Source organism: Blastococcus sp. SYSU D00922, from assembly GCF_054050495.1.
The window spans coordinates 55539-166992 of the sequence record NZ_JBJGZL010000001.1 but is presented as its reverse complement, the minus strand read 5'-3'; the positions used below and the strand labels follow the sequence as shown (position 1 = coordinate 166992).

Here is a 111454-nt window from a genome sequence, read left to right as displayed (position 1 = left end):
AGCCAGTGCGCCTGGAGCTCCGCGCCGGTCGTCGGTCGCGGCAGCGTCGCGGCGTCGTCGGCCTGGAGCGCGTCGAGGTCGGCCGGGCGGGCCATCGGCCGCTCGTAGACCGGGCCCTCGTGGGCCACGGTCCGCGGCGGGACGTCGACGATCCGCTCGCCGTGCCAGTCGACGGTGAGCCGGTCGCCGTCGGTGACCTCACCGATGACGGTGGCCAGCACGTCCCACTTGCGGCAGACGGCGAGGAACTGCTCCACCTTGGCCGGCTCGACGATGGCGCACATGCGCTCCTGCGACTCGCTCATCAGGATCTCGGCGGGCGTCAGGGTGCTGTCCCGCAGCGGGACGGTGTCGAGGTCGACGTGCATGCCGCCGGTGCCGGCGCTGGCCAGCTCGCTCGTGGCGCAGGAGAGCCCGGCGCCGCCGAGGTCCTGGATTCCGGTGACGAGGTCCTGCTGGAAGATCTCCAGGCACGCCTCGATGAGCAGCTTCTCGGTGAACGGGTCGCCGACCTGCACGCTGGGCCGCTTGGCCGGGCCCTCGGCGTCGAAGGTCTCGGACGCGAGCACGCTCACGCCGCCGATGCCGTCGCCACCGGTGCGGGCGCCGAAGAGGATCACCTTGTTGCCGACGCCCTCGGCCTTGGCCAGCCGGACGTCCTCGTGCTTCATGACGCCGACGCACAGCGCGTTGACCAGCGGGTTGCCGGCGTAGCAGTCGTCGAAGAGCAGCTCGCCGCCGATGTTGGGCAAGCCCAGGCAGTTGCCGTAGCCGCCGACGCCGGCGACGACGCCCGGCAGCACGCGCGCCGTGTCGGCGGCGTCCGCGCGGCCGAAGCGGAGGCTGTCCATGACGGCGACCGGGCGGGCGCCCATCGTGAGGATGTCGCGGACGATGCCGCCGACCCCGGTGGCCGCACCCTGGTAGGGCTCGACGTAGCTGGGGTGGTTGTGGGACTCGACCTTGAAGGTGACCGCGTAGCCGTCACCGACGTCGACGACGCCGGCGTTCTCCCCGATGCCGACGAGGAGCGCGTCCGACTTCGGCAGGTCGCCGAACCTCCGCAGGTGCACCTTGGAGCTCTTGTAGGAGCAGTGCTCGCTCCACATGACGCTGTACATCGCCAGCTCTGCGGTGGTGGGGCGGCGGCCGACGATGTCCCTGATCCGCGCGTACTCGTCGGCCTTGAGGCCGAGCTCGGCCCAGGGCTGCTCGTCGTCCGGGCTCTTCGCCGCGAGCTCGACGGTGTCGATCTGGCTCATGCGTTGACGACTGCCTTCAGGACGCTGGTGAAGAAGCCGAGGCCGTCGGTGCTCGGCCCGGTGAGGTCCTCGATCGCGTGCTCGGGGTGCGGCATGAGGCCCACGACCCGGCCGTTCTCGCTGGCGACACCGGCGATGTCCCGGCTGGACCCGTTGGGGTTGCCGCCGGCGTAGCGGAACACGACCCGGCCCTCGCCCTCGAGGCGGTCGAGGTCGGCGTCGGAGCCCACGTAGCGGCCCTCGCCGTTCTTGACCGGGATGACGATGCGCTGGCCGGTCGCGTAGTCCGACGTCCAGGCCGTGTCGGCCCGCTCGACGACGAGCACCTGGTCGCGGTTGCGGAAGTGCAGGTGGCTGTTGCGGGTCAGCGCGCCCGGCAGCAGGCCGGCCTCGCAGAGCACCTGGAAGCCGTTGCAGATGCCCAGCACCGGCAGCCCGTCGCCCGCGGCGGCGACGACGTCCTGCATCAGCGGCGAGCGGGCGGCGATGGCACCGGCGCGCAGGTAGTCCCCGTAGGAGAAGCCGCCGGGGAGGACGACGGCGTCGACGTCCTTGAGGTCGTGGTCGCCGTGCCAGAGGGAGACCGGCTCACCGCCGGCGAGACGCACGGCGCGAGCGGCGTCGACGTCGTCCAGGGAGCCCGGGAAGGTGATGACACCGATGCGCAAGGAAGTGCGTCCGTTCAGTCGGTGGAGAGGTGCAGTTCCACGTCCTCGATGACGGGATTGGCGAGAAGGGTCTCGGCGATCTGCTCGAGCTCTTCGCGGTCGGGCGTGCCGTCGACCTCGAGCACGAAGTGCTTGCCCTGGCGGACGCTCCTGATGCTGTCGTGGCCGAGCCGGCCGAGCGCTCCGAGCACCGCCTGACCCTGGGGGTCGGAGATCTCCGGCTTCAGGACGACGTCGACGACCACCCGGGACACGCCGACGAGAGTACCGGCCCCGCGGGAAGCGCCCGGGTGACCCTGCTCTCTCGCCCCCACTCTGCCGCTGCTCTGACGAGATCGCGCGATCTCGGCACATCGCGAGCCCTGATGCGCCGAGATCCCGTGATCTCGTCATGAGCGGAGGGCGGAACGGACCTCGCTGACCAGGTCGTCCGGCCGCCCCAGCGCGTCGGCCGACGTGTACCGGAGGATCGTCCACCCCGACGCGACCACCAAATTCTGCCGCCGCAGATCCTTCACGAACACCTCGCGCTCCCGGTGGACCTCGCCGTCGAACTCGACCAGCACCCGGTGGGCCGGCCAGGCGAAGTCCGCGCGGGCGACGAACGCGCCACGCGCATCACGGACGACGTACTGGAGCTCCGGTGCCGGCAGGCCGCCGGCGTGGAAGAGCCAACGGACCACGGACTCCATCGGCGACTCGGCGCGCGGATCGGCGAGGGGTAGCACCTTCCCCGCCCTGGCGCAGCCGCGCCCGCGCGGATGCCGGCGGAGCTGCGCGGCGAGGTCGGCGGCTCCAGCGAGGCCGCGGATGACCTGGTCCGTGACCGCGAGCAGGGACGGTGGCTCGAGAACCGCAGCGAGGTCCCGCCAGGTCCGCGCCGGAGTGGTCACCGGTTGACCACGTCGATGCGTGCACTCGTCATCCGCCAGCGAGAGCCGGTGCAGGCGGCGGTCGGCCCTGCTCTCGGCTCGCCCCGGGCCCGGGGCGATCAGGTCCACCCGCCGGTCGGTCCGGTCCACCAGCGGGATCTCGATCCCCCACATCGCTGCCGCGGCGCGGTGGCTCGCGACGGAACCAGCTGGCGCCGTCATGAGAACTGCGGCCAGCCGCGCATCGACGTCCTCGGCCAGCGAGCGCGGCACGTAGGTGTCACGCGAGAGCCGCACGAACCCGCCCTCGCGCAGTTGACGGTCGTCCATGCCGGCCGCCCGGGCGGCGCTCCTGGTGACCGGACCGGTCAGGCGGACGACGGGTCGACGCGGCTGTGGCACCACGGCACCCTCGCGCAGGCGGCCCGGTGCCCGCCCCCGCCGTCCACAACCCCGCCGACATCACGTGATCTCGGCGGTTCAGGGGGCCCTGATGTGCCGAGATCACGTGATCTCGGCAAGGGGCAGGGGTCAGGTGAAGCGCAGGCCGGTGAGCTGCTCGTAGGCGGTGACGTAGCGCTCGCGGGTGGCGGCGACGACGTCGTCCGGGAGCTCCGGCGGGGGCGAGACGCGGTCCCAGCCGGACGACGTCAGCCAGTCGCGGACGTACTGCTTGTCGTACGACGGCTGCACCGACCCGGGTGACCAGGTCGCGGCCGGCCAGAAGCGCGACGAGTCGGGTGTGAGCACCTCGTCGCCGAGCACCAGGCCGCCGCCCGGCGCGACGCCGAACTCGAACTTGGTGTCGGCCAGGACGATCCCCGCGGCCTCGGCCAGCTCCGCCCCGCGCCGGTACAGCGCCAACGTCAGCACGCGCAGCTCCTCGGCCCGGTCGGCGCCGACCGCGGAGACCACCGCGGAGAAGTCGATCGCCTCGTCGTGCTCGCCGATCTCCGCCTTGGTCGACGGCGTGAACACCGGCTCCGGCAGCCGCGACCCCTCGAGGAGCCCGGCCGGCAGCGCGACGTCCCGGATCGACCCGGTCCGCTGGTACTCGACGGTCCCCGACCCCGAGAGGTAGCCTCGGGCCACGCACTCCACCGGCAGCATCTCCAGCCGCCGCACGAGCATCGCCCGCCCCGCGACGTCGGCCGGCACGTCCGTGGCCGACACCAGGTGGTGCGACGCCCCGAAGTCGGCCAGCACCGGTGCGAGCTGCTCGAACCACCACACCGACAGCTGCGTGAGCACCCGGCCCTTGTCCGGGATCGGCGTGGGCAGCACGTGGTCGTAGGCCGAGATGCGGTCCGAGGCCACGAGCAGCAGCCGGTCGTCTCCGGCGTCGTAGATCTCGCGGACCTTGCCGCGCGCGACGAGCGGCAGATCGATCACTTCAGCGCTGCCAGCCGGTCGAAGAGCGGCCCGAGGTTGGCCACGTAGCGCTCCGGCCGGCAGATCTCGTCCAGCCGCGCCTCGTCGAGCGTCACCGAGGACGCCGCGGCCCGGGCGCGCAGCGTCTCGCGGAACGGCGTCCCGATGTTCCACGTCTCCATCGCCGCCGACTGGACGAGCGCGTAGGCGTCCTCGCGGGACAGCCCGCCCTCCACCAGCTCCAGCAGCACCGACGACGTGTAGATCAGCCCGCCGGTGGACTCCAGGTTGTCGCGCATGCGCTGCACGTCGACGACCAGGTTCTCGACCAGGCCCGCCGTCAGGTTCAGCAGGTAGTCGGTGGTGATCGCGGCGTCGGGGAGGAAGACCCGCTCGGTGGACGAGTGCGAGATGTCGCGCTCGTGCCACAGCGGGATGCCCTCCATCACCGGCACGATCGCCGCCCGCACGACGCGCGCGAGGCCGGCGATGCGCTCGGAGCGGATCGGGTTCTTCTTGTGCGGCATCGCGCTGGAGCCCTTCTGGCCCGCGCCGAACGCCTCCGACAGCTCGCGCACCTCGGTGCGCTGCCCGTGCCGCACCTCGAGGGCGACCGCCTCGCAGACCGTCGCGATGATCGCCAGGGCCGATACCCACTCGCTGATCGAGTCGCGGATGACCACCTGGGTCGAGGCGTCGGCCGCCCGCAGCCCCAGGGCCTCGGCGACGTGCACCTCGACCGACGGGTCGATCAGCGAGTACGTGCCGACGGCGCCGGAGATGGCGACGACGCCGACGCGCTCCCGCGCCGCGCGCAGCCGGTCCCGGGAGCGGGCGGCGGCGAAGGCGAGGTCGGCGACGCGGTGGCCCCAGACGTCGGGCTCGGCGTGCACGCCGTGCGTGCGGCCCACCTTGATCGTGTCCCGGTGCGCCAGGCCGTGGTCCCGCAGGGCGGCGACCAGTCGGTCGGCCTTCGCCAGCAGCACGTCGGTGGCGTCGGTCAGCTGCACCGCCAGGGCGGTGTCGAGCAGGTCGGACGACGTCATGCCGTGGTGCACGTACGCGGCGGCGGACCTGGGCTCGGTGTTGTCCGCCCACGCGGTGAGGAAGGCGATGACGTCGTGCTGCGTCGTCTCCTCGATCTCCGCCACCCGCTCGGGGGTCGGCGGCGGGGCGTTGCGCACCGGCTCGACGACGTCCGCGGGCACCCGCCCGGCGGCGGCGTGCGCCTCCAGCACGAGGGTCTCGACCCGGCACCACAGCTCGTACTTGTGCTGGTCGCTCCAGACCCGGCCCATCTCGGGGAGCGTGTAGCGCTCGATCATGCGGGTACCGCCTGCCACTGCTCTGCTCGTCGCGCCACGGGTACATCCTCCCGCAGGGCTAGCGTGATCATGACCGGCCCCCACCTGGAGGTGAGCGATGCGGCGTCGCGCCCGCGACCTCACCACCCGTGCCCGCGAGCGGATCCGGGCCGCCCGGGAGCACGACCCGCACGGCTGGCACCACCACCACGACGACGGCGAACCCGAGCCGATCGACTTCGTGCGGGGCCCCGACGACGACGACGGCGAGCCGCCGCTCGGCAGCCCCGAGCCCGGCGCCCCGGACCTGGACGGCGCCGTGGGCCCGGGCGGGGTCAGCGGACCGCCCCAGCCGGCGACACCCGAGGGCGGGCGCCGCCGGCGTCCGGAGCCCCGCCCCCCGCGACCTCCCCACGGAGCCGAGGACGGTGTCCCGTTCGCCCTGCGGGCGGCGGCGGCGTGGTCGTGGCGCCTGATCGTCGTGATCGCCGGCTTCTACGTGCTGCTCTACGCCGCCGCCTACGTCGCGGTCGTCATCGTGCCGGTGATCGTGGCGCTGCTGCTGGCGGCGCTGCTGCAGCCCGGCGCCGCCGCCCTGCACCGGCGGGGCTGGCCGAAGGGGTTGGCGGCCTCGGCGATGCTGCTCGTCGGCCTAGCGGTCGTCGCCGGGATCATCACCCTGGTCGTCGAGCGCTTCACCGCGGGCTTCTCCGACCTCGCCGCCCAGGTGAGCCAGGGCCTGGAGGAGGTCGAGGGCTTTGTCGTCCGGACCTTCCCCATCACCCGCAACCAGCTCGAGGACGCGGTCGGGCAGCTGCAGGACTTCCTGGTCAGCAACGAGGAGACCCTCGCGACCGGCGCCGTGACCACCGCGGTGACGGTCGGCGAGGTCTTCACCGGGATCGTCCTCGCGCTCTTCACGCTCTTCTTCTTCCTCAAGGACGGCCGGTCCATCTGGCTCTGGCTGGTCGGCCTGTTCCCGCGCGACGCCCGGGCGTACCTCGACGAGGCGGCGCGGCGATCGTGGCGGACGCTGATCTCCTACGTCCGGGCCACCGTCGTCGTCGCGCTCGTGGACGCGGTCGGCATCGGGATCGGCCTGGCGATCCTGGGCGTGCCGCTGGTGATCCCGCTGGCCGCGCTCGTGTTCCTGGGCGCCTTCATCCCCATCATCGGCTCGTTCCTCGCCGGATCGGTCGCGGTGCTCGTCGCCCTGGTCTCGGTCGGCCCGGTCAAGGCCCTGATCGCCCTCGCGATCGTCGTCCTGGTCATGCAGCTCGAGGGGCACGTCCTGCAGCCGCTGCTGCTGGGCCGGGCGGTGCACGTCCACCCGCTCGCGGTCGTGCTCGCCATCGCGGCCGGCCTGCTGATCGGCGGGATCTTCGGCGCGCTCATCGCCGTCCCGACGGTGGCCTGCGTGAACGTCGCCGGCACCTACCTCAGCCGCCGCCACGAGGGGCCCCGGCCGCCGGAGCCGCGGCCCGACCGGGCCCGCCCGGCGGTGACGGCTAGGGGGTGATCCGCCCCTCGACGGCGGCCAGCGCGATGTCGGTGCGCCAGTGGGCGTCGGCCAGCCGGACCGCCGCCACCCGCTCGTAGGCGGCCTGCCGGGCTGCCGCCAGGTCGGGGCCGAGCCCGACGACGGAGAGCACCCGCCCGCCGGCGGAGACGACAGTCCCGTCGGCCGCGACCGCGGTACCGGCGTGCAGGACGCCCTCGCCCTCGGCCCCGGTGACCGGCGAGCCGGTCCGCGGCGCCTCCGGGTAGCCCGGGGCGGCGACGACGACGGTCACCGCGGCGCCCTCCCGCCAGCGCAGCGGCGGGTGCTCGGCGAGGGTGCCGGTGGCGGCGGCGTGCAGCAGCCCGGCCAGCGGCGTCTCCAGCAGCGGCAGCACGACCTGGGTCTCCGGGTCGCCGAAGCGGGCGTTGAACTCGACCACGCGCACGCCGCGTGAGGTGAGCGCGAGGCCGGCGTACAGCAGGCCGCTGAAGGTCTCGCCGCGGCGGGCCATCTCGTCGACGGTCGGCTGCAGCACCGTCGCGAGCACCTCCTCGACCAGGCCGGGCGGTGCCCACGGCAGCGGGGCGTACGCGCCCATCCCGCCGGTGTTCGGGCCGCCGTCGCCGTCGTCGCGGCGCTTGTGGTCCTGGGCGGGGACCAGCGGGAGCACCGTCGTCCCGTCGGTGATCGCGAACAGGGAGACCTCGGGGCCGTCGAGGTACTCCTCCACGAGCACCGCTCCCCCGGCGTCGAGGATGCGGCGCCCGTGCGCGGACGCCGCATCGCGGTCGTCGGTGACGAGGACGCCCTTGCCCGCCGCGAGGCCGTCGTCCTTGACGACGTACGGCGCGCCCACCTCGTCGAGCACGGTCTCCAGCTCGGCCGGCCCGCCGACCGGCCAGGCGCGCGCGGTCGGGACGCCGGCGGCGTCCATCACGTGCTTGGCGAAGGACTTGCTGCCCTCCAGCTGCGCGGCCTGCTGGGAGGGGCCGAAGCACGCGATGCCGGCGTCGCGGACGGCGTCGGCCGCCCCGTGGACCAGCGGTACCTCGGGCCCGATGACGACGAGGTCGGCCCGCCACGCGATCGCGAGGGCCGCGACGGCGTCAGGGTCGGCGACGTCGACGGGGAGCGGCTCCGCGACGGCACGGGTCCCCGCGTTCCCGGGGGCGCAGGCGAGGGCGCTCACCGCGGGGTCGGAGGACAGAGCGACGCACAGGGCGTGCTCCCGGGCACCGGAGCCGATCACCAGTACGCGCACGGCTGGCGACGCTACCGAGCGCGCTACACGCGCGGCCGGTTGGGCTGGTCCTTGAGCGCGCGGTGGAAGGACCGGAGCCGCGCGCGCTCCTCCGCCCGGGCGCGGGCGTCGACCCGCAGCCGCTGGCGGTGCGCCTCCGCCTGGAGCTTGCGCCAGGCGGTGAAGCGCGCGGGGTCGAGCCGGCCGTCGTCGATCGCCGCGGCGACGGCGCACCCGGGCTCGCCCCGGTGGCCGCAGTCGCGGAACCGGCAGTCCTCGGCCAGCTCGGTCACGTCCGCGTAGGCGGTCCCGATGCCGTCCTCGTCGTCGTAGAGGGCGAGCTCGCGCATGCCGGGGGTGTCGACGAGCAGCCCGCCGCCGGGCAGCACGTGCAGCTCGCGCGCCGTGGTGGTGTGCCTCCCCCGGCCGTCCTCGCGGATCTCGTGGGTGCCGGCGACCGACCGGCCGGCCAGCGCGTTGGCGAGGCTGGACTTGCCCACGCCGGAGGGGCCCACCATGGCCGCCGTCCGGCCCGGGCCGAGCAGCGCGCGGACGGCGTCGAGCCCCTCACCGGTGACCGAGCTGACGGGCAGCACGTCGACGCCGATGGCGTCCTCCCGGACTGCGGCGACCGCCGCGGGCACGTCGTCGCACATGTCGGCCTTGGTCAGGACCACGACGGGCGTGGCGCCGCTGCTCCAGGCGACGGCGAGGTACCGCTCGACGCGGCGCAGCCGCGCGTCACCGGTGAGCGCGTCGACGACCAGCACGACGTCGACGTTGGCGGCCACGACCTGGGCCGCCGACGTCCGGCCGGCCATGGTGCGGACGAAGGCGCTGCGCCTGGGGAGGATCTCCGTGGCCAGCTCACCGCGCAGCACCACCCAGTCGCCGACGGCGGGCCCGCCCAGCTCGCTCTCGTGCAGCGCTCTGGCGGGTACGGCACGCCGTTCGCCGTCGGCGGTCAGGACGGTGAGCCGGCCGCGGTCGACGCGGGCGACGCGGGCGAGGACGGAGCCGGATGGCGGTTCGTCACTCCTGTCCCACCCGAGGGTTGAGAGATCGGTCACGGTGCGCATGGTGCAGCGCTGGTCAGCGTTGTGTCTTTCGAATTGTGCGCGACGCGTTCGCTTCAGTTCACCCGGTATCAATCCGATTAAGGTTCCGTGAAGGACATGCGCGCGACCGAGTCGCTGGCAGAGCGCCACGCGACCCGCCTTCCCCGTCCTGTCGTCATCGGGCACCGCGGTGCCCCCGCCTACCGCCCCGAGCACACGACCGCCAGCTACGAGCTCGCGATCGACCTCGGCGCCGAGGTCATCGAGCCCGACGTCGTCGTCAGCCGGGACGGCGTCCTCGTCGTCCGCCACGAGAGCGAGCTCTCGTGGTCCACCGACGTGAGCAGCCGGCCCGAGTTCGCCGCCCGCCGGACCACCAAGGTCGTCGGCGACGAGCAGTGCACCGGCTGGTTCGCCGAGGACTTCGCCCTCGCCGAGCTGCGCACCCTGCGCGCCGTCGAGCGCATGCCCGAGTACCGCCCGCTCAACGCCGCCTACGACGGCCAGTTCGGGATCCTCACGCTGGCCGAGGTGGTCGACCTGGCCGCCACCCGGTCGACCCCGGACCGGCAGATCCGCGTGCTCGCCGAGCTGAAGCACCCCGGCTGGTCCGCCGAGCAGGGGCTGCCGATGGCCGAGCTCGTGACCGAGGAGCTGCGCCGCCTGGGGGCGGCCGACGAGCACGGCCCGGTCATGGTGCAGTCCTTCGACGCCGGCGTCCTGCGCGACCTGCGCGCCAGCCTCGGCGAGCACGGCCCCCAGCTCATCCAGCTCGTCGACGACCACGCCGAGGGCGACCGCATGGTCACCCCGTCCGGCCTGCGCGAGATCTCCACCTACGCGCAGGGCATCGCCCCGAGCGTGGAGCGGGTCTTCCGGGGGCTCGTGGCCGGCAGCTCGCCGCTCGTCGCCGAGGCGCACCGTGCGGCGCTGGCCGTCTTCACCTGGACCCTGCGGGCGGAGAACGCCTTCCTGCCCGAGCACCTGCGGATCGGCACGGTGCCCGACGCGCAGGGGGACGCGATCGGCGTGGCCCGCGAGCTGCTCGCCCTCGGCGTCGACGGCCTGATCACCGACTCCCCCGAGCACGCCGCCCAGGCCATCGACGAGTTGCTCGGGGCAGCCCCCCCGGCGGGGACCGTCCCGCAGCCTCGCCGAGCCCGGCGGCTCAGCCGATCAGGTCGTTGATCACCACGTTCTCGTCGCGGCCGGGGCCGACGCCGATCACGCTGATCCGCGAACCGGAGAGCTCCTCCAGGCGCTTGACGTAGGCCTGGGCATTCGCCGGCAGCTCGTCGAACGTGCGGCAGTTCCGGATGTCCTCGAACCAGCCCGGCATCTCCTCGTAGACCGGCGTGGCGTGGTGGAACTCGGTCTGCGTCATCGGCATCTCGTCGTGCCGGACGCCGTCGACGTCGTAGGCCACGCAGATCGGCACCGTCTCCAAGCCGGACAGGACGTCGAGCTTGGTGAGGAAGTAGTCGGTGATCCCGTTGACGCGGGTGGCGTACCGGGCGATGACGGCGTCGAACCAGCCGCAGCGCCGGTCGCGCCCTGTGGTCACGCCTACCTCGCCGCCCTGCTTGCGCAGGTACTCGCCCCACTGGTCGTGCAGCTCGGTCGGGAACGGCCCGGAGCCGACGCGCGTGGTGTAGGCCTTGAGGATGCCGACGACCCGCTCGATGCGGGTCGGGCCGATGCCCGAGCCGACCGCCGCCCCGCCCGACGTCGGGTTGGACGAGGTGACGAACGGATACGTGCCGTGGTCGACGTCCAGGAGCGTCCCCTGGGAGCCCTCCAGGAGCACCCACTCGCCCTTGTCGAGGGCGTTGCCGAGGAGCAGGCGGGTGTCGGCGATCCGGTGCTTGAGGATCTCCGCGTATCCCGCGTACTCCTCGACGACCTCGTCGACGTCGATCGCCTTGCGGTTGTAGACCTTGACCAGGATCTGGTTCTTTTCCTGGAGCGTGCCCTCGAGCTTCTGCCGGAGGATCGAGAGGTCCAGGAGGTCCTGCACGCGGATGCCGGTGCGGGCGACCTTGTCGCCGTAGGCGGGGCCGATGCCACGGCCGGTGGTGCCGATCTTGCGCTTGCCCAGGAAGCGCTCGGTGACCTTATCCAGGGCCCGGTGGTGCGGCATGATCAGGTGCGCGTCCGCCGAGATGACCAGGCGGGAGGTGTCGACGCCGCGCTCGTCCAGGCCGGCGAGCTCGCCGATCAGCACCTCGGGGTCGATCACCACGCCGTTGCCGATGACCGGCGTGCAGCCGGGGGTGAGGATGCCCGACGGGATCAGGTGCAGCGCGTACTTCTCGCCGTCCGGCGTGATCACCGTGTGGCCGGCGTTGTTGCCGCCCTGGTAGCGGACGACGTAGGGGACGCGGCCGCCGAGGAGGTCGGTGGCCTTGCCCTTGCCCTCGTCGCCCCACTGGGCACCGATCAGCACGACAGCCGGCATCGGGTCCTGGTTCTCCTCTGCACTCCGGCACCCGGACGTCCCGGAGAGCCAGGTGGCAGGGTATCGGCATGCCCGACGTGCAGCTGGATCTCCGCCGTCTGGACCCCGGCCAGGCCCCCCGTCCGGAGGACGTCGCGGCCGCCGCGGAAGCGGAGTCGCTGCGGGTGCGCGGTCCGGTGGCGGGCCTCGCCGCCGTCCTCACCGTGCTGCTCAAGGCGCAGCGCACGGCCCAGGTCCCGGTGGCCTGGGAGCCCGCCGGCGACAAGGCCTCGCTGGCGCTGGCCCGCGACATCGGCGTCGGCACCGGTGGGCCCCGCGACCTCTGCCTCGTGCGCGACGACCACGGCGGCGTCCTCCTGCACCACGGCCGGGTCGAGGCGGCGGGCGACGGCCGCCGGTCGCTGAGCCGGCGGATCGGGCTGCAGGCCCACCACGACGACATCAAGGTCGCCGACGGGGAGATCACCCGGATCGACGTCCGGCCCGACTGGCGGGCGGTCGACACCATCGGGGTCACGGTGATGCTCCAGCCGCTGCGCCCGACCCGGCAGACCAGCGGCCGGGCGCTGCAGATCGCCTCCGACCCGGCCCGGATCACCCGGGACGGCGTCCCGTTCCCCCGGCCGGTGCACCGCTGGACCTGGTACGCCGACGACCGGGTCCGCTGGCGGCTCCGGCCCTGACACCTGGGCGGGTCGCTGCGGAGCACCGGGCGGGTCGTGGACACTGGTCCGATCACCGCGCCGAGGAGGTCCCCGCTGCCGTCGTCCCGCACCCCGACCGGGATCCGCCGCGAGGCGTGCCGGTGATCTCCGATCGCCTGCCCACGCTGAGCGCACCGGTCCCGCTCTCCCGCGGCCGCCGGGTCCTCGGGGGCGCGCTCGCCCGGCCCAGCCTGCCCGCGCTCGTGGGCCTGCTCCTCGTGCTCCTGGTCTTCGGCATCGAGTCCCCCGACCTGCTCACCGCCGCCGGTGCCGCCGGGGTGCTGGACGTCGCCGCCCCGCTGGGCATCGGCGCCGTCGCGGTCGCCCTGCTGCTCGTGGCCGGACAGTTCGACCTCTCGATCGGCGTCGTCGCGGTCGCCAGCGCCCTGCTCACCGCCCTGCTGATCGGCCCGGCCGGCTGGCCGACCTGGCCGGCGCTGCTCGTCTCGCTGGCCGCCTCGCTCGCCCTGGGAGTGGTCAACGGCGTCCTCGTGGTCAACACCGGGCTGCCGAGCTTCCTGGTCACCGTCGCCACGTTCCTCGTGCTCCAGGGCACCTCCCTGGCCGGCTTCGAGGCGATCGTGGGCTCCACCCAGGTGAGCGGGCTCGACCAGGCGCCGGGCTGGGAGTCCGCGGCGGCGCTGTTCGGGTCGTCGGCGGAGATCGGCGGGGCGCGCTTCCAGGTGTCGGTGCTGTGGTGGCTGGGTGTGACGGCGCTGGCCAGCTGGGGGCTCTGGCGGACGAAGTTCGGCAACGCGGTCTTCGCCAGCGGCGGGGCGCGCACGGCGGCGCGGGAGCTCGGCGTCCCGGTCCGCCGGACGACGATCACGCTCTTCTGCCTCAGCGCGGGCGCCGGGTGGCTGATCGGGACGCTCGGCCTGCTGCGGCTGGAGAGCGTGACGGTGACCAACGCGCGGCTGGGGACGAGCATCGACTTCGTCGTCGTGGCGGTGATCGGCGGCTGCCTGCTCACCGGCGGCTACGGGTCGGCGGTCGGGGCGGCCATCGGCGCCCTCCTCTACGGGGTCGCCCGGCAGGGCATCTCGCTGGCCGGCTGGGACCCCCGCTGGTTCCAGGCGCTGCTCGGCGTGCTCCTCCTGGTCGCCCTGGTCGCCAACGGCGTGGTGCGGCGGCGGCTGAAGGCGGTGCCCCGGTCGTGAGCGGCGCGACGGCCGAGACGGGGGGTCCGCCCGTGCCGGTGGTGGAGCTGCGCGGCGTCACGGTGCGGCACGGCAACGTGCCCGCGCTGTCCCGCGTGAGCACGGTCCTGCCGGCCGGGCAGATCACCTGCGTCCTGGGCGAGAACGGCTCCGGCAAGTCGACGCTGGTCGCCGTCCTCTCCGGGCTGCGGCGGCACGACGAGGGCGAGCTGCGGCTCGACGGCCGGCCGGTCCGCTTCCGCTCCCCCGCCCAGGCCCGCGCCGCGGGGATCGCCACCGTGTGGGAGGACCTGGCCGTCGCCCCGCTGCTGTCGGTCTGGCGGAACTTCTTCCTCGGCGCCGAGCCGACCCGCGGCGTGTGGCCGCTGCGCCGGCTCGACCTCGAGCGCGCCCGGGAGGTGACCCGGCGGGAGATGACGCGGGTCGGCGTCCCCGGTCTCGATCCCGACCAGCCGGCCAGCGCGCTGCAGGCCGGGGAACGGCAGAGCCTGGCCGTCGCGCGGGCCCTCTACTTCGGCGCGCGCGTGCTGGTCATCGACGAGCCCACGGCGCCCATGACGATCGCCCGCCAGACGCTGTTCGGGCAGGCCATCCTGGCTGCGCGGGCGCAGGGCCTCGCGGTCGTCGTCGTCACCAACAACCCGCGGTACGCGCACCTCATCGGCGACCGCTTCCTGCTGCTGGCCGGCGGCCAGGTGGCCGGGAACCTCACCCGGGACGACGTGGACGCCGACGTGCTGACCGCGCTGATGGCCGGGGGTGAGGAGCTGAGCACCCTCACCGAGGCGCTCACCGCGCTGCACCCGGAGCTCGGCGAGCGGTAGCCCCGGGCCCCGGAGGGCCCGGGGCGCGCTCAGGCGAAGACGCTCACCCCACCCGGGCCGACGAGCAGGCCCACGATGATCAGGACGATGCCCCACAGCAGCTGACCGCGGATGATCGCGAAGATCCCGGCGATCACCAGGATCACGGCAAGGATCCACAACAGGGTCACCATTGCTCATCCCCATTCCGGTGGGCGCCTGGTCGGCGCCGTGCACGGATAGTGATGACCGTCACGGTCCTCCGGGAAACCTTTGGCGACGAACCCGCTGGTCAGACGTACGCGGCCAGCGGAACCGGGTGTTACCGACCGTGAGCGGTCAGGGGGCGAGGGTGGGGTCGCAGTCGCGCAGCAGCGTGATGCAGCGCTGGTGCTCGTCGTGCTCGCCGATCGCCTCGGCGGCCTTCGCCAGCACCGTGACGCAGCGCAGGAACCCGCGGTTGGGCTCGTGCGACCACGGGACCGGGCCGAAGCCCTTCCACCCGTTGCGCCGCAGGGCGTCGAGGCCGCGGTGGTACCCGGTGCGCGCGTAGGCGTAGGCCTCGATCGTGTCCGTGAGCTGCCGCTCGGGACGGTCGATCGCCGCCTCGGCCAGCGCGGCCCACGCGGCGCTCACCGTCGGGTGGTGGGCGGCGACCTCCGCGGCCGGGGTCCCCTCGGCGAGCTCGCGCTCGGCCTCGGGGTTGCCCGGCAGCAGCGTGGGGTCCGGCTCGCCCAGGAGGTTGCCGTGGGAGTGCGACATCAGCCCGCCTGCGACTGGCCGGCGGACAGCAGGTCCTCGCACGCCTCGACGATGCGCGCGGCCATGCCGGTCTCGGCGGCCTTGAGGTAGCTGCGCGGGTCGTAGGTCTTCTTGTTGCCGACCTCGCCGTCGACCTTCAGCACGCCGTCGTAGTTGGAGAACATGTGCCCGGCGATCGGACGGGTGAAGGCGTACTGGGTGTCGGTGTCGACGTTCATCTTCACCACGCCGTAGGACAGCGCCTCGCGGATCTCCGACTGCGCCGAGCCCGAGCCGCCGTGGAAGACGAGGTTGAACGGCTTGTCGTCGGAGGTGCCGAACTCCTTGGCGACGACGTCCTGCCCCTGCTTGAGGATCTCGGGGCGGAGCTTGACGTTGCCGGGCTTGTAGACGCCGTGCACGTTGCCGAAGGTGGCCGCCAGCAGGTAGACACCCCGCTCGCCGAGGCCCAGCTTGCGGGCGGTGGCCACGAAGTCGCCCTCGGCGGTGTAGAGCTTCTCGTTGATGTCGTGGGCTACGCCGTCCTCCTCGCCGCCGACGACGCCGATCTCGACCTCGAGCACGATCTTCGCGGCGGCGGCCTTCTCGAGGAGCTCCTCGGCGATGTCAAGGTTCTCGTCGAGGTCGATCGCCGAGCCGTCCCACATGTGCGACTGGAACAGCGGCTCCTGGCCGGCGTCGACGCGGTCCTTCGACAGCGCGAGCAGCGGGCGGACGTAGCCGTCGAGCTTGTCCTTGGGGCAGTGGTCGGTGTGCAGCGCCACGTTCACCGGGTACTTCTCGGCGACGACGTGGGCGAACTCGGCCAGGGCCACCGCGCCGGTGACCATGTCCTTGACCCGGGTGCCGGAGCCGAACTCGGCGCCCCCGGTGGAGAACTGGATGATGCCGTCGCTGCCCGCGTCGGCGAACCCGCGCAGCGCCGCGTTGATCGTCTCGGACGAGGTGCAGTTGATCGCCGGGTAGGCGAACCCGCCTTCCTTGGCCCGGCGGATCATGTCGGCGTAGACCTCGGGGGTCGCGATGGGCATGCGGGGCACTCCTCGGTTGGGATTCGGCGCTGCTCGATGATCAGTATTCCGCCGGACCGCCCGGTCCGGGACGCCGGGGCGCTCTCACCCCTGCTCGATGCGGCTGGCGACGCGCGCGGCCACCACCACCGGGTCGTAGGTCGGTGAGAACGGCGGGGCGTAGGAGAGGTCGGACCCGGCCAGCGTCTCGGCGGTCATCCCGGCCCAGATCGCGGTCGCGAAGACGTCGATCCGCTTGCCGCTGCCCGGCCCGCCGACGATCTGGGCGCCCAGCAGCAGCCCCGACCCGCGCTCGGTGATGATCTTGACGGCGATGGGCGCGGCTCCCGGGTAGTAGCCGGCCCGCGTCGAGGACTCGATCAGCTCCGTCCGGTAGTCGTAGCCGCCCTCCTCGGCCTGCGTCGTGCACAGCCCCGTGCGGGCGACCTCCAGGTCGCCCACCTTCGTCATCGCCGTCCCCAGGACGCCGGCGAAACGCGCCGGCCGGCCGCCGATCACCGACCCGGCGACCCGGCCCTGCTTGTTGGCGTGCGTCCCCAGCGCGACGTGGATCGCCTCACCGGTGATGCGGTGGAACGTCTGGGAGCAGTCACCGGCGGCGAACACCTCGGGGTGCGAGCGGCTGCGCTGGGTGTGCGCGACGTCGATCGCGCCGGTCGAGCCGAGGGCCAGGCCCGCCTCGCGCGCCAGCGTCGTCTCCGGGCCCATGCCGAGCCCGAGGACGACGAGGTCGGCGTCGTACGCCGCGTCGTCGGTGCGCACAGCGCGCACCGCGCCGTCCGGCCCCACCTCGATCTCCCGGACCGGCTGGTTCGGCTGGACGTCGATCCCGGCCGAGCACATGGCGGCGCAGACGCGCTCCCCCATGTCGTCGTCGAGCTGCGCCATCGGCAGCGGGTCGGCGAGGACGACGGTGACCTCGAGCCCGCGGGTCTGCAGCACCTCGGCCATCTCCAGCCCGATGTAGCCGCCGCCGAGCACCACCGCCCGCTTCGCCCCGGCGGCGATGGCCGCCCGGATGTCGGCGCCGTCGGCCAGCCGGTGGACGCCGTGCACGCCGTCGGCGTCCAGACCGGCCACCGGTGGCCGGAAGGGCTTGCCGCCGGTGGCGACCACCAGGTGGTCGTAGCCGAGCCGCTCGCCGCCCGCGGCGACGACCTCCCCGGCCGCGAGGTCGATGCCCTCGGCCCGCGTACCCATCCGCACGTCGATGTCCTGGGCGGCGAACTCGTGCGGGGCGCGGGCGAGCAGCTGGTCGCGGTCCTCGACGAGCCCGCCGATCCAGTACGGGATGCCGCACGCCGAGTAGGAGATCTCCGGCCCCTGCTCGAGGACGACGACGTCGAGGTCGTCCGCCTTCCGCAGGCGCCGTGCCTGGGCGGCCGCGGACAGGCCTGCGGCGTCGCCCCCGATGACCACCAGCCGTTCCACGCCCACAGCGTGTCACCCGAGGGCGTCGACCGGCAGGTCAGCGACCGCCGAGTTCACCCACGGCGGCGAGGTCACACACCGCCGCGCGCCGGAACACCTTGCCCGGGTTGAGCAGGCCGGCCGGGTCGAGGGCGTCCTTGATCGCCCGGTGCACGTCGAGCGCCACAGGCCCGATCTCCCGCTCCAGCCAGTCGACCTTGATCGCGCCGACCCCGTGCTCGCCGGTGACCGTGCCGCCCAGGGACAGCCCCAGCTCGAGGATGTCGTCGAAGGCGCCGAACGCGCGCTCGCGCTGGTCGGCGTCGGACGGGTCGAAGCAGATCGTCGGGTGCATGTTGCCGTCGCCGGCGTGCCCGACCACCCCGATGGTCAGCGCGCGGGCGGCGGCGATCGCGTCGCAGCCGTCGAGGAACGCGGCGATCCGCGAGCGGGGGACGGCGACGTCGTCGATCAGCGTGCTGCCCAGCTGCTCGAGCGCCGGCAGCGCCACCCTGCGGGCCTGGAGCAGCAGGTCGCCCTCCGCCGGGTCGTCCGTGGTGTGCACGAACTCGGCCCCGGCCTCGCGGCACAGCGCGGCGAGCGCCTCGATCTCGCGCGCGGCCGCCTCGCCCCCGGCGTCGGACTGCGCGACCAGCAGCGCGCGGGCGGAGCGGTCGAGGTCGGCCTTCAGCAGGTCGTCGACCGCGCAGATGCAGGTGTTGTCCATGACCTCCAGCAGGCTGGGCACCAGGCCGGTGGTGACGACGCGCTCGACCACCTCGCCGGTCTGCGCCGTCGTCGCGAAGGTGGCGGCCAGCGTGACCGGCCGCTGCGGGGCGGGGCGCAGGGCGAGCGTCGCCTCGGTGATGACGCCGAGCGTCCCCTCCGAGCCCACGAACAGCCGGGCCAGGTCGTAGCCCGCGACGCCCTTCACCGTCCGCCGGCCGGTGCGCAGCACGCGGCCGTCGGCGAGCACCACCTCGAGGCCGAGCACGTAGTCCGTGGTGACGCCGTACTTGACGCAGCACAGCCCGCCGGAGTTGGTCGAGAGGTTGCCGCCGATCGTGCACCAGTCGTAGCTCGACGGGTCCGGTGGGTAGAAGAGCCCGGCCCCCGCGACGGCGTCGCGCAGCGCCTTGTTGACCACGCCCGGCTGGACCACGGCGAGCCGGTCCGCGGGCGAGACCTCCAGGACGGCGTCCATCCGGGTCATCACCAGGGTGATCGCACCGTCGACGGCGTTGCTGGAACCCGCCAGCCCGGAGCCCGCGCCGCGCGGGACCACCGGGATGCCGTGCCGCGAGGCGGTGCGCATGACGGCCACGACGTCGTCCGTGGTCCGCGGCAGGACGACGGCGGCGGGCGTGCCCGCCGGAGCGAGCATCGCCTGGTCACGGGCGTAGGCGGCCGTGACCTCCGGATCGGTGAGGACGCTGTCGGCGCCGAGCGCGTCCTGCAGCTCGGCGACCCACGAAGTGGTCACCGTCACACCGTACGAGACTGGAGCTCGCGGCCCCATCACCGCCGAGATCCCGCGGTCTCGGCGGCTCAGCCCGGTCGATGTGCCGAGATCGCGTGATCTCGGCACAGGTGGCTACTCGAGGCCGAGGTCGGCGAGGGTGAAGGCGGAGCGGTACTCGAAGCCGGCCTTCTCCACGGCCTCGCGGCCGCCGCGGTCGACGATGACGGCGACCCCGATGACCTCGGCGCCGGCCTCCTGGAGCGCCTCGGCGGCGGTGAGCGGGCTGCCGCCCGTCGTGGAGACGTCCTCGACGACGAGCACGGCCCGGCCTTCGACGTCCGGGCCCTCGATCCGCCGCTGGAGGCCGTGCGCCTTGCCCGCCTTCCGGACGACGCAGGCGTCCAGGAAGCCCTCGCCGTCGGCCGCCGCGTGCAGCATCGCCGTCGCCACCGGGTCCGCGCCCAGGGTCAGCCCGCCGACGACGTCGTAGCGCAGGTCCCGGGTCAGCTGCCGCATCACGCGGCCCACGAGCGGGGCGCCCTCGTGGTGCAGCGTCAGCCGGCGCATGTCGATGTACCAGTCGGCCTCCCGCCCCGACGAGAGCGTGACCTTCCCGTGCACGACGGCGAGCTCCACGATCAGCTCGAGCAGGCGGTCACGGTCGGGCAGCGTGGCGGGAGCCGTCATGGGGCCGACCCTAGACAGGGACGGCGAAGGGCCGCCGCCCGACCGGAGTCGGGCGACGGCCCTCAGGCGCTGCGGCTCACATGCCCGCGGGCTTCAGCACCTGGTCGATGATGTAGACGGTGGCGTTGGCGGTCTGCACGTTGCCGCAGATCACCGAGGCCTCCGTGCCCACGACGGTGCCCTCGCCGGCGATGGTGAAGTTCTCACCCGAGCCCTCGATGGTGACCTCGTCGTTGTTCAGCGTGGTGTGCGTGCCGGCCAGCTCCTCCGGGGTCAGGCGCCCCGGGATGACGTGGTGCGTGAGCACCGTCGTCAGCATGGCGGTGTCGGCCAGCAGGGCGTTGAGCGCGTCGGCCGGGACCGCCTCGAAGGCCGGGTTGGCCGGGGCCAGCACGGTGATGTCGTCGGTGGTGTTCAGCGTGTCGCCGAGGTTGGCGGCGGTGACGGCCTGCACGAGGGTCGACAGCGCCGGGTTGTTGCTGGCGGCCGTCGCGACCGGGTCGTCGGTCATCCCGGTGAAGCTGCCCTCGCCCTCGGTGGGGACCGCCGAGCAGCCCGCGCCGAACGGCTCGTCGGACATGGGCTCCGCGCTGCTCTCGGGCGCCGACGACTCCATGCTGCTGCTCGTGTCCGCCGAGGCGCTGCTGTCGGACGAGTCGTCCGAGCCACAGGCGGTGAGCGTGATGGCGAGGGTGGAGACGGCGGTCATGAGGACGCCGCGGGTGAGGAGGTTGCTCTTCACGGTGATGGTGCTCCTTGTCCTGTCCGTGCGACCGCATTGTCGCGGGCGGGTGGTGCGCCGGTCCGCGGGAGCGGTCCGGAGTATCTCGTCCCGGCGGGTGCCGGGGCGGGTCTGGGGTCAGCCGGCGACCACCTGGACGGTGTGCCAGCCGCTGGATCCGGCGGGGAAGGGCGCCGCGCGCTCCTCGGTCTGCACCTCGCCGTCGGCGCCGGTGGCGCGCACGGTGATCGAGTGCCGGCCGGCGGCGAAGTCGTAGGGCAGCACCCACTGCCGCCACAGGTCGGCGTCGACCTCCGGCGAGAGCTCGGCCTCCGCCCAGTCCTCCTCGTCGACGCGCACCTCGACCTTGGCGATGCCGCGGGTCTGGGCCCAGGCGACGCCGGCGATCGCGCGCCGGCCGGCCGGGAAGGTGCGCAGCGGGGCCGGGGTGTCGATCCGGGAGGCGATCTTGATCGGGCCCTCGGCCGCCCAGTCGCGCTCGGTCCAGTACGCGTCGACGGCGTCGTACGTGGTGGCCTCGATGCGGACCAGCCACTTGCACGCCGACACGTAGCCGTAGAGGCCGGGGATGAGCATGCGCACCGGGAAGCCGTGCTCGACGGGCAGCGGCTCGCCGTTCATGCCGAAGGCGAGCATGGCGTCCTCGACCTCGAGCGCGTTCCGGGTCGGGGCGCCGATCGTCATGCCGTCCTCGGACCGGCAGAGCAGCTGGTCGCTGCCCGGGCGGATGCCGTTCTCCTCCAGGAGGGCGGCGAGCGGGACGCCGATCCACCGGGCGGTCCCGGCGAGCGTGCCGCCCACCTCGTTGGAGACGCAGGTCAGCGTGATGTCGCGCTCGATGACGTCGTCGCGCTCGAAGAGGTCCGCCAGCGTGTAGCTGCGGGGCGAGTCGAACATGCCGGCCATCTGCAGGCGGTAGTCGGCGGGCCGGATGCGCGGGACCGTGATCGCCGTGTCCACGCGGTAGAACTCGCCGTTGCCGGTGAACAGCGGGGTCAGGCCGTCGACGTCCTCGGCGAGGTCGGCACCGGCGGGCAGGGCCGCCGCGCGGGACGTCGGCGACGGCAGCTCGAGCGCCGCGCGGTCGGCGGCGACGTCGAAGCGCCGCTGGAGGAGCCGGCCTCCCCCGCCGGTCAGGGCGGCCGCGCCGAGGGCGACGCCGCCGGTGAGGAAGAACCGCCGCCGGTCCAGCCCGGCACCCTTGCGGTCGGTCGAGCCGAGGACCTCGCGCAGCCGGTCGACCACCCGCTCGTCCGCGTGCCGGGCGTCGTCGGGTGCCGCTGCGGCGGCGGACGGCGCAGGGGTCTGGAGGGGAGCCAGGAGGGCGAGCAGCGCGACGACGCCGGCGACGGCGCCGAAGAGCGAGGGCAGCGCGTCGAGGGGGCCGCCCGCCGGGCGGGTGAGCGCGGCCAGGACGCCGATGCCGCCGAAGAGCGCGATGCCGAGGGCGCCGAGCCGGCGGTCGCGCAGCCCGACCAGGCCGACGACCACTGCGTAGACCGCGATGACGACGAGGGTGCCGACGACCAGCGCGATCTTGTCGTTCTCACCGAACGTGCGGATCGCGAAGGCCTTGACCGGCTCCGGGGTGAGCGTGATCGCCGCGTCCCCCACCGCGATGACCGGCGAGGAGGCGGGGCCGACGAGCCCGGCGACGAGCTCGGCGACGCCCAGGGCGACGGCGGCGGCGAGGAGCCCGGCCAGGGCCGCGAGGGCGCGGCGGCCGCGAGGCTGCTCGGCGTGGTCCTCCGGGGCGCTGCCCGGGGCCGTCAAGGACGTCGTCACGAACGGTCTTCGGGGGCCACCGCCGATCCGGATTCGTCGGCCGCGAAATTATCTGGTGCACAACCGGATGGGTGACCCGGCGCCCCCGGGGGTGCGGGTCTGCCACGCTGTGACCGTGCCGAACGCCCCGTCGCCCGAGCCCGCTCCCTCGTCGCGCCCGCCGATGCCCCCGTCGGTGCGGGTCGCGGTCATCGTCATGGGCATCCTCGCCGCGCTGCTGCTGACCAACGCGGCGCTGCTCTGGTACTCCTACGACGAGGCGGTCGACCGGCTGGTCCGGGACGGCGAGGACGTCTCCCGGTCCGAGGCCAGCCAGTTCGTGATCATGTCGCTGGTGCCCTACCTGGCGATCGGCCTGCTGCTCGCCCTCGCCGCGATCTTCCTGCCGCGGCGCCAGCCGTGGGCGCGGTGGCTCGGGCTGGCCGCCAGCGGTCTGCTCGCCCTGCTCTCGCTCATGTCGGCGCTGACCCTGGGCGGGGTCACCATCTCGCTGCTGCTGTTGCTCGTGCTGTCGGTCTCGGCGGTCGCGAGCCTGCTCGCCCGCACCACCGGCGCCTGGGTGCCGAAGCTGCGCGCCTCGGCCTGAGGAACGGACGCCGGCGACCCTGGGGCCGCCGGCGTCCGCGGGCTCAGCCCTGGCCGTTCGCCCGCTGCCACCCGCGGTAGCGGTACCAGTCGTTGGACGGCTTCAGCGCCAGGGCGACGATGCCGACCGCGACCAGGATCGTCTGGAACCACGACAGCGAGGTCAGGAAGCCGTTGCCGGTCGCGCCGACGCCGGACGCCGCGCCGATCAGGGCGAACAGCACGCTGATCCCGCCGAGCACGAAGATGACGATCCGCGCCCAGTTGCGGCCCTTGTGCGCGAACCAGATGAACAGCGCCATCAGCCCCAGGATGATCAGGGTGATGACGACCCCGATCAGCACGCCGGTGCGGGCGAGGTCCTCGGTGATCGCCGGGTCCGTCGACTGCCGCAACGCCTCGTCGACGAGCGAGTCGAAGTCGGCGAACGTGACGATCGCCGAGATCAGGCTCAGCACCAGGCTGGCCACGAGCGCCCCGATGCCGACGCGCACCGTGGTCGGCCGCTCCACGGGAGCGGGCGCCCCGTAGCCGGTCGGGGCGGACGGCGCGGGCGCGTACCCGGGGTACTGCTGCCCGTACGGCGGCTGCTGCCCGTACGGAGGCTGCTCCCCGTACTGCGGCGGCTGGCCGTACGGGGGCTGGCCGTACGGCGGCTGCTGCCCCTGCGGTGGCTGGCCGTACGGCGGCTGCCCCTGGGGCGGCTGCTGCCCGTACGGCGGCTGGCCCTGGGGCGGCTGCTGCCCGTACGGCGGCTGGTCCTGCTGGCCGCCCTGGCCCTGCTGCGAGGGGTCCCCGTACGGACCGCCCTGTCCTGACGTCATCTCGCTCTCCCGTCGTTCCGGTTCCCCGCGATCATGGTGGACCGCGACGCGGAGCGACCGGCGCCGCACCGCGCATCGCCCACTCGTGTCACCGCCGCGGCGGGACGTCGCTCCCGACGGGTGGCGGGGTCGCGATCCGCGCACGGCTGTCCGGGTGGCACAGCAACGCCAGCAGCAGCAGGCTCGCGACGAGGGGGACGAGCGCGACGGTGCGGCCGGCGACCAGCGCGTTCAGGGCGGTCGCCGTCGTGATCGCCGTCCCGACGGCCCACACCCACCACGCCCACGGGCGCTCCCGCCGCCAGGCAGAGGTGAGCCAGCCCATCAGGGCCGCGATCGCGGCGGGCACCACCGCGACCACGAGCAGGCCGGCGAGCCAGCCGGCGAGCACCGCCCACGCCGCCCAGAGGGTCAGCAGCGTCGTGGCGACCATGCCCCACACGTGCACCCAGTGCTCGGCGTCCAGCCGCCGCCACCTCGTCGACAAGCCCGTCCGTACGTCCATCCCGCGCCTCCCTCGGCTCCGCGGTCGGGGCGACCGCCTGGGCACGCTAGGCCGGGGAGCACGCCACCCGGGGGCGTCGTCCACAGGCTGGGGAAAGCGGACGGGCCCGCCGGATCGCTGGGATCCGGCGGGCCCGTCGGGTGCCGAGGGCTACGCCCGCGTGACGCTCAGCCCGCTGGCGCCGTCGGTGACCTCGGCCGGCCAGTCCACGACGACCTCGTCGCCGTCGCGGATGTCGCCGGACAGCAGCGCCTTCGCCAGCTGGTCGCCGATCGCCGACTGCACGAGCCGGCGCAGCGGACGGGCGCCGTAGACCGGGTCGAACCCGTTGAGCGCCAGCCACTCCTTCGCCGCGTCGGTGACCCGCAGCGTGAGCCGCCGCGCCGCCAGCCGCCGGGCCAGGACGCCGACCTGGATGTCGACGATCCCGGTCAGCTCCTCGCTGCCCAGCGCCCGGAAGACCACGACGTCGTCCAGCCGGTTGAGGAACTCCGGCTTGAAGTGCGTCCGGACGACGTCCATGACCGCCTCGCGCCGCCGGTCCTCGGGCACCGACTGGTCGGCGATGATCGTCGAGCCGAGGTTGGACGTGAGGATCAGGATCGTGTTCCGGAAGTCCACCGTGCGGCCCTGACCGTCGGTGAGCCGGCCGTCGTCGAGCACCTGCAGCAGCACGTCGAAGACGTCCGGGTGGGCCTTCTCCACCTCGTCGAGGAGCACCACGGTGTACGGACGGCGCCGCACCGCCTCGGTGAGCTGGCCGCCGGCCTCGTAACCGACGTAGCCGGGAGGCGCACCGACCAGGCGGGCGACCGAGTGCTTCTCCGAGTACTCGCTCATGTCGATGCGGACCATGGCCCGCTCGTCGTCGAACAGGAACTCGGCCAGCGCCTTGGCCAGCTCGGTCTTGCCGACACCGGTCGGGCCGAGGAACAGGAACGAACCGGTCGGGCGGTCCGGGTCGGCCACGCCGGACCGCGCCCGGCGCACGGCGTCGGAGACGGCGCGGACGGCGTCGGGCTGGCCGACGACGCGGTTGGCCAGGCCCTCCTCCATCCGCAGCAGCTTCTGCGTCTCGCCCTCGAGCAGCCGGCCGGCGGGGATGCCGGTCCACGCCTGGACGACCTCGGCGATGTCGTCGGGGCCGACCTCCTCCTTGAGCATCGACTCGCCCGAGGCGACCGACTCCTCGGCGGAGGTCAGCGACCGCTCGAGCTCGGGCAGCCGGCCGTAGCGCAGCTCCGCGGCCCGGGCCAGGTCGCCGTCGCGCTCGGCGCGCTCGGCCTCCATCCGGACGGTCTCCAGCTCCTCCTTGATCCGCTGGATCCGCTCGATGGCGGTCTTGTCCTGCTGCCACTTGAAGGTGAGCTCGGCCAGCTCCTGCCGGCGGTTGGCCAGCTCCTCGCGCAGGGCCGCCAGACGCTCCAGGGACGACGGGTCGTCCTCCTTGGAGAGCGCCATCTCCTCGATCTCCATGCGGCGGACCGCGCGCTCGACCTCGTCGACCTCGACGGGGCGGCTGTCGATCTCCATGCGGAGCCGGCTGGCGGCCTCGTCGACGAGGTCGATGGCCTTGTCGGGGAGGAAGCGGGCCGTGACGTACCGGTCCGACAGCGTGGCGGCGGCGACGATCGCGGCGTCGGTGATCCGGACGCCGTGGTGCACCTCGTAGCGCTCCTTGAGCCCGCGGAGGATGCCGATCGTGTCCTCGACCGAGGGCTCGCCGACGAACACCTGCTGGAAGCGGCGCTCCAGCGCCGGGTCCTTCTCGATGTGCTCGCGGTACTCGTCCAGCGTCGTGGCGCCGACCATCCGCAGCTCACCGCGGGCGAGCATCGGCTTGATCATGTTGCCGGCGTCCATGGCGGAGTCGCCGCTGGCCCCGGCACCGACGATCGTGTGCAGCTCGTCGATGAAGGTGACGATCTCGCCCTCGGAGTCGGTGATCTCCTGGAGCACGGCCTTGAGCCGCTCCTCGAACTCACCCCGGTACTTGGCCCCCGCGACCATCGCCGAGAGGTCGAGCGCCATGAGGCGCTTGCCCTTCAGGCTCTCCGGGACGTCGCCGGCGACGATCCGCTGGGCGAGGCCCTCGACGATCGCGGTCTTGCCGACACCGGGCTCGCCGATGAGCACCGGGTTGTTCTTGGTCCGGCGGGACAGCACCTGGACGACGCGGCGGATCTCGGTGTCCCGGCCGACGACCGGGTCGATCTTCCCGTCGCGGGCGCGCTGGGTGAGGTCGACGGCGTACTTCTCGAGGGCCTGGTACGTGGCCTCCGGGTCCGGCGTGGTGACCTTGCGGTTGCCGCGGACGGTCCGGAAGGCACCCAGCAGGGTGTCGCGGGTCGCGCCGGCGCCGGTCAGGACGTCGCCGGCCTCGCCACCGGAGCCGGCCAGGCCCACCAGCAGGTGCTCGGTGGAGATGTACTCGTCGCCGAGGGCGCTCGCCTGCTCGCCGGCGTCGTTGATGACGCGCAGCAGTTCCCGGGACGGCGACGGCGCGGGCACGGTCGCCCCGCTGACGCTGGGCATGCGGCGCAGGGCCGCCTCCGTCTTCGCGCGGACGTCGGCGGGGTCGGCGCCGACCGCCGTGAGCAGCGGGCCCGCGATGCCGTCGGCCTGCTCGAGCAGGGCGGCGAGGAGGTGCAGCGGCTCGAGGGCCGCCTGACCCCGGGCGACCGCCAGGCGCTGGGCGGCGGCGATGGCTTCCTGCGACCGGGTCGTGAGCTTGCTCTCCATGGTCGGGGACGCGCTTCCTTCCGTCGTGGTGCGTTCGGCCGCCGGGTCCTCCGGCGGCAGGTGGTCGACCAGTGCAACGACGACCAAGTTGAGTCTGTTCCGCTCAACCTTGCCACGTCCATCCGCCGCCCGGCCCCACCCGGCGGGACGAACGCCCTGGGCGGGACCATGGCTTTCGCCGACCGGCGCCCTAGACTCGGGGCATGACCGCTCTGCCGGCACCGAGCGTGGCGCTCGACGACCAGCTGTGCTTCGCGCTGTACGCCGCCTCGCGGGCGGTGACTGCGCGCTACCGCCCGATGCTCGACGCCCTCGGCCTGACCTATCCGCAGTACCTCGTCATGATGCTGCTCTGGGAGACCGACCACCAGACCGTCGGCCAGCTCGGTTCGCGCCTGGCGCTCGACAGCGGCACCCTCTCCCCCCTGCTCAAGCGGCTCACCGCCGCTGGCCTGGTGACCCGGCACCGCCGGGTCGAGGACGAGCGCTCGGTCTCCATCGCGCTGACCGACGAGGGCCGCGCCCTCCGGGACAAGGCGTTCGCGATCTCCGAGGAGATGATCGGCGCGATCGGCTTCAGCACGGGCGAGTTCGACGAGCTGATGCAGCGGCTGCGGCTGCTCACCGAGCGCGTCAACCGCGGCGAAGCCGTCTGCTGAGCCACCTCCGGGCGCGGTAGCACCGGCGATCGGCGGGTAAGGGCTCCGCCGACGCGCCGTCCAGGAGCGGGCGGCGCCCGGTACGGAAGAGGCGACATGCCCACTCGCAGCGCACGCACGGCCTGGAACGGCACCCTGCAGGAGGGCTCCGGTCAGGTCGAGCTCTCGAGTTCGAAGGTCGGCACGTTCGACGTGTCCTTCCCGAAGCGCACCGCCGAGGAGGCGGGGGGCACGACGAGCCCCGAGGAGCTCATCGCGGCGGCCCACTCGGCGTGCTTCTCGATGGCGCTCTCCAGCGAGGTGGCCAAGGCCGGCGGCACGCCCCAGGCCTTCGAGGTCACCGCAGACGTGACCCTGGGCGCCGGCTCCATCACCAAGATCCACCTGACGGTGCGCGGCGAGGTCGAGGGCCTCGACGCGGCCGGCTTCGAGAAGGCCGCCCAGGCGGCCAAGGCCGGCTGCCCCGTGAGCAAGGCGCTGGCCGGGGTCGAGGAGATCACCCTCGACGCCGCACTCGAGTCCTAGACGACCCGGACGACGGAGGCCCGGCCCCCGAGGGGACCGGGCCTCCGTCGCGCGGGGCTCAGGCGGCGGAGACCTCCACCGCCTCGTCACGCAGCCGCTCCTCGCCGCTGCGCGTGCTCAGCGCGATCTCGCGGATCAGCACGATCGCACCCATGGCCACCACCGCGATCACGGCGGAGATCAGGAAGATCCGGCCGGTGGCGTCGCCGTAGGAGACCCGGATCAGCGTCTGGATCGCCGGCGGGGCGTCGGCCAGGTTCGCCAGCCCGACGTCGCCGGAACCGGCGGCCTGCGCGGCGCCGGGGACGCCGGCCAGCCCCTCCCGGATCAGGTCGCCCACGCGCGTGGAGAGGACGGCGCCCAGCACCGAGACGCCGATCGTGCCGCCGAGGCTGCGGAAGAAGGCGACCGCGGAGCTCGCCGCGCCCAGGTCACTGGCCGCGACGGTGTTCTGGACGGCGAGCACCAGGTTCTGCATCGTCATGCCGATGCCGACGCCCAGGACGAACAGGAAGCCGCTGAGCAGCACCATGTCGGTCTCGTGGTCGACGAGCGAGAGCAGGGCGAAGCCGACGACCACCAGGACCGAACCGGCGACCAGGAACCGCTTCCACCGGCCGGTCTTCGTGATGAGGATGCCGGACACCGTGGACGACAGCAGCAGCCCGGCGACCATCGGGATGGTCAGCAGACCGGCCGCCGTCGGGGAGTAGCCGCGGGAGATCTGCAGGTACTGGCCGAGGAAGACCGACGAGCCGAACATCGCGACACCGATCGCGATGCTGGCGACGATCGCCAGCGTCGTCGTCCGGTCGCGGAAGAGCCGCAGCGGGACGATCGGCTCGCGGGCCTTCAGCTCGGTCACGACGAACGCCGCGATCGCGCCGCCGCCGCCGACGAGGAAGAGCGCGGTCTCGGTGGAGGCCCAGGCGAAGCTGCCACCGGCCAGGGTCACCCAGATCAGCAGGGCCGAGACGCCGGCGGTGAGGAAGGCGGCACCCAGGTAGTCGATGTGGACGTCGCGCTTGGTCACCGGCAGGTGCAGGGTGCGCTGCAGCAGGACGAGGGCGACCGCGGCGAACGGGACGCCGACGTAGAAGCACCACCGCCAGCCGAGCCAGCTGGTGTCGACCAGCAGGCCGCCCAGCAGGGGGCCGCCGACGGTCGCCACGGCCATGACGCCGCCCAGCAGGCCGGAGTACCGGCCGCGCTCGCGGGGGCTGATCATCGCCGCCATGGCGATCTGGACCAGCGCCTGCAGGCCGCCGAGGCCCAGGCCCTGGAGCACGCGCCAGGCGATGAGCGTCTCGACCGACTGCGAGAGCCCCGCGAGCATCGAGCCGGCGATGAAGATCGTGATCGACAGCTGGATGAGCAGCTTCTTGCTGAACAGGTCGGCGAGCTTGCCCCAGATGGGCGTCGAGGCCGTCGAGGCCAGGAGCGTCGCGGTGACCACCCAGGTGTACTGGCTCTGCGTGCCGCGGAGGTCGGTGATGATCGTCGGCAGGGCGTTCGAGACGACGGTCGAGGACAGGAACGCCACGAACATCGCCAGGAGCATCCCGGACAGCGCCGAGAGGATCTCCCGGTGCGTCATCTGGCCTTGCTGCTCGGCGCGAGGCGTGTCGGCGCCCGGATCGGGGACGGCGACCCCTTCGGGGCGCTGGACGGTGCTGGTCACGGGAGGTCCTTGCTCTCTGGCGGGTGGGGGAAGGGTCAGCGGGGCGCGGGGACCGCGGGGCGGGCGGATCCGGCGAGGTCGAGGTCGGCCACGAGCCGGTCGAGCAGATCGCTGAGGGTCCGGGCCTCGTCCTCGCCCCAGGTCGCGAGGGCGCCCAGCGCCCACTCCTGGCGCAGGGCGCGGGTCGCGGCGATCGCCTCGACGCCGGCCGGCGTCAGGCTCAGCAGGCTGGCCCGGCCGTCGACCGGGTCAGGACGCCGCTCGACGTACCCGGACCGCTCGAGGACGGCGATCTGGCGGCTGGCGACGGACACGTCGATGCCCGCCGTGCCGGCCAGGGCGCTGCAGCGCTGGGCGCCGTCCCGCTCCAGCGGGAGCAGGAGCGCCCAGCCGAAGGACGGCAGCTCGCCGTAGAGCTGCGCGGCGGCCCGGGAGCTGACGTGCCGCCCGGTCCGGACGAGCTGGGCGACGCTCGACGTCAGCCGATCCCGGGTCTCGGGACTGATGGCCATGGGAAACCTCGGAGGAGATCGAATAGGTGCAGACCGCAACCATACACCTGTTTGGTTGCGGTCTGCAACGATCTGCGCGGAGGTGTGCCCGGATCGCCCTCCGGGGTGAGGTCAGCCCGCGGCGTCGGGCTCGGCGGCCTCGCGTGCCTCGCCCAGCCGGTTCAGCCGCGCGAGGAGCTCGCCGAGCGTCGCGACGTCGGTCGCCGGCCAGTCACCCAGGTCGCTCTCCCAGCGCGCCCGGCGGGCGTCGCGGATGCGGGCGAGCCGGGCCGAGCCCTCGGCCGACGGCGTGAGCACCTGGGCGCGGCCGTCCACCGGGTCCGCGGCGCGGTCCACCAGACCCAGGTCCACCAGCTGCGCCACCTGGCGGCTGACGGTGCTCTTGTCCAGGCCCAGCCGGGTCACCACGTCGCTGGCCCGCAGCGGGCCGGCGTCCTGGAGCAGCGCCAGCAACCCGTAGGCGGCGCCGTCCAGGTCGGGGTGCAGCTCGGCGGCCAGGCGCGCCGAGATGGCCCGCGCCCGGCGCAGCAGCAGACCGATCTCCCGTTCGAGCCGGACGAAGGCCTCGTGCTTGTCCATGCCGGTCACCGCTGGCCCCGCGGCCGCCAGACCACGAGCGCGGCGCTCTGCCGGCTCTGCGGTACCAGGTCGCGGCGGTAGCCGGCGGGCACGGCCGCCTCTGCGGCCATGCGGCGGGCCTCGGAGACGTCCAGCGCCTCCAGCAGCTCGTGCACCCGCGCCTGCAGCGCCTCGACCTGCGACTCGAGGTCGATGATCCGCTTGATGCCCGCCAGGTTGACGCCGTCCTCCTGCGACAACCGCTGGACCTCGCGCAGGAGCGCGACGTCGCGCGGGCTGTAGCGGCGCCCGCCGCCGGGGGTGCGCCCAGGGCTGACCAGGCCCAGCCGGTCGTACTGGCGCAGCGTCTGCGCGTGCATGCCGGCCAGCTCGGCCGCCACGGAGATCACGAAGACGGGCGCGTCGTCCGCGACGGCGCGTCCGGCGTCCTGCGGGCTGCTCACCGGTCACCTCCTGCCTGGACCGCGGCGGTGATCTGCGGGCGCGGGTCCTCGTCCATCTCCTCGGCCAGGTTCTCGATCGCCTTGCGCTGGGCGGGGGTCAGCTTGACCGGCACGGCCACCTCGACGGTGACCAGCAGGTCGCCCGACCGGCCCTTGCCGTGCACGCCGCGCCCGCGCACCCGCAGGGTCCGGCCGCTGGCGGTGCCGGCCGGCACCTTGAGCGAGACCGTGCCGTCCAGGGTCGGCACCGTCACCGTCGTGCCGAGGGCCGCCTCGGCGAAGGTGACCGGCACCGTCAGCGTCAGGTCGTCGCCCTTGCGGCCGAACAGCGGGTGCTCGGCGACGTGGACGACGACGAACAGGTCGCCGGCCGGACCGCCGCGCCGTCCCGGCGCGCCCTTGCCGGCCAGCCGGATGCGCTGCCCGTCCTTGACACCGGCCGGGATGCGCACGGTGATGGTGCGGGTCTGCGTCGTGACGCCGTTGCCGGCGCAGGTGGGGCACGGGTCGTCGACCACCGAGCCGGTACCGCGGCAGTTGCGGCACGGCTCGGAGAAGGCGAACGCGCCCTGGCTGCGGCTGGTCACGCCGGCGCCCTGGCACACCGGGCAGGTGTGCGGCGAGGTCCCCGGCTTGGCGCCGCTGCCGTTGCAGGTCGGGCAGGTGCCGGGGCTCTGCATCCGCAGGGGCACCGTCACGCCGAGCGCCGCCTCCTCGAAGGAGAGCGTCGCCTCGGTCTCGACGTCCTGGCCCCGCGCGGGACCGGACGCCGCCTGGCTCCGGGCGCGGGCGCCACCAGCGGCCCCGCCGAACAGGCCGCCGAGCAGGTCACCCAGCCCGCCGGCACCGCGGCTGGCAGCGCCGCCGGCGGCGCCGAACAGGTCACCGACGTCGAACGGCTGGCCGCCGCCACCGGGGAACCCGCCGGGGAAGCCACCCGGGCGGCCGCCGCTGCCGAACAGCCGCCGGGCCTCGTCGTACTCGGCCCGCCGCTTGGTGTCCGACAGGACGTCGTAGGCCTCGGAGACGTCCTTGAAGCGGGCCTCGGCCTCCGTGTTCCCCGGGTTCTTGTCCGGGTGCAGCTCCTGCGCGAGCTTGCGGTAGGCCTTCTTGATCGCCGTGGCGTCGGCGTCCTTCGGGACGCCCAGCGCGGCGTAGTAGTCCTTCTCGATGAAGTCCCGGGTGCTCATCGGGCGCCCCCTCTCGCGGTGGGTCGGGTCAGTTCGCGGCCGGCTCGTCCGGAGCCGCCTCCGCCGCCGGCTCGGCGGCCGGGGCGGGGGACTCCGGGTCGGTGACGGCGACCATGGCCGTGCGCAGAACGCGGTCGCCGCGGCGGAAACCCTGCCGCAGCACGGTCGTCGCCGTCGGGACGTCGACCTCCGACGACGTGTCGTGGATGACCGCCTCGTGCAGCGACGGGTCGAACGGATCGCCCGCCACACCGAACGAGGTCACCCCGAGCCCGTCGAGCAGACCCAGGACCCGGTCGGCCACGACCTTGAAGGCGCCGGTCAGGTCGCCGTGGTCGCGGGCCCGCTCGATGTCGTCGACGATCGGGAACAGCTGCAGCGCGAAGCGCTCGGCCGCCTGGTCGACGACCAGGGACCGGTCGCGGTCGACCCGCCGCCGGTAGTTGGCGTACTCGGCCGTGACCCGCTGGAGGTCCTCGGTCCGCTCGGCCAGCTGCTTGTCCAGATCACCGGTACCGGCCGCGGGGGACGGTGTGGCCGGGGCCTGGGTCGGCTGCTCGTCGACCGGTGTCTCGTGCTCGCTCATCTGCTCCCCTGGGGCGGCTGGATCGGGTGCGGGGCCGGAGGTGCCGGCCGGCTGTGCGCCGGCCGGCACCCGCACCGCCCCGGTGACCGGGTCGATGCGCCGCTTGTCGTTGATGACGACGCGCGGCTCCTGCGGCTCGCTCATGCCCGCTTGTCGGTGTCCTCGTCGACGATCTCGGCGTCGACGACGTCGTCGTCAGCGGACGGGGCCTGGCCGGCGTCGCCGGTCGGGGCCTCGCCACCGGCAGCACCGGCGGCCTCGGCGTTCTGGGCGTACAGCGCGCCGCCGACCTCCTGGGACACCCGGGCGACCTTCTCCTGGGCGGTCTTGATGGCCTCGATGTCGGAGCCGCCGAGCGCCGAGCGGAGGTCGGTCAGCGCCTCGCCGAGCTCGTCCTTCTTCTCGGCCGGGATCTTGTCGCCGTTCTCGGCCAGGAACTTCTCGGTCTGGTACTGCAGCGACTCCGCCAGGTTGCGGGTCTCCGCCTCCTCGCGGCGCTTCTTGTCCTCCTCGGCGTGCGCCTCGGCGTCCTTCATCATCCGCTCGATGTCGTCCTTCGGGAGCGCCGAGCCGCCGGTGATGGTCATCGACTGCTCCTTGCCCGTGCCGAGGTCCTTGGCGTGGACGTGGACGATGCCGTTGGCGTCGATGTCGAAGGCGACCTCGATCTGCGGGACGCCGCGCGGCGCCGGGGGCAGGCCGGTCAGCTCGAACATGCCGAGCTTCTTGTTGTAGGCCGCCATCTCACGCTCGCCCTGGAAGACCTGGATCTGCACGGACGGCTGGTTGTCGTCGGCCGTCGTGAAGATCTCCGAGCGCTTCGTGGGGATCGTGGTGTTGCGCTCGATGAGCTTGGTCATGATGCCGCCCTTGGTCTCGATGCCCAGGGACAGCGGGGTGACGTCGAGGAGCAGGACGTCCTTGACCTCGCCGCGGAGGACACCGGCCTGCAGCGCGGCACCGATGGCCACGACCTCGTCCGGGTTGACGCCCTTGTTGGGCTCCTTGCCCCCGGTCAGCTCGCGCACCAGGTCGGACACGGCCGGCATGCGGGTCGAGCCACCGACGAGCACGACGTGGTCGATCTGCCCCACGGAGATGCCGGCGTCGCGGATCGCCTGGTTGAACGGCGCGCGGGCGCGGTCGAGCAGGTCCTGCGTCATGCGCTGGAACTCGGCGCGGGTGATCGTGACGTCGAGGTGCAGCGGGCCCTCGGCGCCGGCCGTGATGTACGGCAGGTTGATGTTGGTCGACTGCGCGCCGGACAGCTCGATCTTGGCCTTCTCGGCGGCCTCGCGGAGGCGCTGCATCGCGAGCTTGTCCTTGGACAGGTCGATGCCGTTGGACGCGTTGAACGTCTTCACCAGGTGGTCGACGACCTTCTGGTCCCAGTCGTCACCACCGAGGTGGTTGTCACCGGCGGTCGCCTTGACCTCGATGACGCCGTCCCCGATCTCGAGCAGGGAGACGTCGAATGTGCCACCACCGAGGTCGAAGACGAGGATCGTCTGCTCGGTCTCGCCCTTGTCCAGGCCGTAGGCCAGCGCGGCCGCGGTGGGCTCGTTGACGATGCGCAGGACGTTGAGGCCCGCGATCTCACCGGCCTCCTTGGTGGCCTGGCGCTGCGCGTCCTCGAAGTAGGCCGGGACGGTGATGACGGCGTCGGTGACCGGCTCGCCCAGGTAGGTCTCGGCGTCCCGCTTGAGCTTCTGGAGGATGCGGGCGGAGATCTCCTGCGGCGTGTACTGCTTGCCGTCGATCTCGCCGGTCTTCCAGTCGGTGCCCATGTGGCGCTTGACGGAGCGGATGGTGCGGTCGACGTTGGTGACCGCCTGGTTCTTCGCCGACTGCCCGACGAGGACCTCGCCGTTCTTGGCGAAGGCGACGACGGACGGGGTGGTGCGCGAGCCCTCGGAGTTCGCGATGACCGTCGGCTCGCCGCCCTCCAGGACGGTGACGACGGAGTTGGTGGTGCCGAGGTCGATGCCGACCGCTCGAGCCATGGGGATGGCCTCTCTTCCGTTCGTGTGCGGGGGGTGGTGCCTGATCCGGTAGCCGAGGGACTCCAGACGGCCTTGCGCCGGGTCCGCTCAACTTTCCTGCCCACGATAACGGCAGGGGTGGCGACGGTGTTCCCGGGGGCGGCGGGGATCCCCCGGGCGCCCGCGGTCGACCGCGCGCCGAAGTCCCCGACCTCGGCGTCGACCGCGCTGATGGCTGCCCTACGGCGTGGTCGAGTGCCCCTGTCCACAGGCGCCGGCCGTACGGGCGGACGTTCCCCGAGACTGCGCCGGTGCATCCCCTCCTGCGTGCAGCGGCCGAACGGCAGCTCGGTCTCGTCACGGCGTCGGACGCGGGCCGTGCCGGGATCGGGCGGCCGGAGATCCGCCGGCTCTGCGACAGCGGCGCCTGGCTGCGGCTGCGCCGGGGCGTCTACCGGCCCGGCGGGCGACCCGGCACCCTGGCTCCGGCGGAACGCCACCGGCTGGACTCCCTCGCGGTCCTCCTGGAGCTCGGACGGCCCGATGCGGTGGTGAGCCACGCGTCGGCGGCGAGGCTGCTCGGCCTCCCCGTCCGGCGCGACCTCGACAGGACAGTCCGGCTGACCGATCCGACGGCGTGGCGGCACGGACGCGGTTTCCGCATGAACCGGGCGCCTCTGGCGCCGGGCGACGTCCTGCCGGCACCTCCGCTGCGGCTCACGTCCGCCGCCCGGACGCTGGTCGACTGCGCCCGCGAGTGGGACCTCGACGACGCCGTGGTGGCCATGGACGCGGCTCTGCTCACCGGCCGCACGACGCCCGCCGGGCTGCAGGCGGCCGCGGCCTCGGTGCGCGCGTGGCCCGGCGGCCTCAGCGCCGGTCGCGCCGTGGCGCTCAGCGACGGCCGGGCCGAGTCGCCGCTCGAGACCCGCGGCCGGCTGCGCATGCTGGGTGCAGGGTTGCCCGCCCCCGAGCTCCAGGTGGAGATCCGCAGCGGAGGCCGGCTCGTCGCCGTCGTCGATGCCTGGTACGACGACGCGGCGGTCGCCGTCGAGTTCGACGGCCGCGTCAAGTACAGCGACCCGTGGCGCGGCCGGTCGCCGGAGCAGGTCCTGTGGGAGGAGAAGCGCCGCGAGGACGAACTCCGCGCCCTCGACATCCGCGTCGTCCGCATCGTCGACGGCGACCTGGGTCTGCGGTGGGCGCGACCGGAAGACCGCCTGCGGCACCTCGTCGCGTCGCCGGGCCCCGCGGGGCGCCGCTTCACGGCCGCACCCCGCCCGACGGGACGCCGCCGTGCGGGGTGATCAGCCGCTCCACCTCGTCCCGGGTACCCGGGTCACGCCGTCGACCGCGCGCTCGGGTGACCTACGGCGAGGTCGACCCGCGCCTCAGCCGGCGGCCTGGACCGCGGGGAACACGGGCAGCGGGACCTCCGGCCGCTCCCGCTCGGCCACGCACTGCCCGGGCACCACCGGGACGCCGTGGATGTCGACGTCGAGGCCGAGCAGCTCGTAGCCCTGCGGGAAGGAGTTGGGCACCGGCACGCCGTCGGCGGCCAGCGGCTGGTCGAGCTGGCGGACGCACTGGTCGGCCCACCACTCCTGGAAGCCCACGTGCAGCGGGCGGCCGTCCTGGTCGTAGAGCAGCACGCCGTCCAGCGGGGTCCCGTCGGCGGCGTAGGGCAGGACGTCGGTCACCGGCCCGTACCGCGAGAGCAGCGGGTAGGTCTCGTCGGGCACCGGCGGCCCCGGCGTCCACGCGGCGGCGGACAGGCCGTCCCTGACGTCGCCCCGGAGGTCGAGCGCGGCGCCGGCGGCGACGAGGACGAGCAGCACGCCCGCCGCCACGAGGCCCACCCGCGCCACCGTGGGCAGGGCGCGCCGGCCCAGGAGCACCGACCCCGCCACGGCGGCGACCACGAGCAGCACGCCGAGGAGGTGGCTGTGCAGCGGGGCCGGCACGGGGACGTCCTCCAGCCGGTCGGACCCGAGGAGGCAGGGCACCAGGACGACGAGGTACCCGCGCAGCACCCACCAGGCGGGGCGGAGCTCGACCAGCAGGCGACGCACCTCCCGGGCCGCCGGCGCGACGGCGGAGCGCACAGCGGCCAACCGGTCCCCCGGGCCGTCCCCGCGCGGAGCCGAACCGCCCCGGGGCGGCAGCCCGGCGGCGGCCCGCAGGTCCGCCGCGTACTGCGCGGGCGGGCCGAGGCGCACCTCGACGGGCCGGTCGTCGTCCTCGGCGGTCACCGCGTCGAGGTGCAGGGCCAGGTCCTCCAGCAGCGCGCTGCGGTCCTCGGCCGGCAGGTCGGCCAGCTCGTGCTCGACAGCCGCGAGGTAGTCCTCCGCCTGCCGGGTCACCGTGGTGCTCATGCCGCCACCGCCTGGCCGCCCAGGAGCCCGTCGACGGTGTCGGCGAACGTCCGCCACGTCGTGGTCGAGTCCTCCAGCACCGAGCGCCCCCTGTCGTTGATCGCGTAGTACTTCCGGTGCGGCCCCTCGTCGCTCGGGACGACGTACGAGGTCAGGGCACCGGCCGAGTAGAGGCGGCGGAGCGTGCCGTAGACCGACGCGTCGCCCACCTCTTCCAGCCCCGCTGCCCGCAGCCGGCGCACCACGTCGTAGCCGTAGCCGTCCGCGTCGCGGACGACGGCGAGCACCGCGACGTCGAGCACGCCCTTGAGCAGCTGGCTGGCGTCCACGCGCTGCACCTCCACCCGTCCTCGGCCACTGCGGCGCGACGGACGGTAGTGCACGATGCGCAGTAGCGCGGGTGGGCGGCGACCGGCGTGTCGGTGCCGAGCGCGGCGCTCCTGGTTACCGGCGAGTAGCCTCGGGCCGCGCCAGCTATCGTGCGGGGCAGTGCGGGCAGCAGTGGCCCGCATGCGATCCCCGCCCCGGCCCCGGCCGGTGCGGACGACGGCTCGCGCAGCACCACGTACCGACACAGGTGCCCCCGTCCCCGCCTGGCGGACGGGAGTCGGCCGACGCCCTCGTGGCGTGGCGGGAGGAAGAGAATGACGGGCCCGTTGCAGATCGTCCTGGGCACGATCAGCGTGCTGTTCCTGATCGTCGCCTCGGTGATGGCGTACCGGGCGGTGCGAGCGATGGTGCGCATCATCCGCACCGGCCAGCCCGACGGCACCCGCTTCGGGCCGGTGAAGAACCGCCTGAAGGTGCTGGCCGTCGAGTCGCTGGGCCACACCCGGATGCTCAAGTGGTCGGCCATCGGCGCCGCCCACTGGTTCGTCTTCGTGGGCTTCTACGGCCTGTTCCTCACGCTGGTCGAGGCCTTCGGCGAGGTGTGGAACCCGGCGTTCCACCTGCCGATCATCGGCGAGTTCTTCCTGTGGAACCTGTTCGCCGACATCATCGGCGCGGGCACGATCCTCGGGATCATCTACCTGATCTACCGGCGCCAGAAGGACCACCCGCGCCGGCAGGGCCGGAAGAGCCGCTTCGCGGGCTCCAACGAGGGCCGCGGCTACTTCGTCGAGTTCGTCGTCATCACCGTCGGCGTCTGCATCCTGCTGATCCGCGCGCTCAAGGTGTCCAGCGACCTGACCGAGGCGCCCGCGTGGTCGCACCCGCTCTCCGGCGCCCTGGCGACGGTGCTGCCGGACAGCCCCGACCTGCTGTCGGTCGTCGCGTTCGTGAAGATCGTCGTCTCGCTCGTCTGGCTGGTGGTCATCAGCCGGATCCTGAACATGGGCGTCGCGTGGCACCGGTTCAGCGCGTTCTTCAACATCTACTTCAAGCGCAACGACGACGGCAGCGTCGCGCTGGGCCCGCTGCAGCCGATGACCTCCGGCGGCAAGCCCATCGACTTCGAGGACCCGGGCGAGGACGACGTCTTCGGTCGCGGCAAGATCGAGGACTTCACCTGGAAGGGGATGCTGGACTTCACCACCTGCACGGAGTGCGGTCGGTGCCAGAGCCAGTGCCCCGCCTGGAACACGGGCAAGCCGCTCAGCCCGAAGATGGTGATCATGGATCTTCGCGATCACCTCTACGCGAAGGCTCCCTACCTCCTCGGTGAGAAGACGGCGTCGGAGACTGCGCCGGACTACGACGTCCTCAAGCCCAGCGACGAGCAGGTCTGGGCCAGCGGCTACGCCCGCATCGAGGGCACCAACGACGCCCAGGCGCACCGCCCGCTGGTCGGCACGCTCGAGGAGGGCGGGGTCATCGACCCCGACGTCCTGTGGAGCTGCACCAACTGCGGTGCCTGCGTCGAGCAGTGCCCGGTCGACATCGAGCACGTCGACCACATCGAGGACATGCGCCGCTACCAGGTGCTGATCGAGTCGAACTTCCCGTCGGAAGCCGGCGTGATGCTGCGCAACATCGAGAACCGCGGCAACCCGTGGGGCATGCAGCCCAGCGTCCGCAACGACTGGATCAAGGAGCTCGACTTCGAGGTCACCGTCGCCGACGGGCCCCTCGACTACGACATCGAGTACCTGTTCTGGGTCGGCTGCGCCGGCGCCATCGACGACCGCGCCAAGAAGGTCACCAAGGCCGTCGCCGAGCTGCTGAACATCGCCGGCGTCGAGTTCGCCGTCCTGGGTGACGGCGAGAGCTGCTCGGGCGACCCCGCCCGCCGCCTGGGCAACGAGTTCGTCTTCCAGATGCAGGCGATGCAGAACATCGAGGTCCTCGACGGCGTCTTCGAGGGCCGGGTGCCCGGCATGCGCAAGATCGTCACCACCTGCCCGCACTGCTTCAACTCGCTGGGCCGGGAGTACCCGCAGGCCGGTGGCCACTACGAGGTCGTACACCACACGCAGCTGCTCAGCCAGCTCGTGGAGGAGGGCCGGCTGACCCCGGTCACGCCGGTCGACCGCAAGGTCACCTACCACGACCCGTGCTTCCTGGGCCGGCACAACAAGGTCTACACGCCCCCGCGCGAGATCCTCGAGTCCGTCCAGGGCCTCTCCACCCAGGAGATGCACCGCTGCAAGGACCGCGGCTTCTGCTGCGGCGCCGGCGGCGCGCGCATGTGGATGGAGGAGAAGATCGGCAAGCGCATCAACGTGGAGCGCACCGAGGAGGCCCTCGAGCTCGACCCCGACGTGATCTCCACGGCGTGCCCGTTCTGCATCACGATGCTCAGCGACGCCCTCACGTCGAAGAAGCAGAACGGCGAGGCGGCCGAGCACGTCGAGGTCCTCGACGTCAGCCAGATCCTGCTGCGCTCGATGACGCCGGTCGGCGTGGGCGCCCAGGGCGCCGCGTCCGGTCCGGACGTCGGCACCTCGCCGGAGGCCGACCCGGTCGGCGAGGGCTCGGCGGCCACCGAGCACGGCCAAGCCTGAGGAACCACGACGGCGCCCGTCCCCACCAGGGGGCGGGCGCCGTCGTCGTCCCGGGGTAGAAACGCCCGTGCTCATGCAGCTGCGGGTCACCGTCCCGCCCGACCGCACCGCCGACGTCCAGGAGCTCTTCGAGCGGGACCCGGGCACCGCCCACCTCGCCGTGCTCCCCGGGGCGGCGGTCAGCCCCGCCGGCGACCTCGTCCTCGCCGACGTCGCGCGGGAGAGCGCGGACGCCCTCATCGGCGCGCTGCGAGAGCTGGGGGTCGACCGCGACGGCGGCATAGTCATGGTCGGCGTGGACGCCGTCTCCCGCTCGGCCCGGCTGGCCGAGGAGCGGGCTCCGGCGAGGGCTCGGACGCCGTCGTGTGGGAGCAGGTGGTGCGGACGACGGACGCCGACTCGTCGCTGTCGGTGTCCTACCTGGCCTTCCTCACCATCGCGACGCTGCTCGCCGCCGTGGCGATCATCAACGACTCGGCCGTCCTGGTGATCGGTGCGATGGTGCTGGGTCCGGAGTTCCCCCCGCTGGCCGCGCTGGCCGTGGCGGTGCTGCACCGCCGGCCGCGGATCGCCCGCAAGGCGGGGCTCGCCCTGGCGGTCGGCTTCGCCACCGCGATCGCCGTCACCGCGGTGGCCGTGCTGGCGGGCCGGGCACTGGGCTGGTTCGGCCCGGAGGTGCTCACCGCGGAGCGGCCCGGGACGGGCTTCATCACCGCCCCCGACCGGTGGTCGGTCGTCGTCGCGGTGCTGGCGGGGATCGCCGGCGTCCTCTCGCTCACGTCCGCGAAGAGCGGCGCCCTGGTGGGCGTGTTCATCTCGGTCACGACCGTCCCGGCCGCGGCGGACATGGCGGTGTCCCTGGCGCTCGGCGGGGGCGCGGAGTTCCTCCGGGCGACCACGCAGCTGGCGATCAACCTCGTCGGCATCCTCCTCGCCGCGCTCGCGACGCTCGCCGTCCAGAAGGCCGTGTGGCACCGCGTCCCGCAGGCCGTCCCGCGGCTCGGGAGGGTGGTGGGCACCGGCAGCTGACCGGGGAGGACCATGGGCGGACGTGACCCGCACCGCCGCCCCGCCCGTCGCCGCTCCGCCCAGCCGCTCCCGGGGTCCGGTGCTCATCGGGGTCGCGATCGTCCTCACCGGGCTGAACCTGCGGACCGCGGTCACCAGCATCGGCCCGGTGCTCCGGGAGATCGAGGACGGCCTGGGCATCTCCAGCGGCCTGGCCGGCCTGGTCACGACGATGCCCGTGCTCTGCTTCGCCGCCATCGGTTTCGCCGGTCCGGGGCTGTCGGCCCGCTTCCGCGACTCGCACGTGCTCAGCGCCGCGCTGGCCACGATGGCGGTGGGTCTCGTCGTCCGGGCGAGCGCCCCGGCCTTCTGGCTGTTCCTGCTCGGCACCGTGCTGGCGATGGTCGGCGGGGCCCTGGGCAACGTGCTCCTGCCGAGCCTGGTGAAGCGCTACTTCCCCGCCCGCACCGGGCTGATGGTCGGCGCGTACAGCACGGCCCTGTCGGTGGGCGCAACCGTGGCGGCCGTGTCCACCGCGCCGATCGCCGCGGCGATCGGGGACGACGGCTGGCGGTGGGCCCTGGGGGTGTGGGCGGTCTTCGCCCTGCTGGCCGCCGTGCCGTGGCTGTTCGTGCGGGCGGCCCCCGGCGCGTCCCGCGGCACGCACGTCGCCGTCCGGATGCGCGACCTCCGGCACAGCCGGATGGCCCTGGCGCTGATGGTGTTCTTCGGGGTCCAGGGCCTGCAGGCCTACGTCATCATCGGCTGGACGGCCTCCTACCTCCGCGACGCCGGTCTGACCGCCGCGGCCGCCGGGCTGCTGCTGGGCCTGAACCAGGTGATCGGCATCCCGCTCAGCGCCCTGGTCCCGGCGCTCACGGTCCGGCCGCGCCTCCAGCGGCCGCTGCTGCTGACGTTCATGGCCTGCTACACCGTCGGGTGGACCGGGCTGTGGGCCGCCCCGCGCACCGCACCGTGGCTCTGGATGGCCGTGCTCTCGGTCGCGATGGCGAGCTTCCCGATGATCCTGACCCTCATCGGCCTGCGGGCCCGCACGCCCGAGACGACCGCCGCCCTGTCCACGTACGTGCAGAGCTGGGGGTACGTCATCTCGGCCGTGGGCCCGCTGCTGGTCGGGGTGCTGCTCGGCGCCACCGGCAGCTACGTGCCGATGTTCGTGCTCGTCCTCGCCGGGGTGCTGGTGCTCGCCGTCACCGGGTGGTTCATGACGCGGGAGCGGTACGCCGACGACGAGGTGGAACGGAACGTCGCGGGCTGGTCGTCGAGCGCCTCCTGCGAGGACGTGCTGGAGGTGGCCGGCGTCGAGGCGCCGGCCAGCGCGCACGTCAGGGACGCCGCGTCTCCGCGCGCGTGAAGTTCCGGTAGGACCGGGACGGCGTCGGGCCGCGCTGGTCCTGGTAGCGGGAGCCGTACACCGCCGAGCCGTACGGGTGCTCCGACGGGCTGGAGAGCCGGAACAGGCACAGCTGGCCGATCTTCATGCCCGGCCAGAGCGTGATCGGCAGGTTCGCCACGTTGGAGAGCTCGAGCGTGATGTGCCCGGAGAAGCCGGGGTCGACGAAGCCCGCCGTCGAGTGCGTCAGCAGCCCGAGCCGGCCCAGCGAGGACTTGCCCTCCAGCCGGGCGGCGAGGTCGTCGGGGATGGTGACGACCTCCAGCGTGGACCCGAGCACGAACTCGCCCGGGTGGAGCACGAAGGGCTCGTCGCCGTCGGGCTCGACCAGCGTGGTCAGGTCGTCCTGCTGCTGCGCCGGGTCGATGTGGGTGTACCGGGCGTTGTTGAACACCCGGAAGAACCTGTCGAGCCGGACGTCGATGCTCGAGGGCTGGACCAGCCCCGCGTCGTAGGGCTCGATGCCGAGGCGTCCCTCGGCGATCGCGGCCGTGATGTCGCGGTCGCTCAGCAGCATGGCGCGGAGTCTAGGGACCGGCCCTTCACCCCTCCGGGCGAACCCCGCCCGCCGGCTCTCAACCCGGGCCCTGAGCAGGCCGTTGACGACCGGGACGACGCAGGTCCGCCCCCACGGACGGGGACGGGCGCCACCGGACGGTCCGGCGGAGGGCGTCCGGAGGTCAGGGATGACGAGCAAGCGGGTCCAGGCCCTCGCCCTGGTGACGGCCGCCGTGGCCGGCTACTGCGGCGCGGCCGCACTGACCGCGCAGGCCCTGCCGCCGGTCGCGGTCGCAACCGACTTCGGTCCCGGCGACGGCTTGACCCGGCTGGTCCTCACCGCCGAGGCAGGAGTCTCCGACACCGATCTGCTCGAGGCCGTGGCCGCCGTCGATGGAGTGGCGCACGTGCAGCCGCTGGGGCAGGGGGTCGCGCTGGCCGCGACCGAGAGCCTCCGGCCCCAGGACCTGGAGCCCGTGCCGGGTGTCGCGCACGTCGAGTTCTCGACGTCCGTGCCCGTGCTGGGCACCGTGAGCGACCCGTACTTCCCGCAGTACGGCTGGAACCTGGAGAACACGGGCACGAACTCCTACAACCAGCCCGTGGCTCCGGTCGCCGACGCCGACGTCGACGCCACCGCCGGCTGGGCGACCGGCAGAGGTGCGGGGCGCGTCGTCGCCGTCGTCGACACCGGGTTCGACTCCGACCACCCCGACCTCGCTGGTTCGCTCTGGACCAACCCGGACGAGACCTGCGGCACCACCGACACCGACGGCAACGGGCTGGCCGGCGACTGCCACGGCTGGAACTTCTACGCCAACAACGCCGACGTGGACAACGGCAGCTACGGCAGCCACGGAGCGAGCGTCTCCGGCGTCGTCGGTGCCCGGGCCGGCAACGGCGCGGGGTCGGCCGGGGTCGCGCCCGAGGTGTCGATCATGCCGCTGGTCATCGGCGGCGGTGAGCACGTCGACGTGAATCTGGGGGCGAGGGCGATCCGCTACGCCGTCGACAACGGCGCTGACGTCATCAACGCCTCGTGGGGCGGGGCGTTCACCGGCTCCGCCCTGCAGGCCCTGAAGGACGCCGTGGCGTATGCAGCCGCCCACGACGTGCTCGTCGTCGCCGCGGCGGGCAACGACAGCGGTAACCGCGACACGAACATCCTGTACCCGGCCAGCCTGACCGATCCGAACATCGTCACGGTGGGCAACTCGACGGCCGGGGACACGGTCACGGCCAGTTCCGCCTACGGCGCGACGAACGTCGACCTCTTCGCGCCGGGTTCTCTGGTGCTCACCACCTGGAACGACGGCGGCTACCGCCTCGTCGGGGGCACCTCCATCGCCGCACCGCACGTCGCCGCCGCCGTCGCGCTGTACCGCGCGCAGATGCCCGGCGCCGGGTACGCCGAGGTCAAGCAGGCGCTGCTCGACGACGTGGACACCGTGCCGGCTTTCGCCGGGCGGTCGGTGACCGGTGGGCGGCTGACGATGAGCCGGCTGACCGGTGCGCCGGTCGAGTCGGTCGGCTACGCCTTCACCGCCATGACCTCGCCGGCCGGCGTGGTCTCCCCCGCCATCGGGATCACCGGCCCGAGCACCCCGGGCGACTACGAGGTCGTCCTCGGTCTGGGCATGGAGGACGCCGGCGCGATCTGGGCGCTGTCGGGCAAGGACGTGACCGTCGACGGCGTCACCGTCACCACCGACGACGCCGGCGACGCGGCCTTCCCGCTGGGCACCCTGGCGGGCCTGGACGGCACCGGCCTGTCCCCCAGCATGGAGCTCGGCGACGGCCGCTACGTCCTCACCGTGCAGACCTACCGCGACGGCACCCCGGTCGGCCGCACGTACGCCGCCCCGCTGCTGGTGGGCACGGCCGTCCCCGCGCCGACCGACCCGGGCACGGATCCCGGCACCACCCCCGGTGGATCCACGCCGGGCGGCTCCACCCCCGGCGGCTCGACGCCTGGTGGCTCCACCCCCGGCGGCAGCACCCCCGGCGGCAGCGCCCCGGGCACCGTGCCGAGCGTCCCCGGCGGCGCCCTCCCGGGCACCCCCGGCGCCGGCAGCACCCCGGGCACCGACCCGGGGACGACCCCCGGCACCGACCCCGGCACCGGCCCGGGCACCGATCCGGGCAGCACCACCCCGGGCGGGACGACGCCGGGCGGCAGCACCCCTGGCGGCTCGACGCCGGGCGGCTCGGCCCCGGGGGGCACCAGCCCCGGTGGGTCCGCGCCGGGCACGACGCCGGGCACGACCCCGGGCACGACCGCGCCGGGCGGCACCGGCCCCGGCACGACCGACCCCGGCACGTCAGCGCCGGACGCGCCCGTCCCTGGCACGACCACGTACCCCGAGGTCGGCGTCTTCCGGATCACCTCGCTGAGCCCGAACGCCGTGGACTCCGCGGGTGGCACGGTCGTCACGATCACCGGTCTGGCCCTGCCGACGAACCCGACGGTCCGGATCGGTGCGACCACGACCGCGACGATCGTCACGTCGACGACGACCCGCGTCACCTTCCGGGTGCCCGCCCGGGTGGCCGGCGTCTACGACGTCTCGGTCTTCGCGCCGGACGGCCGCTCGACCGTGCTGAGCAACGCGCTCACCTACGCCGACGCGGTCGGCACCGCCCCGGGTGGCAGCACCCCCGGCGGGACCGCGCCCGGCGGCGGGACCACGCCCAGCACGCCCGGCGGCACGACCCCCGGTGGGAGCACCCCGCCGGGTGGGACGACGCCCGGTGGGACCACCCCGCCGGACACGGGCCCGGTCGTGCGCACCGGCCCGTCCGGGGAGCGCCTGGTGCGGTCGGCGAAGTTCGACTCGCTGCGTTCCATCTGGTCCCTGGACTGCTCGTCGTCCTGCACCGGGGTCGCGATCTGACCCTCCTCCGACCGCTGCGCCCCGTCCGACTTCCCCATGCGGACGGGGCGCAGCTGCATCCGCAGGTCCCACGGGCACCCCGGGCTGCCGATGACTCCCTGTGGAGAACCACCTGGGGGAGGACTCGTGCTGGACACCCGGCCGGCGCCGCAGCCGGCGCGCGGCGCACACCGGACGCTGCGGCCGACGGGCGTGGAGCGGACGTTCTCCGCCGACGAGCTGATCGTCTCGAAGACCGACCCGCGAGGCGTGATCACCTACGCCAACGACGTCTTCCTCCGGGTCAGCGGGTACGCGATGGCCGACGTCGTGGGCCACCCGCACAACCTGATCCGGCACCCCGACATGCCGCGCGCCGTCTTCGCCCTGCTCTGGGAGACCCTGGCCGCGCGGCGCGAGCTGTTCGCCTACATCAACAACCTGGCCGCCGACGGCGCGCACTACTGGGTGCTGGCGCACGTGACGCCGTCCCTGGGACCCGGCGGCGAGGTCGTCGGCTACCACTCGAACCGGCGCAAGCCCTCCCCGCGCGCGGTCGAGGCGATCCGGCCGCTCTACGACCGGCTGGTCGCAGAGGAGCGCCGGCACCCGACCGCGAAGGCGGCCGTGGCCGCCTCGAGCGCGCTGCTGGCCGACGTCCTGACCGAGCACGGCGGGTCCTACGACGAGTTCATCTGGTCGGTCATCAACCGCGAGGAGCGCTGACGTGGGCATCCGGGGAGCACGGGCCGCCGGGCGCGGCGACGCCGAGGAGCTGGAGATCTACCGCGCCTTCGTGCGGCAGCTGACCGAGACGTGCGAGGCCGCCGCCCGTGGGGACCTGGAAGCCCGCAGCCGTCCCGACCCGCGCGCCGGGACGGTGCCGGAGCTGCGCGCCCTGCACCACGCGCTCAACCGGGTGCTCGACGTCTCCGACGCCTTCGTCCGGGAGTCGTCCGCGGCGCTGACCTCGGCCGCCGAGGGGCGGTTCCACCGCCGGCTGCTCGAGGGCGGCCTGCTGGGCGCCTTCCGCACCAGCGCGAGCGACATCAACACCGCCCGCAGGGCCATGGAGGAGACCGCCGGTCGGGTCACGGAGGCGCAGACCTCGCGGCTGCGGCTGGCCGACGCGTTCGAGTCCGTCGTCCTCGCCATGTCGGAGCAGGTCGCCACCGCCTCGACCGAGATGAGCGCCTCGGCGTCCGGGCTCACCGCGGCGGCCGGCGCCGCGGCCGACGAGGTGGCGACGGCGCAGACGACCATCGCCTCGCTGACCCGGTCGTCGGAGGAGATCAGGGAGATCATCGCGATGATCGACGCGGTCGCCGCCCAGACCCGGCTGCTCGCCCTCAACGCGACCATCGAGGCCGCGCGGGCCGGCGAGGCGGGCAAGGGCTTCGCCGTGGTGGCCTCCGAGGTGAAGGACCTGGCCGACCAGACCGGCCGGGCCACCGAGCGGGTCACCGCGCAGGTGGAGCAGATCCGGCAGGCCTCGGAGGCGGTCGCCGTCGGCATGGGCACGGTCGGGACGACGGTCGGCGAGATGAACGGCCTGGTCGACGGGATCGCCGCGGCGGTGGACGGCTCGTCGTCCCTGGCCACGGGCGGGGACGACATCACGGGCCTGTCCCAGATGGCCGAGCGGCTGCGCTCCGAGGCCACCGGGTTCCTCGCCGAGATGCGGCGCTGAACCGGGGCTGATCAGGGGGTCTGCTCCCGCTCGCCGACTGTCACCAGGTAGTCTGGCGGGCGTTCGCGGGTGTAGTTCAATGGTAGAACATCAGCTTCCCAAGCTGACAGTGCGAGTTCGATTCTCGTCACCCGCTCCACGCCACCGCCTGCGCAGCAGGACCAGCACGTACGACGCGACGGCGACGCCCATCGCGGTCAGCCAGATCGCCGTCTCGTACTGCGCCGGGTAGAGGGTGTCGCGCAGGTAGTGCGCGGTGAAGCTGCCCTCGTACGGCGTCCTGCCGCCCTCCTCGAGCAGCCACTTCTCCAGCGTGGTCACCGGGCAGGTGAAGTCGGTGAGGGTGACGTAGATCGAGTAGAGGGTCACCCCGACCGACGGCCAGATCCAGGCGAACCGGTGCAGGGCCAGGAACCCGCCCACCACCATGTACACCAGGAACGCCATGTGCAGGAACGCGACGACCGCCGCCGCCACCAGGGCTGCCACGGGCGGACCCTACCGCCGGGGACGCCCGCCGCGGGGCTGCTGAGCTCCCCACCGGCGGCCCTGGACCGCTTCAATGGCCGCCGTGGCGCTGGTGCCGACGACGCACGCGCCCCCGGCGCCGGCGCGCACCGGGCGGCGCTTCCTCCTGCTCCTGTGCCTGGCCGTCGTCCTGGCCCGCGCGAGCTTCGTGGCCCGTCCGCTGCGCAACGACGAGGGCGGCTACCTGCTCGTCGCCCGGCACTGGCACTCGGGCGGCGAGTTCCTCTACGGCGACTGGTTCGTCGACCGGCCGCCGCTCCTCCTGCTGATCTTCCGTGCCGCCGCCCTCACCGACTGGGACCAGGCGATCCGGGTGCTGGCGATCCCGTTCGTCGTCGTGTCCGTGCTCGCGGCCTGGCGGGCGGGCACGCTGCTCTCCGGTCCGGCCGGCGGCCGGTGGGCCGCTCTGGTGGCCGCGGGGGTGCTCTGCTCGCCGCCGCTCGCCGCCGAGCAGGCCGACGGCGAGCTGTTCGGCGCGGCCGTCGTCCTGGTCTCGCTCGCCCTGGCCCTCACCGCCTGGCACGCCCCGACCCCGGCGGCCAGGTTCCGGACGGCGGCCGCCGCGGGCGCGACCGCCGTCGCGGCGCCGTTGGTCAAGCAGAACCTGCTGGAGGGCGTGCTCTTCCTCGTCTGCCTGGTGGTGGTCGCGTCCCGCGGACGTGATCTGCCGGCCCGCCGGCGCGCCGCCGAGGTGGCCGCGGGGGCCCTCGTCGGCGTCCTCGTCGTGTCGGTCCTGGTGGGCCTGTGGCTGGCGTCGGTCGACTCCGGACCGGCCGGCGCCTGGCGGGAGCTCGTCGGCTTCCGCAGCGCCGCCTTCGACGCCATCTGGTCGAGCAGCCCGGAGGCCACCGTCCGTCGCGGCGGGCAGCTCGTCGTCCTGGGCGTCGTCACCGGCCTCCTCCCCCTCGTGGCGGCGTGGTTCGGCGCGCGGCGGCCCGGGCCGGACACCGCCACCCGCACCGCGATCAGCACGACGCTGGTCCTCGGGCTGGTGGCGATCGCCGCCGGCGGCAGCTACTGGCCGCCCTACCTGCTGCAGCTGGCGCCGGTCGCGGTGCTCGCCGCGGGGGCGGTCGCGCCGTCGGTGACGCGAGCCGGAGCCTGGATGCGCGCGTCGGGCCGGCTACTGGTCTCCCTCGCCGTCGTCGGCACCGTCACCTCCGCCGTCCTGCACGCGACGGTGCCCTCGCTCTGGTACAGCCAGCGGATCGGCGAGTGGCTGGCCGCGTCGAAGGCGTCGGGTGACAGCGCCTTCGTCGCCTACGGCCTGCCGTCGGTCCTGGAGGCGGCCGACATGCCCTCCCCGTACCCGCACCTGTGGAGCGTGCCGATGCGCACGTCGGACCCGGACCAGGTGCGCCTCCGGGAGACGCTGGCCGGGCCGCGGGCACCCGAGTGGATCGTGCAGGTCACCGGCCTGGACGCCTGGCACATCGACGAGGGATCGCGGTTGCGGGAGCTGGTCGACCGCCGCTACCGCGTGGTGGCCACGATCTGCGGCCACCCGGTGTGGCTGCGTCAGGACGTGACGCGGGAACTCGCCGCCGCGCCGCCCTGCTGACCGGCCACGGCCAGCGCCGGATCCGCCGCGCGCACCATGCCCGCCGCCTTGACCGCGTAGTCGGCGCCGGTGACCACCGTCCACACGACGGTCAGCAGGACCACCACCTGCAGCCCCGCCGTCCACGCGGGCGCCACGAGCGCCAGCACGACGAGCGCGGTCTGCGTGCCGGTCTTCACCTTGCCGCCCCGGCTCGCCGGGATGACACCGAGGCGCAGGACCCCCAGCCGCAGCGCGGTCACCGCCGCCTCCCGGGCGAGGACCACCACGGTCGCCCACCACGGGACCAGCCCAAGCCCGGACAGGCAGATCAGCGCGGTGCCGACGAGCGCCTTGTCGGCCAGGGGGTCGACCAGGGCGCCGAAGGGCGTGCACTGGCCCCACCTCCGGGCGAGCCACCCGTCGGCGAGGTCGGTCACCGACGCGCCCACGAACAGGGCCAGCGCCGCCCACCGGCCCCCGGCGCGGTCACCCTCCAGGACGAGGACGGCACCCAGGAAGGGCACCGCCGCCAGCCGGAGACCGGTGAGGAGGTTCGGCAGGTTCCACGCCGTCGCGGTGATCGCCGCGGTCATCGCCGGAACACCATCAGGTGGTAGTGGCACCCGGGACCGCTGCCGCTGGCCACGTGCGCCAGGCGGTAGGCCGCCATGCCCGGGTGCTCGTGGATCGCGCGCTCCGTCGGGTAGTAGCCGGCGAACCGGGCGGCGTCCCGGCTGGCGAGCACCAGCACGTCGGGGGCTCGCCGGTGGACCAGGTCCGCCCGTTCCCCGGGCGACATCCGCCCGGTCTCCTGGATCAGCGGCTCGTTCAGGAAGAAGCTGTCGACGACGGTCCGCCCGCCGGCGCGGGCCGGGACGAGCCCGGCGTCGGAGATGGCGAACGAGGTGTCCGCCGGGGTGGTCCGCAGCCAGTCGATCGCGTCCTCGCGCGCACCCACCCGGCAGTCGGTGTACCGCTGCTGCGTCCCGTGCACGCTCTCGACGTCACCCGGCGGCAGGAGCAGGACGCCCACCCCCGTGGCGGCCACGACGGCGGCTGCCGGCACCCGGCCTCGTCGCAGCGCGAGGGGCACGACGACGGTGCTGACGACGACCGCCGCCAGCAGCGCGATGAGCGGCCAGACCGGCATGAAGAACCTGCTGTAGGCGTTCGCGCTGTCCAGCGTGTCCACCGATCCGAGCACGTAGACGACCGGCGGCACCGCGAGCAGCCGCGCCCGGCCGGACAGGAGCACCGCGCCGGCGACCGCCGCCGCGGTGGGCAGCAGCGCCTGGTCGAGGAACTTGTCGAGAACGGTGAGCCCGTCGCCGGCACCGGACTTGTAGAGCACCGAGTTGGGCAGCAGGTGGCCGTAGAGCCCCAGCCGCACCGCCTCCAGCACCGCCTGCGACAGGAGCGGGACACCGCCGAGGAGGGCGGCCCGCCGCAGCGCCGGCCGCCTGGTCGCCGCCCGGAGCAGCCCCGGCCCCTCGCCCAGCGCCACCACGGCAGCCACGACGGCGAGGCCCTCCGGGCGCAGCCACGGCAGGACCGCGAAGAGCGCGGCGGCCCGCGCGACCCGGCCCCCGTCCGGGCGCGCGACCTCCAGGGTGCCCGCTGTGAGGACGGCGGCCACCAGGAGCGTCTCGAGCCCGCCCACCGCCCACAGCGCGAAGGGGGCGCTGCACGCGGTCAGCAGCGACCCGATCCGCGCCGCCGTCTCACCGACGACCGGCCGCCCGCCCACGTAGACGAGCACCACGCAGACCAGCCCGGCGGCGACACCCAGGACGCGGGCGGCGGCGGGCGCGGACCAGCCCGCCGCGTGGGCGAGCGCCTCCAGTGCGACCAGCAGCGGGTTGCTGAAGCCCTCCGCGCGGGGACCGCCCGGGTTCCAGACGAAGCCCTCGCCGTCGCCCAGGTTCTCCGCGTACCGGACCGAGATCCACGCGTCGTCGGTCACGAAGCCCCGGAAGAGCCAGCACAGCGCGAGGTGGACGCCCGCGGCCAGCGCGACGACCGCCCAGCCGGAGGCCCACCAGCCGCTGCGGCGCCGCTCGGGTGCAGGCGCAGGGGGCGCCACGGGCAGGCTGGTCGTCCTCACGGCGCTCCGTTTCTCTGGATCTCCACGGCGAGTCGGGACGACGACGTGTGTTGGCCGACGATTCATGGAAAATTAGCCCCTGATGAACGAGTCCGCCTTTCGTGGCGTCCGCCTCGGCGCCTACGGGCTCGCGGTCGGGGTCGCCCTCGTCACCCTCGCCGTCGCGGTGGTCTGCGCCGTCCACCTGGGGCTCCCGCTGCGCGACCCCGACGGCTTCCTCGGTCCGACGTACGTCCGCCTGCCGCTGATCGTGGCCGGGATGCTGGCCGTCGACGTGGTGCCTCGCGCCCTGTGGCGGGGCCGCTCGCTCCGCGCGCTGCCGGCGGAGGTGGTCTCGGTCGCGCGGGAGCGCTGGCCGTGGCGGCGGCTGGTCCCCGTGCTGATCGGCCTGGCGGCCTTCTACGTCACCTACGTGTCGTACCGGAACCTCAAGCACTTCCTGCCGCTCCTGCGGCCGGACCTGGTCGACGACGAGCTGGGCGAGCTCGACCGGGCGCTGACCGGCGGCACGGCCCCGGCGGAGTACCTCCACGACCTGCTCGGGGTCGGTGCGTCGGCGCACGTGCTCTCGTGGGTGTACCTGGCGTTCCTCATGTTCGTGCCGGCGTCGCTGGCCCTGGCCCTGGTCACGACGGGGCGCTCCCGGGAGGCCAGCTGGTACGTCACGGCGCTGTGCCTGAACTGGTCGCTGGGCACGCTCAGCTACTACCTGCTGCCCTCCCGCGGGCCGGTGTACGCGGAGCCGGAGCTGTTCTACGACCTCCCCATGACCGGGACGTCCGCGCTGCAGCACAGCCTGCTGGTGTCGCGCTGGCTCGTCCTCCGCGACCCCGAGGGCACCGAGCGCATCCAGAGCATCGCCGCCTTCGCGTCGCTGCACGTCTCGATCATCTTCACCGCCGCGCTGATCGCCCAGCTCGTGCTGCGGTCGGTCGTGGTGCGGTCGGTCCTCTGGGCGTTCTTCGCGCTGACCGTGACCGCCACCATCTACTTCGGCTGGCACTACATCGTCGACGACATCGCCGGGCTGGCGATCGGCGGCGGATCGGTCCTGCTCGCCGCCTGGGGCACCGGTCAGCTCCGGCGGGCACCGGCCGCGGCGCCAGGGGAGACGGCCGGACCCGAGGAGGCCCCGGCTCCCGGGACCGACGAGCCGGGCAGCCTCGTCCCGGCACGGTTCCGGCGTCGGCCGCAGGCGTCCCCCACCACCCCGTGAGCGCGCCGGGTCAGGCGGGCGCCGGCGGGAAGACGAAACGCCGGTAGGACAGGAAGCGGAAGAGGCCACCGAGGGCCAGCCCGATCCCGTTCGCGGAGATGTTGTCGGCCAGCGGGGTGGTGAGCCCCAGCACGTAGCGGGAGAAGCCGAGGCAGGCCAGCGCGATCACCAGGGCCACGCCGCTGAGGGCCATGTAGAGGGTGTACTCGCGGGCGAACCCGGCGCGCGGCCGGTCCCCGTAGGTCCAGTACCGGTTGCCGAAGTAGGCGACGGTGGTCCCGGCGACCAGCGAGATCGTCTTCGCGACGAGCGGCTCGTCGCCCAGCCACCCGCCCAGGAAGACCAGGGCGTTGTAGCCCCCGATGTCGACGGCCAGGCCGAGGGCACCCACGGCCGCGAAGCCGGCCGCCTCCTTGCCGATCGTCCCGCTGCGCGAGCCGGACGCCGGGCTCGCGGTCGCGCGCCCCTGCTCCGGGGCGGGCGCGGCCACCGGCGCGTGGTGCTCGTGCCGGGCCGCCGATCCCGCGAGCCGGGGCCGGTGGGCCACCGCGCCCCGGTCCGTGCGGCCCTCGCGGGCGGCCGTCCGGCGGAAGAGGCCGCGCGGGCCACGCGCTTCCGAGCGCGGGCCGCCCCGGCCTGCCACGCGCCGGCGACCCGTCGACCGCTCACCGCGTGCTGCGCGGAGCCCCCCGAACGCCGGTCTCATGGGGCCGCCCTCTCCGCCGGCACCGGGACCGGTTCGGGGGGACGCCGGCCGTGCCGTTCGACAGTCATCACCCCCCAGCATGGCGGGGAAACGACCATCCTGCCGCTCGGGATACGACGGGCGAACGCTCCGTGACGGTTTCCGGAGTGCCGCGGCACCCGTGCCGCGCCAGGATCTCGCAGGTGGGAACGGGCACGCGTCACGCGCTGAGGGCCACGCGGCCGCGGGGTGGCGCCGTCGCGCGGCTCGGCGCGCGGCTGCCCCGCGTGGGGCTGGACGGCGTCCTCGACGACCTCGACCGCGCCCTGGAACCGTGCCCGGTCCCCGGCCGCGCCCCGGGGGAGGGCTGGACGTGGGCGCCGGCCGACCGCGACGACCCCGCGTGGTGGCCGCAGGGGGTGGCTCCGGTCGACGGGGGCGGCGTGCTCCTGGTGAGCTGGTACGCGAAGCGGCAGGGCCTGCGCCGCACCGCGGGCTCGCGGATCTCGGTGGTCGGCATGCGCTCCCCGGGCGGCCCGCGGTACCGGCACGTGCTGCTCGTGGCGCCGCGGCGTCTGCTCGGGGTCCTGACCACCCGGACCGTCCCCGTGCACGCCGGCGGGATCGCCGTCGTGGGCGACCTGCTGTACGTGGCCGACACCGTGTTCGGCGTCCGCCTTTTCCGGCTCCCGGACGCCATGCGCGCCGGCGGTGCGGGCGCCCACGGCCACGCGTACGTGCTCCCCCAGCTCATGTCCCTGCGGCTCCCGATGCGGTCCGTCCGGCAGCGGTTGCGCTTCTCGTTCCTGTCGGTGGGCGAGGTCGCCGGCCGGCCCGTGCTCGTGGTCGGCGAGTACCGGCGGAAGGGCGGCGTCCCCCGGCTCGCCCGGTACGCCCTGGACCCCGCGACGGGGCTGCCCGTCACCGACGGGAAGGGGTGGATGGCGCCGGTCGAGGTCCACGATCGGCAACCGGACCGCATGCAGGGCGCGGCGGTGCACGGCTCGACGTGGTTCGCCACCGCGAGCGCCGGCCGGGGCGTGCCCGGCGACCTCTACGCGGGGGCGCCGGGCCGCTGGGTCCGCCACCGGGGGGTGCTCCCGCCCGGACCGGAGGACGTCGGGTGGTCGGTGCCCGGCGAGCAGTTGTGGTGCGTCACCGAGTGGCCGGGCAGCCGCTGGCTCTTCCCCGTGGCCACCGGCCCGTGGCGGCCGCGCGAGAGCTGATCCACCGGTCCGCCCGGGTCAGACGAGCGGGAGCGACCCCTCGTGGAGGGTGCCGACGCGGCTCAGCAGCTCGCTCATCTGCTCGGCCCCCATGGGTCGGGCGAAGTGGTAGCCCTGCGCGATGTCGCAGCCGAGGTCGCGCAGCGCCGAGACGTGGTCGGCGCCCTCGACGCCCTCGGCGACGACGGTGAGCCCCAGGTTGTGGCCCAGGTCGATCGCGGTGCGCACCAGCACGGCGTCGTGCGCGGTGGTCGTCATGCCCAGGACGAACGAGCGGTCGATCTTGAGCTCGTCGACCGGCAGGCGGCGCAGGTAGGCCATGGAGCTGTAGCCGGTGCCGAAGTCGTCGATCGAGAGCTTCACGCCCAGGTCGTGCAGGCGCTGGAGCACGTCCATGCACCGTGCCGCGTCGCCCATGACGGCGCTCTCGGTCACCTCGAGCCGCAGCAGGGCCGCCGGGACGCCGTGCCGCGCGAGCAGCCCCCGGACCAGGTCGGGCAGGCCCGGGTCGAGGAGGCACCGGGTCGAGAGGTTGACCGCGACGGGCACCGCGGAGCCGGCGTCGATCCAGCGGCGCATCTGGGCCAGCGCCAGGTCGAGCACGTGCTCGGTCAGCCGCAGGATGATTCCGGTGCCCTCGGCGACCGGGATGAAGTCGCCCGGGGGGATCAGGCCCTGGGTGGGGTGCTGCCAGCGCAGCAGCGCCTCCAGCCCCTCGATCCGGTCGCCGTCGAGGGTGTACTTCGGCTGGTAGTGCAGGAACAGCTCGTCGGCGCCCTCGAGCGCGCGGCGCAGGTCGCCCAGGACGGTGAGCCGCGGCGGCGCGGTCACGTGCTCCTCGGGCTCGAAGACCACGGCGCCGGCCTTGACCTCCTTGGCGACGTACATGGCGATGTCGGCGTGGCGCAGCAGGGCCTCGGTGTCGGTGCCGTGCCACGGGGAGATGACGATGCCGACGCTGGCCTCCACGTCGAGGGAGACGCCCTCGACGTCGAACGGGCGGTGCAGCGCCTCGCGGAGCCGCTCGGCGACCTGCTCGGCCTCGCCGACGCCGTCCACCAGGGGCAGGAGCACGGCGAACTCGTCGCCGCCCAGGCGGCCGACGGTGTCGCCCTCCCGCAGGACCGACTGCAGCCGCGGTCCCACCTGCCGGAGCAGCTTGTCGCCGTAGCTGTGGCCCAGCGTGTCGTTGATCTCCTTGAAGCGGTCCAGGTCGATGAGCAGCAGGGCCACCTCGCCCTCGGAGCGGCTGGCGGCGGCCAGCGCCTGCTCCAGGCGGTCCCGGACGAGCTCCCAGTTGGGCAGCCCGGTCAGGGCGTCGTGGGTGGCCTGGTGCCGGTCGCGCTCGGCGGACGTCCGCAGCGCGTCGGCCTGCCGGCGCAGCTTCGCCGACGCGGAGGCGATGAGGCGGAAGACGACGACGTAGAACACCGTCAGGGAGGCGATCAGGACGAGCGTCATCGTGCGGACGTCCTCGGCCACCGCGGCCGCCACCGGGGCGTAGGGCAGGTAGAGCTCCATGGCGCCGTCGGGCGTGGTCGAGCCCTCGTACTGGACCGGCACGTAGACCTCGAGCATGACGCGCTCGCCGTCCTCGCTGCCGGCGCCGTCGTCGGCCGAGTGCGAGAAGCCCGACACGACCTCGCCGGCGAGCACCTCGTCGAGCTCGTCGGACTTCGACGTGGACCCGATGTGGTCGTGCTCGTTCGAGTACACGACCGTGCGGTCGCGGTTGAAGATGTTGAGCTCGACCGGGTCGAGGTCGTCGAGCTGGCGGCCCTCCGCCTGCAGGTTCCCGCCGGCGGCGGCGACGGCGCGCTCGACCCGGGCCAGTCGCTCGGGGTCGAAGCCCTCGGCGAGGTCCTCGGGGGTCAGCTGCGGCTGCAGCCCCAGGCGCACGGTGACGATCGCGGTCCACTCGGCCTGCTGGCGGGCCCGCTCCGCGATCGCGTCGCTCAGCACCGACGAGAGCAGCGCCCCCACGGCCACCGTGAGCACCAGGCTGACCACGCCGAAGCGCGTCAGCAGGCTGGCCGCCCGCACCCGTCGGAGAAGGCTCATGCCACTCCGATCGGCCGACCGGGCGTGCTCCTTGAGCCGGCCCCCTCGCACACCCACCCCGACGGGGGGAGAACGGCAGGACCAGCGGTTCGCGGGATGGGTCACCGGGTAGGTGGGCGCCTCAGGCGGGGGAAACGCTGTCGCGACGACGTCACCCAGAGTGCGGGACACGCAGTACCGGGAACGGAACGAGGTCGGTACGCCTCGTGCGGCCGCCGGGCCGGGCCCTTGGTCCCTGGGAGATCGCTGGACGCCCCAGCACGATTCGGCCCCATGAGCGACATCCGTTCCCCCTGGGACCCCGAGCCGACCGCGGAGCCCGACCCGCAGCCGGCCATCCCCGCGGCGCGGACGGGCGAGGAGCCGGTGGCCGACGTCGAGCCGCTCCGCCTCGCCCCGCTGCTGGCCCGCCGGCAGAACCCGTGGCTCATCGTCGAGGTCGACGGCTCCGCCGCCGGGCACGGCGGCCTGGTGTGGGCGCTGCGCGAGGCGGCCCGGCGCGAGGCGACGGTCGTCGCGGTGCACGTCCTCGACGACTCCGGCGGCGACCCGCTCGGCGGGTCCGGGCGGGTGCACCTGCGCACCCGCGCTGCCGCCCACGACCGTCTCGAGGCCCACGTCCTGCGGGCGATCGCCGAGACCGGCGTCCAGGGTCGCTGCCGGACCGCGGTGCTGGACCGGCCGGTGTTCGAGGCGCTGTCGGCGGCCACCCAGGGCGCGGACCTCGTCGTCGTCGGCTCCCGCGGCAAGTCGCTGCTGCGCCACGCGATCCCCCGTCCCCTCACGCGCCGGCTGGCCCGTGGCGCCTGAGCCAACCCGATCCCCGCGGCACGAGGAGGCCGCTCGCGCACCGCTTCCCGGCCCCGCCCAGGGCTCCTACGTTCGGGCCGTGCCCCCGCCCGATCCCCTGGCCCCGCCGCCGGACGACCCTGCCCCGTCGTCCTCCGGCGACCACCTGGCCGTGCCGGTCCTGACCGCCGCGCTGCGTGCGGTCGCCTCCGGCAGCAAGCTGGAGGCGACGCTGCGCGACATCGTGCAGGCGGCCGTGCAGCACGTCGACGCGTCCTACGGCGCCATGGGCGTGCTGACCCCGGACGGCCTGCGGCTGGACAGGTTCGTCGTCGTCGGGATGGACGAGGACGACCAGGCCCGCATCGGCCGGCTCCCGGAGGGCGAGGGCATCCTCGGCCTGCTCGTCGCCGAGCCCGTGCCGCTGCGGCTCGACGACCTGGGCGAGCACCCCGCCTCGCGCGGGTTGCCGCCCGGGCACCCGCCGATGCGGTCCTTCCTCGGGGTGCCCGTGCGGGTCGGCTCCTCCGTCTTCGGCAACCTCTACCTCACCGAGAAGCGCACCGGCGAGCCGTTCTCCGCGGCCGACTCGGAGGTGGTGCAGGCCCTCGCCGCCGTGGCCGGGCTGGCGATCGAGAACGCCCGGCTCGCCGAGCAGGCCGAGCGCCGCGGCCGCTGGAGCCAGGCGGCCACCGAGATGGCGACCGCGCTCCTGTCGGGCGCCGACCCCGACGACGTGCTGCGGGTCGTGTCCACCCAAGTCTCCGCGCTCACCGACGCCGACATGGCCGGCGTGCTCGCCCCCACCCGGGACGACCCGGACACCATGACCATCGTCGCCGCCGTGGGCCGCGCCGCCGACGAGGTCGAGGGCGTGCGCGTGCCCCTGGGCGGCACCGACCTCGGTATGACCCAGCTCGCGGGCGAACCGCGGCTGATCGACGACATCGCCGCGACGCCGCTCGTCGGCACCCGCGCCGCCGTCGTCGTCGAGCTGACGGCCGGGTACGGCCCGGCCCTCGTCGTCCCGCTCGGGACCGGGCCGAGCCGGAGCGTGCTGGTCACCATGCGCGCCGCGGGCAGCCCGGCGTTCCTCCCGCACGAGCTCGACCTGCTGACCGCGTTCGCGGCGCAGGCCTCCGTGGCCCTCGAGCTGGCCCACGCCCAGCAGCGGACGCGGTCGCTGCAGCTGCAGGCCGACCGCGACCGCATCGCGCGCGACCTGCACGACCACGTCGTCCAGCGCATCTTCGCCACCGCGCTGTCCCTGGACCGGCTGGGCCGCTCCCTGGAGAACGACCGGCGGGACGTCTCCGCCGCTCTCTCGCAGCGCGTGGACGACCTGCACGGCACGATCGAGCGCATCCGCACGTCGATCTGGGACCTGCGCGAGGCCGAGGACTCGTCGACGACGGCCTTCCGCCAGCGGCTGGCCGACGTGATCCGGTCGATCACCGAGGGGCACGAGGTCCGCCCCGACCTGCGGTTGCGCAGCGAGCACGAGGAGCTGCCGCCGGATCTGCTGCTGGACCTGGTCGCGGTCGTGCGTGAGCTGGTGACCAACGTCGTCCGGCACGCCCGGGCCCGCCGGGTGACGGTGGCCGTCGAGGTCCGGACGGCCGCGTGCGTCGTGGTCACCGACGACGGGCGCGGGCTGCCCCCCGTGACCGTCCGCAGCGGGCTGGCGAACCTGGCCGACCGGGCCGAGCGGCGGGGCGGGGAGCTGACCTGCACGTCCTCGCCGTCGGGCACCGAGATCCGCTGGACCGCCCCGATGCCGCGCTGACCTCAGCCGCGGTCGCGGAGCTCGGTCGCGAGGATGGCCGCCTGGGTGCGCCGCTCCAGCCCCAGCTTGGCCAGCAGGTGGCTGGTGTAGTTCTTCACCGTCTTCTCCGCGAGCCCCATCCGGGCGCCGATCTGCCGGTTGGTGAGGCCCTCGCCGATCAGCCGCAGCACCGTGCGCTCCTGGTCGGTGAGCAGTCCGAGCCGGTCGGAGCCGGCCGAGCCGGGTCCGCGGTCGCGGGGCGCCGCGGGGGCGACGTCCTCGAACAGCCGGCCCCCGGCCGCCACGGCGTGCACCGCGGACACCAGCGCCGGCCCGCGGATCTGCTTGAGCAGGAAGCCGGAGGCGCCGGCCCGGACCGCCGCGTCGAGGGCCTCCTGCTCCGAGAAGCTGGTGAGCACCAGGCAGCGCAGACCCGGGACCTTGTCGCGCATGAGGCGGCACAGGTCCGCGCCGTCGCCGTCGGGGAGCCGCATGTCGACGACGAGCAGGTCGGGACGGACGGCGGGCACCCGCGCCAGCGCCTCCGCGACGGTGCCCGCCTCGCCCGCCACGGTGATGAGGGGATCGTCCTCGAGCACCTCGGCCACGCCCCGGCGGACCACCTCGTGGTCGTCGACCAGGAACACGCGCACCGGCGCGGTCGATGGCTGCACCGGCCACCTCCCCACGCTCCGTGACGACGATCACAGAGCGTAGGCCCTCGCGGGGCGGAGCGGGAGTCAGGCGGGCAGCAGCAACGCGGCGTAGAGCGTGAGACCCGGCCCGAACGCCATGACCACCACCGGGCCGTCGACGTCGGCCATCTCCTCGAGCACGAGCAGGACCGTGGCCGACGAGCAGTTGCCGTGCTCGGCGAGCACCCGCCGGGACGCGGCCAGCTGCTCCTCGGCCAGGCCGAGCTCGTCCCGGACGACGTCGAGGATGCGCGGGCCGCCGGGGTGCACGGCCCACCCGGCGACGTCCTCGATCCGCAGCCCGGCGCCGGAGAGCAGCTCGTCGACCACCCCGCCCACGTGCCGGGAGAGCACGTCGGGCACCCGGGGGGACAGCCCCATGCGGAAGCCGAGGTCGGTGACGTCCCAGGTCATGTGGTCGGCGGTCGAGGCGTCGGTGCGCGCCACCATCCCCGCCACCCGGCGGCCGCGGGAGGCGCCGGGCTCGAGGACGACGGCGGCGGCCGCGTCGGAGAACAGCGCGTGCGCCACCACCTGCTCCAGGTCCCGCTGCGCCGGCTGCACGTGCAGGCTGGTCAGCTCGCAGCACAGGAGCACGGCCGGACGGGACCGGGCCGTCACGAAGTCGCTGACCGCGGCCAGCCCGGGGATGGCGGCGTAGCAGCCCATGTGCCCGACCAGCAGCCGCTGCAGCCCGAGGGGCATGCCCAGATCGCCGGCCAGCCGGATGTCCAGGCCCGGGGTGGCGTACCCCGTGCAGGTGGCGACGGCGAACAGGCCCACGTCACCGGGCGCCAGGCCGGCGGAGTCGAGGGCGCCGGCGACCGCCTGCTTCCCCAGCGGCAGCGCCTCCTGGACGTAGCGCTCCATGCGGGCGCCGGTCCCCCACGAGCTCAGGTCCTCGTCCATCGGGCTGGCGACCGCGTGCCGCCGGCGCACGCCCGAGCTCTGGAAGATCCGCCGCGCGGCGCGCACGCCCTCGTAGTGCCGGGCGAAGAAGCCGTCCCAGACGGCGTCCTGGTCGAAGGTGGCCGGCAGGGCCGACCCCAGCCCGGTCACGACCGCGCTGCTCACAGGCGCTCCCCGGCGCTCGGCGTCATGCACCCGACGGTACGTGGCGCACAACCGGCTCGCCGACTCACCGTTTGCGCCCGTAGCCGGCGAACACGACGGCCGTGGAGCGGATCGGCTTCATCCGGACGAGCCGCCGACGGCCGAGCTTCCACGCGATCGCCTCCCGCATCGACGGCCGGAGGCCGACCAGCTCGAGGTCGAGACCCACCCGGTCGGCGGCCTCCAGCAGGTGCCGGCGATCGACGAACAGGGCCGGGTCGTGCAGCCCCCGGGGCGGCCCGCCGGGCAGGCGCTCGAGCAGGTGGACGTTGATCAGCCGCGACAGCCACCCGGCCGCCAGCGCGTCGAGCACCAGGGCGCCGCCGGGGCGGAGCAGGCGGGCGCACTCGGCGAGCACGCCTGCGTGGTCCTCGACGTGCTCCAGGATCTCGCCGGCCAGGACGACGTCGGCGCACCCGTCGGCGAGCGGCACCGCCAGGACCGAGCCGCGCACCGGCAGCAGCCCGTGGGCGCGGGCGAGCTCCAGCCCCCGCAGGCCGATGTCGACGCCGACGTGCCGGTAGCCCAGCTCCGCGACGTGCGGGCCCATCAGCCCACCGCCGCACGCGAGGTCGACGAGCACCGCGCCCGGGCGGGCGGCCGGCGGCACGTGCTCGGCGCGGGAGGCGGCCAGCCAGTGCAGGGCGGCGAACTCCCCGTCGTGCCGCCACCACTCGTCGGCGAGCTGGTCGTACTGCGCGGGGTCGTTGCGCCGCATCGGGCGAACCTACTGCTTCAGCGGGTCGTGCCCCCAGTTCATGAGCGAGTACCGCCAGCGGGAGGTCTCGACGTCCTCCGACTTCGGCTCCTGCGCAAGGTGCCGCTGGACGTAGCCGTGCACCTTGCGCATGTGCGCCAGGTCGTCGTCGGTCAGGTCGTCCTTCTTCGTGCGCAGCAGCTCGACGATCCGCCGTCCCGACTCGTGCCCGGTGGACTCGCCGGAGCCGCCGGTCTTCTGGCCGACCTCCTGCGACTCGTCGCTGCCCAGCCACTTCTCCAGCTCGGAGGCGGTCATGTTCACGGCCTCGCCGAAGTCGCGGCGGATCTGGTCAGCGTCGTCGGTCGCCATGGGTCGGCGGTACCGCTCCGGGAGCGGGCGGAAACCGCCGGTCTGGTACTGCTGGACGCCCGCAACCTGGAGGTCCGCGCATGTCCGTCACCGTCGTCGGCAGCCTGAACGAGGACGTGCTCGTCGCCGTCGGCCGGCTCCCGGGCCGGGGCGAGACCGTGATCGGCCGCTCCGCGGTGCTGGCACCGGGCGGCAAGGGCGCCAACCAGGCGGCGGCCGCCGGCGAGCTGGGGCCGGGGGTGCACATGGTCGGTCGCGTCGGGGAGGACCCGGCCGGGGACCGGCAGCTGGCGGCCCTCGCGGGCTCGCGGGTGAACGTGAGCCGGGTGCACCGCACCCCGGGCGTGCCGACCGGATCGGCGACCATCCCCGTGGAGGAGGGCAGCGGCGAGAACCTGATCGTCGTCGTCCCCGGCGCCAACGCCGAACTCACCCCCGAGGACGCCGACGTCGAGTCGGTCCGGCGAGCGCGGGTGGTGCTGCTCCAGCTGGAGGTCCCGCTGGCGACCGTGGATGCCGCCGCCCGGGCCGCCACCGGCACCGTCGTCCTGACCCCCGCTCCCCCGCAGCCGCTGCCCGCCGGGCTGCTGGAGCACGTCGACGTGCTGGTGCCCAACGAGCACGAGCTCGCCCAGCTCGCCGGTGCGGACCCGGGCGAGCGGTCGCCGGCGGAGCTCGCCGCGCTCGCGCGCTCGGTGGCGTCGTGCGCGGTGGTCGTCACGCTCGGGGCGCGCGGTGCGCTGGTGGTGCCGCCGGACGGCGCCGTCGTCCTGCAGGCGCCGCCGCCGGTGACCGCCGTGGACACGACCGGCGCCGGCGACTGCTTCTGCGGCGCCCTCGCGCAGGCGCTCGCCACCGACCCCGACCTGACCGCGGCCGTGCGCCTCGCCGTGACGGCCGCGGCGCTCTCGACGACCGGCCCGGGCGCCCGCGGCGCGCTGCCCGACGCGGCGGCGGTGGAAGCCCTGCTGCCCCGCACGCCCGCGGCCTCCCCGGTGGGCTGAGCAGGGGTTTCCCGGACGGCGACGAGGGCACAGGCCGGTCAGCGACGGAACGAGGAGGACCGCCATGACCGAGCCCGGCCGCACGCCGCACACGTCCGAGCGCGCCGAGGGCGACCCGCCCGGCGACGACGAGACCGGCGGTCGCACCCCGCACCCGCAGGAGCCGGCCGAGGGGAAGGACGCCGACCAGGGCCAGGGCGCCGACACCCCCGGTCAGTAGGAGCGCGGCAGCCGCAGGTCGTGCTGGGCGACGAAGCTGAGGATCATCTCCCGGCTGACCGGCGCGATCCGGCTGACCCGCGACATCGCCAGGAGCGCCGCGACCCCGTACTCCTGCGACAGGCCGTTGCCGCCGTGGGTCTGGATCGCCTGGTCGACGGCGTGCACGGCAGCCTCCGCGGCGGCGTACTTGGCGCTGTTGGCGGCCAGCCCGGCGTCCTGGCCGGCGTCGATCAACCAGGCGGCCTTCTGCGTCATCAGGCGGGCGCACTCGATCTCGATCTGGCAGGCGGCGAGCGGGTGGGCCAGCCCCTGGTGGGCGCCGATGGGCGTGCCCCACACCTGCCGCTCCCGGGCGTAGTCCGACGCCTTCCGCATGGCCAGCCGGGCGACGCCGAGCGAGTAGGCCGCGGCCATGACCCGCTCGGGGTTGAGCCCGGCGAACAGCTGCGCGATGCCCTGGTCCGGGTGGCCGACGAGGGCGTCGTCGGGCAGCCGCACGTCGTCGAGGAACACCTGGAACTGGCGTTCGGGGCTGACGATCTCCATCGGGATCGGCGAGGCGGTGAGCCCCGGCGCGTCGGTGGGGACGACGAAGAGCGCGGGCCGGAGCGTCCCCTTAGGGCCGTCGGCGAGCCGGCCGACGACGAGCAGCGCGTCGGCCTGGTCGACGCCGCTGATCCAGACCTTCTGCCCGCGCAGCACCCACCCGTCGCCGTCCCGCCGGGCGACCGTGGTGATCTCGTGGGAGTTCGAGCCGGCGTCGGGCTCGGTGATGGCGAAGCCCATGGTCGTGGAGCCGTCGGCCAGGCCGGGCAGCCAGCGCTGCTTCTGCTCCGGGGTGCCGAACCGGCCGATCACCGTGCCGCAGATGGCCGGTGAGACGACCATCATCAGCAGCGGGCAGCCGGCGGCGCCGAGCTCCTCGAGCACGATCGAGAGCTCGACCATGCCGCCGCCGCCCCCGCCGTGCTCCTCGGGCAGGTTCACGCCGAGGAAGCCGGCCTTCCCGGCCTCCGCCCAGAGCGCGTCGGTGCGCCCGCCGGACCGTGCCTGCTCGAGGAAGTAGGCCTGCCCGTAGCGGGAGCCGAGGTCGGCGACGGCGGACCGCAGCGCGCGCAGCTCGTCGCCCTCGTCGAAGTCCAGCGTCATGCGTCCTCCTCCGTCGCGGACGGGCGGTCGACGCCGGGGGGCCCGGCGAAGGCCTGGGCGAGGTCGAGCCAGCGATTGGCGTCGTCGCCGGTGGCCACGAGCGCCAGGTCGGCGCGGTGCCGGCGCCGGGTGACGCGCAGGCAGAAGTCGAGGGCGGGGCCGGTGACCCGCTGGGCGGCGTCCTCGGGCCCGAAGGCCCACACGTCGCCGCCGGGTGCGGTCAGCTCCACCCGGAACGGCTCGGCCGGGGCGGGCAGGCCGTGCTGGGCGAAGGCGAAGTCGCGGGTGCGGACCCCCAGGTGGGCGATCGGACGCAGGCGGGACGAGACCGACGGCGGGAGCGCCAGCGCGTCGGTGACGTCGAGGCCGTGCGCCCAGGTCTCCATCAGCCGGGCGGTGGCCAGGGACGGGGCGCTCATCGGCGGGCCGAACCACGGCACCTTCGCCCCCTCGGGCAGCGCGGCGAGCGCCCGGGCCAGGTCCGCGCGGCTGGTCCGCCAGCGCTCCACCAGCAGCGACGGGTCGACCGCGGCCCCCTCGGCGGCCGCGGTGTCCACCGCGGCGGCCAGTTCCGCGGCGCTCCCGGACGCGGCCGCGGCGAACTCCTCCGGCTCGGTGACCGCCCGCAGCGCCTGCTCGTCGGTCCAGGCGAGGTGGGCGATCTGCATCGCCACGGTCCAGCCCTCCGCGGGCGTGGGCAGGAGCCAGGCGGTGTCCTCGAGGTGGGCGACCGCCGCGTCGAGGGCCGCCCCCTCGGCGGCCAGGTCGTCGAGCAGCGCGGCCAGCAGCCGGGCGCGGTCGCTCATCCCCACCTCCGTCCGGGGCGGCGACGGTGCCGGCCCGGCGCCGACCGTACGGGCGGCCGGCTCGCCCTGGCCAGCGGGCGAGGCGGTCGGGCAGGCTCGGGCACCGTGCTCCTCGACGCCGCCCTGCTGTCCACCGGGATCGACGGCATCCCGGCCACCGCCCGCGACCTGGAGGCGCGCGGCTACGCCGGTGTCTGGGCCTCGGAGGTGGACCACGACCCGTTCCTGCCGCTGCTCTCCGCCGGCCAGGCGACCGAACGGCTCCAGGTCGGCACCGCGATCGCGGTGGCCTTCGCGCGGTCGCCCATGACGCTGGCCACCACCGCGCACGACCTGCAGCGCTACACCCGCGGCCGGTTCGTGCTCGGCCTGGGCACGCAGGTCAAGGCGCACGTCGAACGCCGCTTCTCCATGCCGTGGAGCCCGCCGGTGGCGCGCATGCGGGAGTACGTCGCGGCGCTGCGCGCCATCTGGGCCTCCTGGCAGGACGGCACGCCGCTGCGCTTCCAGGGCGAGCACTACCGGCACACCCTGATGACCCCGATGTTCGCCCCCGCCCCGCACGAGTGGGGGCCACCCCCGGTGTACCTGGCCGCGGTCGGACCGGCGATGACCCGGCTCGTGGGTGAGGTGGCCGACGGGTTGCTGGTGCACGGCTTCACGACGGAGCGCTACCTGCGCGAGCGGACCCTCCCCGCCCTCGAGGACGGGCTGGCGGCCGCCGGCCGCACCCGGGAGCAGGTAGCAGTCACGCTGCCGGGCCTGGTGGTCTCCGGGCGCTCCGAGGAGGAGCTGGCGGAGGCGGCCGCGGCGGTGAAGGCCACGATCGCCTTCTACGGCAGCACCCCGGCGTACCGCCCGGTGCTCGAGCTGCACGGCTGGGAGTCCCTCGCCGACGAGCTGCACGCGCTCTCGGTCGGCCGTCGCGAGGACAAGTGGACGGCGATGCGCGACCTGGTCGACGACGAGGTTCTCGCCGCCTTCGCCGTCGTCGCCGAGCCGGACGACGTGGCCGCGCAGGTGCGCGCTCGCTACGACGGCGTGGTGGACCGGTTCAGCGTCTACGCGTCCTATCCGGCGCCGCTGGACCTGTGGGACCCGCTGGTCGGCTCCTTCCGCTGACACGGGTCCGGGCGGGGCGTCGGCCATGCTGGGCCCGACGTCCCGATCCCAGCGAGGAGTTCTCCCCCGTGCCGCGCCTCCGCACCAGCCTCGTCCCGCTCGCGCTCACCGCCCTGCTGCTGGCCGGGTGCGGGGGCGAGGACGCCCCCGAGAGCACCGCCGCCGTGGCGAGCGGCAACCCCGACACCTGCACCGGCGAGGTCGTCGACGTCGTCGTCTCGGTCGGGCAGTGGGGCGACGTCGCGCGCCGGGTCGGCGGGGACTGCGCGAACGTGACGACGGTGCTCGCCACCGGGGACGTCGACCCGCACGAGGCCGAACCGACACCGGCCGACCTGGCGGCCTTCGCGGACGCCGACCTGGTGGTGGTGAACGGGGCCGGCTACGACCGGTGGGCCGAGGCCGCCGCCGCGGCGCAGGAGCCGGAACCGGCCGTGCTGGCGGTGGCCGACCTGCTCGACGACCCGGCGACCGGCGATCCGCACGTCTGGTCGGCGCCGGCGGCGGTGCACGCGCTCGCGCCGGCGCTGGCCGAGGAGCTGGGGGAGCTCTCGCCCGACGCCGCCGACGTGTTCGAGGCGAACGCGGCGACGTGGCAGGCGGACCTCCGGCAGTACCTGGACGCCGTCCTGGCGCTCGGCTCGACGGTCAGCGGCCGGACGTACGCGGCGACCGAGCCGGTGTTCGACCGGATGGCCGCGAGCCTGGGCCTCGTCGACGCCACGCCGGAGGGCTACCGGCGCAGCGCGGCCCGTGGGGACGAGCCGGCGGCCGCGGACCTGAGCGCCTTCGAGTCCGCGCTCGCCGACGGCACGGTCGGCGTGCTGGTGCTCAACGAGCAGACCGGCGGCGACGCGGCGGAGACGCTGCGGTCGGCGGCCGAGGACGCCGGGGTGCCGGTGGTCGAGGTGACCGAGTCGCCCGCTTCCCAGGACGAGTCCTTCCTCGGGTGGCAGCTCGCCCAGCTCAGCGCGCTGGCCGAGGCCCTGGACGCCGCCCGCTGACCTGCGCCGACGTGACCGAGATCTCAGGCCCCGTGGGGTGGATCACGCCAGTCGGACGTTTCTCCGGCCGCGAAGCAAGGGCACGCTGGGACACATGGAGGACACGCAGCGCGACGTACGAGTTTCCGACGACTCCCCCGAGGCCCAGACCGAGGAGTCCCGCAGCCCGGAGCCGGCCGCCGTCGCGGTCGCCCGCATGCTGGCCAACCCCCGCCGCGTCCGCCGCAACTGACGGAGGGCCCGACGGGACGAAGCGCCCCGCCGGTCACTCTCCGTAGCACCACGAGCAACACCGCTCCCCGCCGCCACGGGTAACCCGTTCACCTCTGGTTACCCAGAGCTACATCCACGGCGTGCCGCGAACTGCTCCGTCACGCCGCTGGTGCACCATCGCTGCGTGACCGCCGCCCCGATCCTCTCCGCCGACGCCTACGCCGCCGACGCCCTCGGTGCCGCCGGCGCCGGGACCCCCGTCCGCCGCAGCCGCGCCGAGCGGCAGGCGATCGTCCTGGACACCGCGGAGCGGCTGTTCGCCGGCCGCAGCTCGCGCAGCGTCGGGATGGACGAGCTCGTCCGCGAGACCGGCCTGGGCAAGATGACGGTCTACCGGCTCTTCAAGAGCAAGGACGACCTGGTCGGCGCCTACCTGTCCCGCAAGGCCGCCACGGTGCTGGCCTTCATCGACGCCGAGCTGGTGCGGCTCGAGGGCGACCCGCGCGCAGCCCTGCTGTCGGTCGTCGACGCCGTCGAGCGCGACGTGACGCGCACCGGTTTCCGCGGCTGCCCGTTCACCAACGTCAGCAGCGAGTACGACGACCCGCAGCACCCGGCCCGGTCGGCCGCCGCCGACTACAAGTTCGAGCTGCACATGCGCCTCGAGCGCCTCGCCGAGCAGGTCGCGCCGGGCAACGGCGAGGACCTCGCCGCCCAGATCCACCTGATCATCGACGGCATGTACCTCTCCGGCGGGCTGCTGGGTCCTGACGGGCCCGCCTCGCACGGTCGCCAGCTGGCCGAGCGGCTCATCGACATCGCGGTCGACCGGGTCTGACCTGCGGGCGGCCGGGGGTCCCCGCACGATGAGCGGGTGACCGACGACCGGACCCGTCCCGACCTCGACGACACCACCGTCGAGGGCCTTGGCAAGCTGTCCGAGGCGCTCGAGACCGTCGACCAGGCCCGGGGCCTGCTCTACGGCTTCCACCAGCTGACCGGCAAGGCCGACCGGCTCCTGCAGGAGGCCGTCGACCTGCTCGGCAAGGCAGGGGCCACCAGGCTGGCCGACGACATCGACCGCGACCTCGTCGGCCGCAACGTGATCGCCGACCGCTGGACCTTCCAGATCGTCGAGGACTTCGACGAGAACTACTGGGGCACGTTCCGCGCCTTCGACCAGCGCGCCCGCGACGAGCTCGCCGGCGGCGACCGGCACGTCTACGAGGCCCGGATGAAGCAGGGCGAGCGGACCCACGGCCACCCGAACCACGAGGCAGGCCCCGCCCTCCAGGAGTGATGGCCCGGTGCGTCCGCGAGATCGGGGTCGTGGGGGTCTACGCGACCCTCGGAAGCCCCGGTTCCCCGATCTCGGCGGCGAGGGAGCCGACTGGCTGCGGCCTCCGGGGGAGGCGACCATGGCCGCATGACGATGCCGGCACCTGACGACGACCGCGACGCGAAGCCCCTCGGTGCCGAGACGGCCCCGCCCGCCGACCCGGAGTCGCAGGGCGGCGAGGAGGGGCCGGCCAGCGGGGTCGCCGGGCCGAGCTACCCGCCGGCCGAGACCGAGCCGGACGCGCACGCCTGACCTGCGGCGCGCGCCGCTGAGCAGCACACTTGGGACGTGAGCACTCCCGAACCCCGCCCCGCAGGCGCGCCCGGCACCGACCCCACGCTCGGCTTCCCGGGCAACCAGGGCTCCACCCCGCCGCCGGTCACCTCGGCCGGCCCCGACGGTCCCGCGCCGGCCACCGGCAAGGCCCCACGGCACACCGGCCGCACGATCGGCCGCACGCTGGCGCTCGCCCTGCTCGTCTTCGTGACCGTCGTCCTCGTGCTGTTCGTCGTCTTCAACACCCAGACCGTCGACATCAGCCTGGTGTTCGCCGACGTCCGGGCGCCGCTGGTCCTGGCGCTGCTCATCGCCGCCGTCCTCGGTGCGCTGTTCGCGTGGCTGCTGACCGCCGTCCTGGCCGTGCGGGGGCGGCGGAAGAACCGCTGACCAGGCCGTACCTCACCCCGACTGGGCGCGTCACGGCGGGGCCACTTGCTCGTTGCTACCGGTGGGTAATAGCGTTTGTTACTGGCGAGTAGGACATCGCCATCCACCGGCACGGAGCACGGGAGCCCAGCTCAATGACGCACTACACCGCCAACCTGCGGGACCTCGAGTTCAACCTCTTCGAGTTCCTCGACACCAAGGACCGGTTCGGCACCGGCCCGTTCGAGCAGATGGACGCCGAGACCGCGCGCGGTGTGCTGGCCGAGATCCGCAAGCTGTCGGAGGGTCCGCTGGCGGCGTCCTTCATCGACGCCGACCGGAACCCGCCGGTCTTCGACCCGAGCACGCACTCGGTGAAGCTGCCCGAGTCGTTCAAGAAGTCGGTCGAGGCGCTCAACGCCGGTGAGTGGTACCGCCTGGACCTGTCGGAGGAGCTGGGCGGCTTCGGCGCCCCCGCGGCCCTGACCTGGGGGGCGTTCGAGATGGTGCTCGGCGCCAACCCCGCCGTGTTCATGTACGGCTCGGGCCCCGCGTTCGCCCAGACCCTGTTCGACCTGGGCACCGAGGACCAGAAGAAGCTCGCCCGCATCATGATCGACAAGGGCTGGGGCGCCACGATGGTGCTCACCGAGCCCGACGCCGGCTCCGACGTCGGCGCCGGCCGCACCAAGGCCGTGCAGCAGCCCGACGGCTCGTGGCACATCACCGGCGTGAAGCGCTTCATCACCTCCGCCGAGCACGACCTCAGCGACAACATCATCCACATGGTGCTGGCCCGCCCGGAGGGCGCGAAGGCCGGCACGAAGGGGCTGTCGCTGTTCGTCGTCCCCAAGTTCCACGTCGACCTCGAGACCGGTGAGCTGCTCGAGCGCAACGGCGCCTACGTCACCAACGTCGAGAAGAAGATGGGCCTCAAGGTCTCCACCACCTGCGAGGTCACCTTCGGCGACGGGCCCGTGCCGGCCCAGGGCTGGCTGGTCGGCGAGGTGCACGACGGCATCGCCCAGATGTTCAAGATCATCGAGTACGCCCGCATGTTCGTCGGCACCAAGGCCATCGCCACGCTGTCGGCCGGCTACCAGGTGGCCCTCGACTACGCGAAGAGCCGCGTCCAGGGCGCGGACCTGACGGCCACGTCGAAGGACGCGCCCCGGGTCACCATCACCCACCACCCCGACGTGCGCCGCTCGCTGATGCTGCAGAAGTCCTACGCCGAGGGCATGCGCGCGCTGTACCTCTACGCGGCGAGCTTCCGCGACCAGGTCACGCAGGCCGAGGCGGAGGGCAAGGGCGACAGCGAGGAGGCCAAGCTGGCCGAGCGGGTCAACGACCTGCTGCTGCCGGTGGTGAAGGGCTTCGGCTCGGAGCGGGCGACCCAACTGCTCACCGCCGAGTCGCTGCAGACCCTGGGCGGCTCCGGCTTCCTCCAGGACTACCCGATCGAGCAGTACATCCGGGACTCGAAGATCGACACCCTCTACGAGGGCACCACGGCCATCCAGGGCCAGGACTTCTTCTTCCGGAAGATCGTCAAGGACGGCGGTGTCGCCCTGACCTGGCTGGCCTCCCAGATCCAGGCCACGATCGACGCCGAGGTCGGCAACGGCCGGCTCAAGGAGGAGCGGGCGCTGCTGGCGACCGCCCTGCAGGACGTCCAGGGCATGCTCACCGCGATGTTCGGTCACCTGACCGCCGCGCAGGAGGACATGTCGAGCCTCTACAAGGTCGGCCAGAACACGTCCCGGCTGCTGCTGGCCGTCGGCGACCTCGTCACCGCCTGGCTGCTGATTCGCCAGTCCGAGGTCGCGCTCGCGGCGCTCTCCGGCGAGGTCTCGGAGAAGGACCGGTTCTTCTACGAGGGCAAGCTCGCCGCCACCCGCTTCTTCACCTCGCAGGTGCTGCCGCGCCTGTCGTCGGAGCGGGTCATCGCCGAGCAGACCGACAACGCGCTGATGGAGGTCGACGAGGCCGCCTTCTGAGCTTCGCCCCGCCGAGCGGCCGTCGTCCCGTCGTGGGACGGCGGCCGCTCGCCGTTTCCGGCGCGGGACTGCGGGCATGGCCTCCGGGAGACGACCGCCGGACAGGAGACCACCCATGACCGACCCCCCGGGCAGCGACCGGATCCAGCAGGACGTCCCCACGGCCTCGGGGACGGGTGACAACAGCTCCACCGGGGCCTCCGGCTCGAGCTTCGACGAGGTGCCCCTCACCGCGGACGAGGCGATCGAACGGGACGACGCCCACGGCGACGAGCTGCCCGCCCGGGCGGACGGCGATGTCGCACGCGGCGCCGGCGGCGGCGCGTCGGGCGAGGTGTCCGAACCGACCCAGCGATCAGGCGGGAGCAACGCATGAGCGAGTCCGACCCCACCGGCTACCGGGAGTCCCCGGACACCACCGACGGTCCCGCCGCCGGGGATCAGGACGCCGGGGTGCCGGCCGACGAGGACGCCACGACCCTCACGACCGACGACGAGGCGCAGTCCGACGACGGCGTCGTCCGGCCGGGCAACCAGCCCGACTAGCCCCGCTCGTGCGAACGGCCCCCTCGGGAAGTCCGAGGGGGCCGTTCGTCGTGGTGGTCAGACGCGCTCGGTCGCGCGCCCCACGGCCTTCGGGACGACCGCGTGGTCGGCGGCGAGGTCCCGCCGGCTGGTCTCCCCGTAGGCGAGCACCGCGATGACCGTCACGACGGCGCAGGCGACGAGATACAGCGCCACCCGGGTGGGGTTCGGGTCCTCGAAGCTGCCCAGCAGCGCCAGCGCGATGAGCGGCGCCGGGGCGCCGGCCACCAGCGAGGCCAGCTGCGAGCCGATCCCCACGCCGGTGTAGCGCGACTTCGTGCCGAACAGCTCGGCGAAGAAGGCCGCCTGCGGGCCGTACATGGCGCCGTGGAACAGCAGCCCGACCGTGATGGCGAAGACGCTGAGCCAGAAGCTGTCCGCGTCGAGCAGCCCGAACAGGACGAAGGCCCACGCGCCGATGCCGACGGCGCCGAACAGGTAGACCGGGCGCCGGCCGATGCGGTCGGACAGCGCACCCCACAGCGGGATGGTCAGCAGGTGCACCGCCGAGGCGATGACCAGCGCGTTGAGGGTGAACGAGGACTCCGCCCCCTCGGCCTTGGTCAGGTAGGAGAGGCTGAAGACCGTGAGCAGGTAGAAGGAGACGTTCTCGGCGATCCGGGCGCCCATCGCGACGAGGACCTCGCGCTTGTAGTGCGCGAGCACCGTGAGGATGGGGGCCTTCTCCGCGACGCCGGTCTCGGCCGCTTTTTCCGCGGCGACGCGCTGCGCCTCCAGGAAGACCGGCGACTCGCTGACCGCCAGGCGCACGAACATGCCGACGATGATCAGCACGGCCGAGAGCAGGAACGGGATGCGCCAGCCCCAGCTCTCGAAGGCGGCGTCGGACTGGAAGGCGGCCAGCAGGGCGAGGACGCCGGTGGCCAGCAGGTTGCCCGCGGGGGCGCCGGCCTGCGGCCACGAGGACCAGAAGCCGCGGTTCTCCGGCCTGCCGTGCTCGGAGACCAGCAGGACCGCACCGCCCCACTCCCCGCCGAGGGCGAAGCCCTGGATGAGGCGCAGCGTGATGAGCAGCAGCGGGGCGAGGACGCCGACGGTGCCGAAGGTGGGCAGGAGGCCGATGGCGAAGGTCGCGCCGCCCATCATGAGCAGCGAGATGACCAGCAGCTTCTTGCGCCCGATGCGGTCGCCGAAGTGGCCGAACACGAGGGCGCCGATGGGGCGCGCGGCGAAGCCGACGGCGTAGGTGCCGAAGGAGAGCAGGGTGCCGGCGAACTCCGACTGCTCGGGGAAGAACAGCGCCGGGAACACCAGTGCGGCCGCGGAGCCGTAGAGGAAGAAGTCGTACCACTCCACCGTGGTGCCGATGACGCTGGCGCCGACGACGCGACCGAAGCCGGCTCGGGGCTGCGCTGGTGCGGACATGGGGGGTCTCCTCGTCGAGAGCGGTGCCTGTCCCGGACGACGCTAGGACCGCGGTCACACCCCGGCCATGTGCGTGATCGACGCGAATGTGACCGGCGCCATGTGTGCTAGACCCATGCCAGGCGGCGCCACCGTGACCCGTGCCGTGGCATCGCTCGGCGCGGCGTGGTGTGGCGCGCACCCACTGCCGGCCAGTCGGGTGTGTGCCGTCGCCCCGTGGGGAGCCCTGCGATGGCGGCCTACCGTCGCGGTCATGGCGGCTCACCTGGTCGGACGACGCGCACTCATCACCGGCGGCGGATCGGGCATCGGACGGGCCTGCGCCGTCCGGCTCGCGGAGGACGGGGCGGACGTCGTCGTGGTGGACCGGGACGCGGAGGCCGCCAAGGCGGTCGCGGCCGAGGTGGGCGGCACGGCCACCGCCGTCGACCTCTCCGACCTCGACGCGGTGGACGCGCTCGACCTGGCCGTCGACGTCCTGGTCAACAACGCCGGTCTCCAGCACGTCGCCCCGGTGCACGAGTTCCCGGTCGACCGCTTCTCGTACATCCTGCGGCTCATGGTGGAGGCCCCCTTCCGGCTCGCCCGCGGCGCACTCCCGCACATGTACGCGCGGGGCTGGGGTCGCGTCGTCAACGTCAGCTCGATCCACGGCCTGCGTGCCTCCGCGTACAAGTCCGCCTACGTGACGGCCAAGCACGGCCTGGAGGGGCTGTCCAAGGTGATCGCGCTCGAGGGGGCCGAGCACGGGGTCACCTCGAACTGCGTGAACCCCGCCTACGTCCGGACGCCGCTGGTGGAGGGGCAGATCGCCGACCAGGCACGGGCGCACGGGCTGTCCGAGGACGAGGTGGTGGAGCAGGTGATGCTCGCGCCCGCGGCGGTCAGGCGCCTCATCGAGCCGGCCGAGGTCGCTGACGCGGTGTCGTGGTTGTGCTCCCCCGCCGCCGCATCGGTCACGGGCACGTCCCTCGTGATGGACGGCGGATGGAGCGCGCACTGAACGCGCCGGCGGGCACGATGCCGCCTGTGTCGCGTGCTGCCGAGTACTTCGAGCTGCTGCTCGCGGACGCGGCCGCCATCGAGTACGAGCGGCCCCTCGTCCGCGCCCGCGCCGCAGGAGCCGACGCGGAAGAGCTGGCCGAGCTCGAGCGGGTGAAACTGCTGGCCCTCGAGGTGCGGGAGGCCTTCGCCGCGCGCCGCCGCCGCGAGTCGGAGCTCTCGGCGCTGTTCGACACGGCGAACGACCTCGCCGCGCTGCGCGGCGTCGACTCCGTGCTCACCGCGATCGTCCGACGGGCGCGCTCCCTGCTCGGCACCGACGTCTCCTACCTGACCCTGAACGACCCCGCACGGGGCGACACCTACATGCGGGTCACCGACGGATCGGTGTCCGCCCGCTTCCAGGCGCTGCGGCTGCCGATGGGCGCCGGCCTGGGTGGGCTGGTCGCGCAGACGGCGGCCCCGTACGCCACCGCCAGCTACTTCACCGACTCCCGGTTCCGGCACACCGCCGACATCAACGACGGCGTGCACGACGAGGGGCTCGTCGCGATCCTCGGCGTCCCGCTCATCCGCGGCTCGCAGGTCATCGGCGTGCTGTTCGCCGCCGACCGGACCGAGCGCAGCTTCGACAGGTCGCAGGTGTCGCTGCTCGGCTCGCTCGCCGCGCACGCGGCCATCGCGCTGGACAACGCCCGGCTGCTGGAGGAGACGCGCACCGCGCTGGACGAGCTGTCGACCGCCAGCCGTGAGCTGCGGGCGTACACGGCGTCGGTCGAGCGGGCTGCCGGCGCCCACGACCGGTTCATCGACCTCGTCCTGCGGGGCGGTGGGGTGGAGGACGTCGCCGCCGCGGTCACCGAGGCGCTGGGCGGGCGCCTCACCGTCCTGGACGAGGAGGGACGGCCCACCCCTGCGGGAGGGGCGGACTCCGCGCACCCGCTCCCACCCGACCCTGCGGCGGCTCTGACGCTCGCCCGCTCGACAGGCCGCACCGTCCGCGACGGCACCTGGTGGACGGCCGCGGTGACGGTGGGCAGCGAGCTGCTCGGCGGCCTAGTCCTGCACCGGGACGACGACCTGTCCGATTCCGACCAGCGCATCCTCGAGCGGGCCGCGCTGGTGACTGCGCTGCTGCTGCTGATCCGACGGACGGCCGGCGAGGCGGAGAACCGGGTGCGGGGCGAGCTGCTCGAGGAGCTGCTGAGCACCGCCGTCCGGGATCCCGACGGGCTGCGGGAGCGGGCCCGCCGGCTGGGCGCCGACCTCGACCGCCCGCACGCCGTCGTCGTGGCACGGGTCGAGGAGCACTGCCGACCGCGCGCGCTGGCCGCCGCCACGCACCTGGCGGCGACGCGGGGTGGGCTGGCGGGCACCCACGACGGCTCCGTCGTGCTCTGCCTCCCCGATCTGGAGCCGGGCGCCGCGGCCGCCCTGGTCTGCCGTGACCTGGGCGGGGCGGGGGCCGGGACGGTGACCGCCGGCGGGGCGGGGCCGGCCCGCGGTCCGGCCGCGATCGCCCCGGCGCAGGCCGAAGCGGCACGGTGCGCGGCGACGCTCGTGGCGCTGGGCCGGGCCGGGGACTCAGCGAGCGCCGACGAGCTGGGCTTCTTCGGCCTGCTCGTCGGTGACGGCCGCGACGTGCGCGCCTTCGTCGACGCGACCCTCGCGCCGGTGCTGGAGTACGACGCCAAGCGCGGCACCGACCTGGAAGGCACGCTCCAGGCGTACTTCGACGCCGGCAGCTCGCCCGCCCGCGCCGCCGAGGCGCTCCAGGTGCACGTCAACACCGTGACGCAGCGGCTGGACCGGGTGGGCCGCCTGCTGGGCCGGGAGTGGTCGTCACCCCGGCGCGCGCTCGAGGTCCAGCTGGCTCTCCGGCTGCACCGGCTCACCGGGACGTCGGCGGTCTGACCGCGCCGATCGCCCTATCTACCCTGGAGCGGTGCCGTCCGCCCTCGACACCAGCGTGCTGCCGCGCGAGGAGTGGCTGGCCCACACGGTCGCGCACGCGGCGCGGATCGACAGGTGGGCCGGGCCGCACCGGGAGCGCCGCCGCCGCGGCGAGGCGCACCCGGTCCTGGACTTCCTCTTCACGTACTACTCCGAGACGCCCGGCCGCCTGCGCCGGTGGCACCCGGGCCCGGACGTCGCGCTCGCCGCTCCCGCCCCGCACGAAGGGTGGCGCTGGTACGCGACCGACGGGAAGGCCGTGCGCCTCGACGTCGGGGCGTTCGCAGCCGACCGCGGGGACACCGTCCGCTTCGTCCGCCGGCTGCTCGCGGCGACCGCCTCCCGGCCTGCGTTCAGCGGCTGCTTCGGCCTGCACGAGTGGGCGATGGTCTACCGCGACACCGGCACCCGGCACCCGGTTCCCCTCCGCCTCGGCCAGGAGGGCACGGACGCCGTCGTCGAGGCACACCCCATCCGCTGCAGCCACTTCGACGCCTTCCGCTTCTTCACGCCCCAGGCCGTCGGCCGCAACCGGCTGCAGCCGACCCGGGAGAGCCAGCCGGAGCTGGAGCAGCCCGGCTGCCTGCACGCCGGCATGGACCTCTACAAGTGGGCCTACAAGCTGAGCCCGGCCACGCCGGGTGAGCTGGTGGCCGACTGCTTCGAGCTGGCGGTGGAGATCCGGGAGCTCGACATGCGGGCCTCGCCCTACGACCTGCGTGCCCACGGCTACGAGCCGGTCGCGATCGAGACGCCCGAGGGCAAGGCGGCCTACGTCGCCGCCCAGCGCGGGTTCGCCGAGCGCGGCGCCGTCCTGCGCACGCGCCTGATCGAGCTCTGCGACCGGCTGCTCGGCTGAGCGCTCGACGGATCCGTCGAGCCGTCAGCGCCGGCGGATGCCCTCGGCGAGGCGGAGGACGACGGTCCGCGCGTCCTCGAAGGCCTGCGACCGGGCGTCCGGCGCCGCGCCGGCGATGAGCATGGCCGCCGCGCCGACGACCGAGTGGACGATGCGGGCGGCCGGCTCGAGGGGGAGCGGGTCGATCTCCCCCGCCTCCACCAGCGTGCGGACGAGTCCTTCCACCAGCTTGTAGCTGTGCAGCTCCTCCGCCTCGCACCACTCGGCGTAGGGCAGCGCGACCGGGCCCTCGCGCATGACCACCGCGCCGTAGACGGTGTCGCGGCAGGCGCGCAGGAAGGCGTCGAGTCCCGCGAGAGCCCCCTCCCACGGGGTGGCGGCGGCTTCGACGGCCCGGCTCACCTCCTGCGTGGTGGCCGCCTCGAGGTCGTCGAGGACGGCTCGGAAGAGCGCCTGCTTGCTCGGGAAGTGCCCGTAGAAGGCTCCCTTGGTCACGCGGGCCCGACCGGCGATCTCCTCGAGCGACGTCCGGGCGTACCCGCGCTCGGCGAACAGGGCCGCCGCGCCGTCGAGGAGCGCCTGCCGCGTGGCGGCGGAGTACTCCTCGCGCCTCGACTTGCCCGGCTCCACGACCGCGAGCATAGTCATATACCGCCGGTACATCTTCTACCTCGAGTAGCGACGGGAGCCGGGTCATGGATGATTCGGACGGCGGGACGGCAGCGGAGCGACGCAGGAGAAGGGCGACGGCACTGCGCGCTCTCGCGCAGGAGACGGATCCCGCGTCCACGGGGTCGCCGGCGCGGGCGGAGGCGCTCCGGCACTTCGGCGACGCGCACGAGCTGGTGCTCGCCGTGCACCAGCGCTGGCAGGTGAGCCTGCTGGCACGGCTGGACCAGGTCATCGAGGACCAGCCGGCCGACCTGCACCGGGCGGTGCTCCGCGCGGTGCGGGAGCAGAGCCGGGCCATGCCGGGGTTCGCCGCGCTGCTGCGCGAGCACGCGGACGACCCGGTTCTGGCCCGGGCGCAGGGGCGGCTGGCCGACGACGTCGCGCGGGCGTGCCCGTGCGGTCGCCCTCATCCGCTCGTCGCCCCAGCCGGACCACCGGTCCGCTTCCGGCCGGGGATGGCCGCGCTCGTGGCGGCGGTGCGCCGGCACGCCGGCACCCCCCGGCTCCGGTGCGCGCGGCACGGGCGGTCGCGGGGCGGCGGCCTCGTGCCACGACGGATCTGACCGGCGCCCGCGTACCGGGCGTTCGCCATGACGTCGCCGGGGCGTCGGCAGCACGCCGTACCGTCGGACGGGTGACCTCGACGCAGACCGGCCGCTGGGTGCGGCTCGACGGGACCGCCAACACCCGGGACCTGGGCGGCCTGCCCACCAGCGACGGAGGCCGCACGGTGCCGGGCCGGATCCTGCGCAGCGACAACCTGCAGACGCTCACCCCGGACGACGTCCGGCGGCTGGTCGGCGAGCTGGGCCTGCGGCAGGTGATCGACCTGCGGACGACGGCGGAGATCCTGCTCGAGGGCCGCGGCCCGCTGCGCGACGTCCCCGAGGTCTCGCACCGCCACTTCACCCTGCTGCCCGAGCGGGGCCACCACACCGACGTGTTCGCGGTGGAAGAGGACGACCCCGAGCTGGACCTGCCGGCCGGCTGGATGGAGTCGCTCCTGCCCCGCCAGGTCGCCGCGCACGACGAGGGCGAGCCCCCGGCGGTCCGCTCCTACCTGGGCTACCTCGGTCAGCGGGGTGACAACGTGGTCGCCGCGCTGCGGGCGCTCGCGCACGCCGGTCCCGGCGCCTCCGTCGTGCACTGCGCGGCGGGGAAGGACCGCACGGGCGTCGTCTGCGCGCTCTCCCTGGCCGTCGCCGGGGTGCCGCACGACGAGATCGTCGCCGACTACGCCATGACCGCCGACGTCATCGAGGGGGTGGTCGCCCGGCTGGCCGCATCACCCACCTACGCCGAGGACATGGAGGCGCGCGACATCGCCGTCCACACGCCCCGCGCGGAGACCATGGACCGCGTGCTGACGCTCCTCGACGAGCGGCACGGCGGTCCGCTGGGGTGGCTCGACGCGCACGGTTTCGGCGCGGACGAGCAGGCGGCGCTGCGGGCGCGGCTGCGTTCCTGACCCGTCAGCGGGCGGTGCGCGCCCCGGGCCGGGTGCGCTGCTTGTGCCGGTACATCGCGGCGTCGGCCTCGCGCAGCAGCTGATCGGCACTGCGTTCGCCGTCGCCTCCGTGGACCGCCACGCCGACGCTCGTCCCGGCCGTGACCTCCCGGCCCTCCAGCCGGAAGGGCTCGGTGAAGCAGCCGGACACCCGCTCGGCCAGCCCGTGCGCGTCGGCCGGGTCGACCAGCCCGGGCAGGATGATCGCGAACTCGTCCCCGCTCAGCCGGCCGACCGTGTCACCGGGGCGGACGGCGGCCCGCAGGCGCGCGGCCACCTGCCGCAGGAGCTCGTCGCCGGCGGCGTGACCGAGGGTGTCGTTCACCTGCTTGAACCCGTCGAGGTCGCAGAACAGCACGCCCAGGTGGGCGGCGGGACGGGCGTCGGACAGCTGCTCCTGGAGCCGGTCGAGGAAGAGCACCCGGTTGGGGAGGCCGGTGAGCGCGTCGTGGGTGGCCTGGTGCCGCACCGTCGCCAGGAGCCGCGCCTTCTGCAGGGCGCTGGTCGCCTGGTCGCCGACGCCGCGCAGCCGGGCGAGGACGTCGCCGTCGAGCTGGGTCGGGGCCTCGCCGCGCCGCCAGCCGGCCGTGGCGACGCCCAGGAACGTGGAGCCGGCCAGCAGGGGGACGGCGACGACGTCGGCCGTGCCGGTGCCCTCGAGCAGCCGGCGGAGCGGTGCGCTGCTGGTCTCGGCGCTGATGATGCGGGGCGCCTTGTCGGTGAGCATCCCGACCAGCTCGGGCAGCTCCTCCGCCCGCAGCGCCGTCGTCCGCAGCACGTCCGACCCGCCGGAGGAGAGGCCGACCGAGGACTGCGAGCGCAGGGAGCCGGTGGCCGGATCCCACAGCAGGATGCCCGCGCTGGTGCAGCCGACGATGCGCGGCAGCGCCTCGCTCACCACGTCGGTGACCGCCGCGGCGTCGGTCGTGGCGGCGAGGGCGTGGGCCAGGGAGAGCAGCGCGCCGGCCCGGTCGGCCTCCTGCCGGGCGTCCTCGAGCGCGATGATCAGGTCCAGGGCCGCCGCGGCGTGGCCGGCGTAGGCGGCCAGCATCGCCGCCTCGTCGCCCATGGTGCCGTCCCCGCTGGGGTAGATGGCCGCCAGCCGGCCGTGCGACCGGCGCGCCGACGCGACGTCGACCGCCACCGCGCCGGGGCCCAGGTCCCCTCCGGCGAGCAGGGTCGCGGCCAGGGCCGGGACGTCGGACGCGGGGAGCCCGGCGCTGTGCACGAGGGGTTCGCCGCCGCCCGGCGCGCGGACGGCGAGCAGGTACGCCGGCGCCAGGACCGCCTCGGCGGCACGGGCGACGATCCGCTGGAGGGCGGTGTCGACGTCGTCGCTGCCGACGAGCTCGGTGGACGCGGTCTGCAGGATCCGCAGCTGACCGCGCAGCGCGAACAGCTCCGGGCTGACGGCCTCGGTGTCCTTGCCGCGGCGGCCCAGCCGGCGGCGCCGGTCCCAGCTCACGCGGTAGACGCACGCCGCGTGGCCGTCGGACTCGCACTCGTCGTGCTCGATCCGGGCCGGGGGCAGCCCGAACACCTCCGGGACGACGCTGAACAGGCCCTGGGCGTAGATGCAGTCCAGGCGCGAGTGCTCGAAACCGGGGTGGAGGGTGTAGCGGATCGTCGCCGAGGTCGCGGTCGTGTCGACGACCTCCATCGTCGAGGTGGTGCTGAACTTGGCGACGGCTCGCGGCAGCTGCTTGATGACCTGGCGCGGGGTGCCCATGGCGCGCAGCAGGATCACGATGGAGTGCGCCAGCCCGGACTGCAGGGCGGAGGCCCCCACCTTGTACATCAGCTCCGGGTCACCCACGACCTCGGTCGCCGAGGTGAACAGCCGGATGCGGGTGTCGTAGCTCCACCAGAGCGACTGGTCGTCGAGCTGCTCGTAGGTCCAGGGCAGCCCGGAGTGCTCCAGCACCTGGTGGACGACGTCCTCACCGGCCGTCGCCCGGAGGTACCTGAGCAGCCCGCCGGTGGTCGCGCCGGAGGTCTCCCGGGCCTCACCGACCGGGGCGGTCACCGCGCACCGCCCGGGCGCCGGGCAGCCCTGTGCGCCGGGGCCTCGAACCGTCCGGCGGAGGCGCCGGTCACGGACGGGATCCCTGCGCGCTGCACGGATGAGGAAACGGCACGTTCCGCTCCCGACCTGAGCCCGTTGCCCACATGGGGGGAAGCCGACGCCGCCGTGCGCGCCCGCGCAGGGACGGCGCGCAGCACGGGCTCTGCGCCTGCAGCACAGAGTCGTTCACCCACAGCGACAGCATGACAGCAGACCGCGACGGATCTGCCGGGCGGGGGCCGTCGTCCACTCGACGCACCGACCCCGGACAGCAGACGACCCCGGCCTCCGCGGGAGGTCGGGGTCGCGCCGTCCTGGCGCCGCGCGTGGGCGGCGCCGGCTCGCCGGAGCCGCGTCAGCGGCTGTTGGCGATGGTGAGGAGCTCGTCGCGCATGGCCGGGCTGCTCGTACGGGCGAGAGCCTGGTTCAGGGCCCGCCGGGTACGCGCGGCCTGCCGACGCTGCTGCCAACGGGTCGTGACGCTGCTCATCTGTGGTGTCGCCTCTTTCATCGAAGTAGATCGCCTGCACCCTTAGCAATGCAGGCTGACACCACTGTATTCCGACGAATCACAGGTAGAACTGAAGCAACACCGACGTTTTCTCACCCGGAAGGGTGAGAGTGGTCACCCCGCGAGCACCGCCCGGGCTGCCGCGCGGGCCGCCTGCGGGTCATCAGCGGCCAGCGCCGCCGCGGCGGCGCGCTCGCACGCATCGAGGTCCACGGTGGCCAGGCGGGCACCGACGCGGGCGACCGCGGAGGTGGCGCACGACAGCGACGTGATGCCCAGACCGACCAGCACGCAGCCGAGCAGCGGATCGGCCGCGGCCTCGCCGCAGACCCCGACCGGCTTGCCCGCGCGCCGGCCCGCCGCTGCCGTGAGCGCCACGAGCTCCAGGAGGGCGGGCTGCCACGGATCGGTGAGCTCGGCGAGATCGGCGGAGAGCCGGTCGGCGGCGAGCGCGTACTGCGACAGGTCGTTCGTCCCGATCGACAGGAAGTCCACGTGGGCCAGCAGCCGCTCGGCGTGGAGCGCGGCGGAGGGCACCTCGATCATCACGCCGGGGACCAGGCCCCGGGCGCGGACGGCGGCGGCGAACCCCGCGGCCTCCGGCACGGTCGCGACCATCGGCGCCATCACCCACGGCGTGGAACCGGTGCGGGCGGCCGCCTCGGCCACGGCGTCGAGCTGGCGCTCGAGCAGGCCGGGGTCCCGCCGCGCGACCCGCAGGCCCCGGACGCCCAGCGCCGGGTTGGCCTCGTCCGGCGGGGTCGCGAAGGCCAGCGGCTTGTCCGACCCGGCGTCCAGCGTCCGGATGACGACCTTCTGGCCCGGGAAGGCCGCCAGGACCTCCGCGTAGCCGGCCGCCTGCTCCTCGACGGAGGGCTCCTGGGCGCGGCCCAGGAAGGCCAGCTCGGTGCGGAAGAGGCCCACCCCTTCCGCGTGCGCGCCGGCGGCGGCCCGTGCCCCCGCGCCGTCCTGCACGTTGGCCAGCACCTGGACGACGGAGCCGTCACGGGTCCGGCCGGGCCCCGCGTAGGAGGCCAGCGCCTCCGCGGCACGGCGGGCGTCCTCGACACGGGACCGGGCCTCGTCCGGGTCGGGGTCGACGGTGACCGTGCCCTGCTCGCCGTCGACCAGGACCGTCGCGCCGGCGGGGACCTCGTCGAGGCCTCCCACGCCGACGACGCAGGGGAGGCCCAGCTGCCGGGCGATGATCGCCGTGTGGCTGGTCGTGCCGCCCAGGCGCGTGGCCAGGGCGAGGATCCGGGACGGGTCGAGGCCGGCGGTGTCGGCCGGCGCGAGGTCGTCGGCCAGCAGGACCGACGGCTGGTCGGGCGCGGGCACGCCGGGCTCCCCCTGGCCGGTCAGCTCGGCGACGATGCGGTCGCGCACGTCGCGGACGTCGGGGACGCGCTCGGCCATGAGCCCGCCCAGGGACTCGAACATGTCCACGAACTGCTGCGCCGCCTCGACGGCCGCCACCGCCGCCGGTGCGCCCGCGTCGATCCGCTGCTCGGCGGTGGTGCGCAGCGCGCGGTCGCGCGCGATGCCGGCGGTCGTGCTGAGGACCTCGGCGCTGACCCCGGTCGCGGCCGCGGCACGGGCGGTCAGCCGCTCGGCCACCACCTCGGCGGCAGCCCCGTAGCGGCCCTTCTCCGCCGCCCGGTCGGCCTCCGGCACGACCGGCGGCTCCCCCTCGGGGAGGCGCACCGCGCCGGCCGGGCGCACGACGGGACCGACGGCGGCACCGGGGACCACCGGCGTACCGGTGAGGACGGCAGGGCCGGTGGTCGCGGGCGACGAGACGGTGGTCGACATGGGAGACCTCGCACGGGAGAGGGCGGAGACGGTCGTTCGGTGACCAGAGTCACGAAAATGTGTTGACTTGTCAATGAAACGGACGTAGAACAACACAACCACAACGCGAAAGCCACACGGTCGGGCATCGACCGCCGGGCCCCGGAGGACAGCGTGCTCTATCCCGAGGAGCGACAGCAGGCCATCGCCGCACGGGTCGCCGACCGGGGCCGGCTGGCCGTCACCGCGCTCGCCGAGGAGTTCGGCGTGACCACCGAGACCGTCCGCCGCGACCTGGCGGTCCTCGAGCGCGCCGGTATGCTGCGGCGGGTGCACGGCGGCGCCGTGCCGGCCGGTGCCCTCACGCTGGTCGAGCCGGGCCTCGGCGAGCGGCACCGCACCCACAGCGAGCAGAAGCGTGCGATCGCCACGGCGGCCCTCGCCCTCCTACCGGGCGCCGACGGGAGCATCGTCCTGGACGGCGGCACCACGACCGCCGCGCTGGCCGAGATCCTGCCCGCCGACCGGCGGCTGCTCGCCGTCACCTCGTCGGTGCCGATCGCCTCGCGGCTCTCGGTCACCGCGGGCATCACGCTGCACGTGCTCGGCGGCCGCGTCCGCGGGGTCACCCAGTGCGCGGTGGGTGAGACGACGGTCCGCGCGCTGGCCGAGCTCCGCGTCGACGTCGCCTTCCTCGGGACCAACGGCATCGCGCCCGGCCACGGCTTCACCACCCCGGACGACGCCGAGGCGTCCGTCAAGCGGGCGATGGTGCGGGCCGGGCAGCGCGTCGTCGTCCTCGCCGACAGCAGCAAGCTCGGCCGAGAGCACCTGGTCAGGTACGCGGCCATCGAGGACGTCGACGTGCTGGTGACCGACGAGGGCGCCGATCCCGACGTCGTCGCCGAGCTGGAGAAGGCCGGCGTCGAGGTCGTGCTCGCATGAGCGGCGCACGAGTGGTCACGCTGACCGCGAACCCCAGCCTGGACCGCACCCTGGACCTCCCCGGCCCGCTCACCGAGGGCGGCATCACCCGTCTGTCCGGCAGCAGCACCGAGCCCGGGGGCAAGGGCGTCAACGTCGCCCGCGCGATCGCCGCCGCCGGTGGCGACGTGGTGTCGGTGCTGCCCGCCGCCGCCTCCGACCCGATCGTCGCCGCGCTGCGGGCGCTCGGCCTGGAGCTGGCGACCGTCCCGGTCCAGGCGCCGGTGCGCACCAACTACACGCTGGTCGACCCCGCCGGGACGACGACGAAGCTCAACGAGCCGGGCGCCGCGCTGACCGGGACGACGCGGGCCGCGCTCGCCGGTGTCCTCCACGGTCACGCCGCGGCGGCGCAGTGGGTGGTCCTCTCCGGCTCCCTGCCGCCGGAGACCCCCGCCGGCTGGTACGCAGACCTGGTCCGCTCGCTGCGCGACACCGGCGCCCGCATCGCCGTGGACACCAGCGAGGGCCCGCTGCTCGCGCTCATGGCCGCCGGACCCGATGCAGCGCCCGACCTCCTCAAGCCCAACGCCGAGGAGCTGGCGCAGCTCGCCGGGTCGTCCGAGGCCGAGCTGTTGGGCGACCCCGCCGCGATGCTGGCCGCTGTCCGCTCGCTGCACGAGCGGGGTGTGGGCGAGGTGCTGCTGACCCTCGGCGGCGACGGGGCGGTGCTCTCCACCGCCGACGGCGGCCTGTGGTCGGCGCAGCCGCCGGTGATCGCCGTCCGCAGCACCGTGGGCGCCGGCGACAGCAGCCTGGCCGGCCACCTCCTCGCTTCCCTGGCCGGCGCCCCGCCGGCCGAGCGGCTGCGCAACGCGGTCGCGTACGGAGCGGCGAGTGCGTCGCTCCCCGGATCCGCCGTTCCCACCCCGGCCCAGGTGGACGGTTCCGCAGTTCGGGTCACCGCCGGGATCCCCGGCAGCAGCACCCCGCCCCCCGTTCCGGCCGCCGGCCGCGACGTCCCCTGAAGCCTCCGGGAGAGGTCCCATGCCCGCACTGATCACCACCGACCTGGTCGCGCTCGACGCCGACCTCGGTGCCGACAAGGGCGCGGTCGTGCGCCGGCTGGCCGAGCTGGTCGCCGGCGCCGGGCGCGCCACCGACGCCGGCGCCCTGCACGCCGACGTCCTGGCCCGCGAGGCCCAGGCCGCCACCGGCCTGCCCGGCGGCATCGCCATCCCCCACTGCCGTTCCGCCGCGGTGACCGAGCCGTCGCTGGCCTTCGCCCGGCTGTCGCCGAAGGTCGACTTCGGAGCGCCGGACGGCCCGGCGGACCTCGCCTTCCTGATCGCCGCGCCCGCCCACGGGGACGCCGACCACCTCACGCTGCTCACCGCGCTCGCCCGCGCGCTGGTGCGGCCGGAGTTCGTCGCGTCGCTGCGGTCGGCGTCCTCGTCCGAGGAGATCGTGCGGCTGGTCGAGGAGGTCGTCTCGCCGGAACCCACGGCCGCGCCGGCACCGGCGTCACCGCCGGCACCCGAGACGCCGGCCGCGCGGAAGAGCATCGTCGTCGTCAGCGCCTGCCCGACCGGCATCGCGCACACCTACATGGCCGCCGACAAGCTCGTGGCGGCCGGCAAGGCCGCCGGGGTCGACGTCCACGTGGAGACCCAGGGCTCCTCCGGCGCCACGCCGCTCGACCCCGCCGTCATCCGAGCCGCGGACGCCGCGATCTTCGCCGTCGACGTCGGCGTGCGGGACCAGGGCCGGTTCGCCGGCAAGCCGCTCGTGCAGAGCGGGACCAAGCGGGCGATCAACGAGCCCGACGCCATGATCCGCGAGGCGCTCGCGGCCGCCGACGACCCGAACGCCCGCCGGGTGTCCGGCTCCGCCGCCGCCGAGGCCCCCGCGACGTCGAGCGGAGGCGGCGCCCGCACCGGGGCGGAGATCCGCCGCTGGCTGCTCACCGGCGTGAGCTACATGATCCCGTTCGTCGCGGCCGGCGGTCTGCTGATCGCGCTGGGCTTCCTGTTCGGCGGTTACCAGATCGTCAACGGCAACCCCGACGTCGAGGGCCAGAGCTACGCCCTGAGCTGGGTGCTCAACAACTCGTTCTTCGACCTCCCGAGCGCCTCGGGCATCGAGGGCCTCGACGACGGGTTCCTGGGCTACCTCGGCGCGGTCTGCACCGTCCTCGGCCAGGCCGCGTTCGGCTTCCTGGTGCCCGCGCTGGCCGGCTACATCGCCTTCGCGATCGCCGACCGCCCGGGCATCGTCCCCGGCTTCGTCGTCGGCGCGGTGTCGGTGACGGTCGGCGCCGGCTTCATCGGCGGCCTGATCGGCGGCATCATCGCCGGGTTCGCGGCGCTGTGGATCAGCCGCTGGAAGCTGCCGGCCGGTGTCCGCGGCCTGCAGCCGGTCGTGATCATCCCGCTGCTGGCCACGCTGATCTCCAGCGGTCTGATGGTCGTCGTGCTCGGCCGTCCGCTGGCGGCTGCCCTCGAGGGGCTGGGCAATTGGCTGAACGGCCTGACCGGCACCGCGGCGATCCTGCTCGGGATCATCCTCGGCCTGATGATGTGCTTCGACCTCGGCGGCCCGATCAACAAGGCGGCCTACGTCTTCGCGACCACGGGCCTCACCGCCGCCATCACCGGCGAGGGCGGCCAGCAGGAGCTGGTCATCATGGCCACCGTCATGGCGGCCGGCATGGTGCCGCCGCTGGCGATGGCGCTGAGCACCGCCGTCCGGCCGCGGCTCTACACGCCGGCCGAGCGCGACAACGGCAAGGCCGCCTGGCTGCTGGGGCTCTCGTTCATCTCCGAGGGCGCGATCCCGTTCGCCGCGGCCGACCCGCTCCGGGTCATCCCGTCGATGATGCTGGGCGGCGCGACGACCGGCGCCATCGTCGCGGCCAGCGGCGTGGAGCTGCGCGCCCCGCACGGCGGCATCTTCGTGTTCTTCGCGATCACCGGGCTGCTGTGGTTCGTGCTGGCGCTCATCGCCGGCACCGTGGTCGGCGCCCTGGCGGTGACCGTGCTCAAGAGCATCGGCCGGTCCGACGCCGAGGAGGCACCCGAGGACGCCGTCGACCTCGAGCACGCGCACACCCCGGCCTCCGCGACCCCGGCGCGCGCGGCGAGCGCGTGACCGGAAGGATCACCGATACCCGTCCCGAGCAGCGAGGAAGAGCACCGATGCCCAGTCAGACCGTCACCGTCGGCTCGCGGGTGGGCCTGCACGCCCGCCCGGCCGCCCTGATCGCCGAAGCAGTCGGCAAGGCCGGGGTGCCCGTCACCCTGGCCACCCCGGGTGGCAACCCGGTCGACGCCGGCTCCCCGCTCATGATCATGACCCTCGGCGCCAAGCAGGGCACCGAGGTCGTCGTGAGCAGCGACGACCAGGCCGTGCTCGACCGGATCGCCGGCATGGTGGCCCAGGACCTCGACGCCGAGTAGCGAAGACACCGCTGCCCCCCACCTCCGGCCGGAGGTGGGGGGCAGCGGTCCGTGCTCAGCTGGGGCGCTCGACGTCCCCGCGCCAGGCACCGGTCTCGGTGCCGCGGCTCTCGATGAACTCCTTGAACTTCTTCGCGTCCGCCTTGACCTGGCGGTCGTCGAAGCCCAGGGCGGCGCCGGCCTTCTCGACCAGCCCCTGCGGCTCCCAGTCGATCTGGATCATCACCCGGGTCTTGGCGTCGTCCAGCCGGTGGAAGGTGACCACACCGGCGTGCTTGGCCTCACCGCTGGTGCTGGTCCAGGCCACGCGCTCCTCGGGGTGCTGCTCGGTGATCTCCGCGTCGAACTCGCGCTTCACGCCGTCGATGTTGGTGACCCAGTGGGTGTGGGTGTCGTCGAGCTGGGTGATCCGCTCCACCCCGCCCATGAACTGGGGGAACGACTCGAACTGCGTCCACTGGTCGTAGGCGACCCGGATCGGGACGTCGACGTCGACGGACTCCTGCACGCTGGCCACTGCTGCGCTCCTCTTCTCGGACGTTTTCGGTCGTGCACCGCCTACCCGGGGCATCCGGCCGCGACACGTCGGAGGTCCAGGTCAGCGGAGCGCAGCCGCGATGCTTCCCCGGATCGGGTGACCGTCGAGCAGCAGCATCTGGGCCAGGTGGTAGGCATCGGGCTGCCCCGCCCAGGTGCCCGAGGCCACCTCGCCGGACGGTGTCAGCTCGTGGTGCCAGCTGCCCGTGGCCGGGTCGGCGAAGCGCTCCTCGCCGTGCGCCCGCCAGCGGTCGGCGAGCTCGCGGTAGGACCGCTCCCCCGTGACCGCCGCCAGCGCGGACGCCGCCGCGACCGCCTCGCACAGCACCCAGTGCATGCGGGCACCGACCACCGGCCGGTCGTCCCAGTCGAGCGTGTAGGGGAAGCCGTCCTGCCCGTCGGCGGCCCACCCGCGCGAGGCCGCGGCCGCGAAGAGGGCGACCGCGTCGGGCAGCAGCCAGCCCGGGGGGTCGGGCGTGACGGCACGCACGTGCAGGGCGAGCCGGGCCCACTCGAACTGGTGCCCTATGGTCACCCCGTACGGCCGGAACGGGTCGGCCGGCCGGTCGCGGTTGTACTCGGGCAGCGGCTCCCAGTCGGCCGTGAAGTGCTCCGGCAGCCGCCAGTCGCGCTCGCGCGCCCAGCCGTGCACCACCCGCTCGACCGCCCGCAGCGCCTGGCCGCGCAAGCGCGCGGCCGTGGCGGGGTCGTCGACGGCGTCGGCAGCCGCGAGCACCGCCTCCACGCCGTGCATGTTGGCGTTGACGCCGCGGTAGTCGTCCAGGCGCGTCCACGCGCGGTCCCACTCCTCCACCGCGAGGCCCGCGTCCTCGTCCCAGAACCGGCTCTGCCAGACGTCGAGGGCGTCGTCGAGCAGGGCACGGCCGCCCGGCACGCCCGCCGTCGCCGCGGTCGCGCCGGCGAGGACCACGAAGGCGTGCACGTAGGCGGCCTTGCCGTCGTCCCCGGTGCTGGACCGCCAGCCGCCGTGCTCGAGGTCGCGCAGCGGGCCCTCGGTCAGCGCGGTGACGCCGTGCTGGGACAGCTCGCTCGCCCCGGGACGCCCGAGCAGGGCGGCCAGCCCGAACACGTGCGTCATCCGGGCGACGATCCACGTCTCGACCGGCCGATCGGGGAGCACCCGGCCGTCGGCACCGAGGTAGCCGAATCCGTCGGCCACCCAGGAGCGGGCGGCGAAGTCGAGCAACCGGTCGAGGTCGGTCACCGCGCCCGCCCGGCGGCCGCGATCCCGAGGGCGAGCCGGACGGTCGCCACCATGATGACCACCAGGCCGACCAGCTCGACGAACCCGGCGCCGATGTTCGGCCCGTCGGCGGTCAGCAGGTCGAGCAGCACCAGGACGGCGAGCGCGCCGAGCACGACCACGCCCAGCCGGCGGACGTCCGCCGTCGAGGACAGCAGCAGCACGCCGGCGACCAGGGCGCAGCCGTAGCCGGCGAACTGGACCAGCGCCGGGGCGATCCCCTGCTCCGCCGCCGCCCGGCCGCCGCTCACGACGATGGCCACGCCGGTGCAGAGCACGAACAGCAGGAGGAGGACGAGGGACGTCCGGCGCCGGTCCATGGGCACACCCTTCCGAGGGGGCGCCTAGAACGCCAGCGCCGTCCCCGGATCGTGCAGGAGCGCGCCGATGTCGGCCAGGAAGCGGGAGCCGAGCTCGCCGTCGACGATCCGGTGGTCGAACGACAGCGCCAGCTGCGTCACCTGCCGGGGCACGACCTTGCCCTTGTGCACCCACGGCATCTCGCGAACCGCGCCGAAGGCCAGGATCGCCGACTCCCCCGGGTTGAGGATCGGCGTCCCGGTGTCGACGCCGAACACCCCGACGTTGGTGATCGTGATGGTCCCGCCGGACATGTCCGCCGGTGAGGTCCGGCCCTCGCGCGCGGTGGCGGTGAGCTCGGCCAGCGCGCCGGCCAGCTCGGCCAGCGGCAGCCGCCCGGCGTCCTTGATGTTCGGGACCACGAGACCGCGCGGCGTGGCCGCGGCGATGCCCAGGTTCACGTAGTCCTTGACCACGATCTCCTGCGCCGCCTCGTCCCAGGAGCTGTTCACCATGGGGTGCCGCCGCACCGCCAGCAGCAGCGCCTTGGCCACGAAGAGCAGCGGGCTGACCTTCACCCCAGCCAGCTCCGGACGGGCCGCGAGCCGGGCACGCAGCTTCATCATCCGGGTCACGTCGACGGTGAGGAACTCGGTGACGTGCGGCGCGGTGAACGCGCTGGCCACCATCGCCGCCGCGGTGTGCTTGCGGACGCCCTTGATCGGGATCCGCTGCTCGCCCCCGGCCGCGGGGACGGCCGTCTCCGGTCGGATGGGGGTGACGCGTGCGGAGGCAGCGGCGTCGACGTCGGCCCGGGTGATGATCCCGCCCGCGCCGGAGCCGGAGATCGTGGTCAGGTCGACGCCGAGGTCCTTGGCGTACTTGCGGACCGGCGGCTTGGCCAGGGGGCGCAGACGGCCCCGCCCGGGCGCAGCACCACCGGACGAGGCGGCGTCGCCGCGCAGCGCGTGCGCCTCGGCCTGCCGGCCCACCTCGAGCCCGCCGTGGCGGACCGGCTTCGCGCCCGCGTCGGGGGCGGTGGCGAGCAGCGGCGGGCGGTCGGTGCCCGAGCCGTAGTCGGCCTCGGGCAGGACGACGGGCGCCGTCGCCCGGGCGGCGACGGACTCGCCGCCACGCCGTGGCCGGCGGCGGGCCTCGGTGTTCCGCGGGCCGTAGCCGACCAGGACGGCGGTGCGCCCGCCGGGGGCCGAGCCGCCGATCAGCCCGGCGGCGGGCTCCTCGACGGCGGGAGCCGGCGCGTCGGCGTCCCCGCCGACGTCGATCGTGATGATCGGCGTCCCGACGTCGACCATCGTGCCGGCGTCGAAGAGCAGCTCGGTGACGGTGCCCGCGAACGGCGAGGGCAGCTCGACCGCGGCCTTCGCCGTCTCCACCTCGCACAGCGGCTGGTTGACCGTGACCGTGTCGCCCACGGCGACGAGCCACTGCAGGATCTCGCCCTCGGTCAGGCCCTCGCCGACGTCGGGCAGCTTGAACTGCCGGGTCGCCATGCTCAGAACCCCATCGAGCGGTCGACGGCGTCGAGCACCCGGTCCAGGTCGGGCAGGTACTCCTCCTCGAGCTTCGACGGCGGGTACGGGGTGTCGTAGCCACCCACCCGCAGCACCGGCGCCTCCAGCGAGTGGAAGCACGTCTCGGTGACCCGGGCGGCGATCTCCGCGCCCAGCCCGAGCGTCGCCGGCGCCTCGTGGACGACGACGCACCGGCCCGTGCGGCGGACGGACTCGAAGACCGGGTCGAGGTCCAGCGGCGAGACGGTGCGCAGGTCGATCACCTCGAGGGACCGGCCCTCCTCCTGCGCGGCCTCGGCGGCCTGCAGGGCGGTCTTCACCATCGGGCCGTAGGCGAGCACGGTGACGTCGTCGCCGCCGCGCACGACGCGGGAGCGGAAGAGCGGCTCCGGGGTGGCGTCGGTGTCGACCTCCGCCTTCTCCCAGTACCGGCGCTTGGGCTCGAGGAAGACGATCGGGTCGGGGTGGGCGATCGCCTGCTGGATGCCCCAGTACGCGTCGACCGGGTTGCTGACGGCGACCACCTTGAGGCCCGCGGTGTGCGCGAAGTAGGCCTCGGGGCTCTCGCTGTGGTGCTCGACCGCGCCGATGCCGCCGCCCATGGGGATGCGGATGACGATCGGCATCGCCACCTTGCCCTTCGAGCGGGCGTGGATCTTGGCGACCTGGGTGACGATCTGGTTGTAGGCCGGGAAGACGAAGCCGTCGAACTGGATCTCGCAGACCGGCCGGTAGCCGCGCATGGCGAGGCCGACGGCGGTGCCGAGGATGCCGGCCTCCGCCAGCGGGGTGTCGACGACGCGGTCCTCGCCGAAGTCCTTCTGCAGGCCGTCGGTGATCCGGAAGACGCCGCCGAGACGCCCGATGTCCTCGCCCATGAGGACGACCTTGGCGTCGTCCTCCATCGCCTTGCGCAGGCCGAGGTTGAGCGCCTTGCCGATCGTGAGGGTCTCGGTCACTTCTCCCCCTCGAAGCTCGCGTGGTACGCCTCGAACTCCGCCTGCTGGGCCGCCAGCGGGGGCGTCTGCTCGGCGTACACGTGCTCGAACATCGAGCTCGGCGCGGGATCGGGCATGTCCACCGTGCCGCTGCGGATGCGCGCGGCGAGCTCGTCGCCCTCGGCCTCGACCGAGTCGAAGAACGCGGCGTCGGCGATGCCGGTCCGCGACAGGTGCGCCTTGAGCCGGGCGATCGGGTCGCGCAGCTTCCACTCCTCCAGCTCGCTGGCCAGGCGGTAGCGGGTCGGGTCGTCGGAGGTGGTGTGTGCGCCCATCCGGTAGGTGAACGCCTCGATGAAGGTGGGGCCCTGGCCCTCGCGGGCGGCCTGCAGGGCGGCGCGGGTGACGGCCAGGACGGCGAGGACGTCGTTGCCGTCGACCCGGACCCCGGGGAACCCGAAGCCGGCCGCCCGCTGGAACAGCGGGATCCGCGTCTGCCGCTCGAGCGGGACGCTGATCGCGTACTGGTTGTTCTGGCAGAAGAAGACCACCGGCGCGGAGAAGCTCGCGGCGAAGACCATCGCCTCGTTGACCTCGCCCTGGCTGGTCGCGCCGTCACCCAGGAACGCCAGGACGGCGTTCTCCGCACCGTCGCGCTGGACGCCCATGGCGTAACCGGTCGCGTGCAGGCACTGGGCGCCGATGACGATCGTGTACAGGTTGAAGCCCCGCTCCGCCGGGTCCCAGCCGCCGTTGTCGACGCCGCGGAACAGGCTCATGACGTGCAGCGGGTCGACCCCGCGCGCCCAGGCCACGCCGTGCTCGCGGTAGGTCGGGAACGCCATGTCCCCGTCGCGCATCGCCCGGCCGGCCCCCACCTGCGCCGCCTCCTGCCCGAGCAGCGAGGCCCAGATGCCCAGCTCGCCCTGGCGCTGCAGCGCGGTGGCCTCGACGTCCCAGCGGCGGACGAGCACGAGGTCGCGGTAGAGGGCGCGCAGCTCGTCGTCGGAGACGTCGAGCGCGTAGTCCGGGTGCTCGACCCGCTCGCCCTCGGGGGTGAGCAGCTGGATCAGGTCCGGCTGCTGCGGGAGGTGCGGGGCCGACGCCCCGGGGACGGGGTCGACCACCTCGGTGGCGTGGTCCAGCGCGGTCATCGAGCTCTCCTGCCGTCTCTCGCGGCTGCCGGGGTCACCGGCCGTCCGCGGGGGTGGACGTCTCGTGGCGCCGGGGTGTGGCGCCACTCACACATGGTGGCACGACGACCCGGTGCGAGGACAACACCACTCCGGCAACGATCTGCGCAAGATCCCTCGGACGGATTGCGCAGAAGAACATTGCTAGGACGTCCTCGCATGTCAGACTGAGCAGATGGCCGACGTGGACGCCACCGACGCGCGGCTGCTGCTCGCGCTGGGCGAGGACCCGCGGGCCAGCGTGATGGCGCTGTCGCAGCGGCTCGGGCTCGCGCGCAACACCGTGCAGGCGCGGCTGGCCCGGCTGGAGTCGAACGGGGTGCTCGCCCCCCTCGACCGGCGGGTGCGGCCCGAGGCGCTGGGCTACCGGCTCAGCGCCTACGTGACCGTCCAGGTGGTGCAGCGGAGCCTGGCCGACGTCAGCGGGGCCCTCGCGGAGATCCCCGAGGTCGTCGAGGTGACCGGCCTGTCCGGGGTGGCCGACCTCCTGGTCGAGGTGGTCGCCCGCGACGCGGACGACCTGTGGCGGATCACCGAGCAGGTCCTGGCGATCCCCGGCGTCCAGCGCACCGACACCGCCCTGGCGCTGCGGCGGTTCGTGGAGCACCGCGTGAACCCCCTGCTGGAGCGCGCGGCGGAGTCCTGACGGTCGGCGGTTCAGCGAGGCCGGCGCACCCGGACCGGCCCGCGGGCGGTCCCGGCGTCGACCACCGCGCCGGCCTGGGTCACCTCGACCTCGCCGGCCGCCGCGAGCCGGCCCGCGGCGGCGCGGGCCTCCGGCATCAGCTCCCGCCAGCCGTCCGGATCGACCGCACGTGCGGCCTCCGACGGGCAGATGGAGGCGTCGGGACGGCGCTGGTCCAGCAGCTCCCCGATGCTGCGCTCCAGCCGCGCGCCGACGTCGTCCACGCCGCCAGCCTGCGCGGCCGCGGGGGCACCTGCCAGCGGAAGGGCCTGGTCACCCGCGCCCCGGCACGGGATGCTCCGGTCGTGGACGCGCGCCGGGGGGAGCGGATCGGGATCCTGGCCGCGCTGACCGCGGCCACCGCCGATCCCGCCCGGCTGGTCGGGCTGCTGGCCGGCGCCGAGGACGACGACCGGGCGGTCACCCTGCTGCGGGAGGCGTTCGGGCTGGACGAGGTGCAGGCGACGGCGGTCCTCGACGGCCAGTTCCGGATGCTCGTCGCCGTACGGCGCGAACGCCTGGCCCAGGAGCTGGACCTCCTCCGCGCCGAGTGGGGGCCGCCGGTGCCGGCCACCCTCGCCTTCGCCGGCCGGCGCTCCGCCGTCCTCACCGTCGACGGCCAGGAGCACCGCGTGACCGGGGGCGGCCCGCAGACCGTGCTGTCCCGGGCCACCGACCTCCTCACCGAGGAGATCGCGGTCCCGCTCCGCCGACCGGTCGACGTCGCCGTCTCCGGCCTGGACGGCGGGCCCGTCAGGTTCACCGTCGACCCGGGGCGCACGGCGTCGTACGAGTACCCGGACGACGTGCGCGGGTAGGGCGGCTGCGTGCCCGACCCCGACCGCGACCTCCTCCAGGAACTGCTGCACGCCTACGGGCCCGGCGGCCAGGAGGACGAGGTCCGCGAGATCTGCTGCCGGGAGCTGCGCCCGCTCGTGGACGAGCTCGACGTCGACGCGGCGGGCAACGTCGTCGGGCTGGTCCGCGGATCGGGGGACGCCGCGGCGCCCGTCGTCCGCGTCATGGCGCACATGGACGAGCTGTCGATGATCGTGAAGCGGGTTCTGCCGGGCGGGATGCTCGAGCTCTCCCAGCTCGGCACGATGTACCCGGCCAACTTCGGGCTCGGCGCGCTCACCGTGCTCGGGGACGAGGAGGAGTTGACCGGCGTCCTGCTGCTCGGTTCGGAGCACACGACACCGGAGACCCCGCAGGTGTGGCAGACCAAGCCCGACGGCGGCGACCGGGCGATGACGTGGAGCGACGTCAGGGTCTTCACCGGCCGGTCGGGCGACGAGCTGGAGGCGGCCGGCGTGCATGCCGGGACCCGCGTGTGCGTGCACCGCAGCCGGCGGTCGCTGGTCGAGTTCGGCGACTACCTCGGGTCCTACTTCCTCGACGACCGCGCCGCGCTCACGGCACTGGTCGCCGCGGCCCGGCTGCTGCGGCAGGACGACCGCCGCCCGCCGGCGGACGTCTACCTCGTGTGCACCACCGGCGAGGAGATGGGCGGCATCGGCGCGGCCTACGCCAGCCGGACGCTGCCCGGCGAGATCACGCTGGCGCTGGACGTCGGCCCCGCGGAGCCGGAGTACGACGTCCCGGCCGACTCCGGCCCGGTGATCGCCTACGCCGACGACGCGGTCGTCTACGACAAGGCCCTGGCCGACCGGCTCATGGCGGTCGGCCGGGAGATCGGGGTGGAGCCGCGCGCCGCCGTGTGGGAGTCCTTCGACTCCGACGCCTCGCAGTCGAAGAGCAGCGGCCAGAGCGCCCGGGCCGCGCTGATCTCCCTGCCCACGCTCAGCACCCACGGGTTCGAGGTGCAGCACACCGGCACGGTCGAGCGCTGCGCCCGGCTGCTCGCCGAGTTCCTGGTGCGTCCGCTCGGGTGATCCGGTGTGCTCCCGCGTCCCGGGGGTAGGCAGCGCGGCATGGCGAAGAGGACGGCGCTCGGCACGGTCGGCAAGGGCAAGCGCGGGATCAGCACCGCGGGGTGGCTGCTGCGTGGGGCCGCGGCCGGAGCGGCGGGCAGCACCGCGCTGAACGCCGTCACCTACCTCGACATGGCGGTCCGCGGCCGCCCGACCAGCTCGACGCCCGAGGACACGGTGGAGAAGCTGGCGGCGACCGCGCACGTGGCCATCCCCGGGGACGGCGAGACCCGGGAGAACCGCAAGCAGGGGCTCGGCCCGCTCATCGGACTCGTCGCCGGGATCGGCGTCGGGGTGCTCGGCGGTGCGGCCCGCGCCTCGGGCTACCTGTCGGCCAAGCCGGTCGGCATCACGCTGACCACCCTCGGCGTGCTGCTGGCGGCGAACGGGCCGATGACCGTCCTGGGCGTCACCGACCCGCGGAAGTGGTCGGCCACCGACTGGGTCAGCGACATCGTGCCGCACCTGGCGTACGGCATCGTCGTCAAGAACACGATGGACGCCTTCGACCGCCCCTGACCCCGCGAGATCTGCACACTGGGGGTCATCAGCGCCTGATCGCCCCGAGTGTGCAGATCTCGTACGGGCGTCAGCGCCAGCCGCGCTCGTCCACGCCGCCCGGCACCGGCGCCTCGGGGTCGTAGGGCGTCCGGGTGAACACGAACGTGCCCAGGTCGAGGTGGTCGTCGGCGATCCGCAGGGTCTCCCCGGCGAAGTAGCCGTCGAGCCCGACCCAGGTGCCGTCCTCCCGGGCGGTGAAGCGGCTCGCCCGCCCGGTGCGGCCGGGCAGCGGCCCCAGGTGCAGCGAACCGCCGGTGGCGCGCAGCACGTACGGGGCCGGGCCCCAGAACCAGACGCCGAGCAGGTCGAGGGCGACGGGGGACGGCGCCGGCCGCCACGGGTCGACGATCCGCGGCTCGCCCGCCCGCAGGTCGGCGAGCAGCCCCGGGACGACGTTGTCGAGACCGGACGTCGTGTTCGCCAGCGACACGGCGCCGGTCTGCTCCTCGCGGTCGACGAAGACGCCGGCGAGGAACCCCGGCATGGAGCCGCCGTGCCCGACCAGCGTCCGCCCGTCGACCCGAAGCACCTGCACGCCGAGCCCGTAGGCCGACCAGCCCGGCGCCGAGGAGTCGACGCCGGCGGGCACGGTCATCTCCTCGAGGGTGGCGGCGTCCAGGACGTCGCCCGTGTCGCCCAATAGGAAGGCGGCGAACCGGGCGAGGTCCTCCAGCGTCGCCCAGAGCTGCCCGGCGGCGGCCATGACGCCCGCGTGGTGCTCCGGCTCGGGGAGGACGACGTCGGCCCACGGGTGCACGGCGGTGCCCGCCGCCGCCGGCCCCTGGGGACGCGGGGTGGTCCGCGCCATTCCGAGCGGCGCGAGCACCTCGGCGGCCACGGCGTCCTCCCAGGACGTGCCGCGCATCCGGGCGACCAGCTCGCCGAGGAGGCCGAACCCGAGGTTCGAGTAGTGGAAGCGGCGGGCCGCCCCGAGGACGACGTCGTCCGCCCCCAGCCCGAGCTCCTCGAGGGAACCGCCGGGCGTGCGCTCCCACCAGCCGCCCGGGCTCTCGGCCGAGGCCCCGGCGAGGTGCGAGAGGAGCTGCCCGATCGTGCGGTCGCCGACCGGCGTGCCGGGGAGGTGCCGCTCCAGCGGGTCGTCGAGGCCGAGACGCCCCTCGTCCCGCAGCCGCATGACCACGACCGCGGTGACGGTCTTGCTGATGGAGCCCAGGCGGTACTGGACGTCGGTGTGCGGCTCCGGTGCGTCCCCGCGCCCGGCCGACCAGACCAGGCCACCGTCCCGGACGACGCCGGCGACCAGGCTCGGCACCCGGCCCTCGCGCTGGGCGCGGGCGGTGCGCGCCAGGAGGAGGCGGGCGGTGGTCGGCAGGACGGGCTCGGGCATGACGGCGACCGTAGCGAGCCGCTCCTGCGGGCCGCAGGTCAGGCGGCGACGGCCTCCGACCGGGGGAGCCGCCCGGCGGCGGTCGCCCGGCGCTCGAACCACACGGTGGCCAGCGGCGGGACCGACGCCACCAGCGCCAGCAGCGTCGTCCCGATCGACCACTTCAGCGCGCGGGCGGTCACCAGGGCGACGACCACGTAGGCGACGAAGACCCCACCGTGGATCGGGCCGAAGATCTTCACGCCGAGCTCCGTCGTCTCCGGCACGTACTTGACGTACATGCCGATCAGCAGGCCGATCCAGGAGAGGGCCTCGGCGACGGCGACGACGCGGAACGCGGTGGCGGCGGTGCGGGGGTTCACGCCTGCGATCCTCCCCGAGCGGTCAGCCGAGGTAGGAGCGCCCGCGGGGTGAGATTTCATACCCCACCGGCAGGCTGCGGGTCAGCCCGAGCTCCTTGAGCTTCCGGACGTCGCGCTTGAAGGGCAGCGTCTCCCGCCCGAGGGACGCCGCCAGGTCGGGCGCGCGGACGGCGGGGTGCTCGGCGATCAGCCGCAGGACCGCGCGCGTCCAGGGCGTCCCGCGGGCGGCGTCCATCCGGTCGAGCCGCCCGTCGATCGCCTGCCGGTCCTCGGCCGACACCTCCGCCTGCTCGCGCAGTGCCACCCGCGGATCGGCGCCGGCCAGGCTGACCCGCATCCGGTAGACGTGCTCGCCGTCCCGGCGGTCCAGCAGCTTCCGGAGGGCGGCCAGCGAGGCGACTCCCGAACGGCGGGCGTCCTCCTCGGAGAGCGACTCGACGTCCACCTCGTCGACCGACTCCACGAGGACGACGCCGGCGGACGTCCGCTGCGTGCTGCCCGGCCGCATCCGGGGCCGGTCCCAGCGGCGGAACGCGAGCGTGACGGACCCGTCCGCTATCCCCGCGGCGGTGCCCGGGCTGATCAGCACCCCGCGATCCTGGCAGGGTCGGACCCGTGCGGGGACTGGCGCGGCGGGAGTTCTGCCTGGTCCTGCTCCGGCGCATGGCCGACCTGCGGCCCGACCTGGTCGCCGAGGCGCTCCCCCGGCTGGGCGCCACCCGCGCGGAGGCGCACGCCGCGCACACGCGGTGGCAGGCGCTCCAGCACTCGCCTCGCGCCCCGCGCGGGCTCGCCCTGCGCTCGGCGGTGCTCGGCCCCCCGGAGGAAGTGGAGGACCGCCGCTTCGGCGACCTCGACGTCCAGGTGCGGCGCTGGCCGCTGCCGTTGTGGCCGCACCTCTGCTGGGAGGTGCTCACCGGCCCGGGCGGCTCGGTGCTGAACGAGCACCTGGTGCGCATGCCGGGCTCGCCGGTCCCGCCCGCGTCACCGACCGGGCTCCTGGTCTGGGAGCACGTCCTCGACGACGTCGTAGGGCTCCCGGGTGCCCGCAGCGTCGACCCCGGCGTGGTCTCGCGCTGGGAGGTGCACCTGGCCGGCGGCGTGCGCGCCGCCTTCGTGTGGGGCCTGCTCCAGCGCGTGGAGGGCCCCGGCTGATCAGGCGGCGATGCGACGGGCGCCGCTGAAGCCGCTCATCAGCGGGGCGACCTTGACGACGTCGCCCGACGTCGGCGCGTGCACCATCTGCCCGTTGCCGATGTAGATGCCCACGTGGCTCACCGGGCTGTAGAAGAAGACCAGGTCACCGGGCTGGAGCTGGTCCCGGGAGACCGGCTGCCCCATCCGGGACTGGGCGAGGCTCGAGTGCGGCAGGTTGATGCCGGCGGCGCGGAAGGCGTACGAGGTCAGCCCCGAGCAGTCGTAGCTGTTCGGCCCACCGGCGGCCCAGACGTAGGGCTTGCCGCGCTGCGCCATGGCGGTGTCGATCGCGATCTGGGCGGCGTCGCTGTCGGCGACCACCGGCGCGGCGGCGGGCACCTCCTCGCGGTCGTCCGAGCGGCTGGCCCGCTCCTCGTGCGAGCTGGAGACGACGGTCTGCTGCTCCTGGGCGCTGAGCGCGGCGAACGCCGCGCGGTACCCGTCGACCTCGGCCTGGAGGGCGGCCTGCTGCGCCGCGACCTGGTCGTACTTCGCCTGGGCGTCCGCGGCCGCCTGCTGGGCGGTGGCCTGCGCCTGGGCGGCGGCGACGTTGGCCGCGGCAGCGGTCTCGAGGATCTCCGCCTGGTGGCCGGCGACGAGCTGGAGGGTCGAGACCCGGTCCACGAAGGCGTCGGCGGAGTCGCTGGTCAGGAGGGCCTGGACGGGCCCGAGGCCCTCGCCGGTGTAGGCGCTGCGGGCGAGGCCGCGGACCTGCTGCTGCGCGGCGGCCAGCTGGGCGGTGGCCTGCTCCATCGTCGCGACGGCGGCCTTCGCGGCCTCCTGCTGCGCCTCGAGGGCGACCCGCGCCTCGTTGAACTGCTCGGTGATCACTTCGAGCTCGTGGCCGCGGGCGGCGACCAGCTGCGCCGCCTCGGCGGACGTGGCCGGCGCGGCCTGGGCCGGCACGGTCGCGAACAGCGAGCCGACGACGGCCAGCAGGGCGAGGGTGCCGCGGCGGGCGAGCGCCGGGCGGGTGCGCCGGGAACGGGGGGCGGTGCGGGGGAGCGCACGGCCGAGGGGGGTCGCCATGATGCGGCGGCTCTCCGTTTCTTCGGTTCTGCCACGGTTCCGCCGCCGGTCCTCGGACCTCGCGCGGGCCTGCGCGGCCCGGTTGCGACGGTGTCCGGAGGCGGTCACTGACTGCCCCGGCGGACACACAGACCGTAAGGGCCGTGACCGGCTCGTGACAATGACAAAGATGTTTTTTGTTTGGTGTTCCACTTCACCGGGCAGGTGGGACGGTCGGGCTCGATCCCAGTGGTCCCAGCAGTCCCACGCCTCACCGGCACGCGATCGCATCCTGCCGGCCCGGTTCCGTTTCGACGCCCCGCCGGGGGTCAGTACGGGGGGCATGGATCTGAAGAAGCCGCTCGTGCTGCTCGCCCTCGTCGGGTCGCTCGTCGCGTGCGGCGACAACACCAACCTCGATCGCGGCGAGACCAACTGCGACTCGACCGGCCAGGAGGCCTCGAACGAGCACGACGCCAGCTGCGAGGAGAGCGGGACCCCGGACCCGGACGGCAACCTCGACGACTGACCGGCGGTACGGTCCGCCGGTGACGCGCAGCAGGTACGACGTCGTGGTCGTCGGTGGAGGGCACAACGGCCTGGTCGCCGCCGCCTACCTCGCCCGGGCGGGCCGGTCGGTGCTCGTGCTCGAGCGCCTGCCGCAGGTCGGCGGCGCCGCGGTCAGCCGCCAGGTGTTCGACGGGGTCGACGTCCGGCTGTCGGCCTACTCCTACCTGGTCAGCCTCCTGCCCGACCGCATCGTCGAGGATCTGGGGCTCGACGTCCGGCTGGCCGACCGGGCCGTGGCCTCGTACACGGCCGCCGCCCGCGACGGCCGGTCCACCGGATTGCTCGTGGAGCGGGACGAGGGGCCGGCCACGGCGGGGTCGTTCCAGCGCCTGACCGGATCCGACCGCGAGTTCGCCGGGTGGCAGCGCTTCTACGGCCGGCTGGCGACCCTCGCGGAGGACCTGGCCCCCACCCTGACCGAGCCGCTGCTGTCGCCCGACGAGCTGGCCGGCCGGCTGCGCGACCCCGAGCTGTGGCACGACCTCCGCGAGCGGCCGCTGGCCGACGTGGTCGCCGACCACCTGTCCGACGACGTCGTCCGCGGGGTGGCCCTGACCGACGGGCTGATCGGGACCTTCGCCGACGTGCACGCCGACGACGGGCTGGCCGGGCGCTGCTTCCTGTACCACCTCATCGGCAACGGGACCGGCCGCTGGCGGGTGCCGGTGGGCGGGATGGGTGCCGTCAGCGGGGCCATCGCCGCGGCCGCCCGCCGCTCCGGCGCCGAGATCGTCACGCGGGCCACCGTCACGGCGCTGGACCCCTCGCCGGGCGGGGTCTCGGTCCACTGGACCGACGACGACGGCACCGACCTGACGACCGAGGCCGGCCACGTCGTGAGCGGGGCCGCGCCGGCCGTGCTCGCCGAGCTGACGGGCGCCGACGCCGGTCCGCGGCCGTCGGGCTCCCAGCTCAAGGTCAACATGGTGCTGGCCCGGCTCCCCCGGCTGCGCGCCGGGACCGACCCCGCGACGGCCTTCGCCGGGACCTTCCACGTGGACGAGTCGGCCCAGCAGATCGACGCCGCCTACGCGCAGGCCGCGGCCGGCCGGCTGCCGGAGGTCATCCCGTTCGAGGTGTACTGCCACTCGCTCAGCGATCCGTCCGTCCTGGGCCCGGTCGAGCGGGCGACGGGCGTGCAGACCCTGACGCTGTTCGGCCTGCACACCCCGGCCGAGCTCTTCCGCGAGGACCCGGTCGGAACGCGCCGGGAGGCCGTCCGCCGGGTGGTCGCCCAGCTCGACGCCCACCTCGAGGAGCCGCTGCTCGACTGCCTGGCGCGCGACGTGCACGGCGAGCCGTGCCTGCAGGCAGCCTCGCCGCTGGACGTGGAGGAGTCCCTCGCCATGCCCGGCGGGCACATCTTCCACGGCGACCTCGCCTGGCCCGTCGCCGCGACGCCGGACGAGGTGGGCACCTGGGGCGCGGCCACCGCGCACCCGCGGATCGTGGCGGCCTCCTCGGGCGGCACCGTCCGGGGGGGCGCGGTCAGCGGGCTCGGGGGCTACGCGGCCGCGCGCCACCTGCTGGACCCGCGCTGACCTCCCGCGCCGGACGTCTTCGCGCGGGGGCTGCCGGGGTCCTGTCGGGTGTCCGGCGCCGGCTCGTCGGCCGCGACCTGGCCCTGATCGCGGCGGGGCTGACGTTCTACGCGGGCATCGCCGTCGTCCCGGTGCTGGTCCTGGCGTTCGGGCTGACCGCCTGGCTGACCTCCGCGGAGCGCGTCACCGAGCTGGGCGCCCGGCTGGCCGACCTGCTCCCCTCCGCGGTCGGGGCCCCGGACGCCGTCGAGGAACTGGTCGCCGCGGGGGTGGGCATGTCCCTCCTCGACGGGCTGCTGGCCCTGGTGCCCATGTCGTTCTACGGCGAGGGCCTCCGCCGCGCCCTCCTGCGGTTCGGCGGACGGCGGGAGGGGCTCACCGGCTGGAGGGGTCGGCTGGCCGCCCTGCCCGTCGTCCTGGTGACCCCGCTGCTGCTGTACCCGCTCCTGCTCACCGTGCCGGTGATGGCCGACCTCGCCGAGACCGGGGGTGCCGGCGCGACGGTCGGCCGGGTCGCGATCGGCTTCTACGGAGTCATGGCCGCCCTGGCCGTGCCGCTCGCCTGGGGTTTCCGGGTCGTCGCCGGTGCGCCGATCCGGTGGCCGGCGCTGGTCGCCGGGGCGCTCTTCACCGCGGCCTGCCTGTCCGGGTTCCTGCAGGGGTTCGTGCTGTTCCTGGCCCTGCCGCTGGACCTCGGGGCGCCGTTCGGCGGCCTCGACGTCGTCGGCGGGGTGGTGGCGCTGGGCCTGTGGCTCTTCCTGCTGCACCTCGTCGTCATCGCGGGCTGGCTCGCGACGCAGGCGCTCGACGAGCTGCCCCGCCGATCAGCGGCCGGGTAGCGGGAGGCCGCCCGGGAGGTCCTCGATCGGCACGCCCTCGAGCGGTGGGGTCGTGGGCGGTGGCTCGACAGGTGGGGGCTCGACCGGCGGCGGTGGCGGCGGCGCCGTCTCGGGCGCGGGCTCGACGTAGCCCGAGCCGTTGCTCACCAGGATCGTCACGACCTGACCCGGGACGGCGCGGCCCCCACGCCCAGGGCTGGTGCCGACGAGCTCGCCGTCCCGCTTGTCGCTGTTCACCCGCACGGTCGTGCTCTGGAACCCGGCCGCGGCCAGCGCGCGGGCGCACTGGAAGGGGTCGGTGCACCCGGGCACCGGCTTGGTGTTCCCGTTCGCCACGGTCTGGTCGGCCGGCGGGAACGTGCCGCTGCCCCGCGCCTGGAGGATGGGAGCCATGGCGTCGTGCCAGACCGTGGCGCCCTTGCCACCGCCGAAGCCACCGACGTTCTGGTTCCGCTTCGGGTTGAAGACCATGACGCTCGCGGTGATCTCCGGCGTGTAGCCGACGAAGGTCACCGACACGTTGCCCTGCGCCGTTCCCGTCTTGCCGGCGATCTGGTGGCCGCGGACGTAGGCGGCCGGCGCCGTCTGGCCGGGGTTCCCCGGCTCGACGTCCTTGCGCAGCATCTGGTTGAGGGTGCTGGCCACCCCGGCCGGGATGGCATCGGGGGTGCAGTTGTCGGCCTTCACCACCGGGTCGCCGTCCTCGTCGGTGAGGGGCTCGCCGTCGCGGTCGAGGATCTGGGTCACGGGGAGGACGTCGCACTGCGTGCCGCCCGCCGCCAGGGTCGAGTAGGCGCTGGCCAGGCCCAGGGGGCTGGTCGCGTCCGGGCCCAGGGTGAACGAACCGCGGTTCTCCTCGATGATCTGGTCCGGCAGGCCGGCGGGGCCGAACTGGTAGAGCCCCATGTCCTCGGCGATGCGGACCGGCTCCTCCACGCTGCCGAGCGCGTCCTCCAGGGCGACGAAGTAGGTGTTCGACGACTGGTAGAGGGCCGTGGTGAGGTCCAGCGTGGGCCGGTAGGTGCCGGCGTTCTCCACCGTGTACGGCCCGCCCTCCTCCCGGTAGACGCGGGAGCGGTACGGGCTGGGCGCGGTGAGCGTGTACTGGTTCGAGAACCCGCGGGCGAGCGCGGCCGCCGCCACGAACACCTTGTACGTCGACCCGGCCCCTCGGCTGGGCGCCACGTTGAGGTTGTAGGACTCCTGCGTCGGGTCGTTGACGTCGTAGCCGAAGATCCGGTTCACGCTGAGCGCCAGCAGGTGGCCGGTGCCGGGCTCCACCGCGCTGAAGGTGGCGACCCGCTCGTCCTCCAGCGGCAGCGTGTTCAGCACCGCCGCGTCGCCGGAGCGCTGGAGCTCGGGGTCCAGCGTGGTCTGGATGACGTAGCCGCCGGTCTCGAGCTCCAGCTGGCTGATGCCCAGGGTCTGGGTCACGTACTTCTGCACGAAGTCGCAGACGTACGGGCCGACGCTCGCCTCGACGCAGCCGCGGCGGGGAGCCGGCGCGGGCGCCAGGCCGAGGGGGGCGAGGGCGGCCTCGGCCTCCTGCTCCGGCGTGATGTACCCCTGCTCGGCCATCCGGTCCAGCACCTGGTTGCGGCGGATGGTGGCGCCCTCGGGGTTGACCAGCGGGTCGTCGTCCGACGGGCTCTGCACCAGCCCGGCCAGCAGAGCCGCCTGGGGCAGGGTCAGCGCGGAGGCGTCGACGCCGAAGTAGGCCCGCGCGGCCGGCTGCACGCCGTAGGCGTTCTGCCCGAAGTAGACGATGTTGAGGTAGCGGGTGAGCAGCTCGTCCTTGGAGTACCGGTCCTCCAGGTCGAGCGCCAGGCGCGCCTCGCGCAGCTTGCGGCCGACGCTCTGCTCGGTCGCCGCGTCCCGCGCGGTCGGGTCGTCGGTCGACTGCAGCAGCGTCTGCTTCACCAGCTGCTGGGTGAGCGTCGAGCCGCCCTCCATCACCTCGCCGGCCGCGATGTTCCGCACGAGCGCGCGCAGGGTGCCCTGGACGTCGAGGCCACCGTGCTCGAAGAACCGGGCGTCCTCGATCGCGACCATCGCGTCCTTCATGACCTGCGCGATCTGGTCGCCGGCCACGGGGGCGCGGTTCTCCCGGTAGAACGAGGTGATCAGCTCGCCGTTCGCGGCCAGGACGGTCGTGTTGCCGGCCGGCGGCAGGTCGGTCAGCTCCTCCGGCGGATCGCCCAGCAGGCTGGTCGACTGCTGGGCCGCGAGCGCCGGTCCCCCGATCCACGGCATGAGCAGCCCGGCCAGGAGCGCCCCGGCGAGGACGACGCTGAGGGTCAGGACGCAGAGCGTGACGAACGTCCCCCTGCGCTTCTCCATGACCCTCCTCCCTCGGATGCGGGCATCACCCCAACAGAGAACGTCCGGTCCCACAATCCCCCGCGCCGTCCGTAGCCAGCCCGTGACGGAACGCGACGGGCGGCTGGGAAGGTCGAGGTCAGAGGGTTGCGTGGGCCGCGAGGGGTGCCGGGAGGTCGTCCCGGTGCAGGACGACGAGGGTGCTCACCGCCCGCGTGAGGACCACGTAGAGGCGGTGCATCCCCCGCGGCTCGGCTGCCACGATCGCCGCCGGGTCGACCACCACGACGGCGTCGAACTCCAGCCCCTTGGCCAGCGTCGCCGGGACGACGGCGATCCGCGCCGCCTCCTCGCCGTCGTCGGTCAGGACCGCCGCCGGCAGGCGCGCGGCGGTGAGGACGGCGGCGACCTCGGTCACCGCGGCGTCGGCGCAGACGACCCCGATGGAGCCCGGGACACCGCCCAGCTCCCCCACCACGTCCGCGAGCGGACCCGCCAGCGCGCTGACGGGCCGGACCCGCAGGGACCCCGGGTCGCTGCGGACCGCGGTCGCCGCCGGGAGACCGGGCGCGATGAGCGGCAGCAGCCGGTTGGCGAACTCCAGCACCTCGCCGGGCACCCGGTAGCCGCGGGTGAGCGGGCGCACGACGGTGCCCGGACGCCCCAGCCCGGCCAGGGTCTCCTGCCAGTCCGACGGCGACCAGGGGCTCGTCGCCTGCGCCAGGTCACCGAGCACGGTGAGCGACCCGGCGGCCAGCCGGCGGGCCACCGCGCGGCACTGCATGGGCGAGAGGTCCTGCGCCTCGTCCACCACCACGTGCCCGTAGCCCGGGGTCCGCTCGAGGAGACCGGCGACCTCGTCGGCGAGGACCGCGTCGGCCGCGCTCCAGGGTGCGCTGCGCACCGACCGGGGCGGGACCGGCCACCGCAGCAGCGCCTGGTCGTCGTCGTCGAGCAAGCCGCGGGCGGCCCGGGCCAACCGGTCGGCGTCGCTCCACAGCTCGCAGAGCAGCCCGGCCGCCTCGCGTGCGGGCCAGACCTCGTCGCAGAAGGCGCGGACCTCGGCGCTGCGGGCCGCTCGGCGGGTCTCGGCGTCGCTCGGGCTGCCGCCGGCCTCCTCCTTCTGCCGCCGCGCGTCCTCGGCGAGCAGCATCATCAGGCGCTCGCGGCCGGCCGCGTAGTGCAGCAGCTGCTGGTCGTCGTCCGCCCGGGCCCGGCGGCGGAGGTCGTCGACGTAGCGCTTGAGCCGCTCGACCGGCACCCGGTACCGCCGCCCGGCGAGCGGGACCTGCACCGAGTCGGCCGGCTTGCGGATCTCGCCCCAGAGCGCGCGCCGCAGCAGCTCGGCCATGCGGACGTCGCCCTTGAGGACGGCGACCTCCGGCCGGTCGACCGCGCGCACGGGCACCCGGGCGGTGAGGTCGGCGACGGTGGTCTGCTCGACGTCGACCTCGCCGAGGGTCGGCAGCACCTGCTCGATGTAGCGCAGGAACGCCCGGTTGGGCCCCACGACGAGGACGCCGGTCCGCGCCAGCTGGCCGCCGTGCGTGTAGAGCAGGTAGGCGGCGCGGTGCAGGCCGACCGCCGTCTTGCCTGTGCCGGGGGCGCCCTGCACGCAGATCGACTCGGCGAGCGGGGCGCGGACGATGTCGTCCTGCTCGGGCTGGATCGTGGCGACGATGTCGCGCATCGGCCCGCTGCGGGGGCGCTCGATCTCCTGGCGGAGGAAGTCCCCCTTCTCCTGCCCGTCGGCCAGGACCTCGTCCTCGTAGCCGGTGAGCTCCCCGGCGGAGAACCCGAACCGGCGGCGCCGCTCCAGGCCCTGCCGGTCGGCGGCGGTGGCCTGGTAGAACGGCCGGCTCATCGGCGCCCGCCAGTCGATGACGACGGGGTCGCCGGCTGCGTCGCGGACGTGCCGGCGGCCGATGTGGAAGGTCTCCGTCGCGGAGTCGGTGCGACCGAAGAACGGCGGGACGCCGGGGTCGGCGGCCAGCGCGCGCAGCCGCTCGGCGCGGGCGGCGCCCAGCCGCTCCGAGGCCCAGGCGTCGACACCGGCGTCGACGACGGCTGAGGCGGCGGCCCGCATCTCGGTGAGGCACTCGGCCGCGCGCGCCAGGTGGGCGCGCTCGGCGGTCAGGACGGGATCGGCGGTCTCGGGTTCGGCGGGGTGAGACACGGTCGCAGGACGTTACGCCGCACGGCGCGCCCCGTCGACGTCGTTCCGGCGGCCGGGCGGCCGGGCGGCCGCGCCCGGCTACGGCCGGTCGCCGGGCTCGACGATGTGCACCCGGACGGCGCGGAACTGCTCGGGCGTCGCGACCAGCGCCGCCTTGGTCGGCTCCCCGACCTCCAGGGCCGGCTCCCGCCGCAGCGCCGCCAACGGTGCCAGGCGCGGGTCGGCGAGCACGTCGTCCACCAGCCCGCGGTCACCGCCGGTGAACAGGGCTTCCACCGACCCGGCGTGCGGGAGCAGGACCCGTACGGCGGTCTCCACCGCGTGCGACACGACCGCGTCGGTCTGGTGACCACGCCGCCGCGCGAACCGCTGCTGCGACCAGCCGCCGGCCGCGGTCCGGCCCTGGACCTGTCGGGCGTCGACCTTCGAGGCGGCCAGCTCCGTGCCGTCGAACACCCCGACCGCCCAGCGGCCTCGGCGGACCAGCAGCACCGCGGCGCGCCGCGGCTGCCGCGCGGCCGCGGTGAACGTGCCCAGCAGGGGCGGCTGCGGCGCCCAGCCGAACGGTGCGGTGAGGACGACGGTGGTCGTGTCGGCGCACGTGACGCGCAGGGACCCCCCGGCCGGCCGCACGTCGGCGAAGGCGCCGTGCCGCTGGGCCACGCCGTCGAGCCAGCGGCCCAGACGTTCGGGAGCCACGCCCAGCAGGCGCCCGCCGCCGGCGGCGGGGCGAGGTCGGGGCACCTGGCGAGCATGCCAGCAGGCGCCGCGTGATCAGCCCGTGCGCGCCCCCAGCCGCTCCTCGCCGGAGGCGAAGCCCATCCGTGAGGCGATCGCCGCCGGCACCGGCTGCGCGATCGCCACCGCCGAGCCGGCCACCGCCGGGGTGAGCCGGTGGCTGCCGTCGACGATCGGTGGACCGGTGTACTCGGCGCCGCTCGCCTCCTGCCCCGTGGCCGAGCGGAAGGCGGCGATGGTCTCGTACACCTTCGGGTCCCGGGTGCCGACCGGCCAGTGCACCATCAGCCGCGGGCTGCCCACCGCCGTGCGGTGGTAGGCGTTCCCGTTCGCCGTGATGCCCATGTCGGTGGCCTTCCGGAACAGCTCCGAGTCCTGGACGCACAGCAGGCAGTTGGACGCCACGCCGCCGCTGATGACGTTGTTCCGGATCGCCACCGGGCCGAGCAACCAGGTGACGGTCGGATCGGGCTGCGGTTGACGGGGGTCGTGGCCCGGTGTCGACGGGTTGCTCGCCAGCCTCCGGTCCTGCACGACCCACAGGGGGCGGCCCGCGTTCCCCACCACGGTGTTGTTCCAGATGTCCATGTTCGACGCGTTGTTGATCTTCAGGCCCGTCTGACCGTTGCCCGACACGACGTTGTCGGCGATCAGGCCCTTGCTGGAGATCTCGAAGGACAGCCCGTTCCCGCCGTTCCGGAGGATGTCGTTCCCCGTGGCGGTGACGTCGTAGACCGACTCGTCGAACCACAGCCCCGTACCGAGGTTGTCGGCGAAGACGCTGTCGGTGACCGTGATGTGCCGCGACCGGCCGATCTTGACGCCCCCGGCGACCGGCGCCATGTTGAAGTGCTCGGTGTTGTTGCCGGTGATCCGCACCGAGTCGAGCACGAGCCTGTCGGCGTAGGGCGCCTCGATCCCGAGCATCCCGTTCCGCTCGATCGTGACGTTGCGCAGGGTGTTGCGCACGCCCTCGTTCACGCCTCCCACGAGGACCGCCTGGGTCGCGTTCTCCCGGACGACCACGTTCTCGACGACGACGTCGGGCGCCGAGAGCCGGAGCGCGCCCTTCTCGGGCACGGGGGTCGCGTACCGGTGGATGCCGATGCCGCGCAGGACCGTCCCCGCACCGCGGATCGTCATGCCCACGCTCAGGTCACTGGCCCGGACGGCCCGGCCTGCCGGGTTCGTCCCGAGGTAGAGGCGATCGGCCGCGGTGTCCACGAAGAAGGTGCCGGGGACGACGGCGGCCCTGGAACCGACCTGCCGCTGCGCGACGCCGTCGATCCACACCTGGTCGGGGTAGGCGGCCATCGGGTACGCGGAGTTGACGAAGCCCCAGTTGGCGGCGGTGTTGTCCGGCGCGCCCTTGGTGTACGTCGGGCTGTGGTCGAACTGCGCCGTCCAGCCGTCCGACCGCCAGATCGCACCGTCGTTCGCCCAGCCGGTGACCGGGCGGCTGCCGTCGAGCCACACGGCCTCGCCCGGGTGGGCCTGGATCGTGA

The 111454-nt window shown here is 74.3% G+C and carries 110 protein-coding genes and 1 tRNA gene (2 of these 111 only partly in view); 50 read left to right on the top strand and 61 right to left on the bottom strand.

Annotation, left to right across the window (positions count from 1 at the left end):
- From purL to purB, 6 genes are all read right to left on the bottom strand, one after another.
- On the bottom strand, nucleotides 1-1262 hold the 5' portion of the coding sequence (gene purL, locus ACI78T_RS00845; RefSeq protein ID WP_456556201.1) for a phosphoribosylformylglycinamidine synthase subunit PurL. Its footprint begins 1030 nt before the window's first position; only the first 1262 of its 2292 coding nucleotides appear in the window; the start codon lies at nucleotides 1260-1262; its stop codon lies beyond the left edge, outside the window.
- A complete protein-coding gene (purQ, locus tag ACI78T_RS00840) occupies nucleotides 1259-1930 on the bottom strand; it encodes a phosphoribosylformylglycinamidine synthase subunit PurQ (RefSeq protein ID WP_456556200.1) in 672 nt (223 codons plus the stop codon). Before purQ ends, purL begins: the two co-directional genes overlap by 4 nt.
- A 14-nt stretch (nucleotides 1931-1944) precedes the next feature.
- Entirely contained in the window at nucleotides 1945-2184 is a 240-nt protein-coding gene (purS, locus tag ACI78T_RS00835) for a phosphoribosylformylglycinamidine synthase subunit PurS (RefSeq protein ID WP_456556199.1), read from the bottom strand.
- A gap of 135 nt (nucleotides 2185-2319) precedes the next feature.
- Nucleotides 2320-3204: an endonuclease domain-containing protein gene (locus ACI78T_RS00830; RefSeq protein WP_456556198.1), complete on the bottom strand. Its 885-nt coding sequence runs from the start codon at nucleotides 3202-3204 to the stop codon at nucleotides 2320-2322.
- A gap of 129 nt (nucleotides 3205-3333) precedes the next feature.
- Nucleotides 3334-4194 (bottom strand): phosphoribosylaminoimidazolesuccinocarboxamide synthase, encoded by an 861-nt coding sequence (locus tag ACI78T_RS00825; RefSeq protein ID WP_456556197.1) that lies wholly within the window; start codon nucleotides 4192-4194, stop codon nucleotides 3334-3336.
- Nucleotides 4191-5498: an adenylosuccinate lyase gene (gene purB / locus ACI78T_RS00820; protein ID WP_456556196.1), complete on the bottom strand. Its 1308-nt coding sequence runs from the start codon at nucleotides 5496-5498 to the stop codon at nucleotides 4191-4193. Before purB ends, ACI78T_RS00825 begins: the two co-directional genes overlap by 4 nt.
- Nucleotides 5499-5595: 97 nt before the next feature.
- On the opposite strand from purB, the gene ACI78T_RS00815 reads away from it, so the two are divergent.
- Complete coding sequence (locus ACI78T_RS00815) at nucleotides 5596-6996, top strand: AI-2E family transporter (protein ID WP_456556195.1); 1401 nt, start codon at nucleotides 5596-5598, stop codon at nucleotides 6994-6996.
- On the opposite strand, the gene purD is transcribed toward ACI78T_RS00815, so the two are convergent.
- On the bottom strand, nucleotides 6986-8239 hold the full coding sequence (purD, locus tag ACI78T_RS00810; protein ID WP_456556194.1) for a phosphoribosylamine--glycine ligase: 1254 nt from the start codon (nucleotides 8237-8239) through the stop codon (nucleotides 6986-6988). The genes ACI78T_RS00815 and purD overlap by 11 nt on opposite strands.
- Before the next feature lie 23 nt (nucleotides 8240-8262).
- Nucleotides 8263-9297, bottom strand: a complete 1035-nt coding sequence (gene rsgA, locus ACI78T_RS00805) for a ribosome small subunit-dependent GTPase A (RefSeq protein ID WP_456556193.1) — start codon at nucleotides 9295-9297, stop codon at nucleotides 8263-8265.
- A 96-nt stretch (nucleotides 9298-9393) separates the two neighbouring features.
- Here rsgA and ACI78T_RS00800 point away from each other — a divergent pair, with 96 nt between their 5' ends.
- Nucleotides 9394-10464, top strand: coding sequence for a glycerophosphodiester phosphodiesterase family protein (locus ACI78T_RS00800; RefSeq protein ID WP_456556192.1), 1071 nt, complete (start codon nucleotides 9394-9396; stop codon nucleotides 10462-10464).
- On the opposite strand, the gene ACI78T_RS00795 is transcribed toward ACI78T_RS00800, so the two are convergent.
- Complete coding sequence (locus ACI78T_RS00795; RefSeq protein WP_456556191.1) at nucleotides 10445-11734, bottom strand: adenylosuccinate synthase; 1290 nt, start codon at nucleotides 11732-11734, stop codon at nucleotides 10445-10447. The two genes, ACI78T_RS00800 and ACI78T_RS00795, sit on opposite strands and share 20 nt — an antisense overlap.
- Nucleotides 11735-11802: 68 nt before the next feature.
- On the opposite strand from ACI78T_RS00795, the gene ACI78T_RS00790 reads away from it, so the two are divergent.
- The 3 genes from ACI78T_RS00790 to ACI78T_RS00780 all read left to right on the top strand — a co-directional run bounded on the left by ACI78T_RS00790 (nucleotide 11803) and on the right by ACI78T_RS00780 (nucleotide 14422).
- Nucleotides 11803-12417 (top strand): hypothetical protein, encoded by a 615-nt coding sequence (locus ACI78T_RS00790; RefSeq protein WP_456556190.1) that lies wholly within the window; start codon nucleotides 11803-11805, stop codon nucleotides 12415-12417.
- Between the two features lie 122 nt (nucleotides 12418-12539).
- The gene (locus tag ACI78T_RS00785; RefSeq protein WP_456556189.1) at nucleotides 12540-13598 is read left to right on the top strand and encodes an ABC transporter permease; all 1059 of its coding nucleotides are present in this window, start codon (nucleotides 12540-12542) and stop codon (nucleotides 13596-13598) included.
- Entirely contained in the window at nucleotides 13595-14422 is an 828-nt protein-coding gene (locus ACI78T_RS00780) for an ATP-binding cassette domain-containing protein (protein WP_456556188.1), read from the top strand. Before ACI78T_RS00785 ends, ACI78T_RS00780 begins: the two co-directional genes overlap by 4 nt.
- A 29-nt stretch (nucleotides 14423-14451) precedes the next feature.
- On the opposite strand, the gene ACI78T_RS00775 is transcribed toward ACI78T_RS00780, so the two are convergent.
- The 8 genes from ACI78T_RS00775 to ACI78T_RS00740 all read right to left on the bottom strand — a co-directional run bounded on the left by ACI78T_RS00775 (nucleotide 14452) and on the right by ACI78T_RS00740 (nucleotide 22280).
- Nucleotides 14452-14595 carry a GPGG-motif small membrane protein gene (locus ACI78T_RS00775; RefSeq protein ID WP_456556187.1) on the bottom strand — a complete coding sequence of 48 codons (144 nt, stop codon included), beginning with the start codon at nucleotides 14593-14595 and terminating at the stop codon, nucleotides 14452-14454.
- Nucleotides 14596-14740: 145 nt separating this feature from the next.
- Nucleotides 14741-15163, bottom strand: a complete 423-nt coding sequence (locus ACI78T_RS00770; RefSeq protein ID WP_456556186.1) for a DUF3151 domain-containing protein — start codon at nucleotides 15161-15163, stop codon at nucleotides 14741-14743.
- Nucleotides 15163-16194 carry a class II fructose-bisphosphate aldolase gene (gene fbaA / locus ACI78T_RS00765; protein WP_456556185.1) on the bottom strand — a complete coding sequence of 344 codons (1032 nt, stop codon included), beginning with the start codon at nucleotides 16192-16194 and terminating at the stop codon, nucleotides 15163-15165. Before fbaA ends, ACI78T_RS00770 begins: the two co-directional genes overlap by 1 nt.
- 84 nt (nucleotides 16195-16278) lie before the next feature.
- Nucleotides 16279-17625: an FAD-dependent oxidoreductase gene (locus ACI78T_RS00760; RefSeq protein WP_456556184.1), complete on the bottom strand. Its 1347-nt coding sequence runs from the start codon at nucleotides 17623-17625 to the stop codon at nucleotides 16279-16281.
- A gap of 37 nt (nucleotides 17626-17662) precedes the next feature.
- Nucleotides 17663-19087 carry an FAD-binding oxidoreductase gene (locus tag ACI78T_RS00755; protein ID WP_456556183.1) on the bottom strand — a complete coding sequence of 475 codons (1425 nt, stop codon included), beginning with the start codon at nucleotides 19085-19087 and terminating at the stop codon, nucleotides 17663-17665.
- Nucleotides 19088-19198: 111 nt separating this feature from the next.
- Nucleotides 19199-19753, bottom strand: a complete 555-nt coding sequence (gene pyrE / locus ACI78T_RS00750) for an orotate phosphoribosyltransferase (protein WP_456556182.1) — start codon at nucleotides 19751-19753, stop codon at nucleotides 19199-19201.
- 76 nt (nucleotides 19754-19829) lie between these two features.
- Entirely contained in the window at nucleotides 19830-20495 is a 666-nt protein-coding gene (locus ACI78T_RS00745) for a fasciclin domain-containing protein (RefSeq protein ID WP_456556181.1), read from the bottom strand.
- Between the two features lie 117 nt (nucleotides 20496-20612).
- Nucleotides 20613-22280: a molybdopterin-dependent oxidoreductase gene (locus ACI78T_RS00740; protein ID WP_456556180.1), complete on the bottom strand. Its 1668-nt coding sequence runs from the start codon at nucleotides 22278-22280 to the stop codon at nucleotides 20613-20615.
- Between the two features lie 115 nt (nucleotides 22281-22395).
- Between ACI78T_RS00740 and ACI78T_RS00735 the strand changes: the two genes are divergently transcribed.
- Nucleotides 22396-22866, top strand: a complete 471-nt coding sequence (locus tag ACI78T_RS00735) for a hypothetical protein (RefSeq protein WP_456556179.1) — start codon at nucleotides 22396-22398, stop codon at nucleotides 22864-22866.
- A 43-nt stretch (nucleotides 22867-22909) separates the two neighbouring features.
- On the opposite strand, the gene ACI78T_RS00730 is transcribed toward ACI78T_RS00735, so the two are convergent.
- From ACI78T_RS00730 to clpB, 3 genes are all read right to left on the bottom strand, one after another.
- On the bottom strand, nucleotides 22910-23689 hold the full coding sequence (locus ACI78T_RS00730; RefSeq protein WP_456556178.1) for a hypothetical protein: 780 nt from the start codon (nucleotides 23687-23689) through the stop codon (nucleotides 22910-22912).
- Between the two features lie 88 nt (nucleotides 23690-23777).
- Complete coding sequence (locus ACI78T_RS00725; protein WP_456556177.1) at nucleotides 23778-24194, bottom strand: hypothetical protein; 417 nt, start codon at nucleotides 24192-24194, stop codon at nucleotides 23778-23780.
- A 150-nt stretch (nucleotides 24195-24344) separates the two neighbouring features.
- Entirely contained in the window at nucleotides 24345-26936 is a 2592-nt protein-coding gene (gene clpB, locus ACI78T_RS00720) for an ATP-dependent chaperone ClpB (protein WP_456556176.1), read from the bottom strand.
- A 203-nt stretch (nucleotides 26937-27139) separates the two neighbouring features.
- On the opposite strand from clpB, the gene ACI78T_RS00715 reads away from it, so the two are divergent.
- Complete coding sequence (locus ACI78T_RS00715; protein ID WP_456556175.1) at nucleotides 27140-27595, top strand: MarR family winged helix-turn-helix transcriptional regulator; 456 nt, start codon at nucleotides 27140-27142, stop codon at nucleotides 27593-27595.
- A gap of 96 nt (nucleotides 27596-27691) precedes the next feature.
- Nucleotides 27692-28120 carry an OsmC family peroxiredoxin gene (locus ACI78T_RS00710; RefSeq protein ID WP_456556174.1) on the top strand — a complete coding sequence of 143 codons (429 nt, stop codon included), beginning with the start codon at nucleotides 27692-27694 and terminating at the stop codon, nucleotides 28118-28120.
- Between the two features lie 58 nt (nucleotides 28121-28178).
- On the opposite strand, the gene ACI78T_RS00705 is transcribed toward ACI78T_RS00710, so the two are convergent.
- From ACI78T_RS00705 to dnaK, 7 genes are all read right to left on the bottom strand, one after another.
- On the bottom strand, nucleotides 28179-29801 hold the full coding sequence (locus ACI78T_RS00705) for an MFS transporter (protein WP_456556173.1): 1623 nt from the start codon (nucleotides 29799-29801) through the stop codon (nucleotides 28179-28181).
- A gap of 35 nt (nucleotides 29802-29836) precedes the next feature.
- Entirely contained in the window at nucleotides 29837-30313 is a 477-nt protein-coding gene (locus tag ACI78T_RS00700) for a MarR family winged helix-turn-helix transcriptional regulator (protein ID WP_456556172.1), read from the bottom strand.
- Between the two features lie 111 nt (nucleotides 30314-30424).
- A complete protein-coding gene (locus tag ACI78T_RS00695; RefSeq protein WP_456556171.1) occupies nucleotides 30425-30892 on the bottom strand; it encodes a MarR family winged helix-turn-helix transcriptional regulator in 468 nt (155 codons plus the stop codon).
- Nucleotides 30893-30897: 5 nt separating this feature from the next.
- Nucleotides 30898-31335 carry a heat shock protein transcriptional repressor HspR gene (locus ACI78T_RS00690; RefSeq protein ID WP_456556170.1) on the bottom strand — a complete coding sequence of 146 codons (438 nt, stop codon included), beginning with the start codon at nucleotides 31333-31335 and terminating at the stop codon, nucleotides 30898-30900.
- Nucleotides 31332-32525 carry a molecular chaperone DnaJ gene (gene dnaJ / locus ACI78T_RS00685; RefSeq protein WP_456556169.1) on the bottom strand — a complete coding sequence of 398 codons (1194 nt, stop codon included), beginning with the start codon at nucleotides 32523-32525 and terminating at the stop codon, nucleotides 31332-31334. The genes ACI78T_RS00690 and dnaJ overlap by 4 nt, the downstream gene beginning before the upstream one ends.
- Nucleotides 32526-32553: 28 nt before the next feature.
- Entirely contained in the window at nucleotides 32554-33255 is a 702-nt protein-coding gene (gene grpE, locus ACI78T_RS00680) for a nucleotide exchange factor GrpE (RefSeq protein ID WP_456556168.1), read from the bottom strand.
- Nucleotides 33252-35114, bottom strand: a complete 1863-nt coding sequence (gene dnaK, locus ACI78T_RS00675; protein ID WP_456556167.1) for a molecular chaperone DnaK — start codon at nucleotides 35112-35114, stop codon at nucleotides 33252-33254. Before dnaK ends, grpE begins: the two co-directional genes overlap by 4 nt.
- A 290-nt stretch (nucleotides 35115-35404) precedes the next feature.
- On the opposite strand from dnaK, the gene ACI78T_RS00670 reads away from it, so the two are divergent.
- Nucleotides 35405-36400 carry a type IV toxin-antitoxin system AbiEi family antitoxin domain-containing protein gene (locus ACI78T_RS00670; protein ID WP_456556166.1) on the top strand — a complete coding sequence of 332 codons (996 nt, stop codon included), beginning with the start codon at nucleotides 35405-35407 and terminating at the stop codon, nucleotides 36398-36400.
- A gap of 84 nt (nucleotides 36401-36484) precedes the next feature.
- Here ACI78T_RS00670 and ACI78T_RS00665 read toward each other — a convergent pair whose 3' ends face one another.
- Complete coding sequence (locus ACI78T_RS00665) at nucleotides 36485-37468, bottom strand: HAAS signaling domain-containing protein (RefSeq protein WP_456556165.1); 984 nt, start codon at nucleotides 37466-37468, stop codon at nucleotides 36485-36487.
- A complete protein-coding gene (locus ACI78T_RS00660) occupies nucleotides 37465-37797 on the bottom strand; it encodes a PadR family transcriptional regulator (RefSeq protein ID WP_456556164.1) in 333 nt (110 codons plus the stop codon). Before ACI78T_RS00660 ends, ACI78T_RS00665 begins: the two co-directional genes overlap by 4 nt.
- A gap of 315 nt (nucleotides 37798-38112) precedes the next feature.
- Here ACI78T_RS00660 and ACI78T_RS00655 point away from each other — a divergent pair, with 315 nt between their 5' ends.
- The 3 genes from ACI78T_RS00655 (at nucleotide 38113) to ACI78T_RS00645 (ending at nucleotide 42796) form a co-directional block, all read left to right on the top strand.
- Complete coding sequence (locus ACI78T_RS00655) at nucleotides 38113-40413, top strand: heterodisulfide reductase-related iron-sulfur binding cluster (protein ID WP_456556163.1); 2301 nt, start codon at nucleotides 38113-38115, stop codon at nucleotides 40411-40413.
- A 378-nt stretch (nucleotides 40414-40791) separates the two neighbouring features.
- Nucleotides 40792-41442, top strand: a complete 651-nt coding sequence (locus ACI78T_RS00650; protein WP_456556162.1) for a DUF389 domain-containing protein — start codon at nucleotides 40792-40794, stop codon at nucleotides 41440-41442.
- Between the two features lie 22 nt (nucleotides 41443-41464).
- A complete protein-coding gene (locus ACI78T_RS00645) occupies nucleotides 41465-42796 on the top strand; it encodes an MFS transporter (RefSeq protein ID WP_456556161.1) in 1332 nt (443 codons plus the stop codon).
- On the opposite strand, the gene dcd is transcribed toward ACI78T_RS00645, so the two are convergent.
- Nucleotides 42768-43352, bottom strand: a complete 585-nt coding sequence (gene dcd, locus ACI78T_RS00640) for a dCTP deaminase (RefSeq protein WP_456556160.1) — start codon at nucleotides 43350-43352, stop codon at nucleotides 42768-42770. The two genes, ACI78T_RS00645 and dcd, sit on opposite strands and share 29 nt — an antisense overlap.
- 169 nt (nucleotides 43353-43521) lie before the next feature.
- Between dcd and ACI78T_RS00635 the strand changes: the two genes are divergently transcribed.
- From ACI78T_RS00635 to ACI78T_RS00620, 4 genes are all read left to right on the top strand, one after another.
- The gene (locus ACI78T_RS00635) at nucleotides 43522-46227 is read left to right on the top strand and encodes a S8 family serine peptidase (protein WP_456556159.1); all 2706 of its coding nucleotides are present in this window, start codon (nucleotides 43522-43524) and stop codon (nucleotides 46225-46227) included.
- Between the two features lie 126 nt (nucleotides 46228-46353).
- On the top strand, nucleotides 46354-46932 hold the full coding sequence (locus tag ACI78T_RS00630) for a PAS domain-containing protein (RefSeq protein WP_456556158.1): 579 nt from the start codon (nucleotides 46354-46356) through the stop codon (nucleotides 46930-46932).
- Between the two features lies 1 nt (nucleotide 46933).
- Nucleotides 46934-47896, top strand: a complete 963-nt coding sequence (locus tag ACI78T_RS00625; protein WP_456556157.1) for a methyl-accepting chemotaxis protein — start codon at nucleotides 46934-46936, stop codon at nucleotides 47894-47896.
- A 65-nt stretch (nucleotides 47897-47961) separates the two neighbouring features.
- Nucleotides 47962-48035: transfer RNA gene (locus ACI78T_RS00620), tRNA-Gly, on the top strand.
- Here the strand turns inward: ACI78T_RS00620 and ACI78T_RS00615 are convergent.
- Complete coding sequence (locus tag ACI78T_RS00615; protein ID WP_456556506.1) at nucleotides 47987-48325, bottom strand: DUF2784 domain-containing protein; 339 nt, start codon at nucleotides 48323-48325, stop codon at nucleotides 47987-47989. The two genes, ACI78T_RS00620 and ACI78T_RS00615, sit on opposite strands and share 49 nt — an antisense overlap.
- A 142-nt stretch (nucleotides 48326-48467) precedes the next feature.
- Between ACI78T_RS00615 and ACI78T_RS00610 the strand changes: the two genes are divergently transcribed.
- Nucleotides 48468-49985 carry a hypothetical protein gene (locus tag ACI78T_RS00610; protein ID WP_456556156.1) on the top strand — a complete coding sequence of 506 codons (1518 nt, stop codon included), beginning with the start codon at nucleotides 48468-48470 and terminating at the stop codon, nucleotides 49983-49985.
- On the opposite strand, the gene pgsA is transcribed toward ACI78T_RS00610, so the two are convergent.
- Entirely contained in the window at nucleotides 49943-50560 is a 618-nt protein-coding gene (pgsA, locus tag ACI78T_RS00605; protein WP_456556155.1) for a CDP-diacylglycerol--glycerol-3-phosphate 3-phosphatidyltransferase, read from the bottom strand. The two genes, ACI78T_RS00610 and pgsA, sit on opposite strands and share 43 nt — an antisense overlap.
- Entirely contained in the window at nucleotides 50557-52071 is a 1515-nt protein-coding gene (locus ACI78T_RS00600; RefSeq protein WP_456556154.1) for a hypothetical protein, read from the bottom strand. The genes pgsA and ACI78T_RS00600 overlap by 4 nt, the downstream gene beginning before the upstream one ends.
- 82 nt (nucleotides 52072-52153) lie before the next feature.
- Here ACI78T_RS00600 and ACI78T_RS00595 point away from each other — a divergent pair, with 82 nt between their 5' ends.
- Nucleotides 52154-53287 carry a phosphatase PAP2 family protein gene (locus ACI78T_RS00595; RefSeq protein ID WP_456556153.1) on the top strand — a complete coding sequence of 378 codons (1134 nt, stop codon included), beginning with the start codon at nucleotides 52154-52156 and terminating at the stop codon, nucleotides 53285-53287.
- A 10-nt stretch (nucleotides 53288-53297) separates the two neighbouring features.
- Here ACI78T_RS00595 and ACI78T_RS00590 read toward each other — a convergent pair whose 3' ends face one another.
- Nucleotides 53298-53834, bottom strand: coding sequence for a GtrA family protein (locus ACI78T_RS00590; protein ID WP_456556152.1), 537 nt, complete (start codon nucleotides 53832-53834; stop codon nucleotides 53298-53300).
- Between the two features lie 341 nt (nucleotides 53835-54175).
- Between ACI78T_RS00590 and ACI78T_RS00585 the strand changes: the two genes are divergently transcribed.
- Nucleotides 54176-55198 (top strand): hypothetical protein, encoded by a 1023-nt coding sequence (locus ACI78T_RS00585; protein ID WP_456556151.1) that lies wholly within the window; start codon nucleotides 54176-54178, stop codon nucleotides 55196-55198.
- Between the two features lie 18 nt (nucleotides 55199-55216).
- On the opposite strand, the gene ACI78T_RS00580 is transcribed toward ACI78T_RS00585, so the two are convergent.
- Nucleotides 55217-57259, bottom strand: a complete 2043-nt coding sequence (locus ACI78T_RS00580) for a putative bifunctional diguanylate cyclase/phosphodiesterase (protein WP_456556150.1) — start codon at nucleotides 57257-57259, stop codon at nucleotides 55217-55219.
- Between the two features lie 273 nt (nucleotides 57260-57532).
- Here ACI78T_RS00580 and ACI78T_RS00575 point away from each other — a divergent pair, with 273 nt between their 5' ends.
- Together ACI78T_RS00575 and ACI78T_RS00570 are read left to right on the top strand one after the other, a co-directional pair.
- Nucleotides 57533-58069 (top strand): universal stress protein, encoded by a 537-nt coding sequence (locus tag ACI78T_RS00575; protein ID WP_456556149.1) that lies wholly within the window; start codon nucleotides 57533-57535, stop codon nucleotides 58067-58069.
- 79 nt (nucleotides 58070-58148) lie between these two features.
- Complete coding sequence (locus ACI78T_RS00570; protein WP_456556148.1) at nucleotides 58149-59834, top strand: GAF domain-containing protein; 1686 nt, start codon at nucleotides 58149-58151, stop codon at nucleotides 59832-59834.
- Between the two features lie 2 nt (nucleotides 59835-59836).
- Here ACI78T_RS00570 and ACI78T_RS00565 read toward each other — a convergent pair whose 3' ends face one another.
- The 4 genes from ACI78T_RS00565 to ACI78T_RS00550 all read right to left on the bottom strand — a co-directional run bounded on the left by ACI78T_RS00565 (nucleotide 59837) and on the right by ACI78T_RS00550 (nucleotide 62690).
- Nucleotides 59837-60487 carry a response regulator gene (locus ACI78T_RS00565; RefSeq protein WP_456556147.1) on the bottom strand — a complete coding sequence of 217 codons (651 nt, stop codon included), beginning with the start codon at nucleotides 60485-60487 and terminating at the stop codon, nucleotides 59837-59839.
- 66 nt (nucleotides 60488-60553) lie between these two features.
- On the bottom strand, nucleotides 60554-61582 hold the full coding sequence (locus ACI78T_RS00560) for a type III polyketide synthase (RefSeq protein WP_456556146.1): 1029 nt from the start codon (nucleotides 61580-61582) through the stop codon (nucleotides 60554-60556).
- Between the two features lie 64 nt (nucleotides 61583-61646).
- Nucleotides 61647-62339, bottom strand: a complete 693-nt coding sequence (locus ACI78T_RS00555; protein ID WP_456556145.1) for a methyltransferase domain-containing protein — start codon at nucleotides 62337-62339, stop codon at nucleotides 61647-61649.
- Nucleotides 62340-62348: 9 nt separating this feature from the next.
- Complete coding sequence (locus tag ACI78T_RS00550) at nucleotides 62349-62690, bottom strand: DUF3140 domain-containing protein (protein WP_456556144.1); 342 nt, start codon at nucleotides 62688-62690, stop codon at nucleotides 62349-62351.
- A gap of 80 nt (nucleotides 62691-62770) precedes the next feature.
- Between ACI78T_RS00550 and ACI78T_RS00545 the strand changes: the two genes are divergently transcribed.
- Complete coding sequence (locus ACI78T_RS00545) at nucleotides 62771-63694, top strand: ribokinase (RefSeq protein WP_456556143.1); 924 nt, start codon at nucleotides 62771-62773, stop codon at nucleotides 63692-63694.
- A 64-nt stretch (nucleotides 63695-63758) separates the two neighbouring features.
- A complete protein-coding gene (locus ACI78T_RS00540) occupies nucleotides 63759-63914 on the top strand; it encodes a hypothetical protein (RefSeq protein ID WP_456556142.1) in 156 nt (51 codons plus the stop codon).
- Here ACI78T_RS00540 and ACI78T_RS00535 read toward each other — a convergent pair.
- Nucleotides 63908-65065, bottom strand: coding sequence for an acyl-CoA dehydrogenase family protein (locus tag ACI78T_RS00535; protein ID WP_456556141.1), 1158 nt, complete (start codon nucleotides 65063-65065; stop codon nucleotides 63908-63910). The genes ACI78T_RS00540 and ACI78T_RS00535 overlap by 7 nt on opposite strands.
- Complete coding sequence (locus ACI78T_RS00530; RefSeq protein WP_456556140.1) at nucleotides 65062-65871, bottom strand: TIGR03084 family metal-binding protein; 810 nt, start codon at nucleotides 65869-65871, stop codon at nucleotides 65062-65064. The genes ACI78T_RS00535 and ACI78T_RS00530 overlap by 4 nt, the downstream gene beginning before the upstream one ends.
- Before the next feature lie 105 nt (nucleotides 65872-65976).
- Here ACI78T_RS00530 and ACI78T_RS00525 point away from each other — a divergent pair, with 105 nt between their 5' ends.
- From ACI78T_RS00525 to ACI78T_RS00480, 10 genes are all read left to right on the top strand, one after another.
- Complete coding sequence (locus tag ACI78T_RS00525) at nucleotides 65977-66993, top strand: TIGR03617 family F420-dependent LLM class oxidoreductase (protein ID WP_456556139.1); 1017 nt, start codon at nucleotides 65977-65979, stop codon at nucleotides 66991-66993.
- A 68-nt stretch (nucleotides 66994-67061) separates the two neighbouring features.
- A complete protein-coding gene (locus tag ACI78T_RS00520; RefSeq protein ID WP_456556138.1) occupies nucleotides 67062-67997 on the top strand; it encodes a metal ABC transporter solute-binding protein, Zn/Mn family in 936 nt (311 codons plus the stop codon).
- 94 nt (nucleotides 67998-68091) lie between these two features.
- Nucleotides 68092-68229 (top strand): hypothetical protein, encoded by a 138-nt coding sequence (locus tag ACI78T_RS00515; RefSeq protein WP_456556137.1) that lies wholly within the window; start codon nucleotides 68092-68094, stop codon nucleotides 68227-68229.
- Nucleotides 68230-68394: 165 nt separating this feature from the next.
- The gene (locus ACI78T_RS00510; protein ID WP_456556136.1) at nucleotides 68395-69048 is read left to right on the top strand and encodes a TetR/AcrR family transcriptional regulator; all 654 of its coding nucleotides are present in this window, start codon (nucleotides 68395-68397) and stop codon (nucleotides 69046-69048) included.
- A 36-nt stretch (nucleotides 69049-69084) separates the two neighbouring features.
- Nucleotides 69085-69510, top strand: coding sequence for a hypothetical protein (locus tag ACI78T_RS00505; protein WP_456556135.1), 426 nt, complete (start codon nucleotides 69085-69087; stop codon nucleotides 69508-69510).
- A gap of 126 nt (nucleotides 69511-69636) precedes the next feature.
- On the top strand, nucleotides 69637-69801 hold the full coding sequence (locus ACI78T_RS00500; RefSeq protein ID WP_456556134.1) for a hypothetical protein: 165 nt from the start codon (nucleotides 69637-69639) through the stop codon (nucleotides 69799-69801).
- Nucleotides 69802-69837: 36 nt separating this feature from the next.
- On the top strand, nucleotides 69838-70215 hold the full coding sequence (locus ACI78T_RS00495; protein WP_456556133.1) for a LapA family protein: 378 nt from the start codon (nucleotides 69838-69840) through the stop codon (nucleotides 70213-70215).
- Nucleotides 70216-70349: 134 nt separating this feature from the next.
- Nucleotides 70350-72194 (top strand): acyl-CoA dehydrogenase, encoded by a 1845-nt coding sequence (locus tag ACI78T_RS00490; protein ID WP_456556132.1) that lies wholly within the window; start codon nucleotides 70350-70352, stop codon nucleotides 72192-72194.
- A 115-nt stretch (nucleotides 72195-72309) separates the two neighbouring features.
- Complete coding sequence (locus tag ACI78T_RS00485; protein WP_456556131.1) at nucleotides 72310-72570, top strand: hypothetical protein; 261 nt, start codon at nucleotides 72310-72312, stop codon at nucleotides 72568-72570.
- Nucleotides 72567-72740, top strand: a complete 174-nt coding sequence (locus ACI78T_RS00480; protein WP_456556130.1) for a hypothetical protein — start codon at nucleotides 72567-72569, stop codon at nucleotides 72738-72740. Before ACI78T_RS00485 ends, ACI78T_RS00480 begins: the two co-directional genes overlap by 4 nt.
- A 57-nt stretch (nucleotides 72741-72797) precedes the next feature.
- Here ACI78T_RS00480 and ACI78T_RS00475 read toward each other — a convergent pair whose 3' ends face one another.
- Nucleotides 72798-74165: an MFS transporter gene (locus tag ACI78T_RS00475; RefSeq protein WP_456556129.1), complete on the bottom strand. Its 1368-nt coding sequence runs from the start codon at nucleotides 74163-74165 to the stop codon at nucleotides 72798-72800.
- Nucleotides 74166-74418: 253 nt separating this feature from the next.
- Here ACI78T_RS00475 and ACI78T_RS00470 point away from each other — a divergent pair, with 253 nt between their 5' ends.
- Genes ACI78T_RS00470 through ACI78T_RS00460 form a run of 3 tightly spaced genes read left to right on the top strand, consistent with a single transcriptional unit; the run spans nucleotide 74419 to nucleotide 77979 of the window.
- Nucleotides 74419-75168, top strand: coding sequence for a 3-hydroxybutyrate dehydrogenase (locus ACI78T_RS00470; protein WP_456556128.1), 750 nt, complete (start codon nucleotides 74419-74421; stop codon nucleotides 75166-75168).
- Between the two features lie 17 nt (nucleotides 75169-75185).
- Nucleotides 75186-77081, top strand: coding sequence for a helix-turn-helix domain-containing protein (locus tag ACI78T_RS00465; protein WP_456556505.1), 1896 nt, complete (start codon nucleotides 75186-75188; stop codon nucleotides 77079-77081).
- A 31-nt stretch (nucleotides 77082-77112) separates the two neighbouring features.
- The gene (locus ACI78T_RS00460) at nucleotides 77113-77979 is read left to right on the top strand and encodes a 3-methyladenine DNA glycosylase (RefSeq protein ID WP_456556127.1); all 867 of its coding nucleotides are present in this window, start codon (nucleotides 77113-77115) and stop codon (nucleotides 77977-77979) included.
- 24 nt (nucleotides 77980-78003) lie between these two features.
- On the opposite strand, the gene ACI78T_RS00455 is transcribed toward ACI78T_RS00460, so the two are convergent.
- Complete coding sequence (locus ACI78T_RS00455; protein WP_456556126.1) at nucleotides 78004-78627, bottom strand: TetR family transcriptional regulator; 624 nt, start codon at nucleotides 78625-78627, stop codon at nucleotides 78004-78006.
- 47 nt (nucleotides 78628-78674) lie between these two features.
- Here ACI78T_RS00455 and ACI78T_RS00450 point away from each other — a divergent pair, with 47 nt between their 5' ends.
- Nucleotides 78675-79214 (top strand): hypothetical protein, encoded by a 540-nt coding sequence (locus ACI78T_RS00450; RefSeq protein ID WP_456556125.1) that lies wholly within the window; start codon nucleotides 78675-78677, stop codon nucleotides 79212-79214.
- Between the two features lie 71 nt (nucleotides 79215-79285).
- Complete coding sequence (locus tag ACI78T_RS00445) at nucleotides 79286-80119, top strand: tyrosine-protein phosphatase (RefSeq protein WP_456556124.1); 834 nt, start codon at nucleotides 79286-79288, stop codon at nucleotides 80117-80119.
- Between the two features lie 4 nt (nucleotides 80120-80123).
- Here the strand turns inward: ACI78T_RS00445 and ACI78T_RS00440 are convergent, their stop codons facing one another.
- From ACI78T_RS00440 to ACI78T_RS00430, 3 genes are all read right to left on the bottom strand, one after another.
- The gene (locus tag ACI78T_RS00440; RefSeq protein ID WP_456556123.1) at nucleotides 80124-82184 is read right to left on the bottom strand and encodes a diguanylate cyclase domain-containing protein; all 2061 of its coding nucleotides are present in this window, start codon (nucleotides 82182-82184) and stop codon (nucleotides 80124-80126) included.
- Nucleotides 82185-82578: 394 nt separating this feature from the next.
- On the bottom strand, nucleotides 82579-82713 hold the full coding sequence (locus tag ACI78T_RS00435) for a hypothetical protein (RefSeq protein WP_456556122.1): 135 nt from the start codon (nucleotides 82711-82713) through the stop codon (nucleotides 82579-82581).
- A 135-nt stretch (nucleotides 82714-82848) separates the two neighbouring features.
- The gene (locus ACI78T_RS00430; protein WP_456556121.1) at nucleotides 82849-84546 is read right to left on the bottom strand and encodes a putative PEP-binding protein; all 1698 of its coding nucleotides are present in this window, start codon (nucleotides 84544-84546) and stop codon (nucleotides 82849-82851) included.
- Between the two features lie 153 nt (nucleotides 84547-84699).
- Here ACI78T_RS00430 and ACI78T_RS00425 point away from each other — a divergent pair, with 153 nt between their 5' ends.
- Genes ACI78T_RS00425 through ACI78T_RS00410 form a run of 4 tightly spaced genes read left to right on the top strand, consistent with a single transcriptional unit; the run spans nucleotide 84700 to nucleotide 88907 of the window.
- Nucleotides 84700-85470, top strand: coding sequence for a DeoR/GlpR family DNA-binding transcription regulator (locus tag ACI78T_RS00425; RefSeq protein WP_456556120.1), 771 nt, complete (start codon nucleotides 84700-84702; stop codon nucleotides 85468-85470).
- On the top strand, nucleotides 85467-86477 hold the full coding sequence (locus ACI78T_RS00420; protein ID WP_456556119.1) for a 1-phosphofructokinase family hexose kinase: 1011 nt from the start codon (nucleotides 85467-85469) through the stop codon (nucleotides 86475-86477). The genes ACI78T_RS00425 and ACI78T_RS00420 overlap by 4 nt, the downstream gene beginning before the upstream one ends.
- A gap of 19 nt (nucleotides 86478-86496) precedes the next feature.
- Nucleotides 86497-88599, top strand: a complete 2103-nt coding sequence (locus ACI78T_RS00415) for a PTS fructose transporter subunit IIABC (RefSeq protein ID WP_456556118.1) — start codon at nucleotides 86497-86499, stop codon at nucleotides 88597-88599.
- Between the two features lie 47 nt (nucleotides 88600-88646).
- Nucleotides 88647-88907: an HPr family phosphocarrier protein gene (locus ACI78T_RS00410; protein WP_116450773.1), complete on the top strand. Its 261-nt coding sequence runs from the start codon at nucleotides 88647-88649 to the stop codon at nucleotides 88905-88907.
- Nucleotides 88908-88962: 55 nt separating this feature from the next.
- Here the strand turns inward: ACI78T_RS00410 and ACI78T_RS00405 are convergent, their stop codons facing one another.
- The 6 genes from ACI78T_RS00405 to pdhA form a co-directional block, all read right to left on the bottom strand.
- Nucleotides 88963-89424: an SRPBCC family protein gene (locus ACI78T_RS00405; protein ID WP_456556117.1), complete on the bottom strand. Its 462-nt coding sequence runs from the start codon at nucleotides 89422-89424 to the stop codon at nucleotides 88963-88965.
- An 81-nt stretch (nucleotides 89425-89505) separates the two neighbouring features.
- Nucleotides 89506-90669, bottom strand: a complete 1164-nt coding sequence (locus tag ACI78T_RS00400) for an AGE family epimerase/isomerase (protein ID WP_456556116.1) — start codon at nucleotides 90667-90669, stop codon at nucleotides 89506-89508.
- Nucleotides 90666-91028, bottom strand: coding sequence for a hypothetical protein (locus tag ACI78T_RS00395; RefSeq protein WP_456556115.1), 363 nt, complete (start codon nucleotides 91026-91028; stop codon nucleotides 90666-90668). Before ACI78T_RS00395 ends, ACI78T_RS00400 begins: the two co-directional genes overlap by 4 nt.
- A gap of 24 nt (nucleotides 91029-91052) precedes the next feature.
- Entirely contained in the window at nucleotides 91053-92519 is a 1467-nt protein-coding gene (locus ACI78T_RS00390) for a dihydrolipoamide acetyltransferase family protein (RefSeq protein WP_456556114.1), read from the bottom strand.
- Nucleotides 92520-92521: 2 nt separating this feature from the next.
- The gene (locus tag ACI78T_RS00385; RefSeq protein ID WP_456556113.1) at nucleotides 92522-93499 is read right to left on the bottom strand and encodes an alpha-ketoacid dehydrogenase subunit beta; all 978 of its coding nucleotides are present in this window, start codon (nucleotides 93497-93499) and stop codon (nucleotides 92522-92524) included.
- Nucleotides 93496-94632 (bottom strand): pyruvate dehydrogenase (acetyl-transferring) E1 component subunit alpha, encoded by a 1137-nt coding sequence (gene pdhA, locus ACI78T_RS00380; protein ID WP_456556112.1) that lies wholly within the window; start codon nucleotides 94630-94632, stop codon nucleotides 93496-93498. The genes ACI78T_RS00385 and pdhA overlap by 4 nt, the downstream gene beginning before the upstream one ends.
- A 214-nt stretch (nucleotides 94633-94846) precedes the next feature.
- On the opposite strand from pdhA, the gene ACI78T_RS00375 reads away from it, so the two are divergent.
- Nucleotides 94847-95317, top strand: a complete 471-nt coding sequence (locus ACI78T_RS00375) for an Lrp/AsnC family transcriptional regulator (protein ID WP_456556111.1) — start codon at nucleotides 94847-94849, stop codon at nucleotides 95315-95317.
- Between the two features lie 11 nt (nucleotides 95318-95328).
- On the opposite strand, the gene ACI78T_RS00370 is transcribed toward ACI78T_RS00375, so the two are convergent.
- A complete protein-coding gene (locus tag ACI78T_RS00370; RefSeq protein WP_456556110.1) occupies nucleotides 95329-95580 on the bottom strand; it encodes a DUF3253 domain-containing protein in 252 nt (83 codons plus the stop codon).
- An 81-nt stretch (nucleotides 95581-95661) separates the two neighbouring features.
- Here ACI78T_RS00370 and ACI78T_RS00365 point away from each other — a divergent pair, with 81 nt between their 5' ends.
- Genes ACI78T_RS00365 through ACI78T_RS00355 form a run of 3 tightly spaced genes read left to right on the top strand, consistent with a single transcriptional unit; the run spans nucleotide 95662 to nucleotide 97809 of the window.
- Nucleotides 95662-96174, top strand: a complete 513-nt coding sequence (locus tag ACI78T_RS00365) for a hypothetical protein (RefSeq protein WP_456556109.1) — start codon at nucleotides 95662-95664, stop codon at nucleotides 96172-96174.
- Nucleotides 96175-96183: 9 nt separating this feature from the next.
- On the top strand, nucleotides 96184-97251 hold the full coding sequence (locus ACI78T_RS00360; RefSeq protein WP_456556108.1) for a hypothetical protein: 1068 nt from the start codon (nucleotides 96184-96186) through the stop codon (nucleotides 97249-97251).
- Nucleotides 97252-97290: 39 nt separating this feature from the next.
- Nucleotides 97291-97809, top strand: coding sequence for a hypothetical protein (locus ACI78T_RS00355; RefSeq protein WP_456556107.1), 519 nt, complete (start codon nucleotides 97291-97293; stop codon nucleotides 97807-97809).
- Between the two features lie 70 nt (nucleotides 97810-97879).
- Here the strand turns inward: ACI78T_RS00355 and ACI78T_RS00350 are convergent, their stop codons facing one another.
- From ACI78T_RS00350 to ACI78T_RS00340, 3 genes are read right to left on the bottom strand one after another with little or no spacing between them, the layout of a single operon-like run.
- Complete coding sequence (locus ACI78T_RS00350) at nucleotides 97880-99199, bottom strand: serine hydrolase domain-containing protein (protein WP_456556106.1); 1320 nt, start codon at nucleotides 99197-99199, stop codon at nucleotides 97880-97882.
- A 38-nt stretch (nucleotides 99200-99237) separates the two neighbouring features.
- On the bottom strand, nucleotides 99238-99561 hold the full coding sequence (locus tag ACI78T_RS00345; protein WP_456556105.1) for a DUF3817 domain-containing protein: 324 nt from the start codon (nucleotides 99559-99561) through the stop codon (nucleotides 99238-99240).
- A 22-nt stretch (nucleotides 99562-99583) separates the two neighbouring features.
- Entirely contained in the window at nucleotides 99584-100150 is a 567-nt protein-coding gene (locus ACI78T_RS00340; RefSeq protein ID WP_456556104.1) for a hypothetical protein, read from the bottom strand.
- 26 nt (nucleotides 100151-100176) lie between these two features.
- Between ACI78T_RS00340 and ACI78T_RS00335 the strand changes: the two genes are divergently transcribed.
- Complete coding sequence (locus ACI78T_RS00335) at nucleotides 100177-100716, top strand: hypothetical protein (RefSeq protein WP_456556103.1); 540 nt, start codon at nucleotides 100177-100179, stop codon at nucleotides 100714-100716.
- Here the strand turns inward: ACI78T_RS00335 and ACI78T_RS00330 are convergent, their stop codons facing one another.
- On the bottom strand, nucleotides 100717-101787 hold the full coding sequence (locus ACI78T_RS00330; protein WP_456556102.1) for a C40 family peptidase: 1071 nt from the start codon (nucleotides 101785-101787) through the stop codon (nucleotides 100717-100719). It lies immediately after the preceding gene.
- A 322-nt stretch (nucleotides 101788-102109) separates the two neighbouring features.
- Between ACI78T_RS00330 and ACI78T_RS00325 the strand changes: the two genes are divergently transcribed.
- The 3 genes from ACI78T_RS00325 (at nucleotide 102110) to ACI78T_RS00315 (ending at nucleotide 104716) form a co-directional block, all read left to right on the top strand.
- Nucleotides 102110-102295 carry a hypothetical protein gene (locus ACI78T_RS00325; protein ID WP_456556101.1) on the top strand — a complete coding sequence of 62 codons (186 nt, stop codon included), beginning with the start codon at nucleotides 102110-102112 and terminating at the stop codon, nucleotides 102293-102295.
- Nucleotides 102296-102314: 19 nt separating this feature from the next.
- Nucleotides 102315-103877 (top strand): phytoene desaturase family protein, encoded by a 1563-nt coding sequence (locus ACI78T_RS00320; protein WP_456556100.1) that lies wholly within the window; start codon nucleotides 102315-102317, stop codon nucleotides 103875-103877.
- A gap of 131 nt (nucleotides 103878-104008) precedes the next feature.
- Nucleotides 104009-104716, top strand: a complete 708-nt coding sequence (locus ACI78T_RS00315) for a YhjD/YihY/BrkB family envelope integrity protein (RefSeq protein ID WP_456556099.1) — start codon at nucleotides 104009-104011, stop codon at nucleotides 104714-104716.
- Here ACI78T_RS00315 and ACI78T_RS00310 read toward each other — a convergent pair.
- The 4 genes from ACI78T_RS00310 to ACI78T_RS00295 form a co-directional block, all read right to left on the bottom strand.
- The gene (locus ACI78T_RS00310; RefSeq protein ID WP_456556098.1) at nucleotides 104702-107056 is read right to left on the bottom strand and encodes a transglycosylase domain-containing protein; all 2355 of its coding nucleotides are present in this window, start codon (nucleotides 107054-107056) and stop codon (nucleotides 104702-104704) included. The genes ACI78T_RS00315 and ACI78T_RS00310 overlap by 15 nt on opposite strands.
- Before the next feature lie 118 nt (nucleotides 107057-107174).
- Complete coding sequence (locus ACI78T_RS00305; protein WP_456556097.1) at nucleotides 107175-109211, bottom strand: HelD family protein; 2037 nt, start codon at nucleotides 109209-109211, stop codon at nucleotides 107175-107177.
- A gap of 78 nt (nucleotides 109212-109289) precedes the next feature.
- Entirely contained in the window at nucleotides 109290-109955 is a 666-nt protein-coding gene (locus tag ACI78T_RS00300) for an acVLRF1 family peptidyl-tRNA hydrolase (protein WP_456556096.1), read from the bottom strand.
- 30 nt (nucleotides 109956-109985) lie between these two features.
- Nucleotides 109986-111454 carry the 3' portion of a right-handed parallel beta-helix repeat-containing protein gene (locus ACI78T_RS00295; RefSeq protein ID WP_456556095.1) on the bottom strand. 1078 nt of this gene lie beyond the right edge of the window, so the window shows 1469 of its 2547 coding nt (coding positions 1079-2547); the start codon falls outside the window, past its right edge; it ends in the stop codon at nucleotides 109986-109988.

Excerpts from the sequence above, each read along its gene's own strand:
- purB (WP_456556196.1), bottom strand. The coding sequence starts at position 5,498 with ATGATCGAGCGCTACACGCTCCCCGAGATGGGCCGGGTCTGGAGCGAC.
- ACI78T_RS00815 (WP_456556195.1), top strand. The coding sequence starts at position 5,596 with ATGCGGCGTCGCGCCCGCGACCTCACCACCCGTGCCCGCGAGCGGATC.
- rsgA (WP_456556193.1), bottom strand. The coding sequence starts at position 9,297 with ATGCGCACCGTGACCGATCTCTCAACCCTCGGGTGGGACAGGAGTGAC.
- ACI78T_RS00800 (WP_456556192.1), top strand. The coding sequence starts at position 9,394 with ATGCGCGCGACCGAGTCGCTGGCAGAGCGCCACGCGACCCGCCTTCCC.
- ACI78T_RS00795 (WP_456556191.1), bottom strand. The coding sequence starts at position 11,734 with ATGCCGGCTGTCGTGCTGATCGGTGCCCAGTGGGGCGACGAGGGCAAG.
- ACI78T_RS00790 (WP_456556190.1), top strand. The coding sequence starts at position 11,803 with ATGCCCGACGTGCAGCTGGATCTCCGCCGTCTGGACCCCGGCCAGGCC.
- ACI78T_RS00775 (WP_456556187.1), bottom strand. The coding sequence starts at position 14,595 with ATGGTGACCCTGTTGTGGATCCTTGCCGTGATCCTGGTGATCGCCGGG.
- ACI78T_RS00770 (WP_456556186.1), bottom strand. The coding sequence starts at position 15,163 with ATGTCGCACTCCCACGGCAACCTCCTGGGCGAGCCGGACCCCACGCTG.
- fbaA (WP_456556185.1), bottom strand. The coding sequence starts at position 16,194 with ATGCCCATCGCGACCCCCGAGGTCTACGCCGACATGATCCGCCGGGCC.
- pyrE (WP_456556182.1), bottom strand. The coding sequence starts at position 19,753 with ATGACGGCTCCCGCCACGCTGCCCGACCGTGACCGCCTGCTCGAGCTG.
- ACI78T_RS00730 (WP_456556178.1), bottom strand. The coding sequence starts at position 23,689 with ATGACGTCAGGACAGGGCGGTCCGTACGGGGACCCCTCGCAGCAGGGC.
- ACI78T_RS00725 (WP_456556177.1), bottom strand. The coding sequence starts at position 24,194 with ATGGACGTACGGACGGGCTTGTCGACGAGGTGGCGGCGGCTGGACGCC.
- clpB (WP_456556176.1), bottom strand. The coding sequence starts at position 26,936 with ATGGAGAGCAAGCTCACGACCCGGTCGCAGGAAGCCATCGCCGCCGCC.
- ACI78T_RS00715 (WP_456556175.1), top strand. The coding sequence starts at position 27,140 with ATGACCGCTCTGCCGGCACCGAGCGTGGCGCTCGACGACCAGCTGTGC.
- ACI78T_RS00710 (WP_456556174.1), top strand. The coding sequence starts at position 27,692 with ATGCCCACTCGCAGCGCACGCACGGCCTGGAACGGCACCCTGCAGGAG.
- ACI78T_RS00700 (WP_456556172.1), bottom strand. The coding sequence starts at position 30,313 with ATGGCCATCAGTCCCGAGACCCGGGATCGGCTGACGTCGAGCGTCGCC.
- ACI78T_RS00695 (WP_456556171.1), bottom strand. The coding sequence starts at position 30,892 with ATGGACAAGCACGAGGCCTTCGTCCGGCTCGAACGGGAGATCGGTCTG.
- dnaJ (WP_456556169.1), bottom strand. The coding sequence starts at position 32,525 with ATGAGCACCCGGGACTTCATCGAGAAGGACTACTACGCCGCGCTGGGC.
- grpE (WP_456556168.1), bottom strand. The coding sequence starts at position 33,255 with ATGAGCGAGCCGCAGGAGCCGCGCGTCGTCATCAACGACAAGCGGCGC.
- dnaK (WP_456556167.1), bottom strand. The coding sequence starts at position 35,114 with ATGGCTCGAGCGGTCGGCATCGACCTCGGCACCACCAACTCCGTCGTC.
- ACI78T_RS00665 (WP_456556165.1), bottom strand. The coding sequence starts at position 37,468 with ATGAGCACCACGGTGACCCGGCAGGCGGAGGACTACCTCGCGGCTGTC.
- ACI78T_RS00655 (WP_456556163.1), top strand. The coding sequence starts at position 38,113 with ATGACGGGCCCGTTGCAGATCGTCCTGGGCACGATCAGCGTGCTGTTC.
- dcd (WP_456556160.1), bottom strand. The coding sequence starts at position 43,352 with ATGCTGCTGAGCGACCGCGACATCACGGCCGCGATCGCCGAGGGACGC.
- ACI78T_RS00635 (WP_456556159.1), top strand. The coding sequence starts at position 43,522 with ATGACGAGCAAGCGGGTCCAGGCCCTCGCCCTGGTGACGGCCGCCGTG.
- ACI78T_RS00615 (WP_456556506.1), bottom strand. The coding sequence starts at position 48,325 with ATGGTGGTGGGCGGGTTCCTGGCCCTGCACCGGTTCGCCTGGATCTGG.
- pgsA (WP_456556155.1), bottom strand. The coding sequence starts at position 50,560 with ATGACCGCGGCGATCACCGCGACGGCGTGGAACCTGCCGAACCTCCTC.
- ACI78T_RS00595 (WP_456556153.1), top strand. The coding sequence starts at position 52,154 with ATGAACGAGTCCGCCTTTCGTGGCGTCCGCCTCGGCGCCTACGGGCTC.
- ACI78T_RS00580 (WP_456556150.1), bottom strand. The coding sequence starts at position 57,259 with ATGAGCCTTCTCCGACGGGTGCGGGCGGCCAGCCTGCTGACGCGCTTC.
- ACI78T_RS00575 (WP_456556149.1), top strand. The coding sequence starts at position 57,533 with ATGAGCGACATCCGTTCCCCCTGGGACCCCGAGCCGACCGCGGAGCCC.
- ACI78T_RS00555 (WP_456556145.1), bottom strand. The coding sequence starts at position 62,339 with ATGCGGCGCAACGACCCCGCGCAGTACGACCAGCTCGCCGACGAGTGG.
- ACI78T_RS00550 (WP_456556144.1), bottom strand. The coding sequence starts at position 62,690 with ATGGCGACCGACGACGCTGACCAGATCCGCCGCGACTTCGGCGAGGCC.
- ACI78T_RS00545 (WP_456556143.1), top strand. The coding sequence starts at position 62,771 with ATGTCCGTCACCGTCGTCGGCAGCCTGAACGAGGACGTGCTCGTCGCC.
- ACI78T_RS00540 (WP_456556142.1), top strand. The coding sequence starts at position 63,759 with ATGACCGAGCCCGGCCGCACGCCGCACACGTCCGAGCGCGCCGAGGGC.
- ACI78T_RS00535 (WP_456556141.1), bottom strand. The coding sequence starts at position 65,065 with ATGACGCTGGACTTCGACGAGGGCGACGAGCTGCGCGCGCTGCGGTCC.
- ACI78T_RS00530 (WP_456556140.1), bottom strand. The coding sequence starts at position 65,871 with ATGAGCGACCGCGCCCGGCTGCTGGCCGCGCTGCTCGACGACCTGGCC.
- ACI78T_RS00515 (WP_456556137.1), top strand. The coding sequence starts at position 68,092 with ATGGAGGACACGCAGCGCGACGTACGAGTTTCCGACGACTCCCCCGAG.
- ACI78T_RS00500 (WP_456556134.1), top strand. The coding sequence starts at position 69,637 with ATGACGATGCCGGCACCTGACGACGACCGCGACGCGAAGCCCCTCGGT.
- ACI78T_RS00490 (WP_456556132.1), top strand. The coding sequence starts at position 70,350 with ATGACGCACTACACCGCCAACCTGCGGGACCTCGAGTTCAACCTCTTC.
- ACI78T_RS00485 (WP_456556131.1), top strand. The coding sequence starts at position 72,310 with ATGACCGACCCCCCGGGCAGCGACCGGATCCAGCAGGACGTCCCCACG.
- ACI78T_RS00480 (WP_456556130.1), top strand. The coding sequence starts at position 72,567 with ATGAGCGAGTCCGACCCCACCGGCTACCGGGAGTCCCCGGACACCACC.
- ACI78T_RS00475 (WP_456556129.1), bottom strand. The coding sequence starts at position 74,165 with ATGTCCGCACCAGCGCAGCCCCGAGCCGGCTTCGGTCGCGTCGTCGGC.
- ACI78T_RS00470 (WP_456556128.1), top strand. The coding sequence starts at position 74,419 with ATGGCGGCTCACCTGGTCGGACGACGCGCACTCATCACCGGCGGCGGA.
- ACI78T_RS00465 (WP_456556505.1), top strand. The coding sequence starts at position 75,186 with ATGCCGCCTGTGTCGCGTGCTGCCGAGTACTTCGAGCTGCTGCTCGCG.
- ACI78T_RS00455 (WP_456556126.1), bottom strand. The coding sequence starts at position 78,627 with ATGACTATGCTCGCGGTCGTGGAGCCGGGCAAGTCGAGGCGCGAGGAG.
- ACI78T_RS00450 (WP_456556125.1), top strand. The coding sequence starts at position 78,675 with ATGGATGATTCGGACGGCGGGACGGCAGCGGAGCGACGCAGGAGAAGG.
- ACI78T_RS00435 (WP_456556122.1), bottom strand. The coding sequence starts at position 82,713 with ATGAGCAGCGTCACGACCCGTTGGCAGCAGCGTCGGCAGGCCGCGCGT.
- ACI78T_RS00430 (WP_456556121.1), bottom strand. The coding sequence starts at position 84,546 with ATGTCGACCACCGTCTCGTCGCCCGCGACCACCGGCCCTGCCGTCCTC.
- ACI78T_RS00420 (WP_456556119.1), top strand. The coding sequence starts at position 85,467 with ATGAGCGGCGCACGAGTGGTCACGCTGACCGCGAACCCCAGCCTGGAC.
- ACI78T_RS00415 (WP_456556118.1), top strand. The coding sequence starts at position 86,497 with ATGCCCGCACTGATCACCACCGACCTGGTCGCGCTCGACGCCGACCTC.
- ACI78T_RS00410 (WP_116450773.1), top strand. The coding sequence starts at position 88,647 with ATGCCCAGTCAGACCGTCACCGTCGGCTCGCGGGTGGGCCTGCACGCC.
- ACI78T_RS00395 (WP_456556115.1), bottom strand. The coding sequence starts at position 91,028 with ATGGACCGGCGCCGGACGTCCCTCGTCCTCCTCCTGCTGTTCGTGCTC.
- ACI78T_RS00390 (WP_456556114.1), bottom strand. The coding sequence starts at position 92,519 with ATGGCGACCCGGCAGTTCAAGCTGCCCGACGTCGGCGAGGGCCTGACC.
- pdhA (WP_456556112.1), bottom strand. The coding sequence starts at position 94,632 with ATGACCGCGCTGGACCACGCCACCGAGGTGGTCGACCCCGTCCCCGGG.
- ACI78T_RS00375 (WP_456556111.1), top strand. The coding sequence starts at position 94,847 with ATGGCCGACGTGGACGCCACCGACGCGCGGCTGCTGCTCGCGCTGGGC.
- ACI78T_RS00355 (WP_456556107.1), top strand. The coding sequence starts at position 97,291 with ATGGCGAAGAGGACGGCGCTCGGCACGGTCGGCAAGGGCAAGCGCGGG.
- ACI78T_RS00350 (WP_456556106.1), bottom strand. The coding sequence starts at position 99,199 with ATGCCCGAGCCCGTCCTGCCGACCACCGCCCGCCTCCTCCTGGCGCGC.
- ACI78T_RS00330 (WP_456556102.1), bottom strand. The coding sequence starts at position 101,787 with ATGGCGACCCCCCTCGGCCGTGCGCTCCCCCGCACCGCCCCCCGTTCC.
- ACI78T_RS00325 (WP_456556101.1), top strand. The coding sequence starts at position 102,110 with ATGGATCTGAAGAAGCCGCTCGTGCTGCTCGCCCTCGTCGGGTCGCTC.
- ACI78T_RS00310 (WP_456556098.1), bottom strand. The coding sequence starts at position 107,056 with ATGGAGAAGCGCAGGGGGACGTTCGTCACGCTCTGCGTCCTGACCCTC.